At 56.7% G+C, this 114218-nt stretch carries 105 protein-coding genes, 1 tRNA gene and 15 pseudogenes (2 of these 121 running past the window's edge); 51 read left to right on the top strand and 70 right to left on the bottom strand.

Annotated elements, in window-relative coordinates; all coding sequences use genetic code 11:
- The 7 genes and pseudogenes from JCM17844_RS05605 to JCM17844_RS05635 all read left to right on the top strand — a co-directional run.
- A protein-coding gene (locus JCM17844_RS05605) for a glycosyltransferase family 4 protein (RefSeq protein WP_210431439.1) crosses the window boundary here: on the top strand, positions 1-609 show its 3' portion. The gene continues 591 nt to the left of window position 1, outside the view; the window shows 609 of its 1200 coding nt (coding positions 592-1200); its start codon lies off the left edge, out of view; its stop codon occupies positions 607-609.
- Between the two features lie 189 nt (positions 610-798).
- A complete protein-coding gene (gene thrS / locus JCM17844_RS05610) occupies positions 799-2715 on the top strand; it encodes a threonine--tRNA ligase (protein WP_150000185.1) in 1917 nt (638 codons plus the stop codon).
- Positions 2716-2802: 87 nt separating this feature from the next.
- Positions 2803-3390: a translation initiation factor IF-3 gene (gene infC / locus JCM17844_RS05615; RefSeq protein ID WP_150000046.1), complete on the top strand. Its 588-nt coding sequence runs from the start codon at positions 2803-2805 to the stop codon at positions 3388-3390.
- Positions 3391-3446: 56 nt separating this feature from the next.
- Positions 3447-4280: a tetratricopeptide repeat protein gene (locus JCM17844_RS05620; protein ID WP_150000047.1), complete on the top strand. Its 834-nt coding sequence runs from the start codon at positions 3447-3449 to the stop codon at positions 4278-4280.
- 339 nt (positions 4281-4619) lie between these two features.
- Positions 4620-4865: a DUF6460 domain-containing protein gene (locus JCM17844_RS05625; RefSeq protein WP_150000048.1), complete on the top strand. Its 246-nt coding sequence runs from the start codon at positions 4620-4622 to the stop codon at positions 4863-4865.
- A gap of 416 nt (positions 4866-5281) precedes the next feature.
- A complete protein-coding gene (locus JCM17844_RS05630; RefSeq protein ID WP_150000049.1) occupies positions 5282-5653 on the top strand; it encodes a hypothetical protein in 372 nt (123 codons plus the stop codon).
- 198 nt (positions 5654-5851) lie between these two features.
- A pseudogene (locus tag JCM17844_RS05635) lies at positions 5852-6456 on the top strand (OmpW/AlkL family protein).
- Positions 6457-6518: 62 nt separating this feature from the next.
- Here the strand turns inward: JCM17844_RS05635 and wrbA are convergent.
- The 5 genes and pseudogenes from wrbA to bioF all read right to left on the bottom strand — a co-directional run bounded on the left by wrbA (position 6519) and on the right by bioF (position 10788).
- Positions 6519-7120 (bottom strand): annotated as a pseudogene (wrbA, locus tag JCM17844_RS05640) (NAD(P)H:quinone oxidoreductase).
- 108 nt (positions 7121-7228) lie between these two features.
- The gene (locus JCM17844_RS05645) at positions 7229-8503 is read right to left on the bottom strand and encodes an adenosylmethionine--8-amino-7-oxononanoate transaminase (RefSeq protein WP_150000050.1); all 1275 of its coding nucleotides are present in this window, start codon (positions 8501-8503) and stop codon (positions 7229-7231) included.
- Positions 8504-8656: 153 nt separating this feature from the next.
- Complete coding sequence (locus JCM17844_RS14540) at positions 8657-8812, bottom strand: hypothetical protein (RefSeq protein WP_210431442.1); 156 nt, start codon at positions 8810-8812, stop codon at positions 8657-8659.
- Between the two features lie 144 nt (positions 8813-8956).
- Positions 8957-9634: a dethiobiotin synthase gene (bioD, locus tag JCM17844_RS05650; RefSeq protein ID WP_150000051.1), complete on the bottom strand. Its 678-nt coding sequence runs from the start codon at positions 9632-9634 to the stop codon at positions 8957-8959.
- Positions 9631-10788, bottom strand: coding sequence for an 8-amino-7-oxononanoate synthase (gene bioF, locus JCM17844_RS05655; protein ID WP_150000186.1), 1158 nt, complete (start codon positions 10786-10788; stop codon positions 9631-9633). Before bioF ends, bioD begins: the two co-directional genes overlap by 4 nt.
- 150 nt (positions 10789-10938) lie before the next feature.
- Here bioF and bioB point away from each other — a divergent pair, with 150 nt between their 5' ends.
- Complete coding sequence (gene bioB, locus JCM17844_RS05660) at positions 10939-11949, top strand: biotin synthase BioB (RefSeq protein ID WP_150000052.1); 1011 nt, start codon at positions 10939-10941, stop codon at positions 11947-11949.
- A gap of 13 nt (positions 11950-11962) precedes the next feature.
- Here the strand turns inward: bioB and JCM17844_RS05665 are convergent, their stop codons facing one another.
- The 4 genes and pseudogenes from JCM17844_RS05665 to JCM17844_RS17175 form a co-directional block, all read right to left on the bottom strand.
- Positions 11963-12151 (bottom strand): helix-turn-helix transcriptional regulator, encoded by a 189-nt coding sequence (locus tag JCM17844_RS05665; RefSeq protein ID WP_150000053.1) that lies wholly within the window; start codon positions 12149-12151, stop codon positions 11963-11965.
- Complete coding sequence (locus JCM17844_RS05670) at positions 12148-12534, bottom strand: hypothetical protein (RefSeq protein WP_150000054.1); 387 nt, start codon at positions 12532-12534, stop codon at positions 12148-12150. Before JCM17844_RS05670 ends, JCM17844_RS05665 begins: the two co-directional genes overlap by 4 nt.
- Positions 12535-12601: 67 nt before the next feature.
- A complete protein-coding gene (locus JCM17844_RS14545; RefSeq protein ID WP_210431444.1) occupies positions 12602-13141 on the bottom strand; it encodes a tyrosine-type recombinase/integrase in 540 nt (179 codons plus the stop codon).
- Between the two features lie 169 nt (positions 13142-13310).
- Positions 13311-13586: pseudogene (locus tag JCM17844_RS17175) on the bottom strand (site-specific integrase); the annotation flags it as partial.
- A 51-nt stretch (positions 13587-13637) separates the two neighbouring features.
- On the opposite strand from JCM17844_RS17175, the gene JCM17844_RS05680 reads away from it, so the two are divergent.
- A complete protein-coding gene (locus JCM17844_RS05680) occupies positions 13638-14180 on the top strand; it encodes a PAS domain-containing protein (RefSeq protein WP_150000055.1) in 543 nt (180 codons plus the stop codon).
- Between the two features lie 103 nt (positions 14181-14283).
- Here the strand turns inward: JCM17844_RS05680 and fsa are convergent, their stop codons facing one another.
- Entirely contained in the window at positions 14284-14937 is a 654-nt protein-coding gene (gene fsa / locus JCM17844_RS05685; RefSeq protein ID WP_150000056.1) for a fructose-6-phosphate aldolase, read from the bottom strand.
- Positions 14938-15062: 125 nt separating this feature from the next.
- Here fsa and JCM17844_RS05690 point away from each other — a divergent pair.
- A pseudogene (locus JCM17844_RS05690) lies at positions 15063-17272 on the top strand (primosomal protein N').
- Positions 17273-17419: 147 nt separating this feature from the next.
- Here the strand turns inward: JCM17844_RS05690 and JCM17844_RS16440 are convergent.
- The 3 genes and pseudogenes from JCM17844_RS16440 to JCM17844_RS16450 form a co-directional block, all read right to left on the bottom strand.
- A pseudogene (locus tag JCM17844_RS16440) lies at positions 17420-18298 on the bottom strand (gamma-glutamyltransferase family protein); the annotation flags it as partial.
- Positions 18286-18468, bottom strand: a complete 183-nt coding sequence (locus JCM17844_RS16445; protein ID WP_150000187.1) for a gamma-glutamyltransferase — start codon at positions 18466-18468, stop codon at positions 18286-18288. The gene JCM17844_RS16445 and the pseudogene JCM17844_RS16440, both read right to left, overlap by 13 nt.
- Entirely contained in the window at positions 18465-19058 is a 594-nt protein-coding gene (locus JCM17844_RS16450; protein ID WP_210431447.1) for a gamma-glutamyltransferase, read from the bottom strand. The genes JCM17844_RS16445 and JCM17844_RS16450 overlap by 4 nt, the downstream gene beginning before the upstream one ends.
- Positions 19059-19219: 161 nt before the next feature.
- Between JCM17844_RS16450 and JCM17844_RS05710 the strand changes: the two genes are divergently transcribed.
- The gene (locus JCM17844_RS05710; protein ID WP_210431448.1) at positions 19220-19816 is read left to right on the top strand and encodes a P1 family peptidase; all 597 of its coding nucleotides are present in this window, start codon (positions 19220-19222) and stop codon (positions 19814-19816) included.
- On the top strand, positions 19761-20123 hold the full coding sequence (locus tag JCM17844_RS16455; RefSeq protein WP_268885077.1) for a P1 family peptidase: 363 nt from the start codon (positions 19761-19763) through the stop codon (positions 20121-20123). Before JCM17844_RS05710 ends, JCM17844_RS16455 begins: the two co-directional genes overlap by 56 nt.
- 23 nt (positions 20124-20146) lie before the next feature.
- On the opposite strand, the gene JCM17844_RS05715 is transcribed toward JCM17844_RS16455, so the two are convergent.
- The 4 genes from JCM17844_RS05715 to JCM17844_RS05730 all read right to left on the bottom strand — a co-directional run bounded on the left by JCM17844_RS05715 (position 20147) and on the right by JCM17844_RS05730 (position 23691).
- Complete coding sequence (locus JCM17844_RS05715; RefSeq protein WP_150000058.1) at positions 20147-20374, bottom strand: DUF1150 family protein; 228 nt, start codon at positions 20372-20374, stop codon at positions 20147-20149.
- A 1-nt stretch (position 20375) separates the two neighbouring features.
- Positions 20376-20855 carry an Hsp20 family protein gene (locus JCM17844_RS05720; protein WP_150000059.1) on the bottom strand — a complete coding sequence of 160 codons (480 nt, stop codon included), beginning with the start codon at positions 20853-20855 and terminating at the stop codon, positions 20376-20378.
- Positions 20856-21055: 200 nt separating this feature from the next.
- Complete coding sequence (locus JCM17844_RS05725; protein ID WP_150000060.1) at positions 21056-22384, bottom strand: SPOR domain-containing protein; 1329 nt, start codon at positions 22382-22384, stop codon at positions 21056-21058.
- A 575-nt stretch (positions 22385-22959) separates the two neighbouring features.
- Positions 22960-23691 (bottom strand): AAA family ATPase, encoded by a 732-nt coding sequence (locus JCM17844_RS05730; protein ID WP_150000061.1) that lies wholly within the window; start codon positions 23689-23691, stop codon positions 22960-22962.
- Between the two features lie 337 nt (positions 23692-24028).
- Here JCM17844_RS05730 and JCM17844_RS05735 point away from each other — a divergent pair, with 337 nt between their 5' ends.
- From JCM17844_RS05735 to JCM17844_RS05765, 7 genes and pseudogenes are all read left to right on the top strand, one after another.
- The gene (locus JCM17844_RS05735) at positions 24029-25165 is read left to right on the top strand and encodes an SPOR domain-containing protein (protein ID WP_210431450.1); all 1137 of its coding nucleotides are present in this window, start codon (positions 24029-24031) and stop codon (positions 25163-25165) included.
- A 48-nt stretch (positions 25166-25213) separates the two neighbouring features.
- Positions 25214-26187: pseudogene (locus JCM17844_RS05740) on the top strand (HpcH/HpaI aldolase/citrate lyase family protein).
- Positions 26188-26335: 148 nt separating this feature from the next.
- A pseudogene (locus tag JCM17844_RS05745) lies at positions 26336-27285 on the top strand (acetyl-CoA carboxylase carboxyltransferase subunit alpha).
- Between the two features lie 381 nt (positions 27286-27666).
- Positions 27667-29556, top strand: coding sequence for a ribonucleoside-diphosphate reductase subunit alpha (locus JCM17844_RS05750; protein WP_150000063.1), 1890 nt, complete (start codon positions 27667-27669; stop codon positions 29554-29556).
- Between the two features lie 16 nt (positions 29557-29572).
- Complete coding sequence (locus JCM17844_RS05755) at positions 29573-30808, top strand: serine hydrolase domain-containing protein (RefSeq protein WP_210431451.1); 1236 nt, start codon at positions 29573-29575, stop codon at positions 30806-30808.
- A 32-nt stretch (positions 30809-30840) separates the two neighbouring features.
- Positions 30841-33696, top strand: coding sequence for a phosphoenolpyruvate carboxylase (locus JCM17844_RS05760; RefSeq protein ID WP_210431452.1), 2856 nt, complete (start codon positions 30841-30843; stop codon positions 33694-33696).
- Between the two features lie 14 nt (positions 33697-33710).
- On the top strand, positions 33711-34667 hold the full coding sequence (locus JCM17844_RS05765; RefSeq protein WP_150000066.1) for a ribonucleotide-diphosphate reductase subunit beta: 957 nt from the start codon (positions 33711-33713) through the stop codon (positions 34665-34667).
- A gap of 51 nt (positions 34668-34718) precedes the next feature.
- Here the strand turns inward: JCM17844_RS05765 and JCM17844_RS05770 are convergent, their stop codons facing one another.
- The 5 genes from JCM17844_RS05770 to JCM17844_RS05790 form a co-directional block, all read right to left on the bottom strand.
- Positions 34719-35264 carry a periplasmic heavy metal sensor gene (locus JCM17844_RS05770; RefSeq protein WP_150000067.1) on the bottom strand — a complete coding sequence of 182 codons (546 nt, stop codon included), beginning with the start codon at positions 35262-35264 and terminating at the stop codon, positions 34719-34721.
- Positions 35261-35737: a hypothetical protein gene (locus JCM17844_RS05775; protein ID WP_150000068.1), complete on the bottom strand. Its 477-nt coding sequence runs from the start codon at positions 35735-35737 to the stop codon at positions 35261-35263. Before JCM17844_RS05775 ends, JCM17844_RS05770 begins: the two co-directional genes overlap by 4 nt.
- Position 35738: 1 nt before the next feature.
- The gene (locus tag JCM17844_RS05780; RefSeq protein ID WP_150000069.1) at positions 35739-36329 is read right to left on the bottom strand and encodes an RNA polymerase sigma factor; all 591 of its coding nucleotides are present in this window, start codon (positions 36327-36329) and stop codon (positions 35739-35741) included.
- Positions 36330-36494: 165 nt separating this feature from the next.
- Positions 36495-37514 carry a 2-oxoacid:ferredoxin oxidoreductase subunit beta gene (locus JCM17844_RS05785; RefSeq protein WP_150000070.1) on the bottom strand — a complete coding sequence of 340 codons (1020 nt, stop codon included), beginning with the start codon at positions 37512-37514 and terminating at the stop codon, positions 36495-36497.
- 5 nt (positions 37515-37519) lie between these two features.
- Entirely contained in the window at positions 37520-39406 is a 1887-nt protein-coding gene (locus JCM17844_RS05790; protein ID WP_150000071.1) for a 2-oxoacid:acceptor oxidoreductase subunit alpha, read from the bottom strand.
- 555 nt (positions 39407-39961) lie between these two features.
- On the opposite strand from JCM17844_RS05790, the gene JCM17844_RS05795 reads away from it, so the two are divergent.
- The 4 genes from JCM17844_RS05795 (at position 39962) to galE (ending at position 43407) form a co-directional block, all read left to right on the top strand.
- Positions 39962-40921: an MATE family efflux transporter gene (locus tag JCM17844_RS05795; RefSeq protein WP_210431453.1), complete on the top strand. Its 960-nt coding sequence runs from the start codon at positions 39962-39964 to the stop codon at positions 40919-40921.
- Positions 40909-41322 (top strand): MATE family efflux transporter, encoded by a 414-nt coding sequence (locus tag JCM17844_RS05800; RefSeq protein ID WP_150000073.1) that lies wholly within the window; start codon positions 40909-40911, stop codon positions 41320-41322. The genes JCM17844_RS05795 and JCM17844_RS05800 overlap by 13 nt, the downstream gene beginning before the upstream one ends.
- Positions 41319-42323, top strand: a complete 1005-nt coding sequence (locus JCM17844_RS05805; RefSeq protein WP_150000074.1) for an alpha/beta hydrolase — start codon at positions 41319-41321, stop codon at positions 42321-42323. Before JCM17844_RS05800 ends, JCM17844_RS05805 begins: the two co-directional genes overlap by 4 nt.
- Positions 42324-42402: 79 nt before the next feature.
- Positions 42403-43407, top strand: coding sequence for a UDP-glucose 4-epimerase GalE (galE, locus tag JCM17844_RS05810; RefSeq protein WP_210432653.1), 1005 nt, complete (start codon positions 42403-42405; stop codon positions 43405-43407).
- A 42-nt stretch (positions 43408-43449) separates the two neighbouring features.
- Here galE and JCM17844_RS05815 read toward each other — a convergent pair whose 3' ends face one another.
- From JCM17844_RS05815 to JCM17844_RS05825, 3 genes are read right to left on the bottom strand one after another with little or no spacing between them, the layout of a single operon-like run.
- The gene (locus JCM17844_RS05815) at positions 43450-45396 is read right to left on the bottom strand and encodes a PAS domain-containing hybrid sensor histidine kinase/response regulator (protein WP_210431454.1); all 1947 of its coding nucleotides are present in this window, start codon (positions 45394-45396) and stop codon (positions 43450-43452) included.
- Positions 45339-46196: a PAS-domain containing protein gene (locus JCM17844_RS05820; RefSeq protein WP_150000077.1), complete on the bottom strand. Its 858-nt coding sequence runs from the start codon at positions 46194-46196 to the stop codon at positions 45339-45341. Before JCM17844_RS05820 ends, JCM17844_RS05815 begins: the two co-directional genes overlap by 58 nt.
- On the bottom strand, positions 46193-46486 hold the full coding sequence (locus JCM17844_RS05825) for a hypothetical protein (RefSeq protein ID WP_150000078.1): 294 nt from the start codon (positions 46484-46486) through the stop codon (positions 46193-46195). The genes JCM17844_RS05820 and JCM17844_RS05825 overlap by 4 nt, the downstream gene beginning before the upstream one ends.
- A gap of 335 nt (positions 46487-46821) precedes the next feature.
- On the opposite strand from JCM17844_RS05825, the gene JCM17844_RS05830 reads away from it, so the two are divergent.
- Positions 46822-47175, top strand: coding sequence for a hypothetical protein (locus tag JCM17844_RS05830; protein ID WP_150000079.1), 354 nt, complete (start codon positions 46822-46824; stop codon positions 47173-47175).
- The gene (locus tag JCM17844_RS05835) at positions 47172-47435 is read left to right on the top strand and encodes an FKBP-type peptidyl-prolyl cis-trans isomerase (RefSeq protein WP_210431455.1); all 264 of its coding nucleotides are present in this window, start codon (positions 47172-47174) and stop codon (positions 47433-47435) included. The genes JCM17844_RS05830 and JCM17844_RS05835 overlap by 4 nt, the downstream gene beginning before the upstream one ends.
- Before the next feature lie 93 nt (positions 47436-47528).
- On the opposite strand, the gene JCM17844_RS05840 is transcribed toward JCM17844_RS05835, so the two are convergent.
- Together JCM17844_RS05840 and JCM17844_RS05845 are read right to left on the bottom strand one after the other, a co-directional pair.
- Positions 47529-48176, bottom strand: coding sequence for a CoA transferase subunit B (locus JCM17844_RS05840; protein WP_150000081.1), 648 nt, complete (start codon positions 48174-48176; stop codon positions 47529-47531).
- A gap of 23 nt (positions 48177-48199) precedes the next feature.
- Positions 48200-48903 (bottom strand): annotated as a pseudogene (locus tag JCM17844_RS05845) (CoA transferase subunit A).
- Positions 48904-49035: 132 nt separating this feature from the next.
- Between JCM17844_RS05845 and JCM17844_RS05850 the strand changes: the two are divergent.
- From JCM17844_RS05850 to JCM17844_RS05870, 5 genes and pseudogenes are all read left to right on the top strand, one after another.
- The gene (locus JCM17844_RS05850; RefSeq protein ID WP_150000082.1) at positions 49036-49569 is read left to right on the top strand and encodes an RNA methyltransferase; all 534 of its coding nucleotides are present in this window, start codon (positions 49036-49038) and stop codon (positions 49567-49569) included.
- Between the two features lie 109 nt (positions 49570-49678).
- Positions 49679-50218 carry an invasion associated locus B family protein gene (locus JCM17844_RS05855; protein WP_150000083.1) on the top strand — a complete coding sequence of 180 codons (540 nt, stop codon included), beginning with the start codon at positions 49679-49681 and terminating at the stop codon, positions 50216-50218.
- A gap of 77 nt (positions 50219-50295) precedes the next feature.
- A complete protein-coding gene (gene rlmN / locus JCM17844_RS05860; protein WP_210431456.1) occupies positions 50296-51510 on the top strand; it encodes a dual-specificity RNA methyltransferase RlmN in 1215 nt (404 codons plus the stop codon).
- A 19-nt stretch (positions 51511-51529) separates the two neighbouring features.
- Positions 51530-51969 (top strand): annotated as a pseudogene (locus tag JCM17844_RS05865) (VOC family protein).
- Positions 51970-52047: 78 nt separating this feature from the next.
- Positions 52048-53259 carry an argininosuccinate synthase gene (locus JCM17844_RS05870; protein ID WP_150000084.1) on the top strand — a complete coding sequence of 404 codons (1212 nt, stop codon included), beginning with the start codon at positions 52048-52050 and terminating at the stop codon, positions 53257-53259.
- Between the two features lie 36 nt (positions 53260-53295).
- Here the strand turns inward: JCM17844_RS05870 and JCM17844_RS05875 are convergent, their stop codons facing one another.
- The 5 genes from JCM17844_RS05875 to JCM17844_RS05895 all read right to left on the bottom strand — a co-directional run bounded on the left by JCM17844_RS05875 (position 53296) and on the right by JCM17844_RS05895 (position 56368).
- On the bottom strand, positions 53296-53991 hold the full coding sequence (locus JCM17844_RS05875) for an outer membrane protein (RefSeq protein ID WP_150000085.1): 696 nt from the start codon (positions 53989-53991) through the stop codon (positions 53296-53298).
- A 117-nt stretch (positions 53992-54108) separates the two neighbouring features.
- A complete protein-coding gene (locus tag JCM17844_RS05880; protein ID WP_150000086.1) occupies positions 54109-54732 on the bottom strand; it encodes a MarC family protein in 624 nt (207 codons plus the stop codon).
- 89 nt (positions 54733-54821) lie between these two features.
- On the bottom strand, positions 54822-55721 hold the full coding sequence (gene folD / locus JCM17844_RS05885; protein ID WP_150000087.1) for a bifunctional methylenetetrahydrofolate dehydrogenase/methenyltetrahydrofolate cyclohydrolase FolD: 900 nt from the start codon (positions 55719-55721) through the stop codon (positions 54822-54824).
- A 28-nt stretch (positions 55722-55749) separates the two neighbouring features.
- A complete protein-coding gene (locus JCM17844_RS05890) occupies positions 55750-56106 on the bottom strand; it encodes a DUF167 family protein (protein ID WP_150000088.1) in 357 nt (118 codons plus the stop codon).
- Entirely contained in the window at positions 56072-56368 is a 297-nt protein-coding gene (locus tag JCM17844_RS05895) for a YggT family protein (RefSeq protein ID WP_150000089.1), read from the bottom strand. The genes JCM17844_RS05890 and JCM17844_RS05895 overlap by 35 nt, the downstream gene beginning before the upstream one ends.
- Before the next feature lie 227 nt (positions 56369-56595).
- Between JCM17844_RS05895 and JCM17844_RS05900 the strand changes: the two genes are divergently transcribed.
- The 3 genes from JCM17844_RS05900 to JCM17844_RS05910 all read left to right on the top strand — a co-directional run bounded on the left by JCM17844_RS05900 (position 56596) and on the right by JCM17844_RS05910 (position 59927).
- Positions 56596-58116: an SBBP repeat-containing protein gene (locus JCM17844_RS05900; RefSeq protein ID WP_150000090.1), complete on the top strand. Its 1521-nt coding sequence runs from the start codon at positions 56596-56598 to the stop codon at positions 58114-58116.
- On the top strand, positions 58113-59417 hold the full coding sequence (locus JCM17844_RS05905; protein ID WP_150000091.1) for a hypothetical protein: 1305 nt from the start codon (positions 58113-58115) through the stop codon (positions 59415-59417). Before JCM17844_RS05900 ends, JCM17844_RS05905 begins: the two co-directional genes overlap by 4 nt.
- 93 nt (positions 59418-59510) lie before the next feature.
- Positions 59511-59927 (top strand): DUF6491 family protein, encoded by a 417-nt coding sequence (locus JCM17844_RS05910; protein ID WP_150000092.1) that lies wholly within the window; start codon positions 59511-59513, stop codon positions 59925-59927.
- Between the two features lie 3 nt (positions 59928-59930).
- On the opposite strand, the gene JCM17844_RS05915 is transcribed toward JCM17844_RS05910, so the two are convergent.
- Positions 59931-61340, bottom strand: coding sequence for a TAXI family TRAP transporter solute-binding subunit (locus tag JCM17844_RS05915; RefSeq protein ID WP_210431458.1), 1410 nt, complete (start codon positions 61338-61340; stop codon positions 59931-59933).
- Positions 61341-61510: 170 nt separating this feature from the next.
- Here JCM17844_RS05915 and dcd point away from each other — a divergent pair, with 170 nt between their 5' ends.
- The 12 genes and pseudogenes from dcd (at position 61511) to JCM17844_RS05975 (ending at position 69793) form a co-directional block, all read left to right on the top strand.
- On the top strand, positions 61511-62065 hold the full coding sequence (gene dcd, locus JCM17844_RS05920; RefSeq protein WP_150000094.1) for a dCTP deaminase: 555 nt from the start codon (positions 61511-61513) through the stop codon (positions 62063-62065).
- Positions 62066-62181: 116 nt separating this feature from the next.
- Positions 62182-63468: a UDP-N-acetylglucosamine 1-carboxyvinyltransferase gene (gene murA / locus JCM17844_RS05925; RefSeq protein WP_150000095.1), complete on the top strand. Its 1287-nt coding sequence runs from the start codon at positions 62182-62184 to the stop codon at positions 63466-63468.
- Positions 63469-63499: 31 nt separating this feature from the next.
- The gene (locus tag JCM17844_RS05930) at positions 63500-63949 is read left to right on the top strand and encodes a DUF2948 family protein (protein ID WP_150000096.1); all 450 of its coding nucleotides are present in this window, start codon (positions 63500-63502) and stop codon (positions 63947-63949) included.
- A gap of 76 nt (positions 63950-64025) precedes the next feature.
- Positions 64026-64739 carry an ATP phosphoribosyltransferase gene (gene hisG, locus JCM17844_RS05935; RefSeq protein WP_150000097.1) on the top strand — a complete coding sequence of 238 codons (714 nt, stop codon included), beginning with the start codon at positions 64026-64028 and terminating at the stop codon, positions 64737-64739.
- A complete protein-coding gene (hisD, locus tag JCM17844_RS05940) occupies positions 64729-66060 on the top strand; it encodes a histidinol dehydrogenase (protein ID WP_150000098.1) in 1332 nt (443 codons plus the stop codon). Before hisG ends, hisD begins: the two co-directional genes overlap by 11 nt.
- Positions 66057-66556: pseudogene (locus tag JCM17844_RS05945) on the top strand (UPF0262 family protein). Before hisD ends, JCM17844_RS05945 begins: the two are co-directional and overlap by 4 nt.
- Positions 66557-66559: 3 nt before the next feature.
- Positions 66560-67036 carry an arsenate reductase/protein-tyrosine-phosphatase family protein gene (locus JCM17844_RS05950; protein ID WP_150000099.1) on the top strand — a complete coding sequence of 159 codons (477 nt, stop codon included), beginning with the start codon at positions 66560-66562 and terminating at the stop codon, positions 67034-67036.
- 104 nt (positions 67037-67140) lie between these two features.
- Entirely contained in the window at positions 67141-67359 is a 219-nt protein-coding gene (gene infA, locus JCM17844_RS05955; protein ID WP_150000100.1) for a translation initiation factor IF-1, read from the top strand.
- Between the two features lie 10 nt (positions 67360-67369).
- Positions 67370-68017, top strand: a complete 648-nt coding sequence (locus tag JCM17844_RS05960) for a Maf family protein (RefSeq protein ID WP_150000101.1) — start codon at positions 67370-67372, stop codon at positions 68015-68017.
- On the top strand, positions 68010-69356 hold the full coding sequence (locus JCM17844_RS05965) for a ribonuclease E/G (RefSeq protein ID WP_210431461.1): 1347 nt from the start codon (positions 68010-68012) through the stop codon (positions 69354-69356). Before JCM17844_RS05960 ends, JCM17844_RS05965 begins: the two co-directional genes overlap by 8 nt.
- Positions 69357-69477: 121 nt before the next feature.
- A complete protein-coding gene (locus JCM17844_RS17180) occupies positions 69478-69657 on the top strand; it encodes a DNA gyrase inhibitor YacG (protein ID WP_371864743.1) in 180 nt (59 codons plus the stop codon).
- Positions 69658-69717: 60 nt separating this feature from the next.
- Positions 69718-69793, top strand: a tRNA-Phe gene (locus JCM17844_RS05975).
- 58 nt (positions 69794-69851) lie between these two features.
- Here JCM17844_RS05975 and JCM17844_RS05980 read toward each other — a convergent pair.
- Positions 69852-70625 carry a glucose 1-dehydrogenase gene (locus tag JCM17844_RS05980; protein WP_150000104.1) on the bottom strand — a complete coding sequence of 258 codons (774 nt, stop codon included), beginning with the start codon at positions 70623-70625 and terminating at the stop codon, positions 69852-69854.
- A gap of 253 nt (positions 70626-70878) precedes the next feature.
- Between JCM17844_RS05980 and JCM17844_RS05985 the strand changes: the two genes are divergently transcribed.
- The 3 genes from JCM17844_RS05985 (at position 70879) to JCM17844_RS05995 (ending at position 77156) form a co-directional block, all read left to right on the top strand.
- Positions 70879-72291: a TonB-dependent receptor plug domain-containing protein gene (locus JCM17844_RS05985; protein ID WP_150000105.1), complete on the top strand. Its 1413-nt coding sequence runs from the start codon at positions 70879-70881 to the stop codon at positions 72289-72291.
- On the top strand, positions 72288-73772 hold the full coding sequence (locus tag JCM17844_RS05990; RefSeq protein ID WP_150000106.1) for a TonB-dependent receptor plug domain-containing protein: 1485 nt from the start codon (positions 72288-72290) through the stop codon (positions 73770-73772). The genes JCM17844_RS05985 and JCM17844_RS05990 overlap by 4 nt, the downstream gene beginning before the upstream one ends.
- A 78-nt stretch (positions 73773-73850) precedes the next feature.
- Positions 73851-77156 carry a TonB-dependent receptor domain-containing protein gene (locus JCM17844_RS05995; protein ID WP_150000107.1) on the top strand — a complete coding sequence of 1102 codons (3306 nt, stop codon included), beginning with the start codon at positions 73851-73853 and terminating at the stop codon, positions 77154-77156.
- 165 nt (positions 77157-77321) lie between these two features.
- Here the strand turns inward: JCM17844_RS05995 and trxA are convergent, their stop codons facing one another.
- The 29 genes and pseudogenes from trxA to JCM17844_RS17190 form a co-directional block, all read right to left on the bottom strand.
- The gene (gene trxA, locus JCM17844_RS06000) at positions 77322-77642 is read right to left on the bottom strand and encodes a thioredoxin (protein ID WP_150000108.1); all 321 of its coding nucleotides are present in this window, start codon (positions 77640-77642) and stop codon (positions 77322-77324) included.
- A gap of 137 nt (positions 77643-77779) precedes the next feature.
- Entirely contained in the window at positions 77780-81229 is a 3450-nt protein-coding gene (addA, locus tag JCM17844_RS06005) for a double-strand break repair helicase AddA (RefSeq protein WP_150000109.1), read from the bottom strand.
- Between the two features lie 121 nt (positions 81230-81350).
- Positions 81351-84275: pseudogene (gene addB / locus JCM17844_RS15875) on the bottom strand (double-strand break repair protein AddB); the annotation flags it as partial.
- A 9-nt stretch (positions 84276-84284) separates the two neighbouring features.
- The gene (locus tag JCM17844_RS06015) at positions 84285-85055 is read right to left on the bottom strand and encodes a nucleotidyltransferase family protein (protein ID WP_210431462.1); all 771 of its coding nucleotides are present in this window, start codon (positions 85053-85055) and stop codon (positions 84285-84287) included.
- Positions 85048-86091, bottom strand: a complete 1044-nt coding sequence (locus tag JCM17844_RS06020) for an aminoglycoside phosphotransferase family protein (RefSeq protein ID WP_150000111.1) — start codon at positions 86089-86091, stop codon at positions 85048-85050. Before JCM17844_RS06020 ends, JCM17844_RS06015 begins: the two co-directional genes overlap by 8 nt.
- Positions 86088-86570, bottom strand: coding sequence for a tRNA (adenosine(37)-N6)-threonylcarbamoyltransferase complex ATPase subunit type 1 TsaE (gene tsaE / locus JCM17844_RS06025; RefSeq protein WP_150000112.1), 483 nt, complete (start codon positions 86568-86570; stop codon positions 86088-86090). Before tsaE ends, JCM17844_RS06020 begins: the two co-directional genes overlap by 4 nt.
- Before the next feature lie 21 nt (positions 86571-86591).
- Positions 86592-87500, bottom strand: a complete 909-nt coding sequence (locus JCM17844_RS06030) for a sensor histidine kinase (RefSeq protein WP_150000113.1) — start codon at positions 87498-87500, stop codon at positions 86592-86594.
- Positions 87473-89032, bottom strand: coding sequence for a PAS-domain containing protein (locus JCM17844_RS06035; RefSeq protein ID WP_150000114.1), 1560 nt, complete (start codon positions 89030-89032; stop codon positions 87473-87475). The genes JCM17844_RS06030 and JCM17844_RS06035 overlap by 28 nt, the downstream gene beginning before the upstream one ends.
- Positions 89033-89162: 130 nt before the next feature.
- On the bottom strand, positions 89163-90458 hold the full coding sequence (gene ahcY / locus JCM17844_RS06040; protein ID WP_150000115.1) for an adenosylhomocysteinase: 1296 nt from the start codon (positions 90456-90458) through the stop codon (positions 89163-89165).
- Positions 90459-90600: 142 nt separating this feature from the next.
- Positions 90601-90894 (bottom strand): HPr family phosphocarrier protein, encoded by a 294-nt coding sequence (locus tag JCM17844_RS06045; RefSeq protein WP_150000116.1) that lies wholly within the window; start codon positions 90892-90894, stop codon positions 90601-90603.
- Entirely contained in the window at positions 90891-91319 is a 429-nt protein-coding gene (locus tag JCM17844_RS06050) for a PTS sugar transporter subunit IIA (protein ID WP_150000117.1), read from the bottom strand. Before JCM17844_RS06050 ends, JCM17844_RS06045 begins: the two co-directional genes overlap by 4 nt.
- A 21-nt stretch (positions 91320-91340) precedes the next feature.
- Positions 91341-92246: an RNase adapter RapZ gene (rapZ, locus tag JCM17844_RS06055; RefSeq protein ID WP_150000118.1), complete on the bottom strand. Its 906-nt coding sequence runs from the start codon at positions 92244-92246 to the stop codon at positions 91341-91343.
- Complete coding sequence (locus tag JCM17844_RS06060) at positions 92227-92676, bottom strand: HPr kinase/phosphorylase (RefSeq protein ID WP_150000119.1); 450 nt, start codon at positions 92674-92676, stop codon at positions 92227-92229. The genes rapZ and JCM17844_RS06060 overlap by 20 nt, the downstream gene beginning before the upstream one ends.
- A 77-nt stretch (positions 92677-92753) precedes the next feature.
- Positions 92754-93134 (bottom strand): ATP-binding protein, encoded by a 381-nt coding sequence (locus tag JCM17844_RS06065; protein WP_210431463.1) that lies wholly within the window; start codon positions 93132-93134, stop codon positions 92754-92756.
- Positions 93135-93160: 26 nt separating this feature from the next.
- Positions 93161-94414: a sensor histidine kinase gene (locus JCM17844_RS06070; RefSeq protein WP_150000121.1), complete on the bottom strand. Its 1254-nt coding sequence runs from the start codon at positions 94412-94414 to the stop codon at positions 93161-93163.
- Positions 94415-94589: 175 nt separating this feature from the next.
- Positions 94590-95306, bottom strand: a complete 717-nt coding sequence (locus JCM17844_RS06075; RefSeq protein WP_150000122.1) for a response regulator transcription factor — start codon at positions 95304-95306, stop codon at positions 94590-94592.
- 161 nt (positions 95307-95467) lie between these two features.
- On the bottom strand, positions 95468-95749 hold the full coding sequence (locus JCM17844_RS06080) for a hypothetical protein (protein WP_150000123.1): 282 nt from the start codon (positions 95747-95749) through the stop codon (positions 95468-95470).
- A gap of 103 nt (positions 95750-95852) precedes the next feature.
- On the bottom strand, positions 95853-96554 hold the full coding sequence (locus tag JCM17844_RS06085; RefSeq protein ID WP_150000124.1) for a tetratricopeptide repeat protein: 702 nt from the start codon (positions 96552-96554) through the stop codon (positions 95853-95855).
- Positions 96551-96997, bottom strand: a complete 447-nt coding sequence (ccmI, locus tag JCM17844_RS06090; RefSeq protein ID WP_210431465.1) for a c-type cytochrome biogenesis protein CcmI — start codon at positions 96995-96997, stop codon at positions 96551-96553. The genes JCM17844_RS06085 and ccmI overlap by 4 nt, the downstream gene beginning before the upstream one ends.
- A complete protein-coding gene (locus JCM17844_RS06095) occupies positions 96994-97509 on the bottom strand; it encodes a cytochrome c-type biogenesis protein (RefSeq protein WP_210431466.1) in 516 nt (171 codons plus the stop codon). The genes ccmI and JCM17844_RS06095 overlap by 4 nt, the downstream gene beginning before the upstream one ends.
- A complete protein-coding gene (locus JCM17844_RS06100) occupies positions 97506-98033 on the bottom strand; it encodes a DsbE family thiol:disulfide interchange protein (protein WP_150000126.1) in 528 nt (175 codons plus the stop codon). The genes JCM17844_RS06095 and JCM17844_RS06100 overlap by 4 nt, the downstream gene beginning before the upstream one ends.
- 16 nt (positions 98034-98049) lie before the next feature.
- Positions 98050-100043, bottom strand: a pseudogene (locus JCM17844_RS06105) (heme lyase CcmF/NrfE family subunit).
- Positions 100040-100525, bottom strand: a complete 486-nt coding sequence (ccmE, locus tag JCM17844_RS06110) for a cytochrome c maturation protein CcmE (RefSeq protein WP_150000127.1) — start codon at positions 100523-100525, stop codon at positions 100040-100042. Before ccmE ends, JCM17844_RS06105 begins: the two are co-directional and overlap by 4 nt.
- Positions 100522-100725: a heme exporter protein CcmD gene (gene ccmD / locus JCM17844_RS06115; RefSeq protein WP_150000128.1), complete on the bottom strand. Its 204-nt coding sequence runs from the start codon at positions 100723-100725 to the stop codon at positions 100522-100524. The genes ccmE and ccmD overlap by 4 nt, the downstream gene beginning before the upstream one ends.
- Entirely contained in the window at positions 100722-101471 is a 750-nt protein-coding gene (locus JCM17844_RS06120) for a heme ABC transporter permease (RefSeq protein WP_150000129.1), read from the bottom strand. Before JCM17844_RS06120 ends, ccmD begins: the two co-directional genes overlap by 4 nt.
- Positions 101472-101636: 165 nt before the next feature.
- Positions 101637-102305, bottom strand: a complete 669-nt coding sequence (gene ccmB, locus JCM17844_RS06125) for a heme exporter protein CcmB (RefSeq protein WP_150000130.1) — start codon at positions 102303-102305, stop codon at positions 101637-101639.
- 6 nt (positions 102306-102311) lie between these two features.
- Complete coding sequence (locus JCM17844_RS14570; RefSeq protein ID WP_210431494.1) at positions 102312-102500, bottom strand: hypothetical protein; 189 nt, start codon at positions 102498-102500, stop codon at positions 102312-102314.
- A 60-nt stretch (positions 102501-102560) separates the two neighbouring features.
- Positions 102561-102677: pseudogene (locus JCM17844_RS17185) on the bottom strand (hypothetical protein); the annotation flags it as partial.
- 29 nt (positions 102678-102706) lie between these two features.
- Positions 102707-103018, bottom strand: a pseudogene (locus JCM17844_RS17190) (ABC transporter ATP-binding protein); the annotation flags it as partial.
- A gap of 640 nt (positions 103019-103658) precedes the next feature.
- Here JCM17844_RS17190 and acnA point away from each other — a divergent pair.
- The 3 genes and pseudogenes from acnA to JCM17844_RS06145 all read left to right on the top strand — a co-directional run bounded on the left by acnA (position 103659) and on the right by JCM17844_RS06145 (position 107619).
- A pseudogene (acnA, locus tag JCM17844_RS17195) lies at positions 103659-106350 on the top strand (aconitate hydratase AcnA).
- Between the two features lie 130 nt (positions 106351-106480).
- On the top strand, positions 106481-107134 hold the full coding sequence (locus JCM17844_RS06140) for a DUF481 domain-containing protein (RefSeq protein WP_150000131.1): 654 nt from the start codon (positions 106481-106483) through the stop codon (positions 107132-107134).
- Positions 107131-107619 (top strand): DUF481 domain-containing protein, encoded by a 489-nt coding sequence (locus tag JCM17844_RS06145; protein WP_210431468.1) that lies wholly within the window; start codon positions 107131-107133, stop codon positions 107617-107619. Before JCM17844_RS06140 ends, JCM17844_RS06145 begins: the two co-directional genes overlap by 4 nt.
- Before the next feature lie 43 nt (positions 107620-107662).
- On the opposite strand, the gene JCM17844_RS16460 is transcribed toward JCM17844_RS06145, so the two are convergent.
- From JCM17844_RS16460 to argB, 7 genes are all read right to left on the bottom strand, one after another.
- The gene (locus tag JCM17844_RS16460) at positions 107663-108766 is read right to left on the bottom strand and encodes an efflux RND transporter permease subunit (protein WP_210431495.1); all 1104 of its coding nucleotides are present in this window, start codon (positions 108764-108766) and stop codon (positions 107663-107665) included.
- Complete coding sequence (locus tag JCM17844_RS16465; protein ID WP_210431469.1) at positions 108739-109767, bottom strand: efflux RND transporter permease subunit; 1029 nt, start codon at positions 109765-109767, stop codon at positions 108739-108741. Before JCM17844_RS16465 ends, JCM17844_RS16460 begins: the two co-directional genes overlap by 28 nt.
- Before the next feature lie 5 nt (positions 109768-109772).
- Positions 109773-110789 (bottom strand): efflux RND transporter permease subunit, encoded by a 1017-nt coding sequence (locus JCM17844_RS16470; protein WP_210431470.1) that lies wholly within the window; start codon positions 110787-110789, stop codon positions 109773-109775.
- Between the two features lie 26 nt (positions 110790-110815).
- A complete protein-coding gene (locus tag JCM17844_RS06155) occupies positions 110816-112015 on the bottom strand; it encodes an efflux RND transporter periplasmic adaptor subunit (RefSeq protein WP_210431471.1) in 1200 nt (399 codons plus the stop codon).
- A gap of 112 nt (positions 112016-112127) precedes the next feature.
- The gene (locus tag JCM17844_RS06160) at positions 112128-112862 is read right to left on the bottom strand and encodes a ZIP family metal transporter (protein ID WP_150000133.1); all 735 of its coding nucleotides are present in this window, start codon (positions 112860-112862) and stop codon (positions 112128-112130) included.
- 204 nt (positions 112863-113066) lie between these two features.
- A complete protein-coding gene (locus JCM17844_RS06165; protein ID WP_150000134.1) occupies positions 113067-113795 on the bottom strand; it encodes a DUF1223 domain-containing protein in 729 nt (242 codons plus the stop codon).
- 90 nt (positions 113796-113885) lie between these two features.
- On the bottom strand, positions 113886-114218 hold the final stretch of the coding sequence (gene argB, locus JCM17844_RS06170) for an acetylglutamate kinase (RefSeq protein ID WP_150000135.1). The gene runs 570 nt beyond the window's last position; the window shows 333 of its 903 coding nt (coding positions 571-903); its start codon lies beyond the right edge, outside the window — the gene reads right to left on this strand; it ends in the stop codon at positions 113886-113888.

Raw genomic sequence — 114218 nt, forward strand, 5'->3', positions numbered from 1 at the left:
GCCCAAAGGCTGATCGCTTTGGCCCGGCGATATGCCTTGCCTGATGACCGCGCCATTATTCTGGCGGCGGGCAGTATCACGGCGCGCAATGGCTTTGACCATCTGATCGAGGCCATTGCCAAGATGGACCGTGACGATGTGTTTTGCCTGATTCTTGGCGACGAGGCAGGCGATCCGCAGGCGGGCCGGGCTCTGGAGTCGCTGATCGAGGCGCGCGGACTGGGCGGCAAGGTGCGGCTGGGCGGTCACTGCGATGATATGCCCGCCGCCTATATGCTGGCGGATGTGGTGGCGGCCCCGACCATTGAACCGGAAGCCTTCGGACGGGTTTGTGTGGAAGCGCAGGCCATGGGGCGTCCGGTGGTGGCTTGTCGCCATGGCGGGGCGCGGGAAACCGTGCTGGATGGGGAAACCGGTTGGCTGGTGCCGCCCGGCGATGATGCGGCTTTGGCTCAGGCCCTTATGCAGGCGGTTCAGCTTGATGCGGCCGCTCGGCGCACCATAGCCATGAAAACGCGCAGCCGCATTGTCACCAGCTTTGGGCGGGAACGCATGTGCGAGCAGGTGTTGGCCCGTTATAGCCTTTTGCTTGCGCCGCACGGGGATTGAACGCCGCGAACGCCTTGCGTGGGCCGGTGAACTGGCATACATAAGCGTGCCATATGAAAGCGTGCGAAAAACTGTGCCTGTGCGCAGGCATTGACCGATAGAAAGTGTGATCGAAGCCTGTGTCGGCTTTGATGAACCGGAATGAGAGTGATGGACGAACATGCCGCGATGCCAGAAGGGGCCGATCAGATGTCTGTGACGCTGACCCTGCCCGATAACAGCCAACGCCATTTCGATGGCCCTGTGACCGGTGCGGATCTGGCCGCCGATATTGGCCCGGGGCTTGCCAAAGCGGCCATGGCCGTGCGGGTGGATGGGCAATTGCGTGATCTGGATGTGCCGATCACGGCAGATGCCCATGTGGCCTTGATAACGGCGCGGGATGAAGAAGAAGCGCTGGAGCTGATAAGGCACGATACGGCCCATGTGCTGGCCGAAGCGGTGCAGGAATTGTTCCCCGATACGCAAGTGACCATCGGCCCCGTGATCAAGGACGGGTTCTTTTATGATTTCGCCCGCGACAAGCCTTTCACCACCGAAGAGCTGGAGGTGATCGAGGCGCGGATGCATGAAATCGTTGCCCGCAACGAGCCGATTCGCCGTGAAGTGTGGGATCGGGATCAGGCCATTGCCCATTTTCGCTCTATCGGTGAAAAATATAAAGCGGAAATCATCGAGGATCTGCCGCAAGGCGAAGAAGTCTCGGTCTATCGTCATGGGGATAATTGGCTGGATCTGTGTCGGGGTCCGCATTTGCCCTCATCGGGCCGCATTGGCGGCGCGTTCAAGCTGATGAAAGTGGCCGGGGCTTATTGGCGCGGCGATCATCGCAATGAAATGCTGACCCGTATTTACGGCACCGCCTGGCGCGATAAAAAAGAACTGAAAGCCTATCTCCATCGGTTGGAGGAAGCGGAAAAGCGCGACCATCGCCGCTTGGGAAAGGGCATGCAGCTTTTTCACTTTCAAGAAGAAGCGGCGGGCATGGCCTTTTGGCATCCCAAGGGCTGGGCGGTCTATCGTGCTTTGGAAGATTATATCCGGCGTAAGCTGGATAAGGCGGGCTATAAGGAAATCAAGACCCCGCAGATCGTTGACCGGTCTTTGTGGGAAAAGTCCGGCCATTGGGACAAATTCGCCGAGCATATGTATGCGCTGACCTCGGAAGAGCGTGATCTGGCGGTGAAGCCGATGAACTGTCCGTGCCATGTGCAGGTGTTCAACCAGCATTTGCACAGCTACCGCGATCTGCCGTTGCGCCTGTCGGAATTTGGCTCTTGCCATCGCTATGAACCATCGGGGGCGATGCACGGCCTGATGCGGGTGCGGGCCTTCACTCAGGATGACGCCCATATTTTCTGCACCGAAGATCAGATTCGCTCGGAAAGCGAGGCATTTTCCGCTTTGCTGTTCGAGGTTTATAAAGATCTCGGCTTTGAGCAGGTGCGGGTGAAATTTTCCGATCGGCCCGATGTGCGGGCGGGTGATGATGCCACTTGGGACCGGGCGGAAGCGGCGTTGAAAGATGCCACGGAAGCCATGGGGCTTGAGGTGGAGTTGAACCCCGGGGAAGGCGCCTTTTATGGTCCGAAACTGGAGTTTGTGCTGACCGATGCCATTGGCCGCGATTGGCAATGCGGCACCTTGCAAGTGGATTTCGTACTGCCCGAGCGTTTGGATGCGTCTTATGTGGGGGAAGATGGCAGCCGGCATCGTCCGGTGATGCTGCATCGCGCCATTTTTGGTTCGTTCGAGCGGTTTATCGGCATTCTGATCGAACATTATGCCGGACGCTTCCCGCTATGGCTGGCGCCGGTGCAGGTGGTGGTGGCCACCATTACGTCTGATGCCGATGCCTATGCGCAGCAAGTGCTTGAACGCTTGAAAGCGGCCGGGTTGCGCGCCGAGCTTGATGTGCGGAACGAAAAAATTAATTATAAGGTGCGGGAGCACAGTGTGGCGAAAGTGCCGGTGCTTTTGGTGGTCGGCAAGCGTGAAGCCGAAGAGCAAAAGCTGTCGGTGCGCCGGTTGGGATCGCAAGATCAGACCACCGAAACGCTGGATGATGCGATTGCTTCACTGGTCGAGCAAGCACGCATGCCTTAAAAGGCAATCGCATATGCGGCTGTTATGCGCTGGCCACTCGCCAAATGAGGGTTCACGTATTATAGTCGTTTGAACGAAGAATTTGTGATGATTGGGCATGAGGCCCATCGCTTAAAGCTGCGAGGAGGAAAGCTCATACGTAAAGGTCGTCTTGTCGGTCCGCCGCCGAAACCAACAGGCCCGCGGATCAACGAACGTATCAAGGTGCCGCAAGTGCGCCTGATCGGACCCGATGGAGACAATCATGGTGTTGTCGATATCGACACTGCCTTGCAGGTTGCCCGGCAGGTAGGGCTGGATCTCGTCGAGATTTCGCCCAATGCCGACCCGCCTGTGTGCAAGGTTCTGGATTTCGGAAAATATAAATACGAAGCCCAGAAAAAGGCGAATGCCGCCAAAAAGAAACAAAAGACCCAGGACATCAAAGAGATCAAGATGCGTCCGGGGATCGATGTTCATGATTATCAGACAAAAATGAAGGCCATGAACAAGTTTCTGGATGCTGGCGACAAAGTAAAGGTCACCTTAAGATTCCGCGGCCGCGAAATGGCGCATCAGGATTTGGGAATGGACGTTTTGAAGCGCGTTCAGGCTGATATTGCGGAGATTGCAAAGGTTGAAGCACATCCCCGAATGGAAGGCCGCCAAATGACGATGGTGGTTGCTCCCAAATAACGGTACGGCGGAAAACGGGTTTGCAAGCGGACTTTGTTGTGAAAAGGCCGTTTTCCGTGTTGTGCCACCTTCGCATTGTGTGCCGCCTGTGGATTTTCGGGTTGGCCCTGATTCTCGGATTGGCTGAAGGGCCGATCGGGGCCACGCCCGGTTTGGCGCAAGCACCAAATAGTCTGGCGCAATCGGCTTTTGATGAAGGCCGGTGGCGTGATGCCGTGCGTCTGGGTGCCATGCCCCAAGATCCGCTTGGGATGGCCATTGCTGCCCAGGCCGAGCTGATGTCTTATGCCTATAGCGATGATCTGGCCGCCCAAAGCGCGGCTGTTGATCGGGCCGTTTTTCTGGCGGATGCGGCAAAGGTCCTTGCTCCCCACGATCCATTTGTGTTGCTGCAAGGGGCGGCGGCTTATGGATTTCGGGCGCAACTCAACCGAAGCAGAAGGGATGCCCATATGGCCCGTCAACTGATCGACGCGGCCTTATGGCAGGCGCCGGATAATGCTTATGCGCAGGCCGCTCTTGGGTTTTGGCACGGGCGTACTGTGCTTGGGGCCGGATCATTTGCGGCACGGATGGTCTTTGACGCCCGGCGGTCATCGGCCATAGAGGCCTTTGAAAAGGCTTTGGCGCTGGATCCGGACAATCTGGTCATTCGGTCCGGCTATGCCCAGCTTTTGGTGCGCTTTGGAAAAAACGCGCATCGCTCAGCGGCTCTTGGCCATCTTCGGTGGGTGGTGGCGGCCTCTGCGCGGACGGCGCTGGAGCGACATATGCAAGAAAATGCGCAACTTTTGCTGGCGGCGCAGGACGCCGGTGCGGACCCGAAAGCGTTGAAGCAATTGGCGGATGACTTGGCACCCTTTTCGGATTCGTCTGCAAAGGAGGGATGAAGGGCTAAAACTATGGCCGATCTGGCATGGGGAACCAGACCGGCCATTTTGCACGCTTCATGCTTGTGACCGCTTGGGGAGCGAAGGAAAAAGCTTCGGGGGTCAGGAAGAAGCCTTCGCCTTTTGCAACCTTTGGACGGTCATTCTTACTATTACAAGGTTCATGCCAGTTTCGGATTCGCAGAAAACTGCGGTTTTTGCGTTTTAGATGTGTTTCAATTTGCATATCCGAACGATTTCGCAATGCAATTAGCAAAAGTGGCCTGGCGCTGCGGGGTGTTTGCCGTCTGCTTTTTGTGCGCTATAGCTCGGTATCCATCACGCTGAAGGATTGACGGAATGAAATCCATTTCCCTGTCTCAGATTATTGGCCTGATCATCGCCAGCCTTGTGGTGGGCTTTATTTTAAAAGCCATCGATATGTCGCCCATGGATTTTTGGAAGGTTCTATGGGAGCGTATTTCGAAATTGGCTTTATGGGCATGGAACGGGCTGGATGGCTTGGCGCTTTATGTGCTGATGGGGGCGGCCATCGTTATTCCCATTTATGTGTTGATGCGGGTGATGAAAAAAGGGCGCGGCTAGCGCCGTCCGGCCTGATGGGACTTTGAGAAAACAGAGCGCCCGGATCCAGACCGTCTCTTGATAATGCACCTATAAAGAAAAGACCGATCCGGGATGGGGTCCGGATCGGTCAGTATGGTGCACGCTTCGTACATGTTGCTCTGGAACTTGTCAGACCCTCCTGGGGGTCGAGGTCTGGTGGGTCTGACAAGACCATAACGCAACAGATATATCCAAAGAAGCAAATGCCGTGCCAGTTTTGGAAATGGGGGGTTTGCTCGGATTTCTATTCGTTTCTGTGGAATTGTTTTCATAATTCTCATATTTCTTCGCAAAATGCGTTGCAAAATGCAAAATTATGGCCTTATGAAATTTTAAGACCTTTGTGCAATTCTCTTCCCATGTTCATCATGTGCCGCATCTTTCTGCTAAGTCTTTTGCTTTGGGCCCTGAGCACCGTTTCTGCCGGAGCGGAGGATAAAAAGGCTGCGGATGACGCGCCCATTTATATTCAGTTCGCCCCCATTTCCGTGCCTTTGATGCAAGGCGGTTATGTGCAGGGCAGTTTTCATATTCGTCTGGAACTGGCGGTCACATCGGAAAAAAACAAAGAGGCCGTTGACCGCATGGTGCCGCGCCTTGAAAGCGCGTATCTGATGTCCTTGGTGGATTTGTCGCGCTATGTCATCCGGGCGGATGAACCGGCGGATCTGGCCAGCATTGGCGCGGTTCTTCAACAAAGCACCAATGATATTTTGGGTCCGGAAAAAGCACGGGTCCTGATCTCGGAAGCTGCCGTCCGGCGCTGAGCACGCGCTTTAAGGCGCGCTCTTTTCTCCATGTAGTTTGGCAATATTTGTCGATTGTTGACTCATTCTTGATATAAATCAACTTTCTGTGAGCGCTGTGGTTCTAAAGGAGGGGCGTCTTCTACGGCGTGAAAGGAAAGCCCCATGAAAAAGACCAGTCGCACAATCGACCGCATCCTTCCCGCAGCATGTGTTGCCATGAGCGTGCTCGCGCCGGTTCATGCATTGGCGCAGGACAGTTTTGTCTCCGCCGGTGATTTTATCGTGCGTGGCCGCGTCATTGTAGTAGAGCCGGACGAAGGGTCCACCATCACCCCTATCGGTGGCAAGGTGGGCATTGACAAGGCGGTGATGCCGGAAGTGGATTTCAGTTATTTCATCACCGACAATATTGCGGTGGAATTGATTGCAGCGGTCTCTCCCCATAATCCGAAAGCCACAGGAACCGCTTTGGGAGATATGAAGATTGGCGACCTGCTGTTGCTGCCCCCCACCTTGACCTTGCAATATCATTTGCCGGTCAGCAAAAATCTCAAACCCTATGTGGGGGCGGGCGTGAACTACACCATGTTCATTCGTGAAAAAGCGGATGGCGGCATCGTGACCGATCTGAATGCCAAGGATAGCTTTGGCGTCGCCCTGCAAGCGGGGCGGATTACCGGATCAAAGGGCCGTGGATGCTTAATGTTGATATGAAAAAATTGTTCCTGGATACCAAGGTAACGGTCAATGGCGGCGCTGTGACGGCCGATGTGGATATCGATCCTTGGATTTTCGGTGTCGGCGTTGGCTATAAATTCTAGGGCTGCCTGCGATAAAACGGGCCGCAAAGCCGATTGATTTCGGAGTTGCGGCCCGTTTTCAGTTAACCGTGAAGTTTCGCGGCGATTTTGGCCACATGCGCTCCTTGGCCGCGGGCAATGGCCAGTTCGGTTTTTGTCGGGGTGCGGGAGCCATCGGCACCGGCAATGGTGGCGGCCCCATAAGGTGATCCACCACGCACTTCGTCCAAAGTGGTCAGTTCCGGGATCGTGGCATAGGGTGCGCCCACCAGCACCATGCATGATGGGCAAGGGTGAGCCATGTGCTGATGATGGTGCTTTCATTGCCGCCACCGGTTCCGGTAGAGGTGAAGACACTACCCACCTTGCCGGCCAGAGCGCCTTTTACCCACAATCCACCGGTTTGGTCGAAGAATGTGCGCATTTGACTTGCCATATTGCCAAAACGGGTCGGCGTGCCGATGATAATGGCGTCATAATCGCCCAGCTCTGCAGGAGTGGCTTCGGGGGCCTTCTGATCGAGCTTGGCGCCGGCTTTTTCTGCTACTTCTGGTGGCATGGTTTCCGGAACGCGTTTGATGACGACATCAACGCCGTCAACACGGCGCGCCCCTTCGGCAATGGCGTGGGCCATGGTTTCGATATGGCCGTACATGCTGTAATATAAGACAAGAATTCTGGTCATTGTGGTTGCTCGCTCATTTGGGTGCCTACCATGGAGAATAAGCGTTTTTATCGTCGAAACCAGACAGATCCTCGCCTACAAACTGTTTCTTTTATGGAAACGACAGCCCTATAGGCTGCGTACCACATCACAAACACCCCGCATCAATTGGTCGAGGGATTTTGGGTCGATGGTCAGCGCCGGGGTCAGATAAATTACCGACCCCAAAGGACGCACCCATAGCCCGCGCGCCAGAAACGCATCCCGCAAGCGCGGAATATCAGGAGCTTGCTTCAGCTCCACCACGCCAATCGTCCCTAAGACCCGCACATCGGCGCAAGCCGCAGCAGAGCGGCATGGCTCCAGCCCTGCTGTCATTTGCTGTGCAATGGCGCGGGCTTGGCCCAGCCTGTCTTCGCGTTCAAACAAATCAAGCGATGCATTGGCGGCGGCGCAGCCCAAAGCATGGGCCATATAGGTGGGGCCATGCATCAGGGCATGATCGGGGTCGTCGCTATGGAAGGCTTCGTAAACGGGGCGGCGGGCAATGGCCGCCGATAAAGGCAAGGTGCCGCCGGTAAGGGCTTTGGAAAGGGTGATGATATCGGGCACCAGATCCGCTTTCTGGCAGGCAAACATATGGCCGGTGCGGCCAAATCCGGTGAAAATCTCGTCAAGAATCAATAAGATGTCGTGTTTCTTTGCAAGGCGGGACAGAGCGCGCAGCGTTTCGGCGCTATGAAAACGCATACCGCCCGCCCCTTGCACCAAGGGTTCGACGATGATGGCCGCAAGGTCGCTTTTATGCTGCGCCAACAGACGGTCCAGCGCCGCCAGTTTGTCGGGGTTTTCGGGCAATTCGCCCATGATATGCTGCGCCAGAATACCGCGGAAATGCCGGTGCATCCCTTCATCGGGATCGCAAATGGCCATGGTGCCAAGGGTATCGCCATGATAGCCGTGGCGGAAAAACAAAAAGCGGTGCCGTCGCTGGCCTTGATTGATCCAGTATTGCGCCGCCATTTTCATGGCCACTTCCACCGCCACAGAGCCGGATTCCGCAAAGAACACCCGATCCAGATCGCCGGGCAGATGGTGGGCCAATCGTTGCGCCAATATGGCCGCCGGTTCGTGCATCAAGCCGCCGAACATCACATGGGGCATGCGTTCAAGCTGGTTTTTGATGGCGGCCAGAATATGGGGATGGTTATAGCCGTGGGCGGCGGTCCACCAACTGGCGATGCCATCGATCAGACAGCGCCCATCGTTTAAATGGATCGAGGTTTTTTCCGTATGGGAAACGGCAAGCGGCGGCTGTGCGGTTTTCATTTGGGTATAGGGAAACCACAAATGCCGCACACCGGGATCATACCAGATGGGAGCGTCGGTCAAGGGAGATGTCATGGGCGGCCCTTTTTGAAGATGGACCGCAGCCATACCATAGCGTCGGGGGTCTGGTGAAACCCGATCTTGGGGCAGGACTGTCCGGCTAATGAATAGAAACGCCCTGAGGCACAGGAGAGCTTTTCAGGCGCGCCAGAATATGTTCGTGAATGTTCAGCACATATCAAAGCCATTGGCATCGTCCAGCGCCCGCATTTTCTTGAGCGCTTCATCGGCATAATAAAGGGCCCGGTCGCCAAAATTGCGCAACAAGGTATCGGCGGCGATTTCGAAATAAGGGGTGGGGTCGAAGTTGGGGGTGACTGGCATGATATGCTCCGGTAAAATACAGTACCAAAGCTTCAGCAAATGCCGGGCCAGTTTTATAAACTTTGTAACCTATTGATATTGTTATATTTATTTATATATTGCAAAAATGGTAGCGGAAAGAAGGCAGGCTTTGCCGATTTCCTTTCAAGACTTGCCGGGCAGATTAAGCCCGGCCAATAGATCCGGCGCATTTTGATAAGGATGGGGGCCATGAAGGCGCGGCAGGGTCAAAACCGGGCAAGGCACCAAGGCTTGTAATGCGGCCTGCGTTTCCAAAAGCGGCACCGGTTCGTCCAATGATTGGCTGATAATCACGGCATGGCTGTAAAGGCCGCGTGCGTGCAGTGCTTCGATGGTGGCAAGGCTGTGGCTGATGGTGCCCAAATAGCTGCCGACCACCAGAATACAGGGGCAGGCCAGATCGGCCATCCAATCGGCCACCAAATAGCGGCCATGAAGGGGAACGAAGGCTCCGCCCACGCCTTCGATCAAGGTGGGACCGGGGGCTTCGATCTGTGTGCGGCAAAAGGTGTTCAGGGCCGGAAGGTCAATTGTACGGCCTTCCTTGGCGGCGGCCATAGGGGGCGCAAGGGGGGCTTGGTAGCGCCATGGCGAAATCCTATGGGCCTGATCGGGCGGTAGCCCTTGGGCGTCTAGCAAGATGGCGGTATCGCTGTCTTTGTCCGCAGGATCATAGCCGGAAATAATCGGTTTCAGCGCGGTCACCTTTTGGCCCGCATGGCGCAATTGATGGGCAAGGGTGGCTGTGACCACGGTTTTGCCAATGCCGGTGCCGGTGCCGGTGATAAACAATCCTGTCATGGGGCAAGGCCAAGATTTTTGATGCTTTGGCAAAGCCGGTCCACATCTTTTTCCTGATGGGTGGCGGAAAAGGAAAAGCGCAGTCGTGCGGTGTTTTCAGGCACAGTGGGCGGACGGATGGCCACCACCAGAAAACCGGCCTGCTGCAATTTTTCCTGCGCGTCCATGGCCTTTTGCGGGCTGCCGATGATCAGCGGCACCACAGCGCTTTGCGGTGCGGGCAATCCAAGCGTTTGGCAAAAGCGTCGGGCAAGGGACAACGGTCGGGCGCAGCGCTCCGGATCCATGCTGATGATTTCGAGAGAGGCGTGGGCGGCGGCAAGGGCCGAGGGCGGCAGGCCGGTGGTATAGACCAGACTGCGGGCGCGGTTGCGCAACAGATCCACCACCGCATGGGAGCCAGCCACATAGCCGCCATAAGAGCCAAGCGCCTTTGATAAGGTGCCCATCATCAGATCGGGCTGCACCCCTTGGGAAAAGGCGGTGCCATGTCCGTTTCCCAAGACCCCCAAACCATGGGCGTCATCCACCATCAACCAGGCATCATGGGTTTTGGCAAGATTGTGGATGTTCTTCAGCGGAGCCTGATCACCGTCCATGGAAAATACCCCGTCGGTGAGGATCAAGGCATGGCGATGGGCATGGCGGTGACGGGCCAGCAAATGGCCCAGATGCGCCATATCATTATGGGCAAAGCACTGGACCCGGGCGCGGGAAAGCTGCGCTCCGGCAAAAAGGCAGGCATGGGCCAGTTCATCGATGAAGATCACATCCTGAGGGCCGGCGAACACCGGAATGGTGCCGATATTGGCCAGATAGCCCGATCCGAACACCAGAGCCGCTTCGCAGGATTTGAAGGCGGCAAGGCGGGTTTCAAAGGCATCATAAAGCGGATGATTGCCGCTTACCAAGCGCGAGGCACCGGCACTGGCCCCATAGGCTTCCACAGCCTTTGTGGCGGCGCGGATAATGGATGGATGGGTGGAAAGACCCAGATAATCATTGTCGGAAAAGGATAAAAGCGCCGCGCCATCACGCTTGGCCGCCATGCCTGAACGGCGCTCGGTGGGATATAAGCGGCGATGCAGATCGGCCTTTTGCAAAGCGATCAGCTTTTCTTGTGCCATGGTATCAATGCTGCTGGGCTGGTTCATATGGGGGCGATAGCCTGCGTGCGGGGCGCGGTCAACCAAATGACAGGAAAGCGCCGGATTTTGCCACCACGGCCAGCGAAACACCACAGGTCTTGACTTCATGGGATTGGGCGGGCAAGCGTGCGGGGCCTTTTAACGATGGGAATTGTCATGGCCAGCCTTCTCGACCGATCGTCCGCTCCTGATCAAGCCGTTCTGTCCGATGCACCCGATTTTGCGGTGCGCTCTGATTGGTCACGGGAAGAGATCATGGCGTTGTTTGCCCTGCCTTTCAACGATCTGGTGTTTCGGGCGGCACAAACCCATCGCACATATCACGATCCCAACAAGGTTCAGTTGTCGCAGCTTTTATCCATCAAAACCGGCGGCTGTGCCGAAGATTGCGCCTATTGCCCCCAATCGGCAAAATTTGCTGAAGAAACAGGGGTCAAGGCGGAAAAGCTCATGGATGTGGAGCGGGTCCTGAGCGATGCCAAAGCCGCAAAAGAGGGCGGTGCCTCCCGCTATTGCATGGGGGCAGCCTGGACCCGATTGAAAGACCGTGACCTTCCCGCCATCGAAGAGATTGTGCGTGAAGTGAAGGGGCTGGGGCTTGAAACCTGCATGACACTGGGGATGCTGGAACGCCATCAAGCAGAGCGCCTGCGGGCGGCGGGGCTGGATTATTACAACCATAATATCGATACCTCGCCGGAATATTATGGCGAAATCATTACCACCCGCACCTTTGATGAACGTCTGGAAACCCTTGGTTATGTGCGGGATGCCGGGATGAATGTGTGCTGTGGTGGCATTGTGGGGCTGGGGGAAGATGTCTCTGATCGTGCCGGAATGCTGGAGGTATTGGCCCGGATGACCCCGCATCCTGAATCGGTGCCGATCAATATGCTGGTTCAAGTAAAAGGCACCGCCCTTGAAGGCACCAAACCGCTTGATCCCCTGGAGTTTGTTCGCACGATCGCTGTGGCGCGTATTTTGATGCCGAAATCGGCGGTGCGTTTGTCGGCAGGCCGTGAAACCATGAGCGACGAATGTCAGGCTTTGGCCTTTTTGGCAGGGGCCAATTCGATCTTTTATGGTGAAAAGCTTTTGACCACCGACAATCCGGCCCATAACCGCGATAAAGCATTGTTCGACCGTCTGGGGCTTCAGCCCGCTTGATCAGGGCAGGGGCTCAGGGCTCGAAAATGTCTTCGATCCGCAGCCCGAATGTCCCGGCAATCTTGAAGGCCAGTGGCAAAGACGGGTCGTATTTGCCTTTTTCGATGGCGATCACCGTTTGCCGGGAAACCTCCAGCTTTTCCGCCAGGATGGCTTGGCTCCAGCCCTTGGCGGTGCGTAAATCTTTCAAGTGATTGTTCATCGATAGCGCCCGGACACAAAGATTCGCGCCAGCGCATAAACGCCGAACAGGGCGGGCATGATCCAGATGGCGGGCAGGCGCGGCATATCCGGGATGCCTTCGATAAAGCCCCAGGCAAAGCTGCCGCATCCCACCACCAAAACGGAAATCAAAAGCGCTTCAAAGGCCAGCTTGCGCTGAAACTCATCCCAGCTTTTGGCAAAGGCCAGAATCGCGTGCACCACCAGTAATGCGGGAATCATCGGCACCAAGGCCAAAGCAACCAGCGCCAGACGGGGTATTTCAATGCTATTGGCCATCCAATTGGCGCCAAAAACGGCAAGGGTATAAAGCACGAATCCGATGGTGATCCGGCGCTTGTAAAGGCTGAGAGGGGTGCTCATTGATGGCTCTCCAAATATGTAAAGTGTCCTTTACTTAATCCGGAGGCTGCGGCATGTCAAGCAAGCTTTACTTTTTGCCGGACCTCTTTGCCCCGGTGGCGCGGGGATGGGCGTTTTGGAAGGTTTTCAACAACAAGGCAGAGTCCACATCCGCATAAAGCTGGGTGCTTGACAGGGAGGCATGCCCCAGCAGTTCCTGAATGGTGCGCAAATCGCCGCCCGCCCCCAAGAGATGGGTGGCAAAGCTGTGGCGCAAAGCATGGGGCGTGGCGCTTTCGGGCAGGCCCAAAGCAATGCGTGCCTGCCGCATGGCCGCTTGCACCGCCCGTGGCCCCAGCCGCCCCCCGCGCACCCCTAAAAACAGCGGCGCGTCGCCTTTGGGGCTGTAAGGGCACAGGGCCAGATATTGGTCGATGGCGGTGCGTACGATGGGCAAAAGCGGCACCAGTCGTTCCTTGTTGCGCTTGCCTATAACCCGCAGCATATCGCCGTTGTTCAAATCTTTGGCGGCAAGCGACAAGGCTTCGGAAATGCGCAAACCGCCCCCATAAAGCAGCATCAGAACGGCCATATCGCGCGCCGCCACCCACTTCGGGGGCTGTATCACCGATGCTGTCGATCACTTGGCGGGCATTGTCTTCGCTCAAGGGCCGGGGCAGGGAGCGGGGTTGTTTGGGGGTGCGTACCGCCGCCAAGGCTTCGCATCTTATGCCTTTATGGCGGTCAAGAAAGCGGAAGAAAGACCGCACCGCCGATAAAGCCCGCGCCAAGGATCGGGGGCCCAGGCCATCTTTTCGACGCTTTGAAAGAAAGGCGCGGAAATCGGAAACATGTAAGCTGGAAAGATCGGCCGATTTATTCATTTTTCCTTTGTATTCATTTAAAAATTTAAGAAAATGCACAACATCATAAAGATAGGACGAAACCGTATGCGTGGATGCACGCTTTTCAGAAGAAATATAACGCCGCCAATCTTGTAAAATATCTATCACCGATGGATCAAGAAAGGCATTTATGGTTAATTCATCTGTAAGTCTATCTTGCTTATGCACTCTTTACCTGCGATTATTTGAATATTCGGGCGTATTTAAAGAGTTCAAAATTTGGATCAGGACACCAAATCTTCTGTGGTCGAGGGTATCCCCGGGCCGTCTTTTTCACAAGGCAGGCCATCGGGGCAAGCGCTGGACAGCTTTTCCGCGCATTTTCGTAATGGGTGTTGTCGGCAGCTTTTTCGCTATTGGCTCAGTAAGTGTGATGCCCAAAATATTCCTTGTCGGGCTGATATCCAACCGGTTCAAATGAAAAGCCTGCTCTCCAAACTCACTTTGTGGGATTATGTGCCGGAAGAGGAAACCGCGCGTCTGCGTCTTGTGGGAACGGAGCTGGATCATCTCTTGCCGGTAAAACCACAGGGCCAGTTGCTTGCGGATGTGATCCCCGAAGACTGGATGGCAGTGATGCGGACGCAAAGACATGCGTTTTATAAAAAGCGCTGCCCGGTTTATTTCACCCTGTCATTGGCCTCTTTGGGGCGCGCTCATGTGCAGTATGAACTTCTGTGCCTGCCTTTGCGCAAGATTGGGCCGGAGACCGCCATGGGCATTGGCTTGCTTGATCGGCTGGCCTTGCAAAAAGCCGCCTGATCCCGTCGGCTTGATTATGCTTTTCGCCAAAAATCAAAACGGCCCAGGCGGGAAGTGCTCCCGTCTTGGGCCGTTCATGCTTTTTTGTAAGGCTTTTTGCGCCTTATAAAATGCTTTGGCCGGTGGTTTCCCAATCCTTCAAAAAGCCTGCAAGACCTTTATCAGTGAGCGGGTGATTGGCCAACTTGCGAATCACATCGGCGGGCATGGTGGCCACATCGGCGCCAATGCGTGCCGATTCCAGAACATGGACAGGATGGCGGATCGAAGCGACGAGAATTTCCGTATCGAAGCCATAATTGTCATAGATGACGCGGATATCTTCGATGAGATCCATGCCATCAAAGCCCACATCATCATGCCGCCCGACGAAGGGAGAGATGAAGCTGGCTCCGGCTTTGGCGGCAAGCAAAGCCTGATTGGCGGAAAAACACAGAGTGACATTGACCATCACGCCGTCGTTCCTGAGCGCCTTGCAGGTTTTGAGGCCATCCATGGTCAAGGGCACCTTGACGGCTATATTGTCGGCGATGGCGGCCAGTTTGCGGCCTTCTTTCAGCATCGTTTCGAAATCGAGAGCAACGGTTTCGGCGGATACCGGGCCATCGACAATGGCGGCAATTTCCGCCACCACTTCGAGAAAATCGCGGCCGGATTTCTTGATCAGCGACGGGTTGGTGGTCACACCATCCAAAAGGCCGCTTTCATTCAACTCGCGGATATCCTTGACATCGGCAGTATCGACAAAGAACTTCATGATGACTGTGCCTTACGCTATGGGGGATGGGCTTGTGCTATCGCGTTGGTTCGGGAAATGCAAGAAAAGGCGGTGATGGCGTTGGCTTTGATGCGCTGGCCCGCTAGTCTTGATCTGTGAAGAATATGCCCCCTCAAACAGTTTGCCACACATCCGCACCGCACCGCGTCAAGGTGCTGTTGCCCATGCCTTTTGATGCGCCTTTCGATTATGCGGCAGCGGACCCGAAACCTGCACCGGGGACCATTGTTCGGGTGCCCTTGGGAAAGCATCTGCGGGTGGCTGTGCTGTGGGACGATGATGAAAAGCCGGCAGCAGGCAAAAAGCCGGTGGCCGATAAGCGCCTGAAGCCTGTGGACAGTGTTTTGGATGCGCCGCCCATGTCCGGCAAGATGCGGCTCTTCATTGCATGGGTGGCGCATTATACACTATCGCCTTTGGGGGCGGTGTTGCGCATGGCGCTGCCGGCGCAGGTGGTGGATGCAGCAGCCCCCACCCAAACGGTTTGTGTTCTGGCGGGCGATCCGCCTGCAAAGCTGACCAATGCGCGGCGCAAGGTTCTGGACGCGGCGCAACGGCTTGGCCCCAGCACTGTTGCATCCTTGGCCAAAGCTGCAGATGTGAGCGATGGTGTGGTGCGCGGTCTGGTGAAATCCAAAACCCTGATCACCCGCGAGATAAGCCGCGACAAGCCTTATGACCAGCCGGACCCGGACCGCCAAGGACCGGATTTACGCGAGGAACAGCAAATCGCAGCGACACAGCTGCGCGCTGCGGTTCTGAAGCTGCCTTTGCGCCCATTTTGTTAGAAGGGGTGACCGGTTCAGGCAAAACCGAGGTTTATTTTGAAGCGGTGGCCCAAGCCTTGCGCCATGAAGGCGGGCAAGTGCTGGTGATGCTGCCCGAAATTGCCCTGACCAGCCAATGGCTGGACCGGTTCGAGGCGCGATTCGGGGCGCGGCCGGTGGAGTGGCATTCCGATTTAAGCCCGGCCGAACGCCGCCGTGCATGGCATGGGGTGGCGTCTGGCTCGGCGCGTATTGTTGTGGGGGCCCGCTCGGCCTTGTTCTTGCCTTTCCGCGATTTGCGGTTGCTGGTGGTGGATGAAGAACATGACCCCAGCTTCAAGCAAGAAGAGGGCGTGTTATATAATGCCCGCGACATGGCGGTGGTCCGCGCCCGGTTCGAGGCCTGCCCCATTGTTTTAAGCACCGCGACTCCGGCGCTGGAGACACTTCTCAATGCGCGGGACGGGCGCTATGGGCATCTGGTTTTGGCCGCGCGGCATGGAGCCGCACAATTGCCCACCATCAGCGCCATCGATTTGCGCAGCACCCCGCCTGAAACGGGGGATTGGCTGGCCCCGCCTTTGGCCAAGGCCATCTCCCAGACACTGGCCGAAGGGGAGCAGGCGTTGTTGTTCCTCAATCGTCGGGGATATGCACCGCTCACTTTGTGTCGCGCCTGCGGAGTGCGGTTGGAATGTCCGCATTGCACCGCATGGCTGGTGGAGCACCGCTATAAGCGGCAGGTGCAGTGCCATCATTGCGGATTTTCCATGCCCGCAGACCCGGATTGTGCGTCTTGCGGGGGTACGGACTCCATGGTTGCCTGCGGTCCGGGGGTGGAACGGGTGGCCGAAGAAGTGATGCGCCGTTGGCCACAGGCGCGTCTGGATGTCATGACCTCCGACACCATTACAAGCCCTGCAAAAACCCGCGAACTGGTGGCCCGTATCGAGGCGGGGGCGGCGGATATCATTGTCGGCACCCAGATCATCACCAAGGGCTATCATTTTCCCAAGCTGACCTTGGTGGGGGTGGTGGATGCGGATCTGGGCCTGCGGGGCGGTGATTTGCGTGCCGGAGAACGCTGCTGGCAACAAATGGTGCAGGTGGCAGGGCGGGCCGGTCGGGCCGAGCGCGCCGGCCATGTGTTTTTACAGACCTATGATCCCACCCATCCGGTGACCCGCGCCTTGATCGAAGGCGACCGCGAGGCGTTTTTAACCCGTGAAATTGAAGAACGGGAACGGGCCGGAATGCCGCCTTTCGGGCGGTTGGCAGGGGTGATTTTGTCCGGCCCGGATCTGGACGCTGTTTCGGCGGCGGGCAAGGCTTTGGCACGGGCCGCGCCCATGCAGCCGGGGATTTCCGTTTATGGCCCCGCCCCCGCACCCTTGGCCCGTTTACGCGGCCAGCATCGGCATCGCCTGCTGATCCAAACAGCGCGCAAGCAGCCCATCCAGACCATCGTCCAGAATTGGATCAGCCAGGTAAAGCTGCCCTCTTCGGTGCGGCTGCGCATCGATGTGGACCCTTATAGCTTCCTGTAAGACAGGGTCAGTCCCCCAAGGGAACACCTTCACGGCGCGGATCGGCCCCGCTTGATAGGTGCGGCCTTTTCCATCGGCGTCATAATGAACGGTGAACCCATGCAGCCCGGAATTTAGCGTGCGGGCGCGCACTTGGTGGCCAAGGGCGCTCAGGGCTTCGGTTTGCGATGTGATGGGCGTATCGCGCTCGATCTCCAACACACCATTGCGGCCAACCAGATTGGGGGTGGAAATGGCGTCCTGGATCGACATGCCCCAATCCAGAACCCCCAGCACGGTTTTTGTCACATAGCTGATGATGCGGCTACCGCCCGGCGATCCGATGGCCATACGCACCCGGTCTTGATCGTCGAACACAATGGTGGGGGTCATGGAGCTGCGCGGCTTTTTGCCCGGTTCTACCCGATTGGCCACCTTCACGCCCTCCAGCTCTGGTGTGAAGGAAAAATCGGTCAGTTGGTTGTTGAGGATAAACCCGTTGCTCATCAAGAAGCTGCCAAAAGCAATCTGCACGGTGGTGGTAAACGATACCACATTGCCATCATCATCCACCGCAACCATATGGCTGGTGGAGGGAATATCCGGCCCCATATTGGGAGCGAAAACAGCACCATGATCGCGCGGCGGATCACCGGCTTTGGCTTCTCCCATGGATTTTCTGGGATCAATCAAGGCCCGGCGTTTGGCCAGATAGCCGCGGTCGATCAATCCCTTCACCGGAACCGGTACAAAAGCCGGATCGGCAGAAAATACATCCCGGTCCGCATAAGCAAGCTGGCTGGCTTCCGCATAAAGATGGATGGCATCTGTGGACCAAGGGGCAAGTGACGGCAGATCAAAGCCTTCCAAAATGCCCAATATGGCCAGCATGGTGGTGCCGCCCGAAGATGGCGGGCCCATGGAGCACACTTTGTTGGAACGATAAGGCGCACAAACCGGCTCCCGCTTGACCACCTTATAAGCGGCCAGATCTTCAAGGGTCAGCGCACCGGGGGCAAAGGGATTGTTGGCGATCACATCCACCATATCCTTGGCAATATCGCTTCATAAAAGGCGGAAACACCTTGCTGGGCGATCTGGCGCAGGGCTTTGCCATAAGCGGGGTTTTTAAGCATATGGCCTTGCGGCTTGGCCTGCAAATCCTTGGTGAAGAAATACGGTCCGGCGGCTCCCAGATCCTCAAGGCTCAGATTCATTTTACGATAAAGGGCGGCGCGGCTATCCAGCAGATAAAACAGGCGCGGTGAAATGGCGAAGCGTTTTCCGCCAGTTCGATGGCTGGCTCGAACACTGTGGCCCAAGACAGCTTGCCATGGTCTTCATGGGCCTTGGCCAACATGGCCATCACCCCCGGCACGCCCACGGCACGGCCCCCAAGGGCGGCATCCAAAAAGTCCAAGGGGTTGCCATTTTCATCCAGAAACAACGAGTCGTCCACACCCATGGGAGCGGTTTCGCGGCCATCATAGGCCACCAATTCCTGAGTATCCTGATCGAAATGCAGCAAGAACCCGCCGCCGCCAATGCCGGAAGATTGCGGCTCCACAAGGCTGAGCACCGCCTGCATGGCAATGGCGGCATCCACGGCACTGCCCCCGGCACGCAGCATGCGAAGGCCGGCGCGGCTGGCATGGGGATTGGCGGCTATGGCCATATGCTTTTTGGCCTCGACCGGTGCATTTTCCGGCATGTGGGCCTGCGCGGATTGCAGTGGGGCCGCTGTTCCCGCCACCAGAAAACCAAGAGAAACAGCAATGGATTGCAGGATGCGGGCGGGGCGGAGCATGGGCACTGTCCTTTTTCTTCAAACGAAGCTGCACACTATACTGACTGGCGTCTTTATGAAAAGACCGGAAAACAAGGGCAAGGCGCTGTGCCGATAAGGCTGGTGCGGGGCCAAACCGGTTTGGCATTGCCGTTGGATAGAACACACAGTACCGTCCGGCCATGACCGATGAAGCCCTTTATCCCACAGAAAACGACCGAATCACCGATATTGACGGAATTCTGGTCGGCAACAGCCATGATGCCGCTGTGCGCTCTGGCACAACGGTGATTTTGCCCGATCAACCCGTAACGATGGGTGTTGATGTGCGCGGCGGAGCGCCCGGCACCCGCGATACCGATGCCCTGGACCCCACCTGTCTGGTGAACGGCTTTCATGGCCTGGTGCTATCCGGCGGCTCGGTGTTCGGGCTGGGGGCTGTGGATGGGGTTGTGTCCTGGTTGTCGGAACGGGGGCGCGGCTTGTCTTTGGGCGCATGTATCGTGCCGGTGGTGCCCGGAGCGATTCTGTTCGATCTGGCCAATGGGGGCGACAAAAACTGGGGGGCGCTGCCACCTTATCGGGCTTTGGGGATCAAAGCCTGTGAAGCGGCCTCTCGCACAGTAGAAGAAGGAGCCGTCGGCGCGGGATTCGGTGCCTTGGCAGGGGAGTCGCCGGGGCGGCCTTGGCACGGCGGCCTTGCGCTCTGCCAGCGGTTTTCATGTGGGGGCTTTGGTAGCGGTCAATTCCTATGGCCCGCCGATGGACGATCAGTTTGACCGTATTCCCTTGCCCAAGGAAGGGTTGGTGGGGGCGAATACCACCATTGCCGCCATCGCAACGGATCTGGCGTTGGACAAGGCCGGGTGCAAGCGGCTGGCGATCATGGCGCAAGATGGGTTGGCGCGCAGCTTGCGCCCCATTCATACGCCCTATGATGGCGATACGGTCTTTGCGTTATCCACCGGGGCGATTTCGCCGCCCGAGCCTTTTTCCCGCAGCCTGCTTGTGGCCGGTGCCATGGCCGCGGATGCCTTGGCGCGGGCGGTGGGCAAAGCCCTGGCGGCGGCAGGGCGGGCAGAATAACACCGCGTCATGCCGGTGGTTTCTCAGTGCACGGAAACTGGCGACAGTTCATTGGAACGCGCCGCCAGAACCGCTTCTGAAAAGCTGGGAAGATTGGCCAGCTTTGTGCCATCGGCGGCATGAACGGAAAAGGTCTTTTGGCCATTTTTATCAATCACCGGGCGGATATACACCAAATCCGGCGCACCCAGTTCGGCGAATTCTTCGTCGCTGAAACGGTCGTCTTTCAGAAGGATGGTGCGATGAGCCATGTCATCCTCCTTCTTGTGAAACCGTAGAGGGTGCTCCGTCCGTTTTATGATGAACGGTGCGGCGACGGGTTGGTTCGGGTTTAATCTCGATGGTTTTGACAATCCGTTCCGGCTCTGGCCTGATCAGGTCGATATTGAGCAAGCCATTATCAATGGAGGCCCCGGAGACATCCATCCCCTGGGCCAACACGAATTTGCGCTGGAACTGGCGCGCGGCGATGCCGCGATGCAAAAATGTCCGGGTGTCTTCATCGGCTTGGCGACCGCGAATCACAAGCTGATTGTTTTCCACAGTAACGTCGAGATCCTCTGGCGCGAACCCGGCCACGGCCAAGGTGATGCGCAAGGTGCGATCATCCAGATGCTCGATATTATAGGGGGGATAGCCACCATTGCCGCTTTTTGCAGCCATATCCAACATATGTTCGATATGATCAAAACCCAAAAGCAGGGGGCTATTGAAAACCGATAAACGCGACATTCCTCATCCTCCTTGCGAAGCGATCAGACGCAACCGATCCCTGAAGGGCATCGCTGGCGCTTTTTACAAAGGCAAAGCCTCCCCGACTGGGCGGGGCTTTGTTATCGGTTTAATGTGGGGGGCTGACGCGGTTCGATCAAGAGGCGCGTTTATACGGGCCTCTGATCGGTACCGGTTTTCACGAGTCGCTTTCGTCTTCTTTATGGTTCTTTATGGGCTGCAGGCAGGCGGCCTTCCACCGGCTCGGGTGGCCGGATCCAGCATGGCGCACCCGCCGCTTTCAGATCCGCGCAAACCTCGCGGGCTTGTTGCAGATCGCGTAAGGGGCCCGCATTCAGACGATAGAAGAACCCACCCGGTGGTGCTTTGCGCTCGCCAAAATCCACTTCCGAACGGCGCGGCTCCAACGGTTCCAGAATAATACGGTATTTATCCCAGTAATATTTTTGTCCGCGAATCAATTGGTCTTTGGTGCGATATGCGGCCACCTGTACCGACCAGCCTTCCGGCTCGATCAGCGGCGGCAGACCGACAGGTTCTGGCTCAGGAATGGGTTCCGGCTCCGGCTCAGGTTCCGGCTCCGGCTCTGTCACCAACCGCTTGGCAGCGGCTTTTTTGTCGTCGGTTTCATCAAAGACCAGAATGCCTTCATCGGACAGGGTGCGTTCCGGTTCCTGTGCGCCCAGAATCAGCACCTTCACCCGTTCCGAAGGGGGCAGGGCGGCCAATTCCCGGAAGAACAAAAGCGTTTCGGATGCCGATTGGTTGTCCAGATCCACGCGGGCCATTTCACCGGCTTTTTCCATATCGCCTGCAAGCACATAGGCCAGAACCAGATTTTGCCGGTGCTGGGCTTGGGCTTTTGGATCGGCCACCACCTGTTTCAACAGATCGATAGCGGCCTGATGGTCCCCATAAAGTGCATGGCTAAGGGCCAGATTGCTGCGCATATTCACATCATCGCCCCCTTGACGCACGGCAAGGGCATGGGCGGCAAGGGCATCGCTGTGGCGGCCAAGGGCATCCAGCGCCACCGCGCGACCGGACTGGGCCTGCGCCCCGCCACCGGAACGAAGGGCGGCATCAAAATTGTCCAAAGCCATTTGCGGGCGGCCAAAGGCCAGATTCACTTCGCCCAGTCCCAATTGGACCGCTGCCGATGAGCTGTTTTTTCCCGCCGCAAGCAAAAGGGTTTCTTCGGCTTTTGCATATTGTCCTACAGCCGCAAAAGACCGCGCCAGTGCTGCCAGCACATCGGCTTTTTCCTGACCGCCTTCAGACCAGGCTTGCCGGTAAAGTGGAATGGCGGCGGCATGTTGTCCGGCATCGGCCAAGCGCTGTGCCACGGCAAAAAGCGGGGCGTTCGGCTCATCGATGTTCGTGTTGACCCGGGCTTGGCGCTCAACCGGTTGAGAGGTGCAAGCCGATAAGGCGGCAAGGCACAAAACCAAAGCCGATCCGCGCAAGGCCGTGCGTGCGATGCGGGGAAAAGCTGCTTTTCGGGCGATGGGCTGATGGATCACTGTCACCTGATTTTGCCTGACCGTTGTCTTTGCCTGTTGTCCTGTCGCTTTCAGGATTGATGTGCCGATGTTTGAACCTGCTGAGCCAGTGAGCGATTCAGACAAGGGCAGCCGGAAAGCGGTTCCGTATAGTTTCCTAAAAGGTCATCCAATGCCTGCATTAGCAAGTCCTGCGCGGATTTATTTGTGTGCGCGGCCATGAGCTTGAGGCGAAGATGTCTTTCCTTATCAAGACGGAGCGTAAGAGCGATTCGTTTCTTATCCGTTACTTTATCGCCTTGTTCCGTATTTCTTTGTTGTCTTTTTGGGCTTTGTGTTCCCGACAGGGCCTTTGTCGGGGAAGAGGGGGCCGGGGGCATGGGGGCCTGTGCACGGCCAATCCCGTCAAAGGATGAGCGGTCCGCAGCCAAACTGAGACGCTGACGCTGAAGCGCTGGCGTGGCATCGCCTTTGCTGGCCAGCAGGTTTGCGGTCAATCTTGCTGCTGTTTTCATCACCGGGGGTCCTTTTACAACAATAGCTACAACGCTTTATGCGGCGGGGTTGGGGGCTGATACAGGATAGGAAGCAAGGCGCGTTCATCAGGCGGTCGGGGTGCCTATAGGGTCGCTTTTGCGCCCGAAACTGCGCGATGCGGTGCCATTGGCCAGCGGGCGTGTGCTGGTGCGGCCATTGAAGATGGTGCGGCGGTGGCAGCGCTCCAGCCGATCATGCAAATATGTCCAAAGGGTTTCCACTTCGCGTGCGGATTTGCTTTGGGCATTCACTTCCATCACTGTGCGGCCATCGATCATCGAGGCGGCAAAATCCGTACGCTGATGCATGGTAACGGGGGCAACGGTGCCATGCTGCGAAAGGGCAACAGCCGCATCGGCGGTGATTCGCGCCCGTGGGGTGGCGGCATTCACAACGAACACCAAAGGCTTTCCTGCCCGGTCCACCAGATCCACTGTGGCCCCTGCGGCACGCAGATCATGGGGCGATGGGCGGGTGGGAATCACCACCATATCGCACACGGCCACCACACTTTGGATAGCCATGGTGATGGCGGGCGGGGTGTCGATCACCGCCAGCTTGAAGCCTTGACTCCGCAGATCGTCCAGATCGCTGATCAACCGGGAAATAGAGGTGCGGGCAAAGGCTGGGGCAGGATCGGCCCGTTCATTCCACCAATCGGACAGGGAGCCTTGCGGGTCTGTATCCACCAAAACCACAGGACCGGCCCCGGCACGTTGTGCGGCCACGGCCACATGCCCGCTCAGGGTCGTTTTTCCCGAACCACCTTTTTGAGATGCAAAAGCCATCACACGCATGAGCCAAACCCTTCATCAAATGCCTGAAGTTCAGACCGGTTCCTCGGCCTTTTCACTTCAAATAAAATAAGATAAGCCGTTTAAAGAAGCGTAAAGCGATAGAATAAAGATAAATAAAAACTGATATAACCGGATAAAAATTTCCGAATATTTTTATATTAATATAATTATTGCGGCTGATGTCATGCAGGGACGTGATGTTTGGGAGATAGACCCATCGCCCGCTTTTCGCTAAGCATGCGAGAGGTTTCATCTCTGTTTATAAAGAAGGCCCCAATCCGTGACGAGGACGCCGACTGTGCAAGTGATCGATGCGATGTTAACGACAGGCCAGAGGATGCTGTTAAGGCTGGCTATTCTTGGTATGGCCTTTTGCTCTCAGGTGATTTTGACCGAGGCTGTCTTGGCGCAAGAGACGGGGACATCCTCTGCTTCATCTCAGGATGTTTCTGCTTTGGATATTGGCCGCAGCCTTTATTTCAAAGGGGATTATCAAGGCGCTTATGCGGCATGGCAGCCCTTGGTGGATGCGGGGGATGCCCGTGCACTTTATAATATGTCGACGCTTTATCGGCGGGGGTTGGGCGTGGACGCCGATGCAGAGCGGGCCTTGGCGCTTTTGACGGCCTCGGCAGAAAAAGGCTTTGTGGAGGCGCAATATCTGTTGGCCAGCCAGCAATTCGAAGCCGATATAACAGACGAGGCAGCCCGCCAAGCGGCGGTGCGCTGGTGGTTGGCGGCAGCGCGACAAGGGCATGCCTTGTCGCAATATCGCCTGGGATTGCTCTATTGGAATGGCGATGCGGTGGCTCGGGATCTGGTGCGCGGCCATGCCTGGATGCGTTTGGCTGCAGACCAAGAGATGGAAGAAGCCCAAAAAGCATTGGCCACCATGGACCGTTATATTGATGCGGATCAACGCAGCCAATCGGATCGTTTGGCGGGGCGTTTGGTGGATAGAGAGGCCGTGGCTGAACGGCAGGCTGCCGCTGTGGAATCGGCACCGGCCTCTGCTGCAGTTGCGACTCCCGCTCCCACTCCCACTCCCACTCCCACGCCTGCCCCGGCGTCTGCCCCTGCCCCGTCCCAAGAAAAACCGGCAATGAAAAAGCCAGTTATAGAAAAGCCCGTGGAAGATGTGGCAGCCAAAGAAGAATCGCCAAGAAATGCTCAGGAAGACACACAAACACCATCCCCAACGACAGAGATGGATTTTGCCCAAAGCTGGCGTTTGCAGCTGGTGGCTTTGCGGCAAGAAGCGGATGTGGAGGCGCAATGGCGGCGAATGTTGGCGGATGCTCCCGATCTTCTGGGGGGGCTGGAGCACCGGATCGTTGCGGTAACCATTGCAGAACGGGGCACATTTTATCGTTTGCAAGCCGGGCCTTTTGCTTCGCGGGGGGATGCGGATACCCGCTGTCGGGCGTTGAAGGCGGCGGGCTTGGCCTGTTTTATCTTGTCGCCGGGGCGCTGATACGGAACGATCAGGAAATCCCACAGACATATCCAGAAAGGATGGCCGATGAGCTTTACCGACATCAAGGACGCGACGGCGCGGATCAACCGCTCGGAACTTGCGGTGCCCGGATCGAATCGTCGTTTTTTGGAAAAGGCGGCCCAAGCCAAGGCCGATGTGGTGTTTCTCGATTTGGAAGACTCCGTCTCGCCAGAGTTGAAAGACGAGGCCCGTAAAAATGTCATTGAAGCGCTCAATGATCTGGATTGGGGCGAGAAGACAGTCTCTGTGCGCCTGAATGGCCTTGATACCGCCTGGACCTATCGCGATGTGGTGGATGTGCTGGAACAAACCGGAGAGCGGCTGGATCTGATGATGCTGCCCAAGGTTGGCGTGGCGGCGGATGTCTATGCGCTGGATGTTCTGGTGTCGCAGGTGGAACGGGCGAAAAGCCGCAAAAAGCGCATCGGCTTTGAACTGATTATCGAGTCGGCTTTGGGGCTTGCCAATGCCAATGCCATCGCCGGGGCCAGCCCGCGCAATGAAAGCCTGCATTTTGGTGTTGCGGATTTCGCCGCTTCGGTGAAGGCGGATACCACCCAGATCGGCGGGCCCAATCCGCGCTATGCCGTTCTGACCGATCCTTTGGATGATGCAGGCCATCGGGAGGTGCATTGGGGTGATATGTGGCATTATCCGGTGTGGCAGATGGTGGTGGCGGCGCGGGCCCATGGCTTGCGGCCCATTGATGGCCCGTTCGGTGATTTTTCCGACGAGGCGGGCTTTCGGGCCCATGCGGGCCGCGCCATGGTGCTGGGCTGCGAAGGCAAATGGGCCATTCATCCAGTCAGGTGGCCTTGGCCAATGAGGTGTTCAGCCCCTCTGATGCCGAGGTGGCGAAGGCCCGGAAAATTCTGGAAGCGATGGAAGAGGCGCGGGCGCAGGGGCAAGGGGCTGTGGCGCTGGATGGCAAGCTGATTGATCTGGCCTCCATTCGTCAGGCCGAAGCGATGGTGAAAAAAGCAGAGCAAATTGGCTGAAGCCATGCGACGATCACCAGAATTTGGCGACATTTGTAGACGGCTTTGGCGTCTGTCATGGTATTCTGTGGTGTAAAACAGTCGGCTAGCGCTTGACTTGCCGGGCGGCCTTGCCCACTTTGCCCGACATATAAATGTGGATGGACGCATGATTACGTTTCTCGATTTCGAAAAGCCTATTGCCGAGCTAGAGGGTAAAATACGCGACCTGCGCAAATTGTCCGGTGGCGATGGCAGTATGGATCTCAGCGATGAGGTGGACCGGCTGCAATCCAAGCGCGACCGCTTGTTGGGTGAGGCCTATGCCGGTTTGTCGCCTTGGCAGAAAACACAAGTGGCACGCCATCCCGAACGCCCGCATTTTTCCGATATTGTCGCCCATCTGTTTACCGATTTCACTCCCTTGGCCGGTGATCGCAGCTTTGGCGAAGATCAGGCTTTGATGGGCGGATTGGCCCGTTTCAATGGCCGTTCCGTTCTGGTGATGGGGAATGAAAAGGGAACCGATACGCCCTCGCGCATCAAGCATAATTTCGGCATGTCGCGCCCCGAAGGCTATCGCAAGGCGGTGCGGTTGATGGATCTGGCGGATCGCTTTGGGTTGCCGGTGCTGACCTTTGTGGACACGCCCGGTGCCTATCCCGGCATCGGGGCCGAAGAGCGCGGCCAATCCGAAGCCATTGCCAAATCCACCGAGCGCTGTTTGCGTTTGGGGGTGCCGGTGGTGGCAACATCGTGGGCGAAGGCGGCTCGGGCGGCGCTGTGGCGCTGGCGGCGGGGAATCGGGTGCTGATGTTTGAACATGCCATCTATTCGGTGATTTCACCCGAAGGCTGTGCATCCATCCTGTGGCGCACCTCCGACAAGGCGAAAGATGCGGCAACGGCGCTTAAAATCACCGCCCAGGATCTGGTGAAGCTGGGTGTGGCCGATGGTATTATTCCGGAACCTTTGGGCGGTGCCCATCGCGAGCCGAAACGCGCTCTTGATGCGCTGGGAGAGGCGGTACAAGACGCTCTTTCGGAGATGGATGGCATCCCGGCGGACCGCTTGCGGCAATTGCGTCGGGACCGCTTTCTGGCCATTGGACGGCTCTAGGTCGATCTCGCGGCAGTTTGGCGGATGCTCACGCCTTTGATGGGGCGTGCCCTTCCAGATATTGTGTTGGCATGTGCACGACTCGCGAAAGTGCGGGCTTTGTGAAGCCTGTATCTGCCGAGGACATACTATATATAGTTATCGTGCGAATTTTCTTATCAGCATGTTGACCCATAGCCGCCAATTCCATAGGATTGGCCGGTGTCGTCAGGGATCCCTTGGGGCTGGATTATCCTATGAGATAGGGTCAAACGGTTTGAACAAAAACATGAATTTTGTTTTGTTCGACATTTGTTCTCGTGTGACGCACACTAAAAAGCTCTCGTTCTTTGCCTTGGCAAGGGGATGTGGGGTTGGTCGGGTAAACAGGCTAGATTGAGGATGGACAAGGTGTTTGAGGTCACCCATTTCGAACACCGCGCGGCGGTTTCGGTCGATCGCGCGCGTGATGGCTTGCTGACGGAGTTCGGCAAAGCCACATTGGAAGACCGGTATTTGATGCCCGGAGAATCCTATCAGGATCTGTTTGCCCGCGTTGCCAGTTATTATGGTGATGATGAAGGCCACAGCCAGCGTCTTTACGACTATATCTCCAAGCTGTGGTTCATGCCTGCAACGCCGGTGTTGTCCAATGGCGGCACCCATCGCGGCCTGCCCATTTCCTGCTTCTTGAACGAGGCGGAAGATAGCTTGGGCTCTATCGTTTCGCTTTGGCAGGAAAATGTCTGGCTGGCCTCAAAAGGAGGCGGCATCGGCAGCTATTGGGGCAATTTGCGCTCGATCGGTGAAACCGTGGGCGGCGTGGGCAAGACCAGCGGTATCATTCCTTTTGTGCGGGTGATGGATTCCCTTACCCTGGCCATCAGCCAAGGGTCTTTGCGGCGTGGATCGGCGGCGGTGTATTTGCCGGTGAGCCATCCGGAAATCGAGGAATTCATAGAATTGCGCCGCCCCACCGGTGGCGATCCCAACCGCAAGGCGTTGAATTTGCATCATGGGGTGCAGATCCCCGATGCCTTTATGCGGGCTGTGGAATCCGATGAGCAATGGGCGCTGACCAGCCCCCGCGATGGCCATGTGGTGCGCACCGTTTCGGCCCGATCTTTGTGGATCAGGCTGTTGACCGCCCGCATTGAAACCGGCGAGCCTTATTTGGTATTTTCCGATACGGTCAACCGCGCCATCCCCGAGCATCACAAGCTGGCGGGGCTAACGGTCAAGACCTCCAATTTGTGTTCCGAAATCACCTTGCCCACCGGCCGCGATCATCTGGGTGAAATGCGCACCGCCGTGTGCTGTTTGTCGTCGCTTAATCTGGAACGGTTTTTCGAGTGGCGCAACGAGCCGCAATTCATTCCTGATGTGATGCGGTTTCTTGATAATGTTTTGCAAGATTATATCGACAAGACCGAAGGCGTGGACGGCCATGCCCATGCCCGCTATGCGGCCATGCGCGAGCGTTCCGTGGGGCTTGGCGTGATGGGCTTCCATTCCTTTTTGCAAAGCCAGATGGTTCCTTTTGAATCGGTGCTGGCGAAAAGCTGGAACTTCAAGATTTTCAATCATATCAAGGACGGTGTGGATGCCGCTTCTGCCGCTTTGGCAAAAGAGCGCGGACCGTGCCCCGATGCTGCCGATTATGGCATCATGGAACGCTTTTCCAACAAGACCGCCATCGCGCCCACGGCCTCCATTTCCACGCTTTGCGGGGGTGCGTCGCCGGGGATCGAGCCAATTGCCGGAAATTCCTATGTCCATAAAACCTTATCGGGCAGCTTTAATGTCAGAAACCGGCATTTAACGGCGCTTTTGGAAGAAAAAGGGCAGAATACCGAAGAGATATGGTCGTCCATTACCACCCATGAAGGCTCGGTGCGGCATCTGGATTTCCTGACTGATGATGAAAAAGCGGTGTTTAAAACCGCCTTTGAGCTGGATCAGCGTTGGGTGGTGGATCTGGCGGCAGACCGGGCTCCGCTGGTGGATCAGGCGCAATCGGTGAATGTGTTTATCCCCGCCGATATTCATAAGCGCGATCTGCATCAAATCCATTTCAGCGCGTGGAAGAAGGGCCTGAAAAGCTTGTATTATTGCCGCTCCAAATCGATCCAGCGCGCCGAAGTGGTATCGGGAAAGCTTGCACCAATGGCCAAAGGTGCCAGTGAAACGCCGCCCTCGCCGGATGGCATCGAGATTCCCATGATCGCTGGCGATCATGGCGGGGATGCCGTGTCGGTGAAAGATTATGAAGAATGTCTGTCTTGCCAATAAGTGAATGAGTATCTGTGTGAGTTGGGGCGGACTGAAGGGGCTTCTGGCCGGGGCAGTGCTGTTGTTTGCGCCCCTGCTGGATGCGCAGGCACAAATGCGGCTGCCACCGGAGCCGCGTCTGGCTCCGGATAAAACTCTGGAGATTTTTTCAGACAAGCTGGACCGGGCGGTGAAAACCGGTGATTTTGTCGGTCTTGCTGTGGCGGTGGTCAAAGATGGCGACATTGCCTTGCTGCGCACTTATGGCAAGCGCGCTGTCAATGCCCCCGACCCCATCACACCCAGCACCCGTTTTCGCATTGCCTCTTTGTCCAAGGGCTTTGCCGCAGGCCTTGCGGCCCAATTGGCAGACAAGCACCAGCTTGATCTGGAAGCGCCGGTCAAGCCTTATGCGCCGGGCTTCAGGCTGGCCCGTTCCGATGAAGCGGAAAAAGTGACCATCGCGCATATCTTGTCGCATCGCACCGGCTTGCCGCCTTATGCTTATGATAATTTACTCGAGGCGAATGTTCCTGTTCCCACCATTTTCGACCGGCTGTCGCGGGTGAAAATGATTTGTCCGGTGGGCCGCTGTTATAGCTATCAGAATGTGGCCTATAGCCTGATCGAACCGGTGGTGGCCAGCATCAGCGGCGAACCCTTTGAACGGGCAGTGGCCAATCATTTGTTCAAGCCTTTGGGCATGAAGGCTTCTTACGGGATGTCGGCATTCCAGAGTGATGATAATTGGGCGCGTCCGCATGTGCGCGGCCGGTCCGGTTGGCGTGTCGCGCCGCCGGATGAAATGTATTATCATGTGCCGTCGGCGGGTGGGGTGAATGCCTCGATCGAAGATATGGCCCGTTGGCTGCAAGCGCAGATGGGGACCATGCCCGATGTGTTGTCGCCCAATGCGCTGGCTTTGATGCAAACGCCCCGCGTGCGCACACGAGCCGAATTGCGCCGGGTGCGTTGGCTCAAAAACCGGGTAACCGATGCCCATTATGCCTTGGGCTGGCGAATCTATGAGTATGCCGGGCGGTCCATTGTGATGCATAATGGTGGCTTGCAAGGCTATCGGGCGCAGATCGCTTTTCTTCCGGAAAAGGGGTTGGGTGTGGTGGCTTTGTGGAACTCCATGAGCAGCCGGGGCTGGGCGATGATGCCCACCTTGTTCGATGCCTATTTCCGGCTGGAAGATGAAGATTGGCTGCGATTGGATTGCACGCAGGATCAGCGCGGCACGCGTCGGGTTTCCTGTGCGTCAGATTAAGCCTGTGTATCACATCAAGGATGAGACAGTTTATGGCCTCCGCCGATATATCAAGCGCTCCGTGTCCTGCGGATTCTGAACTGGAAGACCGCCTTCTGGCGCGGCTGGAGGAATTGCGGTTGCGCCGGGCGGAAGACCCCAGCTTCAATCCCATCTGGCGACTGGCCTGCGATCTTTCGGCGCGCATTGAAACAGGGACATTGTCTCGCGGGGATTTGTGCCGCCTGTGTTCGCATTTGCTGGATCGTTCTTTGGAAGATCGTGCCGGATGGATGCGGTCCATGCTGGAACCTTTGTCCGGTGAAGACAATGAGGCGCGACTACGCGCTTTGCTGGACGCCGATGCCAAAGAGTCCGATTTCGAACACTTTGCGGCCCGGTGGGGCCATCCGGCTGTGGGCTGTGTGTTTACGGCTCATCCCACTTTTTTATTATCGGGCGGAGAAACGGCCCGCTTGATCGAAGGGGTAACCGGGCAGGCGTGCGCGCCGAAGGATGATCCCCGGGCGGATGGTATCACGCTGGGGGATGAGCATCGCCAGGTTCTGGATGCGATCCGCAATGCCCGTAAGGCCCATGGTACCATCTGTCGTTTGGTCTTTGATGTGGCCCGTCGCCATTTTCCGGATGATTGGACGCGACTGCGGCCAATGCCGTTCGATCTGGCGAGCTGGGTTGGCTATGATATGGATGGCCGCACCGATATTGGCTGGGCCGATTGCGTGCGCCTGCGCCTTCTGGAAAAAGACCGGCAACTTGGCTGGTATCTTGAGGATTTGGCGGCTGTGGACCGTCAGGACGCGCCGGCTGCGCTTTTAAAAGCCCTTGATGAAATCGCCGGACAGCTTGAGGCGGCGCGGGCCCATACGGAAAAAGCCCGGATCTTGTTCGATGGTCCGCTTGAAACCACCGATGGATTGGCCGAGGCGGCAAATTGGTTGACCGATCCCGGTCATGGCCGATTGATTGCCCTAAAGCCGGTGAGTGCGCGCTTGCGCCGCCTTGTTGCGGACCATCCCGATGCGGCTTGTGCGGTGGATCTGGCGCTGCTTGCGGTGCGGATGGATAGCTTTGGGCTGGGCGCGGGCCGGGTTCATTTCCGCATGAATGCCACGCAATTGCACAATGCCGTGCGGCGCAGGCTCGATCGTGATGAAGCGGTGGATCTGGCCAGCCGATCCGCTCTTATCCGCCTGAACGAACTCTATGCGGAAGAAGCGCCATTGGCGGTGAATTTCGCCGCCCTTGCCATGGAAACCACCACGGCGGTACGGCAGTTTCTGACCATTGCGCAGTTCGTTAAACATATCGATGCGGACTCGGATATCCGGCTGTTGATCGCCGAATGTGAGCGTCCTTCTACCGTGTTGGCGGCTATTTATCTGGCGCGTCTGTTCGGGGTGGACGAGCATGTGGATGTATCGCCTTTGTTTGAAACGCCCCCGGCCCTTGAAGGCGGCGAGCGTTTTCTCGATGTCCTGTTCAGCCAGCCTGCCTATCGTAAAGCGGTAAAAATGCGCGGTCGGATAAGCATTCAGACCGGCTTTTCCGATGCCGGGCGGTTTATTGGCCAGATCCCTGCATCCCTATCCATCGAGCGGCTTCAGGCCAATATGGCGCGGCTGGTGGAAATCCATGGGCTGGGCGATCTGGACTGTCTGATTTTCAATACCCATGGTGAATCCATGGGGCGCGGGGCGCATCCCGGTTCCATGCGGGCGCGGCTGGATCATGTCTTGTCCCCCTGGGCGCGTAAATGCTTTGCCGATCGGGGGTTAAGGCTGCGCCACGAAACCAGCTTTCAGGGTGGCGACGGATATTTGTGGTTTGCCACGCCCGGTCTGGCTCTTGCCCTGTTTTCCCGTATTCTGGAGCACCGCGCAGGCTTGCCCGCGCGTATGGAGCGCACTGATCAGGATCGCTTTTATGAATCGCCTGACATCACGCTGGATTTTTTCCGACAGGTGATGCGCTTTCAGGAATCGCTGATGGGGTCGGGGGCGTATCACCGTACTCTGTCGGCCTTTGGCCTGTCTTTGCTCAAGCCCACCGGGTCCCGGAAGGCGCGGCGACAATTTGAAGCCGGGTCGGGGGAACGCCCGGATCTGTCGAAAGTGCGTGCGATTCCCCATAATGCGGTGTTGCAGCAACTTGGCTATCCGGTGAATGTGCTGGGCGGTATCGGGCAGGCCACCCGTAAAAGTCTGGAACCCTTTACCGATTGGCGACAAGACAGCCCACGCTTTGGCGATCTGATGGATATGGTGGTTGCCAGCCGGACCCGCGCCAGCCTGCGCACCATGATTGCCTATGGGGCTTTGTTTGATGGCGGTTATTGGGCCTCGCGCCCCCATGGCAAGGATCAAAAACATCTGACCGAGCCGTGCCTTTATCTGGCGGATCAATTGGAACATGATGATCGCTATGGTGAAACGCTGGAGCTGGCCACGCGGTTGCGCATCGATGAATTGCTGTTGCATCGCTTGCTTGGGGAAACTGGCGAGGACATTCAGGTTCTGGAAGCGGGCGAGCGCGATTTTCTGGCCTTGTTGCACGCGGTGCGCATTGCGCTGATCCAGCATTTATTTTTGCAGGCGGCGCGTATTCCGCGTTTTTCCTCGCGCAATGATATCAGCCGTGAAGATATCATGGAACTGGTGTTCGAGCTGCGCATTCCCGAAGCGCTGGCCTCTTTGCGGGAAGCCTATCCCGATGCGGCCCCTAGTGCGGATGATTATAATCTTGCGGAATCTTCGGATTATCCCGATGAAACGGCGGCCAATTATTCTGAAATCAATCAGCGTTTGATTGATCCGATGCAGACCCTTTATGACTGTTTGCTGACCATTTCGGTGGCTGTTGCCAATGCCTTCCATGCTCATGGTTAAGAAGAAAGTATCGCATGTCTCTCGTTGAAGAACGCCTTGCCTATAAACCGTTCCGCTATCCTTGGGCCTATCAGGCCTGGTTGACGCAACAGCGCATCCACTGGCTGCCCGAAGAAGTTCCTTTGGCAGAAGATGTGAAGGATTGGCGGCATCGCCTGTCCGAGAGCGAACGCAATTTGCTGACCCAGATTTTCCGGTTTTTCACCCAATCGGATATCGAGGTGAACAATTGCTATATGAAGCATTATGCACAGATCTTCAAACCCACCGAAGTGCAGATGATGCTGGCGGCCTTTTCCAATATGGAAACGGTGCATATCGCGGCTTACAGCCATTTGCTCGATACCATCGGCATGCCCGAAGAAGAATATTCGGCCTTCCTTCATTATAAGGAAATGAAGGACAAATATGATTATATGAAGCGCTTCAACACCGATAGCCCGCGTGATGTGGCCTTGACGCTGGCCGTGTTCGGGGCCTTTACCGAAGGGCTTCAGCTGTTTGCCAGCTTTGCCATGCTGTTGAACTTCCCGCGCTTCAATAAAATGAAGGGCATGGGCCAGATCATCAGCTGGTCGGTGCGCGATGAAAGCCTGCATTGCGATAGCGTGATCAAGCTGTTCCGGACGTGGGTATCGGAAAACCCCGCGCTTTGGACCGCCGATTTCCGTAAGGAGTTGACCGATATTTGCCATACTATCGTCACCCATGAAGAAGCCTTTGTGGATCTGGCCTTTGCGCTTGGCCCGGTGGAAGGGCTAACGGCGGACGATGTGAAACGCTATATCCGCTATATTGCCGACCGCCGCCTGATGCAGCTTGGTCTGGATCCGGTGTTTCATGTGGACGATAATCCGCTGCCGTGGCTCGACATCATGCTGAACGCTGTGGAGCACACCAATTTCTTTGAAAACCGTTCGACGGAATATTCCAAAGCGGCCACGCGCGGGGCATGGGAAGAGGCGTTCTAGAGGCGTACGCCACTCCAGAACCGGGGGAAAGCATCATGTGAGAGCGGGGTTTTAGTCGCGCTCTTGGTCTTTTTTGTCTTGCCGCTTATGGGCAGGGGCTTTGTCTTTTTCGCGGTCATCGCTTTTCCGGGCCAAGGCACGGGCCATTTCCGCCCGTTCATGCGGGGTCATGCGGCTGGCGGACCGAACGATAATGCCCTGCAAGGGACGCTGAAGATCCGATAAGGCCGTATTGAGCCGTTCAAAGGCGTCGGACAGGGCGGATTCATCCAATTGGGGGGCCGCCAAAAGCGTGCGGATTTCCCGCCGGATTTGATGAAGATCGTCGATCTGCGTATGCAAATTCCGCTTTGTCTGGCGCAATTCTTCGCGCAAAGGCTTGCGGGCTTCATCCGACAGGGCTGCGTTCAATGCCCGCAATTCAAGGCGCAGGCTATAACGATCGCCATGGTTGTCTTTCGTCTCCTGATAATCTTGGCGGTCAGGGCCGAACAGGGCATGGCCTGCAAACACACTGCCAAAAAATACATTGGCCGCCAAAGACAGGGCCAAAAACACCATCAGAACGATGTTCCATTTGGGCAGGCCGGTGGTCATTCTTCGCTATCCTCATAAAATGCAATATCACTGCCCATCAGATAGGGGGTGAGATCCACAGTTTCCGACGTTCCCACCCAATTGGATGCGCCAAACCACAAGCCCATGATCATGGCCACGACAAAGGCGGTGGAAGGCGCATAGATGGCCACACGGGGACGGTTCTTGAACGCTGTTTGCCAGCCAGCGGGCTGTGCGGCAAAGCCCCCATAGCGGTCATCATGCAAGATGTCGCTCCGGGACTGTCGGGGGATGGCCATCAGGCTTTGCAAAAAATCGGGAGAGGCCGGGGCGCAAGGCGTTTCGCTATCCAGAAAATGATCCAGCGTTCGGGCCTTGGCCACCACATCCAGCGTTTCATTCTGTGCAAGAAAGGCCGCCGCATCGGCGCGCTCGGCCGATGGCCAGCGGCGCATATCCGCCCCATAGGCGGAGACGATCTGCTCAAACCGTTCTTGTGTCATCTGGCTCATCTTAATGACGCCCCTTCATAAAGTGGCTGCGTAAAGCGCGCCGCCCTCGAACGAGTATAGATTCCAGCGCCTTGATGCTTATCTTCATGATCTCGGCAGCCTCCTGATTACTCAATTCGTCGAAATAACACAGGCTCAAGGCAAGCCTTTGTCGTTCGGGAAGTGTTTTTAAAGCCGCTCGAACGGCATCCCCATGCTGCCGCTTCTCCATGATCTCGTCGGCAGATGCGCTGTCATCGGCGGTATCCCAGTCTTCGGCCAAAGCCAAAGGGCGCGGTTTACGCAACCGATCCAGACATCCATTGGTTACCACGCGGTAAAACCATGTGGTAAAACGCGCCGCTTTCGGGTCGAACTGGCTTGATTTTAGCCATAAGCGGCTGAAGGCGTCCTGAAGCGCATCCTGAGCCTCGTCGCGATTGCCCAACATCCGTTGAGCCAAGCCCAAAAACCGATCTGCATGGCGGGTTACAAGCTGAGAAAAAGCCTGTTCATCGCCAGCAGCGATCCGCGCCATCAACACTTCGTCGGACGCCTCCACTTGAATTGCCGCATCCTCGCCGGCCGTGCCTGTCGGTATATTTCGTGTCAAGCCAGCCTCTTTAGGGGTGATACGCAAAAGCCTGTCGAAACCCTGCGCCAAAACGGCACCGATTTCACGGTTTTTTTAGAGCGTGGGTGCAATGGCACAAAAACACCGCGATACGGAACGGTATCACGGTGTTTTATTTGGGTGGTGAAAAAGCATCCTAGACGCTTATTCCACAGTCCATGTATAGCCCCGGCGCAGATAGGCGTTCATATCGGGGGCGCCACGTTCGGCCTTGACCGCTTCCATTTGCGCCGTCATGTCACGCTCATAGCTGGAAGACGGTGCGCAATAAATCACGCCGATCACCATGGGGAAGTCGGGCGGGCTTAGGGTTGCCAGCAAATGCGCCAAGGTGCTGTTGGTTTCATCATGCACCAGAATATCGCTCTCGCTGATGCCGTCTTCACCGATGGTCGCAACTTTGAGCTTGAAGGTTTTCTGATCGAAAATCAGGCCCTTGTCGCGGTTTTTTCCGAAAATCATCGGCTCGCCGTGGCGCACATTCAATGTGCGGTCGGTCAACACCGCTTTTTCGGTGAAATCATTGAACACGCCGTCATTATAAACGATGCAGTTCTGGAAGATTTCCACAAAGCTCGCGCCTTTATGGGCGTGGGCACGTTTGAAAATCTCTGGCATGTGCTTTTGCGCCGTATCGATGGTGCGGGCCACAAAACGCGCACCGGACCCAAGGGCGAAAGCAGCCGGGTCCAAAGGCCGGTCCAATGACCCATAAGGCGTGGAAGGCGAGCGGGTGCCAGCCCGTGATGTGGGGGAATACTGGCCTTTGGTGAGGCCGTAAATCTCGTTGTTGAACAACAGGATATTGAGATCCACATTACGGCGCAATGTGTGCATCAGATGGTTGCCACCAATGGATAGGCCATCGCCATCGCCGGTGATCAGCCATACATCCAGATCGGGATTGGCAAGCTTTACCCCCGTGGCCACGGCGGGTGCCCGGCCATGGATGGTATGGAAACCATAAGTGGCCATATAATAGGGAAAGCGCGACGAGCAGCCGATACCGGAAACAAACACGGTATTGGCCGGTGTGGCCCCCAGTTCGGGCAGGGTTCGTTGCATACATTTCAAGATGGCATAGTCACCGCAACCGGGGCACCAACGCACTTCTTGATCGGATGCAAAGTCTTTGGCGGTCAAATGTCCAACAGGCTTGTTCATGTGATTTACTCCGCCGCTTTGGAGATTGCGGTATTGAGCTCTTCATGGATCACATCGAGCAATTCGCGGATCTTGAAGGGTTGGCCGGAAACTTTGGTGACAGAGCGCGCATCGAGCAAGAAGCGATCGCGCAGCACGGTGATCAATTGCCCCATATTCATTTCCGCGACAATCACGCGGTCATAGCGGGCCAAAAGCGCCCCCAGATTGGCCGGGAAGGGATGAATGTGGCGAATATGGATATGGCTTACATCCAGACCCTCGGCACGGGCGCGGCGCACCGCCTGATCGATGGGCCCAAAGGTGGAGCCCCAGCCCACAACCGCCAGTTTTCCGGAGTCTGTGCCATATGCCACCGACTGTTCGGGAATATCCTGTGCGATGCGGTTGATCTTGTCGGCGCGCAGATCGCTCATCCGCTGATGATTGGCGGGATCATAGGAAATATGGCCGGTTTCAGTGGATTTTTCGATGCCGCCGATCCGGTGTTCCAGCCCCGGCGTGCCCGGCACCGCCCAAGGGCGCGCCAGAGTTTCCGGGTCGCGGGAATAGGCATTGAACGGCCCATCTTCATCGGGCCGGTCTTTTTGCTTTACCGCAATGGATGGAAAATCGGCCATATCCGGCAATTTCCACGGCTCGGCGGCATTGGCGATATAGCCATCGGTAAGCAGCATCACCGGGGTCATATATTTCAGCGCCAAACGGGTGGCTTCAATGGCCACTTCAAAGCAATCGCCCGGCGTTGAAGAGGCGATCACCGGCAGGGGCGCATCGCCATTGCGGCCATAAACCGCCTGATAAAGATCGGATTGTTCGGTTTTTGTCGGCAAACCGGTAGATGGGCCGCCGCGCTGGGAATTGACCACCAGCAAGGGCAGTTCGGTGGAAATTGCCAATCCCAAGGCTTCGGACTTCAAGGCAATGCCCGGCCCCGAACTGGAGGTAACCCCCAAAGATCCGGCAAAAGATGCGCCAATGGCCGAACAGATGGCGGCGATTTCATCTTCCGCCTGAAAGGTCATGACGCCAAATTCTTTCATGCGCGACAATTCGTGCAGCAAAGGCGAGGCGGGGGTGATGGGATACGAGCCGAACATGATGGGCAGCCCGGCCAGTTGGCCTGCGGCGGCAATGCCCCAGGCAAGAGATTGGCTGCCGGTGACGGTGCGATATTCGCCCGGTTGCGCCTGCGCCCGGTCCACCCGGTATCGCTTGAAAGACGCCCCGAGCTCGGAGGTATCGCCAAAGGCATGGCCGGCATTCAAAGCGGCGATATTGGCATCACGAATATTGGGAACTTTGGCAAATTTGGTTTCCAGCCATTTGATCACCGCAGCGCGGGGGCGGCTGAACATCCAGAGCATCAGGCCCAGCGTCCACATATTTTTGCAGCGCAGGGCTTCTTTGTTGGACAGACCGAAGTCCTTGACCGATTCTAGAGTCAGTTTGGAAATGTCGAACTTCAAAACCCGATAAGGGTCGAGCAAGGGCGTTTCCAAAGGATTGGTGTCGAACCCGGCTTTTTGCAGATTACGGGTGGAAAAGGCCCCGGTGTCGATCACCACCATGCCGCCTTCGCGCACCGTTTCCAAATTCACCTTCAGCGCCGCAGGATTCATCGCCACCAGCACATCGGGATCGTCTCCGGCGGTGAGCACGGTATCGGAGCCGAAATTGATCTGGAAGGCGGACACACCGAATGTGGTGCCCGCAGGGGCGCGGATTTCGGCGGGGAAATCCGGAAAGGTCGAAAGATCGTTCCCGGCGAGCGCCGTAGACGTGGTGAATTGACTTCCGGTGAGTTGCATGCCGTCGCCGGAATCACCGGCAAACCGCACGACCACGCTATCGAGCGCCTCAAGGCGGTCGGTGCTATTGAATGTGTCCATGATCTGTTCGTCGTCCTTCATATCCGGCAAGGCTTGTTACAGCCTGTACCGTTCACCGCAGTCCCGATTCTGGGCGGGCCTGTCCTATCGGTCTGGAAAGTGGACCTGTCACATCCGACCTTTCCCCTCTTTGTCGATGAGCCATGCCCAAAAAAGGGTGGCTCCTCTCCCTGCACTTAAGACAGCCAGCACCATTGTACAAGCAATGGCCCCTTATGTTTTAGGCAAGCCAAACTTGTTCACCACGCCCCTATTATCAAGGCGTATAGGCTTGTCAGCAGGTCTTCTCTGCTGAATACCCCTCTGGCACCCATTGTGGCAAGAGGCATTGACCCTGCATTATAGAACGCAAGATCGGGCCGATATGTGGCAATCTGGCGCGGGATAGGGGGCTTTGTGGCCTTATGGCAAAATCCTTGCCTGCCCGATCAGGCGATTTATGATTCGCATGGATAGATTGCGACTGCGTAAAAAGCGGTTGTTTTCAAAGGGCATAACAGGATCCGCCCCCCTTTTTGGCAAGGCGATTCGATTTTTAAAGGGATGGGTGTTGTTTTGTCTGGTTCCTTGACGGCCCGTGATCCCCATCCCAACCGGCGTATCTGGCGCATTGCCGCACCGGCCATCGCGGCCAATATTTCCGGACCTTTGGTGGGGGTCGTGGATACATGGGCGTTGGGCCATTTACCGGACCCCGCATATCTTGCGGCTATCGCGGTCGGGGCGTTCATCTTCCATTTTGTGTATTGGAGCTTCGGCTTTTTGCGCATGGGAACGACCGGCCTAGTGGCGCAGGCTCACGGGGCGGGGGATGAGGCGCGGCTGTTACGTATTGTTTTGCGGTCATTGATTTTGGGGCTGGGCTTTGCGGGGGCTGTGCTTGTGCTGCAAACGCCTATCCTTCATGGGCTGTTTGCGCTTTTGAACCCGGAGGCTTTGGAAGCCGAGCTTGCCTTGCGCTATTGCCTGATCCGCATCTGGGCAGCTCCGGCGATTTTGCTTCGGGTGACGGTGATTGGCTATCTGGTGGGGATACAGCGCACAAGGCTGGCCTTGCTGATCGAGTTGATGCTCAATCTGGGCAATGCAGCCCTTACGGTTTATTTGGTGAATGTGCTTGGCTTCGGCATGGAAGGGGCGGCTTTTGCCAGCCTTGCAGCGGAAGTGGTGGCGGCAGCTTTGGCGGTGTTTGTGGCCATGCGCTTGCTGGGCGGCCCGGCTCTTCTCTCGGCGGCGAAAGACCGCGCTTTCTGGCATCTATCGGCCTTTGCCAAGTTGATGTCGGTAAACGGCTTTATCTTTATGCGCACCCTGTTCTTGCTGCTGGCCTTTGCGCTTTTGTGGCGCAATAGCGCCGCTTTGGGCAGCACTGTCTTGTCCACCAATCAGGTTCTGATCCAGTTCTTGATGCTGACATCCTTTGGGTTGGACGGCATTGCTTATGCTGCGGAAGCACTGGTCGGGATGGCGGTGGGCCGCATGATCAGGCGGTTTTACGCCAGATGGTGCGCCTGACCACTTTATGGGCTTTGGCCTTGGCGGTGCTTTATAGTGTGATTTTCTGGATCGCGGGGGAGGCGATCATCCGCAGCTTTACCGATATTGTCGAGATCCGTGCCTTGGCCATGGGCTTTTTGCATTGGTTGATTGTGATGCCGGTGATTGCGGTGTGGAGTTATCAGTTTGACGGTATTTTTATCGGTGCCACCAAAACCGCGGCCATGATGTGGACCATGATCCTTGCCTTTGCGGTTTATGCTGTGGCCTTGTTGGTGTTGGTGCCACGCTTTGGCAATCATGGATTATGGGGCGCTATGATGATTTTCCTTGCCATGCGCGGTATTGGCCTTGCGCTCTGTTATCCATGGCTGGTGCGCAACCAGATTGGTGATACACCAAGAGAGATAGGACCATGACGATGAGGAAGGGTAAAAACCATCAAGACGACGATCCGTGGGGTCTTTATGGCATGATGGATCGGTTGGGACTTGGGGACTCTTTCTCCGGTGATATGGCGGATGGCTCTGCGGATTGGACAGGCAAGCTGGGCCTGTCGGGTCTTACCGTGCGGGCCTTGCGTTCATTGGGGCGTGGGGCGGCCGGTTTGCTGGAAGCGGAAAATATACCCGTTGCCGAAACCCGTATGTTGTCGGTGCCCGATGGCAACCGCTCGATTCCGGTGCGCCTTTATCGCGGATTTGGGGCCACGGTTGATGCGCCTTTGGTGGTCTATTTTCATGGGGGCGGCTTTGTGGCCGGGTCCATCGATACCCATGATGGCCTGACCCGGCGCTTGGCCAATGCGGGGAAGGCGGTGGTGCTGTCGGTGGACTATCGCTTGGCCCCTGAACATCCGTGGCCCGCCGCATTGGAAGATGCCATGGCGGTGGCGTTGAGAGCGCGGCACCGGGCCAAGGCCCATGGCGCAAATCCCGAGAGCCTGATTTTGGCAGGGGATAGTGCAGGGGGCACCATTGCTGCCGTATTGGCGCGCTTGATGGCGGAAACGGGTAAATCGCCTGCGGGGCAGATGTTGTTTTATCCGGCGACGGATCTTACCCGCGCCCGGTTGTTCCGTGAGATGCGCGGCGGCCTAGGGGCTTTGGAACGGCGCGGCATCGATGCGTTTCGCCAGATGGTTATTGGTACGGATGGGGATTTGTCGGACCCCAATTTCTCGCCCCTTTTCGCTCCGGATCTTTCGATCTTGCCACCCAGCTATATTCTGGCCGCGGGCCGCGATCCCTTGAAAGAAGAAGTGGATGATTACCATGATCGTTTAAAAGCCGCGGGCGTGCCGGTGCATTATAAATGTTGGCCCAAGCAACCGCATGGCTTTTTGGGCTTTGGCCGGGTGATGAAAGATGTGGAGCCGGCCCTTGATCATGCGGGCCAGTGGATGGCAGGGATTTGCTAATCGCAGGCGTTCCCCTTGTTGCCTCGCTTGTGCCGCGGCGTCATGATGGGGGCTGTGGGGTTTGTATAGAGGGCATGTGATGGCATCACCGATTTTGGTTACCGGCGGCGCGGGCTATATTGGCAGCCATGCGGTTCTGGCTTTGCGCGATGCGGGCCACGATCTTGTGGTTCTGGATAATTTGTCCAATGGCGTGCTTGAAGCGGTGCCCGATGGGGTGCCTGTGGTGGTGGCTGATATTGCCGATGGGGAAACCGTTTCGGCCCTTTTGAAGAAATATGCCATTCGTGATATCTTGCATTTTGCGGGCTATGTCCGGGTGGAAGAATCGGTGGCCGATCCGTTGAAATATTACGGCAATAACACGGCGGCCAGTCGGGCTCTTTTGGACACGGCCATCAAGGCGGGTATCGAGCGCTTTGTGTTTTCTTCCACGGCGGCCACTTATGGTGTGCCCGATGTGATGGCGGTCAGTGAAGAGACCCCGACGCAGCCCATCAATCCCTATGGCTGGTCGAAATTGATGACCGAGCAGATGTTGCGGGATGCGGTGGCGGCTTATCCCGGCTTCAAAGTGGCGATCCTGCGCTATTTCAATGTGGCGGGGGCCGATCCACAGGCGCGCACCGGTCAGCGCACCAAAAATGCCACCCATCTGATCAAGGTCGCCAGTGAACTTGCCACCGGAAAGCGCTCCGGAATGCAGGTATTCGGTACGGATTATGATACGCCCGATGGCACCTGTGTGCGGGATTATATCCATGTGTCGGATCTGGCGCAGGCCCATGTGGATGTGCTGGATTGGCTGGCGCGGCCTGAGAATGGGCCGCTTGGCCTGTTTAATTGCGGCTATGGGCGCGGTTATTCGGTGCGCGAGGTTTTGGCCGCCATGGAAAAAGCCTCTGGACGCAGGCTGCAGGTGGATGATGCGCCCCGCCGTCCCGGTGATCCGCCAGCGCTTATTTCCGATGCCCGCCGATTGCGCGAACAGGTGGGTTGGGCCCCGAAATGGGATCAGCTCGATACCATCATCAGCACCGCCTTCCAGTGGGAAAAAACCCTTGAGGCCAACCAGCCGGATTGATGCGGATCAGCCTTTGACCCTGTATGGCTGGCTGGCGTCTATCTATGCGGCGCGATAGGCCTGTAATTGGGGCAAGGCGTTGTCCATTTCTTTTTGCAGCAGCGCGATAGCCTTGTTGATGGCAGGCATATCACAAGTTCGGCTTAAATGCTCCAGGGCGGCTGCCTCGGCGGACAGGCGATTGGCCCCGAAGGTGGACGCCGCACTTTTCAGGGCATGGGCGTTGATTTGAAGGCTATCATAGTCCCGCTGTTCGGCAGCCTTTGCAATGGCGCTTCGTCTTTGGCCCGCTTCATCGATAAATGTATTGATCAAATGCTGCAAAAGATCGGATCCGACTTCGGCACCCATCCGGTTGAGAGCTGCCTGATCCAGTGCTTCCACCATCGTTTCTTCTCCGGGCGATTGTTGAGGGAGGGTGGGAAGACGCCGCCCACGGATCAAGGCTTCTACCGTGGCAACAAGGGCTTCGCGGTGGATGGGCTTTGGCAAGAAGGCATCAAAGCCCAAAGCCTGAAACTGTGATTTGGCTTCCGTGCCTGCCTGTGCCGTCAAGGCGATCACCGGCAAAATGCGATGGCCGCGTTTGCGCAGGGTTTCTGTGGTTTCGATGCCATCCATGCCGGGCATGGAAATATCCATCAGCACCAGATCGATCGTTTCCGCGTCAAGCTGTTTCAAGGCATCGGGTCCGCTATTCGCCTCTAAAACAATAGCCCCGGATCGGCGCAGCATTTCGCTGGTGACAAGGCGGTTGGCGGCGCTATCATCCACCACCAAGATTTTGGCTTGCGCCAAATCCGACGAGCTGGGTTTGCCGATGAATTCGCTATCGGTTTTATCCTGTTCAGAGGGGGCGGCGCTGTTTTCTTGTGTCACCAGAAAAGGCAGATCGCACCAGAAACGGCTGCCTTTCCCCGGCGTGCTTTCAAAATCGACACTCCCGCCCATCAATTCCACCAGCCCTTTGACAATGGCAAGGCCAAGGCCCGACCCGCCATGGCGGCGGGAATTGGCAGGGTCTGCCTGACTGAATTTGGAAAAGATCTGTTCACGGAAAGCAGGAGTGATGCCAATGCCGCTATCGCTGACTTCAAACCGCAAGATGCAGAAGCCATCATCGCCGGCCAACCGTTTTACCAGCACATGCACATGGCCTTGGGGGGTAAATTTCATGGCGTTGCTGATCAGGTTCAACAGCATTTGCCGCAAGCGCGATTCGTCGCCGCTGATCAAAGCCGGAATTTCCCCTTCGCTTGAACAATCAAGGGTCAGACCTTTTGCTTGCGCTTGTGCGGTGAAAATGGCGCAGCATGTATCAATCAGGCTCGCCGGGGAAAAACTTGTGGGCGATATGGCCAGCTTGCCCGCTTCAATGCGGGAATAATCCAGAAGATCATCAAGCAAAACCCGCAAGGCTTCACTGGCATCCCGAGCCGTGGCGGCCAGCCTTTCCTGATTGGGATCAAGCCGGTCCTCTAACAAAAGATCAAGCGCCCCCAGCACCCCATTCATTGGCGTGCGAATTTCGTGGCTGATGGTGGCAAGAAAATCCGATTTGGCGCGAGAAGCTGCCTGGGCTTCGTCGCGGGCATCGCGCAAGCGACGTTCGGCCTCAAGCCGAGTGGAAATATCGCGAATGAAGCCGGTAAACAGGCGGCCGCGTTCGGTATGAACGTCCACCAGGCTCAACTCCGCCGGGAAGCGGGTTCCATCGCGCCTTTGCGCTGTAATTTCTGTGCGGCGCCCGACATAGGGTCTTTTTCCCTCTGTGAGCGCTTTTGTTATGCCATGTGCGAACAGGGGCTTGGCATGATCGGGAATCACGGTGTCCAAAATGGATCGTCCAATGATCTCGTCGGGACTCCAGCCGAAGATGGTTGCTGCAGCATCGTTGAAATCGATCACCGTGCCCGTTTCATCGACAGTGATCACCCCATCAAGCGCGGCCTGTACGATCCCCGCCTTGGCGGCTTCGGAATCGCGCAACTGCCTTTCGCGTTGTTTGATGGCGGAAATATCCGTGTGGGTAACACCGCATGGCCGGTGGGTGTGCGGACTTCTTGCACCAGGAACCACCGGTCGCCGATATTGGTTTCAAAGGTTGATCCGGGCTGGCTGTGCAGCGCCATGCGCTGTTTATACCAAGCGCTGTCTTCTTCTTTGCCGACGGCGATGCCCCGTGTTTGAGCGCCCACCTTGATCAAATGCGAAAAGCTGATGCCTACTTTCAATGGCCCGGCCAAAGGCGAGATATTTTCAGAAAAGCTGCGATTCCAGATCACCAGCCGATCATTTTCGTCGAACATGGCAAAGGTATCGTGCCCGGCTTTCAAGGCGGCGGAGAGAATTTCGCTGTTTTCTTGCAGCCGCGTCAAAAGATTGGTGCGGGCGATCTGTAATTCTAAAAAATTGGCCAAAGTGCGCCCGAAGCTGCTTCCCAGAATGAGGATTGTGGCCAGAAAAACGATCAGCATCAGGCCCATGCCGGTATATTGCATGGAATTTTGCGCAAAGATCATTACGATCAAAGGTGTGAGGGACGGCAGGCACAAGGCGTAAAAGGATGGCGGGTAATAGCCGGAGACCACCAGCGCGCCAACACTGATGCCGCCAAGGGCGAAGGACATCAAGACCTGCTGTTGCAGATTGGCGTCCGAGAAAAAAAGAACCGGCAACAGCCCCCACATGGCCCCAGCTAAAAGGCCGCTGCCGATATGGATGATCCGGCCAATTTTTACGCCGGGTCTGGTTGCACAATACCACCAGCATCCAAGAGAACGGATCAAGCCGTGGCCGCCAAACCAAGAGCCCAATAGCTGAAATTCTCGATCGGGTTGGATTGGAAGAACACGCCATAAAGGATCAGCGCCAGCACCACATGGATGAGGCTGCCCCAGCGCAGCCCTTTGGCAGCCATGCCAATTTTTTCTTCTAAAATGCTGTGCTGTTCGTTTTCATCCAGCCGATCAGGCAAGATGGACAAAGGCAGATCCGTGCGTATACCGCCGGAGGTGCCATTCAGAGGGTCATGCGAGACAGCATCGCTGGTTTGGTGCAGGCGGTCGGAATGCGACATGATGGTCTTGTTTCTCAACGGCCACACGCCCCTCCTCGCAAGAGTGTCTGGTAGTTTTACATCGCCGTTTGATCTGAGCCCCCAACCCAATATCGCCGGCACGATCCACAAAAATCTGTGCGGCCATGCTGCCGCCTAGATTCTGTTTTTATCATTGTGCGTACAGTACGGACGAGATGGCGTATATGCAATGTCTTTTGCCCCTTTGCTTGCAAGTGGCCCCAATGGCATGGCATCCCCGTAATTGTCTGTATATTAAAGGATATGACGTGTTTTTGGGTGTGCCTGTTCGGGTGCGCTATTTTGTCGTCCTAATCACTGAAAGAGGATCATAGATGACCAGTTCCCCATGGAGACGCCTGGCAACCGGAATGTTGGTGCTTGGTGCTTTGTCTTTGTCTGCCTGTGGCAGTGGCGAAGATGAGAGCGACGCTTCGGCACCGGCCACCGAAGACGCGGCAACAGCGGAGAGCAGCGCGGCCGAAGACCAAGGCCAAACGGCTGAAACCACGGCCCCCACCGATGCCGAGACTGTGGCGGCCCGGATGGCTGAATGGCGCAAGAGCCAGATGGCCTATCTGTCGGACTATGCCTCTTCCGGCGGTGATATCAAGCGCAGCCCTAATGGTGTGCTTTATACGGTTCTTTCTAAAGGCGATGGCATCAGCCTGAAACCGGGGATGTGGTGACGGTGCATTATGAAGGCCGCCTGACCGATGGCACGGTATTTGACAGCTCTTATGAGCGTGGCCAGCCCGCGACATTTCCTAGCGATCGGCTGATTCCGGGCTGGGTGGAAATTCTGCCTATGATGTCCGTTGGCGATGAATGGGAAATCGTTATTCCGTCGGAGCTTGCCTATGGCCCCCGTGGTGCCGGTGGCAGCATTCCGCCCAACTCTACCCTGATCTTCAAGCTGGAACTGCTGGATGTGGCCAATAAAGGCTAATGGCGGCTGACAAGATAGGTCTTTAATACAGAACCGCCCCGGCTGGATTGAACCGACCGGGGCGGTTTATGGGTTTAGCCGGACCGGCCTTCCTTAGGCAGCCAGTGTGTCGGCAAGGCTAAAGTCGCATTCGGTTTTCTGGCGCACTTCGTCAATGGTCACGTCAGGGGCCAGTTCCACAAGCTGCAACCCGCTGTCTGTAATGTCGAACACCCCCAGATTGGTGATGATGCGGTCAACGCAGCCAACACCGGTCAAAGGCAGATCGCATTGTTTGAGGATTTTGGGGCTGCCGTCTTTTGCCGTGTGGTCCATGATCACCACCACTCTTTTAACGCCGGCCACAAGATCCATGGCCCCGCCCATGCCTTTCACCATTTTGCCCGGAATCATCCAGTTGGCCAGATCGCCTTTTTGCGATACCTGCATGGCGCCAAGGATCGACAGATCGATATGCCCGCCCCGGATCATGGCAAAGCTGGTGGCGCTGTCGAAATAGCTGGTGCGGCGCAATTCGGTGATGGTTTGCTTGCCCGCATTGATCAGATCGGCATCCTCTTCCCCCTCATAGGGAAAAGGCCCCATACCCAGCATGCCGTTTTCCGATTGAAGCGTTACGTCATAGCCTTCGGGAATGAAATTCGCCACCAGAGTGGGAATACCGATCCCGAGATTGACGTAAAAGCCGTCTTCAAGTTCCTTAGCCGCACGTTCAGCCATTTGTTCGCGTGTCCAGGCCATAAAATTGCCTCCTTATGAATGACTTAGGCCGCACGGGTGCGGGTGGTGCGTTGTTCGATGCGTTTTTCAAAACTGCCCTTGACGATGCGCTGTACGAAAATCCCCGGCGTGTGGTTGCTATCGCCATCGATATCACCCAGTGCCACGATCTCTTCCACATCGGCAACGGTCGTGCGCCCTGCCATCGCCATCATGGGATTGAAATTGCGCGCCGTTTTGCGAAACACCAGATTGCCCTGCTCATCGGCTTTCCATGCTTGATGATGGACAGATCGGCGGTGAGGCCGGTTTCCAGAATATAGGTTTCCCCATCAAAATCCTTGTGTTCCTTGCCTTCGGCCACCAGCGTTCCCACACCGGTTTTTGTATAGAAGCCGGGAATGCCTGCGCCACCGGCGCGGATGCGTTCCGCCAAAGTGCCTTGCGGGTTGAATTCAAGCTCCAGCTCTTTGTTCAGATACTGGCGTTCGAATTCTTTGTTTTCCCCCACATAGGAGCTGATCATTTTCTTGATCTGGCGGGTTTCCAGCAAGATGCCCAATCCGAACTCGTCGATACCGCAATTGTTGGAAATGATGGTCAGATCTTTGGTGCCATGTTCACGGATGGCTAGAATCAGATTTTCCGGAATGCCGCACAGGCCAAAACCGCCCGCCATGATGGTCATACCATCAAATAGCAGCCCATCCAGTGCCTCTGCAGCGCTTTGATATAGCTTGCTGGCCATTGGCGTTCCTTTCCCTTTGAATGAATCCCTTGTTTTATGCTCTATGCTGCGTTGCACAGAACGTCAAGGCGCGATGCCGTGATAAGAGGGCGCGGCACCCGGGGCCAGAAAAGATTGGATAAAAGCAAAGTGATGCGCGGGTATTTTGCAATCGGAATTGAACGGGCTTCAAAAGCCGGAAATATGGGAAATCTGATCCGTACGGCGCATGGCTTTGGCGCGTCTTTTGTGTTTTCCATTTCGCCACGGCTGGAAGCCGGCGAAGTGGGCCATGACAGCCATGCAGATACGGCCCGCTCCGCCAAAACGCTGCCCTATTTTGAGTATCACAGCCTTGAAGAACTGGCCCTGCCAAAGGACTGCCGCCTTGTGGGGGTGGAACTGACCGATGATTCCATCGATCTGCCGTCTTTTCATCATCCATTGAATGCGGCTTATATTTTGGGGGGCGAGCGCATGAGTTTGCCTCAAAATACGCTTGATCGCTGTGATTATGTGGTCAAGATCCCGACACGATTTTCGCTCAATGTGGCAACGGCCGGGGCGATTGTTATGTATGACCGGCTGATGACATTGGGCCGGTTTGCGCCACGTCCCGTGCAATCGGGCGGGCCTGTGGAGCGTGCTCCGGTCCATGTGCATGGTGGCCCGAAGATCAAATCCTGAGGGCTTGAGGAGATGTATGTCGGCCCCTATGTGGTAAAACCCCGGACCTTATGTGATAGACGGGATGACGATGGCCAAATCAGGCCGCACGGTTTTGGAGAGAGCGCCCATGTTGAAGACGAACCCCATGTCCTTTCTAGCCATAAGCCTTAGTGCTTTTTTGTTGATGATGCCCGGAGCGGCATTTGCACAGGATAAAATCGACCTGATTGGCGGGTTCAACGATTGGGATGCCTTTACCTTGAAGAAGCCCAATGGCGAACAGATGTGCTATATGGTGTCGGTGCCGAAATCGTGGAAAGCCAATAAGGATGGTGTGCGGCGTGGCGATATTTATATCACCATCACCCACCGCCCGCAGGCCGATGTGCGCGATCAGGTGAATGTGGTGGTGGGCTATCCGTTTAAATCCGGCGTGGAAGCAAAAGCGGTGGTGGACGGAAAATCGCGTTTTAGCCTGTTCACACAAGGGGATGGGGCGTGGCTTTATACCTCGAAAGACGATGCGAAAATGGTAACGGCCATGCGTCGGGGCAACAGTTTGATCGTTGAAGGCGAATCGTCACGTGGGACCAAAACCACCGACCGCTATTCGCTGTCGGGCTTTACCGCTGCCCATAATGCCATTGGCCGGGCGTGCAGCCGCTAGGGTTTTTGTGCACAAGGCTCGCATTTGCCGTTCAAAAGCAGTATAGCACGGCCCTTGAAGCCAAAGAGATAGATGACATGACCCAGACCGCTCCCGATAGCGCGCATAGTGGTGCGCCGATGGCCAGCCCCGGACCCGTGGTGCCGGTGGTTTCTCCCCGTGCGGCAAACACCGATCCGCGCCGCGATATTCTTGGTCTGTCGCGCGATGAACTGCGCGCTGCCCTGATCGAGATCGGTGTGCCAGAACGGCAAGCCAATATGCGGGCCAAGCAGATCTGGAATTGGGTCTATCACCGTGGGGTGACGGATTTCGAAGCCATGACGAATGTGGCGAAAGAGGTGCGGGCGCGTTTGGGCGAGGCCTTTTGCATTTCCCGCCCGGAGATTGTCGACGCACAATATTCCAACGACGGTACGCGCAAATATCTGCTGCGCTTTGATGATGGTTCGGAAGCGGAGGCGGTTTATATCCCTGATGAAGATCGCGGCACTTTGTGCATTTCTTCCCAAGTGGGATGCACGCTGAATTGCCGGTTTTGCCATACGGGAACCATGCGCCTGGTGCGCAATCTGACACCGGGCGAGATCGTTGCGCAGATGATGGTGGCCCGTGACGATCTGGGCGAATGGCCCGCCAGCACCGACAATCGCCGCGTCACCAATATCGTGATGATGGGCATGGGCGAGCCGCTTTATAATTTCGACAATGTCAAAAAAGCCCTGCAGATCGTGATGGATAAGGAAGGCATCCAGATGTCGCGCCGCCGCATCACGCTTTCAACGGCGGGTGTGGTGCCGATGATGCTGCGTTGTGGCGAAGAAATCGGCGTCAATTTGGCGGTGTCTTTGCATGCGGTTAATAATGAAACCCGTGACGAAATCGTGCCTCTCAACAAAAAATACCGTCTTGAGCAATTGATGGAAGCCTGTGCCGCCTATCCCGGCACCCATAATGCGCGGCGTATTACCTTTGAATATATCATGCTCAAGGATATCAACGATTCCGATGCCGATGCGCGCGAACTGGTACGGCTGCTGACCCGTTACAAGCTGCCTGCCAAGGTGAATCTCATTCCCTTTAATCCGTGGCCCGGCAGCCCTTATGAATGTTCCGATTGGGATCGCGTTGAGCGGTTTTCCGATCTGGTGTTCAAGGCGGGCATTTCCGCCCCCATCCGCACGCCGCGCGGCCGCGACATCATGGCCGCCTGCGGTCAGTTGAAATCGGCCAGCGAGAAAAAGCGCAAAAGCGAGATTTTGCGCGAACAGGCCGCTGCCACACAGGATTGATCGGAGAAAGCCCATGGCGATGGAATATCTTCACACAATGGTGCGTGTGACGAATCTGGATGCATCTCTGGATTTTTATTGTGCCAAGCTGGGCTGGTGGAAGTAAAGCGTGTGGACCATGAAAAGGGCCGCTTCACGCTGGTCTTTCTGGCAGCGCCAGGCAATGTGGATGAAGCCAAAGAGCGCCATGCGCCTTTGTTGGAACTGACCTATAACTGGGACCCCGATTCCTATGAGGGCGGGCGGAATTTCGGCCATCTGGCCTATCGTGTGGATGACATCTATGCGACCTGCCAGCGCCTGATGGATTCGGGGGTGACCATCAACCGTCCGCCGCGTGATGGGCATATGGCCTTTGTGCGCTCGCCAGACGGGATTTCTATCGAATTATTGCAGCATGGTGAGCCATTGGCCCCGAAAGAACCATGGGCTTCTATGGAAAACACCGGGGTCTGGTAGGCAAAGCCTCTTTTCATGGGCGCAGGGATGGCCTAGGACAACAGTCCATTGGTCCATTCTGTTGTAAGGGTTTTTGTCATGTCCTCATCCGCGCCCAAAAAAGTTGTCCTCGCCTATTCCGGTGGTCTTGATACATCCGTCATTTTGAAATGGCTGGAGGCGACCTATGGCTGCGAGGTGGTGACATTTACCGCCGATCTGGGCCAGGGGGCCGAGCTTGAAGAGGCCCGCGCCAAGGCGGAAATGCTGGGCATCAAAGACATTTATATTGAAGATCTGCGCGAGGAATTCGTGCGCGATTATGTGTTCCCGATGATGCGCGCCAATGCGCTTTATGAAGGGCTTTATCTTTTGGGCACCTCCATTGCCCGTCCCCTGATTGCCAAGCGCCAGATAGAAATCGCCCGCGAAACCGGCGCCGATGCCGTGTGTCACGGCGCCACCGGCAAGGGCAATGATCAGGTACGCTTCGAGCTTTCCTATTATGCGCTGGAGCCTGATATCAAGGTGATCGCGCCGTGGCGGGAATGGGATCTCAATTCCCGTACCAAGCTGATCGAATTTGCCGAACAGCATCAAATTCCGGTGGCCAAAGACAAGCGCGGCGAAGCCCCCTTCTCGGTGGATGCCAATTTGCTGCACACCTCGAGCGAGGGCAAGGCGCTGGAAGATCCGGCGGTGGAAGCGGAAGAATTTGTCTATTCCCGCACCGGCTCGCCTGAAGCTGCCCCCGATATCCCGCAGTTCATCGAAATCGGTTTTGAACGGGGGGATGCGGTGTCTTTGGATGGCAAGGCTTTGTCACCCGCCGAGCTGTTGACCGCCTTGAATGAGTTGGGCCGTATCCACGGTATCGGGCGGCTGGATCTGGTGGAAAATCGTTTTGTGGGCATGAAATCGCGCGGCATTTATGAAACGCCGGGCGGCACCATTTTGCTGGCGGGCCATCGCGGGATCGAGCAGATCACGCTGGATCGCGGCGCGGCCCATCTGAAAGATGAGCTGATGCCGCGCTATGCGGAGCTGATCTATAATGGTCTGTGGTTCACCCCTGAACGGGAGATGCTGCAAGCGGCCATCGACCACAGCCAGCGCCATGTGGAAGGCACCGTGCGCCTGAAACTGTATAAGGGCGCGGTGCATATTGTGGGCCGCAGCTCTCCCAAATCGCTATACAGCTTAGAGCATGTGACCTTCGAGGAAGATGCGGTCTATGACCAGCGCGATGCGGAGGGCTTTATCAAGCTCAATGCCCTGCGCCTGCGCCTGCTGGCTCGTAGAGGGGCCTGAACGGCCAAAGCTATATTGGAAAATCGGGGATGGGCTTCAGAATTTGAAGCGCACCCCGGCATTGAGATGCCAGGCATCGAATTCCGAGCGGAAACGTCCGGTGGCATTGCCATTTTCTGTCACTGTCAGCCAATCGGGGCGGCCCGTGGAATAAAAGCGCCCATCCACCGTAAAGTCGAACCGTTCGGTGATGGGTATGGCCATGCCGACAATCGCTTGCCATGCAAATTCTGTGTCGGTGGGGCCGCCAAATTCGGTGCGGCCACCGGTGCCATTGGTGAAATAGACATCGGATTCCACACCGGCCAATCCTGCGCCCAAGCCCACATAAGGTACAAAGCGGCGGGAAATATCGGTGAAATCATAATAAACGACGGCCATGCCCGCCATAGAGCTGTTGTCGCCGGTAAACAGGGCGCCGGGCTGGCTGGTGATGAAGCCATTATCAATGCTGTTTTCCCGATAGGACAATTCTGCTTCCACCCGCACATTGCCGAAGCCGAAAGTGTCAAAGCGGTAGCCTACGGCACCACCCACCACAAAGCCGGGGTCGAAATCCATACGCGCCGCTTCAAAGGTGCTGTTGTCGGTCCGCAGGCTGGATTGGTCGCGTTGCAGGCTCAGGCCGCCAAAGGCGGTAAGATAGATATCTCCTGCTCGGGCGCTGGGCGACAAAGCAGTGGCGCAAAGAGCGGCGGCAGATAAAAAGGCAAGGGCGGGGATGCGGGACATGAGGCGGGCTCCATTGCTCGATATACTCGATAAACGAGCCTAAGCCGTTGCTGTTCCAACCGTAAGACAATACAGGCGCACAATTGCTTGATGGCCGGGTGAAGGCGGCGCGGCCCTTTATGTGAGAAAGAAATTGCGGATGCCGTCCATGATGAACTGGCTGGCAAAGGCAGCCAGAATGATCCCCAGAACCCGCGAGATAATGGTGGAGACCGTATTGCCCATTACGGCCATCAATTTGCTGGCCGCTAAAAAAGCGAACAGGGTAAGCAGCAAGGTTGCGCCGATGGCGGCCAGAATGGTGCCTTGGGCCAGATAATTGCCTTCATGGCTGGCCATCAACAAAATGATCGACGCAATGGCCCCCGGCCCTGCCAGAAGCGGGATGGCGATGGGGAAAACGGAAATATCTTCCAGATGTTCCTGATGGCTGCGTTCGGCGGAATTTTCGCGGCGTTCCGTGCGTTTTTCAAACACCATTTCAAGGGCGATCAGGAACAGCATCACCCCACCCGCCACCTTCAATGCATCCAGCGTAATGCCCAAGGCGGATAGGAACGGTTCGCCCACAGCCGCGAAGAAGAGTAAAATGGCAACGGCAATCAATGTTCCCTTGATGGCCATCAGGCGTTTATGCCGCGCATTGGCGCCTTCGGTCAGGCTGGCAAAGACAGGGGCAATGCCAACGGGGTCGATAACCACGAAGAAGGTGACAAAGGCGCTGATGAAAATCTCAAGCATAAAGACCCCGGATCGGTGTTGCGATAATACAGGCCCTTAACGCATTTTGCGACCAAGGCAAACCCCAAGGATAGGGGGCTTTGTTCTGGTTATCGCGCATCAGGGTCTGATGGGTCGAGGCCGTGGATGCGGCAGGTGGCGGTCAGGGTGTTGGCCAGCAAGCAGGCAATGGTCATGGGGCCAACGCCGCCCGGTACGGGGGTAATGGCTCCGGCATGCTTTTGGGCCGATGCAAAATCCACATCGCCCACCAGCCGGGATTTGCCTTCGCCTTTTTCAGGGGCGGGGATGCGGTTGATGCCCACATCGATCACCGTGGCACCGGGTTTGATCCAGTCGCCTTTGATCATGCACGGGCGGCCCACAGCGGCCACCAGAATATCGGCTTTGCGGCAGATATCGGGCAAATCGCGGCTGCGGGAATGGGCAATGGTGACGGTGCAATTGGCTGCCAGCAGCAAATGGGCGAGGGGTTTTCCCACAATGTTCGAGCGCCCCACCACCACAGCGTCAAGGCCGGAAAGATCGCCCAAATGATCGTGCAGCATCATCATGCAGCCAAGGGGGGTGCAGGGCACCAGACCCTTGCCGCCGGTGGCAAGCAATCCGGCATTGATCACATGAAAACCGTCCACATCCTTTTTGGGATCAATGGCGGCAAGCACATGGGCGCTATCGATTTGTTCCGGCAAGGGAAGCTGCACCAGAATGCCGTGCACATTTGGATCGGCATTGAGCCGGGCCACAAGATCCAGCACCTGCGCTTCATCGGTATTCTGGGGCAAGCGGTGCTCGAAGGACTGCATGCCCACCTCGATCGTTTGCCTGCCTTTGTTGCGTACATAAACCTCGCTGGCCGGATCGTTTCCCACCAGCACCACCGCCAGCCCCGGCGTGATCCCGTGATCGCGGTTAAGCTGTGCCACTTGATCCGCAATGGTCCGGCGTAAATTTGCGGCGAATGCCTTACCGTCGATAAGCTGTGCCATTGGTGTGCGCTTTCGCGTTGGGGGAGGATCAAATACCAAGGCTCATACGTGTCATGGCCCGTGAAAGTTGGTCGATTAAATGGTCCGGGTCGCCATCTATATGCAGGGTTTTCAGCCGCGCGGTGTCGCCGGATTGAATATGGATGGTGCTTTTGGGCAGGCCGAATTCTTTTGCCAGCAAGGCGATCAATGCTTTGTTGGCCTTACCTTTTTCCGGTGCCACCGTCACGCAGACCCGCAGACGTGCGGCCCCATCGCTATCAAGCTCAACCCGGTCAAGCATATTGGATGCGGCCTTGGGTGTCAGCTTGACCGAAAAGCGCACCCCGTCGGGGCGTCGGTCAAAGATTTCAATAGCCGTAAAGCAAGGGGACGATGCTGTCATTGAAGAAAATCTGTATAGCCTGCACAAGCAAGAGCAGGATCAGGGGGGAAATATCAATGCCGCCCAAATCAGGAACGATCCGGCGGATCGGCCGCAGGGCAGGTTCGGTTGCGCGATAGAGAAACTCCATCAGCGAGGCAACGAACTGGTTTCTTGTGTTGATGACATTGAAAGCCACCAACCAGCTGGTAATCACCCAGACAATCAGGATGATCTTAAAGATGCCGATGGCCGAATTAACAAGGAAGACAAGTGCGCTCATTGATCGTCGCTTTCGACAAATTCCATTTTAATGCCGTCCAGATGTAGCCGTCACCGGCAAGGCACGCAACCATGCGCGTGTGAAATATGTGTCATAGGCCGGATGCGGCTATGGCCTTGGGGGTGGTTGGGATATAAACCATCGACACAGTATGAAAGTGTAAACCAAGTCTTAAGGATAGACGGATTATGCTTCATGGTTGATCGGTTTTATCAGGGCGACAGGACATGGCGTTCTTTTCCATAGGCAGCGGACAATCGGCATTTTTGCCTCAGATCACGCCTATTGATCTGTCTGTTCTGGCGTTTCAGCCGCCATTGACCGCTGCTCAATTGCAGGGCCAAAGCAGCGATCCTGCGGTGATTCCGCCCTGGCAGCTTTCCCAGGAAAGCGAATCACTGGACCGTCGCCTTAATGAGGTGCGCAGGCTGACCAGCTTCATCGATGAACAGGCTCCCGGTGTTGATTCGGTGGGTGTAGGTGTTGATGAGCGGGCATCTTTTGTGCTCTTCGATGCCCTTAAAAAGCTGGAAACGCTGGCGGAGGTTGCGGCCGACGAGAGCACATCTCCCGCCAATCTTGCCCGTTTGAACGAACAATTTCAGGCCGGATTGGCGGAAATCACCGATTATATCGGGTCTGCCAATACGGACAAACTCACCTTGCTGGCGGGGCAACGCACGTCCAGCACCACATCACCCATTGAAATCGGCACGGATCAGCAAACCTTTACCGGCCAAGCGGTGGCTTTGGGCAGCCGCGATGATCCCATCGAAAACCTTGTGGGCGACGAACAATTCACCGTTGTTATCAAGCGTTTTGACGAATCGTTCACTATCGACATTAATTTGGCCGACATCGAGGGGCCGTTGTCGATCAATGCGGTGGTGGATCATATCAACACGCAAATTACCGCCGTGCCCGCCACCGATAGCAATGGCGACCCGATTTTGCGAGCCAATGGCGATCCGATTCCGAAATTCACCACCCGTTTCGGTATCAAGACCGATGATAATTTCGATCATGCCATCGAAGTGCGTACCTCTTTGTTCGAGGAAGTACGTCTGGTGCCTGCGGTATCGGAGCCAAGTCTGTTTGTGACCACCAATCGCACGGCCTTGCGCGGTGACGATCCGGAACAATCGCGGGTGACACGGTTCGATGATGTGGCGGGAGCCATTGTTGAAGCGACCCGCACCGAAATCGTCGGCATTGATGGCCGCGCCACCCGGATTGCGGAATTGACTCCGACCGAGGATGAGGACGATGTGGCTGGCCCCGTTGCAGCGGCCACCACGACAGCGGCGGTGGCGGTGGATAGCGAAGGGTTCATTTACACGCTGGGGACTTCTTCGGGCGATTTTGGCAATCAGCAGAATCTGGCGGCCGACGGTGAGGATGTGTTTCTCACCAAGATCGATACATTGGGCAATGTGGTCTTCTCCCGCCTTTTGGGCAGCGCCACCAATGCCGAAGCCTTTTCGCTGGCGGTGGATAGCCAGGATAATGTGATCATCGCAGGCAGCACCACAGACAATCTGGGGGACAATACCCGGATTTCGGGCACCGACAGTTTTGTCACCAAATTCAGTGCGCGCGGTGACCGGATTTTCACCTATCAGCTTGATACCGTTGCCCAAGACAAGCCCGCCGCCATCGCGATCGATGCGGATGACAATATCATTCTTACCGGCTTTAGTGACGGGGCGATCAATGCGGCAACGCCATCAAATGGCGGCGTGATGTGATGCTGCTGAAGATTGATGGGGATTCGGGGCAGCGGATTGATGAAGCCTTGATCGGATCAGCCACAACCGAGCGTGGCGAGGCGGTGGCCATCGCGGAAGACGGCAATATTTTGCTGGCCTCTATCGACAATGGCCGCGCCGTTTTGCGCAAGGTGGATGTGAATGATTTTTCCAATATCCTGTTTGAACAGGATCTGGGGCAGATCAACAATAGCGGGGCCATTAGCGGTTTACGGGTATCGGGCAGCAATATTTTTCTGGCAGGCAGCACGTCGAATTCCGGGTTTACCGGCACAGCGGCGAGCATTGCCAAAGACTTTGCGGGCGATACGGATGGTTTCGTTTTGAAACTTACGGACAACGGCTCTTCTGCCGATGCGGATTTCGTCAGCTTTGTGGGCACGGAAGCGTTTGACAAGATCAACGATATTGCCGTGGGGGCAAGTTCGGTCTTTGTGGTGGGCAGCACCCGCGGGGCGCTGGAGGCTGGTGGCCGTGAAGGCCCGACAGATGCTTTTATCACGCGCATTGATATGGCCACCGGAGCCATCGAACAGGTGCAGCAATTCGGTCTGCTTTTGACCAATAATGAAGCTACGGGCATTGCCTTTACCAATACCGGCCCTTCGGTGCTGGATGCGCTTGGGCTGCCCGCGGGCACCGTGGACCGGATTGAAACGCGCAGCGTCGATTCCCAAACCACCGCAAAGGCGGGGGACTATTTCGATATCTCGATCGACGGAGGCAGGAAGCGCCGCATCACCTTGAACGAGGGCGATACATTTTCCGATATCGCCCGGCGCATCAATCGTTTGTCATTCCGGGGCGATGTTTCTGCCGATGGCAGCAATGGAAAGCTGGTGATTCGCGCCAATGGCTCTGCTTCGGTGGATCTGATCGCAGGAGAGGGCAGCAGCGACCTTCTGGGGAAATTGGGGTTAAAATCCCAACGGCTTTTGGGAACCGATGCGCTGTTCAACCTCAATGATGATGACGACCGGAATTCTTCCAGCACCGAATCCGATCTGGGTGGGGTGTTTGCCTTCAAACTGGATGGGCCATTGGGGCTTCAGGATCGGCAAACAGCCGCTTTCACCCTGACGCAAATACAAGAGGCCATCAACACGTCGCAACGCGCCTTTCGCTCTTTGTCTCCCAGTATTCTTGATACTTTGGGGGATCAATTGGGCGGCAGTGCCAGTGGTGTTGTCCCGACCCGTTTGCAAAGCCAGCTCGCCAATTATTCGGCGGCGCTTTCGCGGTTGCAATCGGGCAGCGGGGGCGGCGGCTTTTTCATTTGATCCAATCCACAAAGAATGGGCGTCGTGGTTCATCTGCGGTTCAACCGTGGGCGCGCTTATTGGATATTTGGCAGGAGGCGGAGACTGCGTCCGATGACCGACCGATTTTCCATTTTGTTTGCCCTTTGCTGCGCTCTTGGTGTTTTCGCACAAGCCGCAATGGCGCAGGATATCCCAAGCAGTGATCGTCGAAGCGGGGCACCAGACGATCCGTTCGATGCGGAAGAAAGTGTGGGGAATTGCGTCAGCACCCGTCAGATAAGCGCCACCCATATTCTGGATGATCGCAAGATTTTGCTGGAGATGAGCGAGGGCGCGGACATTGTGATGCATTTGAAATATCAATGCCCACAACTGAAATTCCATGATTATTTCAGCTATGAATCAACGCTGGGGCAATTATGCGCCGAGCTGGATCAGATCACCACCCGCGCCGGGTTTCACTGCGATATCGGCGGTTTTTCAAAAGCCACGCTGGAATCGGAAAGCGAGCAGCCTTCCACCCCCTGATATTTATGACTTTGCGGTTTCAGTCGCTTCGGGATTCTGTGTATGCGGCTTTTTCTTCTTCGGCTCTCCAAGAGAATCGCGCAGCATCTGGATATGGAATTTCAGCGCATAAAGCTCGCCCGCATGGGTGGGGGGCACGGAGAGTGTGCCCAGACCTTTTTCAATGGCATCCAATTCGGCCAAAGCCTTGTCCCTGTGGATGTCTTGGTGGGCGGCGCGCTTCTCAATGGCCCGCAAGGCTTTATAGGGGCGACTGATGCGGGCCTTTATGCGCCAGGAATAAAGCGGCGGCACAATGCGCAATAAGGGGATCAACAAGGTAAGCAAAGGCAGGGCCATCACCAGCCAGCGATCCAGCATCGTCGCCGCCCAGAAGGGCAGGATCCGTTGCAGGAAAGATGGCCCACGGCGGTGAAACCGCGCCGCTTCATCATTCAAGGGCAAGGACAGCATATAAGGCGAGGGAAATTGTCCGGCGGTTTCAAACAATCCTGCCTGATCATGAATCGTATTTGCCACCATCAAAAGCCTGTCGACCAAGGCCGGATGTAAATCCCGACGCGCCACCAATTGGGCGGTGGTGCCGATCAACCGGGTGTTTTGTGCCGGAATATTGCGCGCCAGATCCACGGCTCCTTCGGGCAGGTCCAGCGCCCGTACATAGCCAAATTTCCGGGCATAGGCCGCAGCGCGGGGCAGGCTGAAAAGGGTCACACCATCTTGGTGCAACAGGTCATCAATATCCTGGCTTGGCGCCCCGCCAACGGTGAACACGGCATCTACTTGGCCTAAAATCAACGCTGTTACTGCCTCATTGCCGCTTAAATGGCTCAGGGCGGTATCGGGGACCGGCAAGCCATTCAGGCGATATAGCTCCGCAGCCAAAGCCCGGCTTCCCGATCCCGCAGCCCCAATGGCGACGGTCAGGGCTTCCAGATCCCGCACATCCTGAATTTTCACATCATCGCGCAAGAACAGCCACGCCGGTTCAAAATAAAGGCTGGCCAGCGCTTCAAGGGGTTTGGGGGCATCAATGGGCGGGGCCACACCGGCTTGCACAAAGGCGATGATGGCGTCATCAGGGTCGCTTGTTGCCAATCGTTCCAGATTGTCTTGCGAGCCTGCGGTTTCCACGATCGTTACCGCGATATCGCTTTTGGCCAATGCCTCCCGATAGCGTGCGGCCATCAGGGAATAGGTGCCGCCTTTTGAACCGGCGAGGATGGTCAGATGCCTGGGCGGGGCTGGTTCAACGAATTGGAACGCCGCGTAAAAGGCGATAACGAGCAAGAGTATCGAGGGCAGCCCGATGCCCAGCCCTTCCGACAACCAGGAGGGCAAGGCAGCCAAGCGCCGCGCCAAAGGGCCCGTCTGGTCGTTTTGCGGTTCTTGCGTTTCTGGGTCTTGTTTCACGCCTGCTCCTGGTATCGCCCCGTCAGATGCGAAGGAGTTTGGCCTGTGAATCGGGATTTGTCATGACCCTGTTTTAAGAGGTTGTACGGCAGCATAGGCTTGTCGCCGTGCTTTTGCTGGCTTAAAAGCGGCCTTTATAAAGATTGAAAACCATATGGGAGCCCGCGCTGATGTCCATCATGTCCGACCGCTGGATTCGTGAGAAAAGCGTTTCTGAGGCCATGATCGAGCCGTTCGAAGATCGTCAGCGCCGTGAGGGGACGATTTCTTATGGCCTGAGCTCCTATGGCTATGATGCGCGGGTATCCAACGAGTTCAAGATTTTCACCAATGTGGATAATGCTTTGGTGGACCCCAAGGATTTCTCGCCCCACAGCTTTGTGGATCGCACCACTGATGTGTGCATCATTCCCCCCAATTCCTTTGCGCTGGCCCGCACGGTGGAATATTTCCGCATCCCCAAGGATGTTTTGGTGATCTGCCTTGGTAAATCCACCTATGCCCGTTGCGGGATCATCGTCAATGTGACCCCTTTGGAGCCGGGCTGGGAAGGCCATGTAACGCTGGAATTTTCCAATACCACACCGCTGCCCGCCAAGGTTTATGCCAATGAAGGGGCGTGCCAATTCCTGTTTTTGCAAGGCAACGAGCCGTGCGAGGTGACCTATGCGGATCGGTTGGGGAAATATCAGGGCCAGCGCGGCGTGACTTTGCCCAAGCTTTGAAAGCGGCCTTTCTCTCACCTTTTTCTGGCCATGCCTGTGCCCATCTAAGGCGATATACAAAGGGCATCGGGCGTGGCATTCGCTGCGTCTCCCTATGAAAGGATACTATCGCCCTTATGGATAAACTCATAGTGCGTGGCGGCCAGAAGCTGTCGGGAACGGTCCAGATTTCAGGCGCGAAAAATGCGGCGCTGCCCTTGATGGCGGCCAGCCTTTTAACCGATGCGCGCCTGCGCTTGTCCAATCTTCCCCGGCTGGCGGATCTGGCCACCATGGGCGATCTTTTGAACCATCATGGTGCATCCGTGACCATCGAAGGGGCGATGGGCAATGGCCGTCCCTATGGGCGGATTCTGGCGCTGGAAGCTCCGCATATCACCGATACCACCGCCCCTTATGATATTGTGCGCAAGATGCGCGCCTCGATTCTGGTTCTGGGGCCGATTCTTGCCCGCGAAGGTTTGGCCCGGGTGTCCTTGCCCGGCGGGTGCGCCATTGGCACCCGTCCCATTGATCTGCATTTGGACGGGCTAAAGGCGCTGGGTGCCGAAATTGAATTGAATGAAGGCTATGTGACCGCCCGCGCTCCGCGCGGTGGTTTGCGCGGTGGCCGTGTGGCTTTCTCCAAAATATCGGTAGGGGCGACGGAAAATCTGATGATGGCGGCCTGTTTGGCCAATGGCGAAACCGTGCTGGAAAATGCCGCTTGCGAGCCGGAAATCGTTGATCTGGGAGAGTGCTTGAAGGCCATGGGGGCGCCCATCGAAGGCTTGGGCACCCCGCGCATCCGGATCATGGGGCAAGCCAGCCTTTCAGGGGCCACCCATCGCTGCATGGCGGACCGGATCGAAGCCGGGTCTTATGCGGTGGCGGCTGCCATTACCGGGGGCCGTGTGACCTTGGCGGGGGCCGAGCCCGCATCCATGCAGGCCTTGTGCGATATTTTGAAGGAAGCCGGTGTTGATATTGCCGAGTGCGATGCGGGTTTGATTGTTTCGCGGGAAGGACCGCTGCGCCCTGTGACATGCACCACCCATCCTTATCCGGGTTTCCCCACCGATATGCAGGCCCAGTTGATGGCGCTGATGACCTTGGCCGAAGGCGAATCGGTCATCACCGAAGCGATCTTTGAAAACCGCTTCATGCATGTGCAGGAACTGGCGCGGATGGGGGCCGATATTTCGGTGTCCGGCTCTACCGCCCGGATTCGCGGCGTGGGATCGCTGACAGGGGCGCCGGTGATGGCAACGGATTTGCGGGCCAGCATGGGATTGGCTTTGGCAGGCTTGGCGGCCCGTGGTGTAACGGAAGTACACCGACTTTATCATCTGGATCGCGGTTATGAGCGGCTGGAAGAAAAGCTTTTGGGACTTGGTGCCGATGTGGCGCGTGTTGCCGCTTGAGATTTTTCGTTCTTTTGCCCAAAGTTGCCTTATGACAGAAAAACTCAAACTTATTGCCCGCAGCGCAGATGATCTTTCGGTTATTTCCGCGGTTTTGCAAGACAGTGCTTTGCGGATCGACGATATGGCGTGGCTGCCTGAAGCACACCGCTTTGCGGTGGTGGCCAACCGGTTCCGCTGGGAAAAAGTTGCCAAAGATGCCCCTCGGCGCAAGGCGCGCGGCGAAAGGGTGCGGGCCGGGCTGCATTTCGACGGGATCTTGCGGGCGCAGTTCCGCAATCTTTCCCTTGGCGACAAACAAAAAGTGGTGGAATTGCTGGCCATCGATACCAAGATGGGCGAAGACGGGGCTGCTACCATAGAGCTTGTTTTCGCAGGGGGTGGCACGATTCGGTTGGATGCGGAATGCATCGAAGTGGTGCTGCAAGATCTGTCCGATGCGTGGACGGCCCTTCGCACCCCATCCCATGCGGTGGATTGACCCCGTTTTTTTGGCTGGCCATGGACCTTTTGTGCGGTGCAAGGTAAAAAGCCTCACCCTTTGATGGAGAGCGCCCATGGCATCTGTACCGCCCGCACAATCTGAATTGATTTCGGCTGATCAACCACAGTCCGATCTGGTTTTGGCTTTGCCCAAGGGGCGTATTCTGCAAGAGGCCATGCCATTGGTGCGGGCTGCCGGGATCGAGCCGGAAGCCGCTTTTGATGATCCGGGCAGTCGAAAACTGCAATTCGATACAAACATACCCGGTTTGCGAATCATCCGTGTGCGGGCCTTTGATGTGGCCACCTTTGTTGCTTTTGGTGCGGCACATTTGGGGATTGCCGGCAATGATGTGTTGATGGAATTCGATTATCCCGAAATCTATGCGCCGCTTGATCTGAAGATCGGCCATTGCCGCTTGTCGCTGGCCGAGCCGGAAGATCTGGCCCGTGAGGATGACCCCCAAAGCTGGTCCCATGTGCGGGTGGCGACCAAATATCCAAATCTTACCGGCCGTTATTTCGCGGCCCGTGGGGTGCAGGCGGAATGTGTGAAGCTGAACGGGGCGATGGAATTGGCCCCGGCCCTTGGCTTGTGCCCGCGGATCGTTGATTTGGTGTCCACCGGCTCTACCTTGCGCGCCAATGGCCTGCGCGAAGTGGCGGTGCTGACGCAGATCACCTCGCGGCTGATTGTGAACAGGGCGGCCTTTAAAACCTATCCCGATCAGGTGGGCGGCTGGGTCGAACGGTTCCAGAATGCCTTGGGGGCCGCCGATGCCGCGTGAACTCATCCGTACGGACCCTGATTTCGATCGGCAGTTTGAAGCGCTTTTGAACCAGAAGCGCGATGAAGCACATTCGGTCCGCGATGTGGTGGATGGCATCCTGAGCGATGTGGCGCGGCGCGGAGATGCGGCGGTGCTGGAATATACGGCCCGGTTTGATCGGCTGGATATTTCGGCGGGCGATCTGCGTATCGATGCGGCTGAAATTGCACAGGCGCGGGCCAAATGCGACAGGGAAACATTGGATGCGCTGGCACTGGCGGCCAAGCGGATCAAGGCGTTCCATGCCCATCAAAAACCGCAAGACCACAGCTATATAGATGATGCGGGGGTCAGATTGGGCGTGCGCTGGTCTGCCATTGATGCGGCGGGGCTTTATGTGCCGGGCGGCATGGCCAGCTATCCATCCTCTGTTTTGATGAATGCTTTGCCGGCAAAAGTGGCGGGCGTTGAGCGCCTTGTGATGGTGGTTCCAACACCGGACGGGGTGATCAATCCTTTGGTTCTTGCCGCGGCGGATCTGGCTGGTGTGGATGAACTTTATCGCATTGGCGGCGCACAGGCGGTGGCGGCTTTGGCTTATGGGACCGAAAGTCTGGCGCCGGTGGATAAGATTGTCGGGCCGGGCAATGCCTATGTGGCGGAAGCGAAACGGCAGGTCTTTGGCCGGGTGGGCATCGATACCATTGCCGGGCCATCGGAAATTCTGGTGGTGGCTGATGGCGATAATGATCCGGCCTGGATCGCCGCTGATCTGTTGAGCCAGGCAGAACATGATGCGGTGGCGCAGTCGATCCTGATTACGGACGATGCCGCTTTCGCCAGCGCTGTGGCCGATGAAATCGAGCAGCAATTGATGTCTTTGGATCGTCGGGATATCGCTTCGGCAAGCTGGCGCGATTATGGGGCGATGATTGTGCTGGATGATCTTATGCAGGCCCCCGCCCTTGTGGACCGGCTGGCACCGGAACATCTGGAACTGGCGGTGGCGGACCCCGATGTTTTGTTCGCCCGTATTCGCCATGCAGGCGCCGTGTTTTTAGGGCGATATACACCGGAAGCGGTGGGGGATTATGTGGCTGGCCCCAACCATGTGCTGCCTACATCCCGTGCGGCCCGTTTTTCAAGCGGATTATCGGTGCTTGATTTCATGAAGCGTACCACGTTCATTGGCTGTGACGGTGATAGTTTGACGCGCATTGGCCCCGCGGCGGTTCGCCTTGCCCGCGCGGAAGGGTTGGGGGCTCACGCACAGTCGGTTTCCATCCGCCTTGACCGGGGGGCCGGCGGTGAAGACAGTCGCAAGCAGGATCATCAATGACTGAAAAAAATGGCGAAACATCCCGTCGTCTGATCGACGTGACTCTTGATGAATCCACCATTGTGCGCTGGAGCAATGATGTGGACCATGAGCGACGAGTGGCCATTTTTGACCTGCTGGAGCACAATCATTTCGATCCGGTGATCGCACTGCCCAATGATTATGAAGGGCCGTTCCGGTTGCATTTGCGGGTGGAAGAAGGGCGGTTATTGTTTGAACTGTCCGATGAAGCGGGAAATTTCCTCGAGTCGTTTCGTCTGCCGCTCACCCCGTTCCGTCGGATCATCCGGGATTATTTCACCGTTTGCGATTCGTATTTCCAGGCCATCAAAACCGCCAGTACGTCGCAGATTGAAGCCATCGATATGGGGCGACGCGGCTTGCACAATGATGCTCGGCCCTTTTGATGGAGCGCTTGCACGATAAGGTACGGGTGGATCAAAATACGGCCCGACGCCTATTTACCCTGATTTGCGTTTTGCATATTCGAGGATAGGGCATGGTTTCATCCCCGTCCAAAGCCGATGCCATACAGCGCGATTCCCCGCGCAGCGTTTTGTTTTTATGCAATCGCAATGCGGTGCGATCTCCCATGGCGCAGGCCTTGCTTTATCGCCATTCCCGGCACCGGATTGCGGTGTCTTCGGCGGGGCTGGAGGCGGGGTTTCTGGATCCGTTTTCGGTGGCAGTGATGGATGAAGTCGGCATTGATTTATCGGATCATGAACCGCAGAGCCTAGCGGGTTTACCAGACCTTGCGGTGGATCTGGTTGTTTCGCTGACCCCGGAAGCCCATCATCGGGCAATGGAGCTGACGCGGGACGGCACCTGTCTGGCGGAATATTGGCCCACGGTCGACCCCACCCTTGTGGAAGGCAATCGTGATCAGCGTCTGGATGCTTATCGGGGCTTGCGTGATGGCCTGATAACGCGCATCGAAACACGGTTTAAAGAGGCCGCGCCGGGGCATCTTTAAGTACTTTCATCGCCCATAAAGCGTGTGACGCTTGCATTTCGTCGCCGTCTCACTCATTTATGGCGCAAATTCCTTGTCTCAGATGAAAAGAAATTCGAACAAACATGGCGAAAGAAGAAATTTTGGAAATGCGCGGCACGGTAACGGAATTGCTTCCGAACGCCATGTTCCGCGTGACGCTTGAAAATGGGCATGAAGTGCTCGGACATACGGCCGGAAAAATGCGCAAAAACCGCATTCGTGTTCTTGCCGGTGATGAGGTGTTGGTGGAACTGACGCCTTATGATTTGACCAAAGGCCGAATCACCTATCGCTTTAAATAAGGCTGAGGGTGTGGCTTCCCGCCCCCATAGGTCGTCTGCGCTGCCCCGAAATGGCCATGGGGCGCGTTTGATTCTTGCATCGGCGTCGCCGCGTCGTGTGGCGCTTCTCGATCAGATCGGTGTGCATCCCGATGCGGTGGTTCCTGCCGATATCGATGAACAGGTGCACAAAGCCGAGCAACCGCGTCCCTATGCGCGGCGGATGGCCTTTGAAAAGGCCCGGCATGTGGCCAAGGACCATCCGGATTGCTTTATCCTTGCTGCTGATACGGTGGTGTCGGTGGGGCGGCGTATTTTACCCAAAGCGCTGGACCGTCAAACAGCCGATGATTGTCTGGCAATCTTGTCGGGGCGGCGGCACCGGGTAACCTGCGGTGTGGCTCTTGTTTGCCCTGATGGCCGGTGTCTGGAACGCCAGGTGGATACCGTGGTGATCTTCAAACGGCTGTCGGCGGACGAACGCCGTGCCTATCTGGACAGTGGCGACTGGCATGGCAAGGCGGGCGGCTATGCCCTTCAGGGCTATGCTGCGGCCTTTGTACGCCGGATATCCGGCTCCTATAGCACGGTGGTGGGTCTGCCATTGTTTGATGTGTCGCAGATGCTTCAAGGGCAGGGCTATCCGCTGCTTAAAGGATGGGCTTGTTCGGATGGCTGATTTGCTCATTGAAAACAGCGTTTCGGAATATCGCGTGGCGCTGGTCGATGAGCAAAAACCGTATGAGCTGTCTTTGATGCGCGGTGTTGCGCATTGGGTGGAAAGCATCAATATGGCCCGGGTGATCCGGTTGGCCCCGGAATTTGACGGCGCTTTTCTTGATCTGGGGGGGGGCGTTGAAGGGTTCATGACCCGCCGACATGCCCCCAGAGAGCGCGGTGCGCCGGTTCCTGCCCGCCTGGATGGCGGGATACATGAAGGCCAAAGCGTGCCGGTTCAGCTTATGGTGCCGCCGTCTGAGCAGGGCAAAAGCTGGACGGTGTCGGCCGATCTTCACCGCAAAGGCCGTTATATCACGCTGATCCCGTCGCAAGCCGGGCTGTCCTTCGATGATGAAGGGGCAGATAAGCGCGCGCAAGCACGGTTGAGCGAAGCCTTGGCGCCGATTTTGAAGGCGTGCGGTGTGCGGGTTCATGCGCCGGCTTTTCTTGTGGATGATGATGTGGTGCTGTCGGAAGCATCGAGGCTTCTGGGCCAGTTGCGGGCAATCAGGGCCGCGGGCAGCGGGGTGCGCATTCTTTTGCCCGGCCCGGATCTTTTAAGGCGCAGTTTGCGCGATGCGCCGGTGGGGCTGGGGGCGATCCGTTGCTCGGACCGGGCAACCTTGGCGGAAGCCATGTCTCTTACAAAAACTTGGCCCGATCTAGAGCCCCTGTTGCTGTGCGATATGGGGGATGGGGCGCTGTTTGAGCGCTATGGCGTTGAAGATGCGTTGGATGAGATCGCCAAAGGCGAGATTGCTTTGCCGTCTGGCGGGCGCATCAGCTTTGAAGATACCCGTGCTGCAATGGTGATCGATGTGGATGCGGGGGCTGCCTGCACAGGCCGTTCGGTAGCGCGGGTGGCGCGCATGGTCAATCTGGAGGCCGCCACGGCCATTGCCCTGCTGTTGCGCCGTGCCAATATCGGCGGGCTGGTGCTGGTGGATTTCATCGATATGGCCAAGCATGATGACCGCGAGGCGGTGCTTTCAGCGCTTGATGCCGGTTTCAAGGCGGATCCCGCGCCCATCCGCCGGTCGAAGATCAATCATCACGGGGTGCTTTCCATTACCCGAAAGCGGACGGGGCTTTCCGTGCGCGATCAGATGGTGGCAAAATCCGTTTCCTTGCCAAAGCTGGAAAATAGCTGCATGATTTGCTGCGGCGCGCCGAACGGACGGCTATTATGGACCAACGGCCCGGGACGCTGCATCTGGCCGCCGCGCCGGCGTTGGCGGAGAAACTGCGGGCGGGGGAGTGGCTTGCATTGCTGGCCCAGCGCACCGCCCGGTCCGTAGATTTAAAAGACCGTGCCGATCTGTCCCCCGATGACGGGCAATGCTGGATTGGCTGAATGATGATCAAGGAGCCGCGCTCATGAGCGGAAAATCCCCGGCCGGTAAAAAACCGCGCTGCCCCATGTGCAAAAAACCTGTCGCAGAGGCCTATCGGCCGTTTTGCTCCGATAGATGTAGCAAACTGGATTTGGCCCGCTGGTTTGGAGAGGCCTATGTTTTGCCGGGCGAAAGGCCGTTTGGTGGTGCAGATCTGGATGAAGAAAAGAATTCTTTCCAGAGCCTCTGGACAGGGTCCGATTGATTGCTTATAAGCAGCCCCCACAAGCGTGGCGCACGCCATGTTTGGGCTGTTAAAGCCAGTGCCCAGGTAGCTCAGTTGGTAGAGCATGCGACTGAAAATCGCAGTGTCGGTGGTTCGATTCCGCCCCTGGGCACCACTTCATTTCTCATCCCGTTTTCACATGTTTTTGGATAAGCGCGGCGTGGTTCTTGCGCTTATTGGGCGCTTAATCCTCCATCGATGGCCAGTTCTGCGCCATTGACGAATTTCGCTTCATCGCTGGCCAGATATAACACGGCATAGGCCACATCATTGGGGTCGCCCAAACGCTTCATGGGATTTTGTCTTGCCAGCTTTTCCACCAGAATATCGCGCGGCATGCCGGGTACCACGTCATCGAGAATAGCGGTGTCGATAAAGGCCGGATGCACCGAGTTGCAGCGAATCGGGTATTTGTTATGGGCGCAGTGCAGGGCCACCGATTTGCTGAAGTGCCGCACCGCTGCTTTTGCCGAGCAATAAGCGGCCAGATTGCCATCGGCGATCAGCCCCGCAACCGAGCTGATATTGACGATGGCCGCGCTTTCGCTGTTCTTCAATGCGGCCATGGCGGCGCGACAACCAAAGAAAACACTATCCAGATCTACAGCGTGCATATGCCGCCAGTCTTCGGTGCTGGTGCTTTCTACGGATCCCATACTGCCGATCCCGGCATTGTTCACGAGAATGTCAAGTCCGCCAAAATGGGCGCAACTTTGTGCAACCACTTCTGTCCACTGCGCTTCATTGGTGACATCATGGTGAAGAGCCAAGGCATTGGGGCCAATCTCTTGGGCCACTATTCTGGCGCTTTCCTCATTGATGTCCGTGCAAATGACTTTGGCCCCCTGTTGGGCGAAGATCAGTGCGATTGCGCGGCCCAGACCGGCTCCGGCCCCGGTAATCAAGGCCGTTTTACCTAGCAATCGTCCGCTTGTCTGGTCGGTCATGGTGGCAATCCTCACTTGAAAAAAGAGCCCCGATTCAGAACGATTCTGAGCCGAGGATATAGGAAAATCTATCCGACTTGCCTGTTTTGGCAGGTGTTGCAAACGAACAACTACCGCCAATCCCTTGCGTAGAGCCACTTGACGGACTTCGCTCAGTCAATCAATCTCGCACCAGAATATCAAAAAATTCCGATCATCGTGCATTGTCCGTAATGCCCGATGATGAGGTAGCGTACCATTTGTGGGAGGTATCATGATCGACGCAAAAAGCCTGTTAAAGGCGACCAGTGCACTTGCGACATCCGCATGTCTGCTAACGGCATGGAATATGTCCGCGCAGGCGCAGCAGCAGGACGAGAGTGTCAACGAAGTTGAAGAGATCGTTGTTACCGGCAGTTATATCCGCCGGTCATCGCAAACCAGCCAGGCATCCCCGATTTCGGTTATCGGCAGTGACGATATCGACCAGATCGGTGCCACCAGTTTGGCCGGGATCACCCAGACACTGACGATCAATACCGGGTCGCAGAACAATCCCGATGCCTTTACCCAGAATTTTTCCACCGGCACCAGCAATATCAATTTGCGTGGTCTCGGTGTGGCCTCGACCCTCGTTTTGCTGAATGGTCGCCGGCAGGTGGTCAGTGGGGCCACGACGGATGATGGTGTGAGCTTTGTCGATACGTCTTCGCTCATTCCGATGATCGCGCTCGAGCGGATGGAGATCCTGAAGGATGGTGCGGCGACCCTTTATGGCTCCGATGCCGTGGCGGGCGTTGTGAACTTCATCACCCGCGATCGCTTTGAAGGGTTTGAAATTCGCGCCGAATATCAAGGCGTTCAGGATGAAGGCAGCCAGAGAGATCTGAAAGTGGAAGCCATGGGTGGCGTTCAGTTTGATCGCGGCTATGCCGTTGCCGCCATCAGCTATCTGGACCGCTCGCCGCTGACCACTCAGGAAAGACGTCTCAGCCCCTTTGGTGGTCCTGATGTCAGCTCTATCGGTCAGCCGGGGACGTTCATCCTGACGGCACCGCCGCCTGATCCGCTGGCCGGAGCCATTTTCAATGGTCTTGTGGGTGCGGGCCAAACCCCGGCCTTTGCTGATCCGGGCTGTGCTGCCAATCCCAATTCCATTGCGCCTGATGCGGTGCCTGCTTTTGGCATTCCCGCCGGAGTTGTTGGTTTTTGCCAACTGGATTTCGGTGATTTCTTCAATCTGGTTCCGGATGAAAACCGTCTGCAAGGCTTTGCCAAAGTCGGGTATTCCATCACCGACGATCTTGAATTTTTCACGGAAATTTCTTTTGCCCGCAATCGGGCTACGCGTGGCAATACGCCCACCTTCCCAAATCTGACACCGCAATTGATTCCGGGATTTTTCGGGTCTTTTGAGCCGGGCACCTTCGGTGATCCGAACAATCCGCGCAGTACGCCGCCCAATCCGTTCAACCCCTTTGGTGTTGATGCCATTGCATTGGTGCGTCCGCTTGGTCAGGGCGAGCCTGCCGACAGTACCCATGATTCCGACACCTACCGCGTTGCGGCAGGTCTGACATGGGATATCGACGACACATGGCGTTTGGATACGGATGTGGTGGCGGCCCAAAATGATTTCACCTTGTCGGCACAAGATACGCTGGCCAGTGAATTCTTCTTTGCTTGAATGGCCTTGGCGGGGAAAATTGCGATCAGCTCACCGGTACGCCGGGCGTTGGTAACTGCCAGTTCTTCAATCCCTTCGCATCATCCTTCACCGCGCCCGAAGGGGCCACGGTGATCAATCCCACCACCGGGCTTCCGGTTCCTGTCGCCAATAGCGACGAGATTTTCGATTTCGTTCTCGGACGTAATCTTCTGGATATGGATTCCGATCTGCTGGTGGTGGATACGGTTCTTTCCGGCGATCTTGGTGATACGCTGCGCTTGCCGGGCGGCCCCATCGGGGTGGCCATTGGTGGTCAGTTCCGCCATGAAGAATTTGGCATGGATGCCGACAGCAATTCCAATAATGGCAATTTCCTGTTTGTTTCCGGTGCCGGCACACGCATCGCTGATTGGGACAGCCAACGGGATGTCTATGCGGCTTTTGCTGAAATCAGCCTGCCGGTAACCAATTGGTTGGAAGTCAGTTCTTCGGTGCGCTATGAAGATATCGAAGATGCCGGTGATACGGTGGATCCGAAAGTGGGGGTGCTGGTCACGCCAAGTTCTGATCTCAGCTTGCGCGGCACATATTCCACATCCTTCCGCTCACCGTCTTTGTTCCAGCAAAACACCGAAGGGTTTGTGGCGCTGGCACAGCTCAATGATCCCTTGTTGGGCAATACGGCGTTTTTGGCGGAATTTACCACCGGCAATGCCGATCTGAAGCCGGAAACCTCGCGGCAGTTCAATCTGGGCGGCACATGGGAGCCATCGGCAATCGAAGGTCTGACCATTGATCTCGATTATTGGAATTTCAAATTCCGCGATGCCATCGTCAAAGAAAATGCCCAGGCCCTGCTGGACAATGCAGCGGCGCAAGGGATTCCCGCATTGTTGGATCCGACGCGTTTCGTGCGTCCTTTGGGGGCCGCCTTGCCGTTGTTGTCCCAGGTCAACACACAGTTCGTGAATGCGCCGAGCATTGAAACCGATGGCTTGGATTTCAAGGCACGCTATCGCATGGATACGGATGTGGGCACCTTCTCGCCATTCTTTGAAGGAACCTATATCTTCAATTACGATGTGACCGATCCGACCCTTGGCACCACCATTAATGCCGTTGGCAGCCGCAATTTCCGCAATGTGGGCGATCCCACGCCGCGATTGCGCTTCAATGCAGGCATCAATTACTTGAATGGCCCACATAATTTCTACCTCGTTGGTCGTTATATCGATGATTATGATGATGACCAGATCAGCCCCACGGGCGACGGTGTGGAAGAAAACGGCCGGGTGGACAGCCAGTTCACCGTGGATATGCAATATGGGGTGCAATTGGGTGATCTTGTCGATTTCGCCGAAAATATCGGCGTGACGGCGGGGGTCATCAATCTCACCGGCAAAAAACCGCCGCTGGTCAATACCAATGGCGGCTTTGACAGCCGCGTACACGATCCACGCGGTCGGGTGCTGTATGTGCGCCTTTTGACCAAATTCTAAAATATCAGGAGCCAGCCAATTGGCTGGCTCCTTTCTATCCAAAAGAACAAACTGAAATCGCAACCCGCCGGGGGGATCATGAAAACCATATCCGCGTTGAAATTTGGAACGGCCTTAGCTTCATTGTCTTTCGCTGCGCTTCATGCCTTGCCGGTTATGGCGCAACAGGACAGCGGTTCTGGGCTGGAGCTTGAAGAAATCACGGTAACGGGGAGTTATATCCGCACGCCCCGGCAAAAAGATCGTCCTTCACCGATTTCGGTCATCGGTCAGGATCAGTTGCAAGATATTGGCGCGGCGGATATTGCCGATTTGACCAACACTCTCACCATCAATAATGGTGCACAAAACAATCCTGATGCCTTTACGCAGAATCTGACCACTGGTACGGAATCCATCAATCTGCGCGGCCTTGGGCTTGCCTCCACATTGGTGCTGTTGAATGGCAAGCGGCAGGTGAATTCTGCCGCGCCTTCCGATGACGGGATCCTGTTCGTCGATACCGCCTCGCTGATCCCCATGATCGCCCTTGAACGCACGGAAATTTTCAAGGATGGCGCCGCTGCCATTTACGGGTCCGATGCGGTGGCCGGCGTGGTCAATTTCATCACCCGTGATGATTTTGAAGGATTGGAGCTGAAAGCGGAATGGCAGGGCAATACCAATAGCAGCCAGAATGATTTCAAGATTGAAGGCCTGTGGGGCGGCGGCAATGACCGCACCCATCTTACCGTTGCCGCCAGCTATCTGGACCGTTCGCAATTGACCACCCGCGAGCGGGATCTGCGCCCCGATGCCTTTATCGGCCCCAATGGCCTGAGCGTTTCTACTCTCACCAGCACGCCGGGGAACTTCATTCCGCTGACAGCACCGCGATCCGATCTCAATCCCGCTCTCGCGCCGCTGACCAATATTTTCAATGCGGGTTTCGATAATGCGGTGCCCTTGTTCAATTTTGAAGGCATTGGCCCGGTTGCGGGAACGCCGGTGATTGCCAATCCATTCGGCGATGGCTTTTTGGTGGGCAGCTTCGGCGGTTTCCAGTTCCAATCGCCTGATATTGCCGATCCCAACAATCCGGCGTCTTTCCTGTCGGGGGCTGATGGTATTCAGGATGCCTTCACAGGGACGGTTTTGCCGCAGCTTCTGGCCGTCTCCCCCGGTTTGATTGATCCCAGCCTTGCCAATTTCAATATTGCCGGACTTGCACCGGATCAGCAGGCTGCGTTGCAATCGGCATTTGGCCAGTTGATCGCCGCCACCGATGCCGCAGGGTTTGACACGCTTTTGGTGCCGGATCCCAATTGCGCGGCAGCGGCAGCCATCGACAGCGATGTGGTGCCAGCATTCTCCAGTGTTACCGATCCTTTGACCGGACAATCGGTGGATGTGGGGGCCTGCCAATATGATTTCGGCAAGTTCTTCAATCTGGTGCCCCGCGAAAGCCGCTTGCAAGGCTATGCCAGCCTTAACCATGAATTCAACGAAAAGGCTGAATTCTATGGAGAATTCGCATTTTCGCGGAATCGGGCGCAGCGGGAAACCTCGAACTTCCCCATCACCTCTCCCATTGCTTTGCTGCCGAACAATCCCTTCAATCCCTTTACGGGGGCAGCCTCTTTGTTCATCGGGCGAAGCGCTGGCGTTGGGCAGACCACCGGTGATTTCTTCACCGACAGCCCCAATCCCAATAATTTCCGCCATGATACCTATCGGGTTGTGGCCGGGGTGAAGGGCGATATCACCGACCAGTGGTATTATGATGTCAGCTACACCCGTGCGGTGAATGATTATCGTCTGACCAGCTCCGATGGTTTGGCTTTGCAAACCAATTTGGCGCTCAATGGTTTGGCGGGGCAGGGCTGTAATCCGGCGGCCGATACGCCGGGCACCGGCAATTGCTTCTTCTTCAATCCTTTCGGTTCCGGGGCCTTGGCTGATGAAGGCCAGCAGGTTCCGGTGACAGATTTGAGCGGCAATGTATTGCTGGATGATGCGGGCAATCCGGTTTTGGTGCCTGTCTTGAACAGCGCCGATGTGATTGATTTCATCACCGGCGATATCACCCTTGATGGCAGAAGTGATCTGACCGTGGTGGATGCCGTGGTGGCGGGCAGCCTGTTTGATTTGCCAGCCGGGCCCATTGGCGTTGCCTTTGGCTTTCAATATCGTGAAGACGGGCTCACCCATGATCTGGATGACGATACCAATAAGGGCAATTTCCTGTTCGTAAGCGCCGGCATTGATGATTTTACCGCCAGCCGCGATGTGTTTGCCTTCTTCTCGGAAGTGAATATTCCGCTGCATGAAATGATCGAGCTGTCGGCGGCGGTGCGCTATGAAGATTATGGTGGAGCCATTGGCGATACCCTTGATCCGCGCGTTGCCTTGCTGTTCACCCCAACGGATTGGCTGTCTGTACGTGGGTCTTATTCCACGTCTTTCCGTGCCCCGTCGGTATTCCAGCAATTCGGCAACCAGACCTCTTTGAACTCGGTCATTGATCCGCGCGATCCCACGGCCCAGCCTTTCATCGCCATCAACACACGGGGCAATGAAGATTTGAGCCCTGAAGAATCGACCAATTTCAATATTGGCTTCACCGCAACGCCGGTGGCCGGTCTGGAATTGAATTTTGATTATTGGAACTTCGATTTCGACGACATCATCATCCGCGAGCAACCGGAAGAAATTGCGCGTCGGGCATTGATTGCGTCGGACCCCAATTTCGATCCGTCGTTGATTGCCAATGGGAGTGTGACGCTTGGGCCGACCGGTGGCCTGACCTTCATCAGCTCGCAGTTCATCAATGCGGTGGGGATCAAGACCGATGGCTTTGATGCGTCGGCGCAATATTCCTATGATATGTCCTTTGGTACGCTGCGTGCCGGCATCGAAGGGACCTATATCAACAGCTATAAAGCGCCTGTAGGCACCGGCAATGATGTGATCGATGTGGCGGGCTTCCGCAATTCGCAGAACTTTGCCTCTCCCATTCCGGAATTGCGCTTCAATGCCAATGTGGGCTTCTCCACCGGCGGGCATAATCTGGTGGCCTTTGTCCGCTATACGGATAGCTTCAAGGATGACCAGAATTGCGGTGGCGGCGACCTGCCCAGCGATTTCGTCGGGTCCGACCCCGTTAGCCTGACCTGTCCGGGTGGCCTGGATTTTGCCAAGGTGGCAAGCCATACAACGGTTGATCTGCAATATAGCTTCAGCTTTGGTCCGCATGGCCCGATGGAAGGCGCCAGCTTCTCGGTGGGTGCCATCAATCTGTTCGACAATGCACCGCCCTTCGTGAACACCGATGGTGGCTTTGAAAGCCGGACCCATGATCCACGCGGCCGGATGGCTTATGTGCGTTTGATCTCGCGCTTCTGACCGCGCTTTTCAGCCGACAAAAAGAAAAGGGATGGCTTTGGCCGTCCCTTTTTTATTGCCTTATGTGATCGGTGAGGCTGCTATCGCCCATAAAAAACGCCCGGCCATATGGGACCGGGCGTTTCAGATATAAGCGCGGCGGTTAAGCCGCCATGCGCATAAGGCTTAAAGCAGGGCGTCGTCGATCCAGCTTGCAATCTGCTGCTTGGGCAGGGCACCGACTTTGGTTGCCTGCGCTTCGCCATTGCGGAACAGGATCATGGTGGGGATGCCGCGCACGCCGAAACGGGTGGGGGCTTCTGGATTTTCATCGATATTGATCTTGGCGATGATCACATCATCACGTTCGCCGGAAATTTCTTCCAGGGAAGGACCGATCATTTTGCACGGGCCGCACCATTCGGCCCAGAAGTCCACCAGGACAGGTTTGTCGGATTTCAACACATCAGCTTCAAAGCTTGCATCGGTAATTTTCTTCGTGGCCATCATGGACTCCGTAAAACGCGAAATTGAGTAAGCAATAAGGGTGAACAGGAAGATCCGTCGCGGCGCGGTCTTTCATGCCGTCTTCAGCGTCAAGGTAAGAACGCCGATGGGTTCGGTCAAGCCGTCCCCCTGCAAATTCAATCGGGCTTCACCAAACTGTGTGTCTCCAGCATGGATTCGGGCAGCGTCATCAGATGCGGAACATCTGTCCATAACAGCGCACAATGGATGGATTTATCCGGATAAATGCGCTGAAGGGCTGCTTTATAAAGGCCCATTTGTCGCAGATAGACGGGGCTGACATCGGCGACATTTTTTGGAGGGGGCCGGTTGGTTTTGTAATCCACCAGAAATACCGCGTCTTCGGTGATGGCCAAGCGATCGATTTGTCCGGAAATCGCCAAATCGCCCACAAGCCCCGCCAAGGGGACCTCGGCGGCGCTGTCCGGCCCAAATAACGGGTAGAAATCGGGATGGGACAAAATCGCCTCCACTTCGTGCCACCAGCGGTCGACCATTTCTGGCGCAAGGCCGTGGGCGGGTTTGGATAAAAACCGTTTTGCCGCGGCCTTTCGCTGGTCTGCGGGAAGGTCGGGCAACAGCTCCAAAAGCCGGTGGATCAACAAGCCACGTTGATAAAGGCCGCTTGGACCGGCAGCGAGCGGGCTGGAACTGGCTGGCTCATCGCCATCAGGGCGCGATGGAGCAAGGGGCCGTGCCGGTGTCGGTTCCAATGGTGGCGGGCTGTGCAACCAGCTTGGACAATCCACATGGTCTGGCCGCGGCGAAGTGCTTTGCATAAGGGCGACGGTGCGGCGCTGGTCTTGTTCATAGCGCAAAAGCTGGCGATCGGGGCCGTCCTCAATAGAGAGAAGGCCGGGCAGCCGGTCCATCCCTGCCTTGATCATGTCGTACCAGCTTGTGCTATTGGCTGCGTTGCGCGATTCCCAGCCAGCCACATAAAGCCGGTCTTCGGCGCGGGTGAGCGCCACATATAAAAGCCGCCGATATTCCTCATCGGCTTTGCTGGCCAAATCTTCCCGCGCTGCTTTGACAGGTCCGACCTCCAAAGCGGAACTATTGCCGCGCCAGATCAGCAAAGGCAGATCAGGACGTGCAGTGACGCCAGCCGGGGCGATTTTCAGCAAAGACGCATCGTTTCTGGGGAGGCGGCAGCAATCGGGCAGATAAACGATGGGCGCTTGCAGGCCTTTTGCTCCATGCACGGTCATGATTCGCACTTCATCGCGGCCCTTTTGTTCCGGATCGCGTTTGATTTCCGCCCCGCCCCGTTCGATCCATTGCAAAAAGCGCTGTAATGAGGGCGGATGATGCTTTTCAAAATCCTGCGCCAAGCGCAGCAATTCATCCAGAGGGTCCACCACCTCATAGCCCATTCGGCCGATCAACGCCTCGCGGGCGCGGCCCAAGCCTGCCAGATGGGAGAAAAATTCAAAAGGTGGGATGGTATCGGCATTTTTGCGGATGGCGTCGATCACGGCGCGGGCCTGGGCGAAGGCGGGATTGCTTCGTGATTTTTCCACCAACGCCGCCCATAGGGTTTTTTGTCCACGATCATGCGCCAGTTTGAACAGATCATTTTCCGACAGATCCACCAACGGACCTTTCAAAACGGTGGCCAAGGTCAGATCGTCTTCCGGCAACAGGGCCATGCGCGCACAGGCCAACAGGTCTTGCACGGCGATCTGGTCGGTGATGGTCAAACGGTCCGATCCGGCAACGGCCACATCGAGTTGCTTTAATTTTTTCACCAGATATTCAACGAACGCCGTGCGCCTTTGCACCAGCACCAGAATATCGCCGGGGCGGATGGCGCGGGCGCGGGCGGGGAGCTGTTCCTTTCGGTCCAGCATCTGGCGGATATGGGTTGCGATGCGCACCGCAAGCCGGGCTTCGGCATCGTCATCCGGTTCTTGCTGGAAAGGCACGTCCCACGCATCAAGCTCTTTTTCGCGCGGTGGCTTTGGTTCGATGGGCCATAGCTCGACCAAACCGGCATCGCCTTTGCGGCTGGCCTGATGCCGGATCGCCCCATGATCAAGGCGCAATCCGGCCGCCGTTTCAGGGTCGGCAAATACCGCATCCACAAGAGCCAGAACCGCTTCCACCGACCGGAAGGACAGGTCCAGAGGCACCGTATGGAAGGGGCGTTTCGCCTTGGTCGCTTTGTCGCGCACCCGGTCGCGGGCCTTGATGAATTCGCGCGGATCGGCCCGTTGGAATCCATAGATGGATTGCTTCACGTCGCCCACGGCAAATATCGTGCGGTTGGGCGTGCGGGCGCTATCGCCTGCATAGAAATCCGAGGTGAGCGCTTCGATCACCGACCATTGTTCGGGATTGGTATCTTGCGCCTCGTCCACCAGAACATGGGTGATGCCCGCATCCAGCTTATATAAAATCCACGGGGCAATACCCTCTTGTTGCAGCAAGCGTTCGGTGCTGAGGATCAGATCATCATAATCCAGCACAGCTTCGCGGGCCTTTTCCGCGTCATAGATTTTGAGAACAGCCGCACCGATGCGCAAGGCGGCATCGGTAAAGCGCGCCACTTGTAACAGCTTGACCTGTTTGCGGGTTTCAAGAATCCGGGCGCCTTCTTCATTGATAAAATCCGCCACATCCGGCCATTCGGTTCGCACAGCCTTTACCGGATAGCGGCTGGTTTTACGGATGTCTTCTTTCTGTGTCAGAAAGACGGCGCAATAGCTGTCCCACAAGGCGATGCGGTCGCAGGGTCGGGCTTTCAACAGGGTCTCAAGGTCCGGCAGATGGCCTTTCTCGGTTTTGCCGCCCTTTTCCTTTACGAGGCGGATAAAGTGCCTGAGATTGGCCAAAGGCAAGGCGTCGTCTTCAAGGGCAGACCGGATCAGCGCGTCTTGGTCGTCATAGCCTTCCACCCCCAAGGCTTGCCGGACCGCCACCAATAGCCCGTCCAGACCATAAGTGCCAATCAGATCACGCAGCAGGCGGCGCTCCACCATCAAGCTGTTCATCAATGAATCGAAATCCTGCTCGTTCACCTCATTGGCGAGGGCGGACAGGGCAGCATTGAGCTGTTTGGCCAAGGGCTGGCGGGCTTGGGCAATAACCTGATCGCGGGCAAGGGCCAAAAGCTCGCGGGCGCGGCTGTCTTCCATCACCTCGAATTGTGGGGACAATCCGGCTTCCAAAGGAAAACGTGCCAAAAGAGCCTGACAAAAGGCGTGGATGGTTTGAATACGCAGACCTTCGCTCAGATCCAGCACATGGGCAAACAGCCGCCGCGCGGTTTCACGCATGGGCGCGTCGGCCTTTTCGCCACAGCTTCGATAAATGGCGGCATCCAGCTTTATGTCGGGCAGATGTGTCCATTCCCCCAAAGTCTGGCGCAGGCGATTGGCCATTTCTGCCGCCGCTGCCTTGGTGAAGGTCAGGCATAAAAGCTGTTCGGGCGGCACCCCGTGCAACAACAGGCGTAAGATGCGTGCTGTCAGCACATGGGTTTTTCCGGTGCCAGCCGACGCCGCCACCCACACATTGGCTTGGGGGTGGCTGGCGCGTTCTTGCTCGGTTGTCAGGCTCATGGCGTGTCCCCTTTATCCGAAGCAGAGTCGCTGAAGGGCCAGATGAAGGACCAGATGAAGGACCAGATGAAGGGTCTGGGGCATCGGCGGCCAGATCAGGCAATTGAGTCCATTCCGCCACCCGTGCCAGATGGTCATATTCGCCATAACCCGCAAAGGTCGGGCGGGGATTGGAAAGATAGGGCGTATCGGCACGGCTAAAACGGTCCAACAGGTGGAAAAAGCCGGCGCGGGCATCATCAATCTGTTCTTCCGGTGCCTTCACATGCTGAATGTTCACCGGTTCGCGTGTGCCGCGCAATTGCCAGAAACTCAAAGCGTTGACGGGTGTGGGGGCAATTCCTTCAAAGGCACCTTCCTGGGCCATCCAGCCTTCCAGAGGCAATTGCGGGGCAAAGCCCGCTTCGATTTGCTTTTTCTGGGGCGGTGAGCCGGTTTTATAATCAATGATCTCAAGCGCCCCGGTGTCTTGGTGGCGGTCGATGCGGTCGGCGCGGGCGATCAGGGTAAAGGGCCGGTGTGTGTTCAGTTCCAAGGTCCCTTTTCTTTCGGTGGCCAGCGTTTCATAAGCGGCTTGGCGGTCACGCTCGATCTCGATAAAGCGGTGGCCAACCGATAAGAATCGCGGCCACCAGAAAGCCCAGATGGCAGGGCGCGTCAAAGCGGCGCCAAATGCCGCACGGCCACAGTCCTCCATAAGTGCTTTGGCGGTTTCATCACTGGATGTGCGGTCCCAGAGGCGCAAAAATTGATCCAGCGCATCATGGAAGATGGTGCCTTTTTCCAAGGCATCGGGTTCGGCCTCCAAAGGATCGAGCGCCCGAAGTTTCAGGATATGGCGGGCATAAAGCGCATAAGGATCGCGCACCCACAATTCCACTTGTGTGACGGACAAGGCCTTTGGGCGCGCCTCAAGCGGCGGGGTGGGGCGCGGTGGATCGGTGGGGGTGATCTTGTGGGGGCGGTCCAATTCACGATAAAGACTGCGAAAGCGCAGATTGGACCCCGATAATGTGGGAGCCAGAACCTGAAGCCGCGATAGCCAGCGGCTGGGGACGGTGGGGGTGCCGTCTACTTTGCTGGCACGGGTCAGGATGACATGGGGAGCGGTGGCGGCCTGCATGAAATCATGGGCCGATTGGCCAAGGCGGCGATCTTCATCGGGAAGGCCGAAATCGGCACGCATTTTCCGGCTTAGCCACGGATCATGGGCGGGGGCGGCAGGCCATGTGCCTTCGTTCAGCCCGCCCAAAACCATCAAATCCGCATGGTGCAGACGGGCTTCAATAGGCCCCAAAATCGCAAGGCGTGGATGGCTGCCATAGCGGGGCCGCACCATTTGCCCTTCCAACAAGGCATCGAAAAATGCCGGATATTGATCGGCGGGGATGGAGTGCAGCAAGGGAGTGGCCGCAAGGGCATCGGCAAGGGCCGTGGCCAAATGTTCACCGCTTTCAAGGCGCCACAACTGGTCGGCACCGCTTTTGTCATGGCTTTGGGCGATGGCCTGCGCCACATCCAGATGGCAGGTCATCAGCGCCGTTACATCCGCTTCCGGCTGATGCAGGGCGGTTTCCAAAGGCTTCAGGAGATTGAAAAAATCCGCCAGCATTGTCTGGTCGTCTTCTTCCATTGCGGCGGTGCGGATGCTGTCCATCAAAGCATCGAGGCTGGCTTCGGGGCGGGCCCCTCGCACGGCATAGCCTTCGCGGCCGCCATGCCGGTCCAGCCTGCGGGCCAAGGCGCGAAAAACGGCCCGGTCATGGCCAGCGGCAGCCAAAGGGTGCTTCATCAGCGCCAAAAGCGAAATGGGGCCGGGATCGGCTGCCACGGCTACCACCAGTCGCAAGAAAGTTCCCACGGCGCTGCGGTCTATGGGGTCCCCTGCGGAATCGTCGATTTGCAGGCCCCAGCGGGCCAATTCCGCACGTACCTGACGGGCCAACCGGCGGTCCGGCGTGATCAGGGCCGCGCGTTTCCCCGGCGTTTCCAAGGCTTCGCGTAACAGCAAAGCGATGACTCCGGCTTCTTCGCCCTGGCTGTCGCAATCAATACGTGTGAGGCCCTTGAGTGCCTTTTCGAGATCAGGCTTGAAGCTATTCCAGCGCACCACGCGGTCGGCGGGCAGCAAAGCGGTGCGCAACAGATCCACCCGTTCGGCATATTTTTGCGATTGGGCCTGATCCGTCTCCGCCAGCGGCCAGTGGGCCACTTCGTGACGGGACATCCCCATATGCTGCAAAAGCTGCTTCATGAGATATTGCGGATGGCCGGGGTCCAGTGCCTCCCAATCGTCATCCGCTATCATGGGGTCGAAACCGGGCAGAATCACCGTGCCATTGGGCAAGCGGGCAATAGAGGCCAGCAGATCGGCCGTGGCGGGGATCGAGCCGGTGGTGCCCGCCGCGATTATTTCCCCTTTGGGCGGGTTGGTGCGCCATTGCTCTGTCAAGGCATCCAGCAGCCGGTTGCGGCGTGAGGAAGGGTCGCTCTTGCCAAGGCTGGCCAATAGCTTGGGCCATTGTTCGGTGATGACCTCTAAAAAGGTCAGGGTATGTTGCCAATGGGCGGCCAGTTCTTCGGGGGCCAGATCCTGAAGCTGCGCAAAATCCAGCCGTTCCGTGTGCACACTGTCGATCAGGCGGGCCAGATCGCGCGCCAGTTTCAAGGCACCGGCCAAGGATGAGGGACGGCCTTGGCCTTGGGGAATACCAAGGGTCAGCCGCGCCAGTAAAAACAGCCGTTCGGTTTCCAGAATGGCCGGTGGCAGGTCCAGACTGTCGGACGCCAGCCCGGTGATGTCGAGGCTGTCTTCTTCCACATCGCCCACCGGCATCATGCGCGGCAATAATAAAGGCACCCCGGAATTTGCCCGCAAAAACGCTTCCCGCAAGGCGCGGGCGCTGCGCCGGTTGGGCAATAAAATGCGGATATGGCTCAAAGCCAAGGGATTGTCGCGATGCCGGTGCAGCAAAGACCGCGCCAGTGCATCGGCAAAGGACAAGCCGGGCGGTATGGTGAAAACGGTTGGGGTGGGGCGCGTCATGGGGGGATGTTAATCGAGCAGAGTACGTTCGACCAGACGCACCGCATCGGGCGATCCCACATGCGCCCATGCGCCTTCATGCACCAGCCCGAACAGCCGTTCATTTTCGGCGGAGTGCGCCCAAGGTTTGCGAAGGGAAAAGACAGGGTCGGAAATCGATTTGATCACGGCAGGATCAAGGATCTGCACGCCGGCATAAACATAGGGCGTGATGGTGCGTTCGGCACGAAATGACAGCCGCCCCAACGGGTCCATCTCGAAATCGCCACGGCCATGATAGGCAAGGGCATTGCGGGAATGAACGATAAGCAGCAAGGCGTCCATTTCTTGGGTCGTCCAGCGGCTGGCCAGATGCGCCAGAGTATCCACCAAGCCATCGCACCAGAAAGCATCGCAATTGAGCACGAAAAACGGATCATCTCCCAAAAGCGGTGCGGCTTTCAAAAGCGCCCCGCCGGTATCCAGCAATTGGTCCCGCTCGTCGGAAATCCGGATATCCAGCGATGTATCGTGTTTGGACAGCCATTCTTGCAGCCGGTTCGCATGGGCGTGCACATTCACCACCAGACGTTCAACCCCGGCGCGTTCCAGATGCTTGATGGTATAATCGATCAGCGGGCGATGGTTCAGCTCTACCAGTGCTTTGGGGCGGTCTTCCGTAAGCGGCATCATGCGCGTGCCAAGACCCGCCGCCAACAGCATGGCGGTTTTGGGTGCGGGTGCATCAAAGCGCGCGCGCATTTTCAAGGGAATGGTTTTTGAAACAGCGTCTTTAGCCATTGAGTCGGGTCCTTGAGCGGGTGGATTCGGGGATCGTTCGATCGAGCCATGCTTCTAGCGCGTCACAATCATGGGCGGCAAGATTGCGCTCCAGCAATCCCCACATACGCGGCAGAAACGCCAGATAGCGGTCCTTGCCATCGCGTTTTGAAAGCCGGGTGAAAATACCGATGATCTTGGCGGCCCGCTGTGCCCCCAGAATGGCATAATCCCGGCGGAATGCGGCTTCATCCAAAGAGGTGCCCCGAAGACGTTGCCCGGCCAGATAGCGGGCGATCATGGCGGCTTCCAAGGGCGGCGGAACATCGCGGCGAGCGTCTTGTAACAAAGACACCAGATCATAGGCCCGGTGGCCATGGACGGCATCTTGAAAATCCAGAAGCCCCACCCTGGCCAGTCCGTTTCTGTGTGGCAGCCACATCAGATTATCCGCATGATAATCGCGCAAGACCAGCACCGGATTTCGGGAATCGAGACGACGAAACAAAGTGCGCCAAAGCGCTTTCCAGTCGTTTACAGCCTTTTGCACATCCGGCAGATCGGGGAAAAAAGCGGGCAGATACCAATCGGTCAGCAAAGTGACTTCACGCATCAGCAGCGCCGCATCATAGGGCGGCACGCTATGGTCCGGCACTTGATCCGCCACCGGCAGACGAGCGGCAACAGGACGGTTATGCAGATCCACCAGCAGATCGACGGCGGCTTCATAAAGCGGTGTTTCCAGATTGGCGCGGGCCTGGATCACTTGGTTGAAACTTTGATCGCCCAGATCTTCCAGAAGCAAAAAGCCGTCATCTATGGCGCAGGACAGGGCGGCGGGGGCCGAGAATCCAAAGCGCCGCAACTGGCCTAGAATGGCCAAAAAGGGCCGCACATCTTCCCGGGGTGGCGGGGCATCCATCAAAATGGCACAGCGATCGCCGCGCACCAGCCGTTCATAGCGGCGGAAAGAGGCATCGCCGGGGATAGGGTGGCGGCTGGCATCGCCCCATCCGGCCCGGTTTAGAAATGTCAATAAGGCCTGTTCGCGGCTCATGGGCGGCTGTCCTTGAAGCAGGGGGCGATACGGTCGATCCAGTCTTTTGGGCCCTGCGCTGTGACAGTGCGTGTGCCATCGGGTTTGATCGCAAGTCGGAGGTCCAAAGCGCCATGAACAAGCGCCGCATCGGCGCGGTCGGGCCATTCCATTATGATAATGGACTCGTCCACTTCATCTTCGATGCCCAGTTCCAGCAAATCGTCGGGAGATTCCAGCCGGTATAAATCCACATGCCAAATGGGAGGGGCGGTCTCGCGGTCATAGACTTGCACAAGGGTGAAGCTGGGGCTGGGAACCGCCAGATCCGGGTCGCCCATCTGGTCGCGGATGATGGCGCGGGCAAGCGTGGTTTTGCCGGCCCCCAGATCGCCGCTAAGGGTGATCATATCGCCTGTTTTTAGATGAACGGACAGGCGCTGGCCCAATTGGCAAAGGCTGTGTTCCGTTGGGCAGGAAAGGCTAGGGGTATCGGTCATGGTGTTTTTCTGGACCTTGCGTCAACGCGCTTTGTCGGGGGTGGCGGTTTGGTGGCGCGGCAAAAGGCATGTGACGGTGGTGCCTTCATGGGGGGCCGACACCAGATCCACCGTTCCGCAATGCAGTTCGATGAAGCTTTGTACCAAAGACAAGCCCAGGCCCATGCCTTTGCGGCTATGAACGTCCGATCCGGTGCTGAATTTCTTGAACACAGTGGCCTGATCTTCCGAGCTGATGCCCATGCCGGTATCGCTGACCACCAGTTCTATATCGCTGCTGCCATGGGGGCGGGCCAGAACACGGACATGGCCGCCTTTGGGGGTGAATTTGATGGCATTACCCACCAGATTGAACACCGCTTGTGTCAGCCGTCTTGGGTCGCCTTCGATGGTGCCGCATGAATCTTCCACGGTATATTCCAGAATGACCCCGGCTTTGCGGGCCTGTTCGCGGCTGATGGCGACGCTGTGTTCCACCAGATCGCGCACATCCATATTTTTGATATTGAGGTTCATTTCCCCTGCCTCGATCACCGCCAGATCGAGAATATCGTCGATCAGATCGCGCAATTCCGCTGCGGCGCTGAGCACATAGCTGAGATAATTCTTTTGTTTGTCTGCCAGTGGGCCGTAAATCTCGGTCATCAGCATTTCCGAAAAACCGATGATGGAATTGAGCGGCGTGCGCAATTCATAAGACATATTGGCAACGAATTCCGATTTCAGGCGGTCGGCGGTTTCCAATGCCTCATTGCGGTCCCGAAGGGCATGTTCCATGTGAACGCTGTCGGTCACATCCATATGGGTGGTGAGTGTACGGCCATCGGGCAGGGGGACAATGGCATAATCGATCACCCGCCCATCAGGCCGGTGCCAGCGCCCCGAATGGGCACGTTGTTCGCTCATTTGCCCCAAGAGACGTTCGCGCATGGCGGGCCAATCGCTGCCTGATAAAGCACATCGCGGGTAAGATCGAGAATATCGCCAAAATGCGGCTCGCTGATTAAAATGTCCGCATCCAGCGACCAGATATCGGCATAGGTGGGGTTGAACAGCTTCAGGCGGCCATCGCTGCCAAACACCGCCACCGCTTCGTGCAGATTGTTCAGGGTTTCGCGCTGTACGGCGATCAAGGCATTATAGCTGCTTTCAAGGGCCAGCTTGTCGGTCACATCCTCAAACAATAGCAACAGCCCGCCCAAGGGATGCGGTTGGCCCACCATGCGCAAGGTGCTGCCATCGGGCAGATGCCAGAGCTCTTCCACCGAATCGGGATTGTGATGCAGGTCCAGTTGTTCTGTGCGCCACGCCCGGAAATCCGCCTGTTCGGGCAAGCGGCGTTTTTCACGCATGGCTTCCAAAAGGCTGGCATGGTCGGGACGGTCCATCAACCAATCGTCAGACAAGCGGAACAGGCGGGAAAAGGCGCTGTTGAAGAACTGCAGTTTTTGATCCGCATCGAAGATGGCCACGGGGCTGGACAGGCTGTTCAGCGTTTCTGCATGTCCATCGATCACACGGGCCAATTCGGCGCGCTTTTCTTCGGCTTCGGTGACATCCACCGCATAGCCTGCGATCAGATCGCCAACGGGTTTGTCGGTGAGTGATAAAGCCCGCCGTTCGCCGCCGATCACCGCAAAATGGCGTTCATGGACGATTTCATCCGCATCCCGCGCCCGTGCGGCACTGTCCCGCGATGAACCGGTAAGCGCATTATTGACAATCTCCGTTTGCGCCGAGATCACCTCTTGCGCCGATGTTTTCTCGACGGCGCGGACATAGGCCTGATTGACCAGAACCAGATCGAGATTCTCGCCGCGCAACCAGATGGGAAATGGCGCAGCATCGATCACGGCACGCAGCCTTTGCCTTTCGACCGTATCTGCTTTGAGCGCAATTTCGCGGGCCTTGGCCTGTGTCAGATGCTCGGTTTCGTCTTCCAGCCAAAACAGCAACCGGTCCAAGCGGTCCGGGTCCACATAATCCAGAGCGCGGGACAGCTTTAACACATGGCCATCGCGGGTGGTCAGCATAATCGGTCGGGATGTTTGGGCCGGGGTGTTGAGTTGCGCTTCAAGTGCGGCCATGGCTTCGGGGGTCAATCCGCCCATGCCATCATCGGGGCAGAGATCTTCCAGACGGGTGCAGATATCGGCCAGCCCCAAAAGCGCTTGGGCATTGCCGCCTGCCTTGCAGCTTCCCACGCGATCAAACAGCAAATAACCCACGGGTGCTGATTTAAAGATCGCCGCAGAAAAATTATTGGCGCGTTCGGCGATCTGTCGGGCGCTGGCGGCATGGCCGCGCTGACGCATGGCCCAAACGGCCAGAACCATCCAGAACAGGGCGGCAAGAAACAAAATCGTAAGGGGAAGAATGTCTTCAGGGAAAAGCGCAGTGGATTGATCCAATGCGATGCCGGATTCGCTTGCTGCAACAAGCACCGATATGTGCGGCATCATGGGCTTCCATTCCTTCGGACAGGCGCGTGGTTAAAATACGCTTACAAAATCCAACCATCGGACTGGAGCATAAACAAGCCGGACGCCCTGATACAAGGATCGGTGCAGGCGTCCGGCACAAGTTTTCTGTTTAGTAGCGATAATGGTCGGATTTGAACGGTCCGTTTTGGCTCACACCCAGATAAGCGGCTTGATCTTCGCTGAGCGTAGTGAGCGAAACATTCAGCTTTTCCAGATGCAATGCGGCAACTTTTTCATCCAGATGCTTGGGCAGCACATAGACTTTCTTTTCATATGTGCCGCTGTCGTTCCAAAGGTCCATTTGCGCCAGAACCTGATTGGTGAAAGAGGCGCTCATGACGAAGCTGGGATGTCCGGTGGCGCAGCCCAGATTCACCAGACGGCCTTCCGCCAGCAAAATGATGGACTTGCCATCGGGGAAGGTGATTTCGTCCACCTGCGGCTTGATGTTTGTCCATTTCATATTGCGCAAGGAGGCCACCTGAATTTCATTATCGAAATGGCCGATATTGCACACAATGGCGCGATGCTTCATGGCACGCATATGCTCAAGGGTGATGATATCCTTGTTGCCGGTGGCCGTGACAAAGATATCGCCGAGCGGTGCTGCCTGTTCCATGGTGCGCACTTCATAGCCCTCCATCGCGGCTTGCAAGGCGCAGATCGGGTCGATTTCGGTCACCACAACGCGGGCGCCTTGGCTTCTTAGCGCTTCGGCAGAGCCTTTGCCCACATCGCCAAAGCCTGCGACCACGCAGGTCTTTCCTGCCAGCATGATGTCGGTGGCGCGTTTGATGCCATCGGTCAGGCTTTCGCGGCACCCATACATATTGTCGAATTTCGATTTGGTGACGCTGTCATTCACATTGATGGCAGGGGCCAAAAGCGTTCCGGCTTTCTGCATATCGTAAAGGCGCAAAACACCGGTGGTGGTTTCTTCGGAAATGCCACGCACATCGGCCATCAGCTCGGGATAATCCTTGTGCATCATGGTCGTCAGATCGCCGCCATCGTCCAGAATCATATTGGGACGCCAGCCGTCTTTGCCTTCAATGGTTTGGCGGATGCACCATTCATACTCTTCTTCGGTTTCGCCTTTCCAGGCAAAAACCGGAACGCCGGTGGCGGCAATGGCTGCGGCAGCCTGATCCTGAGTGGAAAAAATATTGCACGAAGACCAGCGGACCTCGGCCCCCAAAGCGGTCAGGGTTTCGATCAAAACGGCGGTCTGGATGGTCATATGCAGGCAGCCGACAATGCGGGCCCCTTTGAGGGGTTTTTGGTCGCCATATTCGGCGCGCAAAGCCATCAAGCCCGGCATTTCGGTTTCCGCGAGAGAAATTTCCTTGCGGCCCCAATCGGCGAGGGACATGTCTTTGACTTTGAAGTCGGGTGCAGCGCTCATGAAGAACTCCTGTTTATTTGCCGGATGGGACCGGAATGGCTTTGGGGGCTTATAGCAATGCCTGCTGTACAGGCACAAGATAAAGAAATCTTTATATCCTGTGCGGTCGAGCCAAAACAGACAAGAGCCATGAAACCGGCTGTCAGTCGGCCTCTTGAAAGCGGTCGGCAATCAGCTCGGACAGGGCTTCCAAGGCTTCATGGGCTTGATCGCCACTGGCGCGCAAAAGCACATGATCACCGCGTGCGGCGGCCAGAAGCATCAGCCCCATGATCGATGTGCCGCACACGGAAATTCCGTCTTTTTCTACGGAGATGGTGGCGTTGAAATTTTCCGCCGTCTTGACGAATTTTGCCGAAGCCCGGGCGTGCAACCCCCGGCTGTTCACCAGTTCGACTCGTTTTTCAATGGATGGGGAGTCTGATATTTGAGTCATGAAGATTTCGTATTGTCCTCATCGGCATCGCCCGCCAACACCCGACTGGCGACATTGATGTAACGCCGTCCGGCTTCTTGTGCGGCGGCCACCACTTCATGCAAAGACCCATTGGCCCGCACGCTTGCCAGCTTGATCAACATGGGAAGGTTTATGCCGGCGATCACCTCGACACTGCCTTGCCCCAAAAGCGAAATGGCCAGATTGGACGGCGTGCCGCCAAACATATCGGTGAGCAGGATCACCCCGTCACCGCTATCCACTTCTTCAGCCGCTCCGGCAATTTCGGCGCGGCGTTCCTCCATATCGTCATCGGGGCCGATGGCGATGGCGCGCACCTGCTCTTGCCGCCCCACCACATGTTCCATGGCAGCAACGAATTCCTCCGCAAGGCGACCATGTGTTACCAGCACCAGGCCGATCATCGTCTATTCTCCCTGATATATTTATTCTTTTGGATGCCCATAGGTTGCGTCCCTGTGAATGATGTTGGCCCGATAGCCTTTTTCTTCCAAGACTTTTCCTAAAGTTTCCGCAACAAAGACCGATCTGTGCCGCCCGCCGGTGCACCCACAGGCAATGGTCAGATAGCTTTTCCCTTCCTGATGGTAAAGCGGCAGCAAAAACAGCACCAGATCCGATATGCGTTTGAAGAAAGGATCGAAATTGGCATCGGCGGCCACATAATCGGCCACGGCCTTTTCCCGTCCTGTCAGGTTTTTCAAATCGGGATCGTAATTGGGATTGCGCAAAAACCGCACATCGAACATCAGATCCGCATCGCGCGGCACGCCCCGTGCAAAGCCGAAAGACATCACATTGATCGACAGCCCGGAAGATTCTTGCAGCGCATAGCGCACCCCCAGCCGTCGTTTCAGGTCATGAATGGTTTGGCCGCTGGTGTCATAGATAAAATCGGCACTGGCTTTCAGGGGAGCCATGATTTCCCGTTCGCGGGTAATCCCGTCCTGTACCGGCCGGTCCATGGCCAAAGGGTGTCGGCGGCGCGTTTCGGAATATCGCTGGTTCAATCCCTCGTCAGAGCAATCGAAATACAGCACCGTCACGTTATAATCTGGCCGGGCTTGCAAGGCATTGACCTGACGCAGGAATTCCGGGGCGCTGAAGGCGCGGGTGCGGCTGTCCACACCCACGGCTATGGGGCGCGTTTCTTCGGGATGCTCTGAATCCAGCCCGGTTTTCAAGAGCCGGTTCAGCAAGGACAGCGGCAAATTATCCACCGCTTCATAGCCGAAGTCTTCCAGAATTTTGAGGGCGGTGCTTTTCCCCGCCCCGTTCATTCCGGTCACGATAATGATTTTTTGCCGATCGTCAGAGGCTGGTCGTGGCATCGGGCATATCCAGTTGGTGAAGGCTTTGGGTAAAGGCCATGCGCACTTTTGCGCTGGCCGAAGGTTCAAAGGCTGTCAAGGCGATGCGGGGCAAAACAACCCCCTCGATGGTTTCGGTTTGTGGTTTGGGTAAGCGCTCGATGGCGTCGGGTGGAAGCAGGTCCACGACCAATCTTATCCGTGCGCCGGGCAGATAATCAAGCCGGACCAATCCAATGCCGCGCACCTCCAAAAGGCCCCGTAATTGTTCGGGTGGGTGCGCCATCAAAAGGCCGTCGCGGGGAGTCAAAGCCACATAATCGTCGGCCACCAGCAAAGCCCCCCCGTCGATAAGACGGAGAGCGAGGTCTGATTTGCCGCTTCCCGAAGGGCCGCGCAGTAAAACGGCCCCTCTTTCAAGCGCAACACAACTGGCATGCACAAGAGTCATGAGGGGAACGGTTGGCGAAGTCGGCCCATAGGTCAACAGGCAATCGACCTGTCCCGTCTTTTCTTTGAAATATATTGTTACCAGCGGGGGAGATAGACCTGAAAGCGCGCCCCCAGAACAGGTTGGTCTTGCGCGGCGGCGGCCTGTTCCGGCGTGGGATCTGGAGCCGGATTTGCCTTTTGCGCTTTGGCGTTCGTCTTTGCCTTTGCCTTGCCTTTGCCTTTCGGGCGGGCCTTGGCGCGGCCTTTGGGCGCGTCTTCCTTTTCATCGGCCAGTGGCGGAAAGCGGTTTTCGGCGGTGATGGTGCCGTGATGGGCTTCCACGATCTGTTTCGAGATCGACAGCCCAAGACCGGAATGGGTGCCAAAATCTTCGCTGGCGGGCCGTTCGGAATAAAAGCGCTCGAAGATTCGTTCGGCGGCCCCGTGTGGCAGCCCGGGGCCTTCGTCGTCCACCACCAGCACGATCATATGGTTTTGGCGGTTCAGGCGACGGTGACGGTGCCTCCTTCGGGGCTGAAGGAAATGGCATTTTCCAAAAGATTCGCCACCACCTGCCCGAGTCGGCTTTCCAGGCCGCGTACCATCATGGTGCCCGGTTCTGGCTCATGGAAATGGATTTTGGGTACATGATGGTCTTCACGGGTGCGGTTGGCATCCACCAACATTGCCACCAGAGCGCCCATATCCACCGGCTCCATACGTGCGCGGGTCAGTTCCGCATCCAGCCGGGACGCATCGGAAATATCGGAAATCAGCCGATCCAGCCGCCCCACATCCTCTTGAATGATCGCCAAAAGCCGTTCGCGGATATCGGGTTTATTGGTGCGGCCAAGGGATTCCACGGCAGAGCGCAAGGAGGATAAAGGGTTTTTCAGTTCATGGGAGACATCGGCGGCAAAGGCTTCAATGGCATCGATCTGATGATAAAGCGCTTGCGTCATATCCGATAAAGACAGCGATAAATCACCGATTTCATCATTGCGGTTGAGCTTGGGCAAGGTGGATTCCCGGCCAATGCCGTGGCGCACCTTTTCCGCTGCCAGCGCCAGCCGACGAATGGGCCGGGCGATGGTGGAGGCGAGAAAAATCGACAGCAGCAAAGTGGCCGCCAAAGCCGCCCCCGAAACTTTCAAGATCATGATCTGTTCGGACCGCACGATCTGTTCGATGTCGCGCGAATTGTCGGTGACCATCAAAGCCCCCAACACCCGGCGGAAGCGCTGGACCGGGAATGCTGCGGATAGCAAGAGCGTGCCATCGTCCAAAGACCGGATGCGGGTGCCGGATTCGCCGGTCAAGGCGGAAAGCACTTCGATATAATCGCTGGCCTGTTGGGTGGGGGATTCGCGATATGCCGGAAAAATTGGCCGGTCCGAGATTTGATCCAAAAGGCCGTTGACCGTATCCAGAAGCCGATCGCCAAAAGGCTTTTTAAGGCCCAAAGGTGGTAAGGGTTCAGCCATCACGGCGCGGCTGGAGGCCAGAAACCGGCTATCCACCATCAGTTCGCCTTCAATGGTGAACAGGCGCGCTCGGGTAACCGATGGCCCCACAAGACGGGAGATGATGAGCCGCGCTTCCGGTGCGTGGATATCGCTGGCTTCGGGGCCTGCGGTGGCGGATTCGCCGATGGCTCCCGCCAGAATTTCCGCCTGCACCAAAAGTTGGTCCAGCCGACGGTCCACCAGATTTTGTCGAAATTCCGTCAGATAGAAAATACCGCCGACAATGATCATCAAGCGATCAGGTTGACTGCCAAGATTCGCAGCACGATAGGCGAAACAGGGCCGCGCAAGCGCAGCCGCCGGGATGGCCGCGCGGGTGAGTCAGGGTTTGTCTTCCCGTGCTTGCCCGTTTTTTGCGCTGTGCTTTGTTTGGCCATAAGGCTGTTACTGGCTGTCGGCGCTGATATCAGGCTTCGCGGTAACGATATCCAACGCCATAAAGTGTCTCGATCGCTTTGAATTCATCATCGACCATGCGGAATTTTTTGCGCAGCCTTTTGATATGGCTGTCGATGGTGCGATCATCCACATAGACATCATCCGTATAGGCGGCGTCCATCAGTTGATCACGGCTTTTCACATGGCCGGGGCGCTGCGCCAAAGTTTCCAGAATCATGAATTCGGTTACGGTCAGTGTGACATCCCGGCCATCCCATGTCACCGAATGGCGCAAAGGATCAAGCACCAGCTTGCCCCGTACCATGGTCTTGTCTTCTTCACCCGGCGCGGGCGGAGCGCCATGGGTGCGCGTTTTAATCGCTTCGGCGCGGCGCAGAACGGCGCGGATGCGTTCGATCAACAAGCGCTGCGAAAAGGGTTTGCCCACATAGTCATCGGCTCCCATTTTCAGGCCCAGCAATTCATCGATCTCGTCGTCTTTCGAGGTCAGGAAAATCACCGGCATATCGGTCACTTCCCGCAAGCGCCGCAGCAATTCCATGCCATCCATACGCGGCATCTTGATATCGAGAACCGCAAGATCGGCAGGTTTTTCGCTGAGCGCAGACAGAGCCTTATCGCCATCGGGATAGGTGCGCACCATAAAGCCTTCCGCTTCCAGTGCCACAGAGACCGAGGTGAGAATATTGCGATCATCATCGACCAGCGCGATTGTCGAGGTCATGGCAGGCTCCTGTTTAGGCCGCGTGTATTTTGTGTTGTGATCCAATGGGATCATCGTCTTAAGCGCGCTAACAGCGTATTGCGACAAAAGCGTGGCGTCCAGCACGCAATGGGCACAGGAATGGCGTTGAAAAGCGATTGAAAAGAGAAAAGACGGTCTGGTTATACGCGAATATCGATGATTTGCCCCAATCGTTGAAAGGCCGGGCTTTCTGACGGGCGCCCCACTGCTTCCCGCCCGAATTGCGCCAAGGTTTGCGCCAGATCTTGCTTGGCCTGATCAATTTCCAAATCTGTCGAGGCATTGTCAGTCCGTCCGGTTTCCGATGCCGGTTCTTCCGGATTGCGGCGGGTAAAATTGTCTGTCCGCGCCGGTTGTGGGTCCGGGCGGGCGGCTTTGGTTAACGGGGCCAAAAGCGCAGACAAAGGGGTAGGGCTTGCCACGATAGTCTCCTGTTATCCAACGCTTTGGCGGTGATCGAAGTCCATGCATATTGGCCTTTTCAGGCAGGCAAAGGCACGGCTCTCCGGTCAGCGCTTGGCGCTGTTATCTCGACAGAGTATTCAGGTGACGGTCGATTTCTTCGAGGCGATCCGGCGGTGCAATGCTGCGCGCCCGGTCCAGCGCGTTCCTCGCGCTCTCCTCATCTCCTAGAACCATATACGCTTTGGCCAGTTGAAGCCAACCCTCAAAATCATTGGGCCGGGCTTCCAATTTGGCGGCAAGCCGGTCCACCATGCCGGTAATCATGGCAGTGCGCTCGTCTTCAGACATTTGGGACGCCGCATCAATACTGGCGGCATCAAGGGCGGGAAGCCCGCTTTGTTCGCCCTGTCTTGCAAGGGATTGGCGCTGTTCAAGCACCGCTTCCAGCCGGGCTACACGGGCGCTTAGATCAGCCCGCCAAGGGGCGTCGTCGGGGCTGTTTGCCAAAAGATCGCTCCAACGCGCGAGGGCTTCACGGGGGCGATCATTTTGCAGCAATCCCAAGCCCACATAATAATGGGCGGTGGCATTCTGGGGATCGCGGTTCAGCGCCCGCGCAAAGGCCAGATCGGCGGCAGGCGTGATGCGGCCTTCGGCAACCGAAATCAACGCCTCGCCAAGCCGGGCCTGAAGCTCGGCATCATCGGGGGCAAGCCGGACGGCTTGTGTATAGGCGCGCACAGCGCGTTGTGGCTGGTCGGCGCGAAAGGCTGTGCGCCCCAACAAGACCCATCCGTCCAGACGGTCAGGCTGATCTTTCAAACGCGCTTCCAATTGATCGAGCAGAGTGGCGATATCAGGTCCGCCATCGGCGGTGGCGGACTGGGCAATGGCGGTTGCCGATGGAGCGGGGCGCTTTTGGTGCCCGGTGCACCCAGATGCCGGTATAGCGGATAAGACAGGGCCAAAAGAACGGCCACCCCCATCAAAATGGCAAAGGGATGGGAAGCACTTTGCCGGGTGCTCTCGCTATATTTTGGGCTGTCCAGCGCCAAGATCCGCCGTTCAATCTCGATCCGGGCGGCGCGGGCTTCTTCGGCACCGATCAATGCGCGGTTCTGGTCTGCTTCCAGTTCTGATAATTGCTGGCGATAAATGGCCAGATCACCGGCTTTCCGGTCTCCTGATCGTGGGGTACGGAACAGGGCAAAGGCGGTAAGAGCCAAGGCGCAGGCCGCCATGCCGAGAAAAACAAACAGGGTCAAGTCTGGCCTCCTTCTTGATCCAGCAGGGCAGCCAGTCGGGTCTTTTCTTCCTCGCTCAAGGGAAGGGGCTCTATGGATGTTTTGCGGCGGACACCTTTTGCCCTGATCCATAAGCCGGTCAATGTGGCCAATAACAGGAATGGCGGGAACACCCATAGGGCAAGGGTGCGCAGATTGAACGGCGGCTTGAGCAAGACCCAGTCCCCATAACGCGCCACCAGAAAGGCTTCCACCTGATCGCGGTCTTTGCCCAAAGCCACCTGTTGGCGCACCAGTACGCGCAAATCGCGGGCCAGATCCGCATTGGAATCTTCAATGGACTGGTTCTGGCAAACAAGGCAGCGGATGCCCGCCATGATTTCCCGTGCCCGGGCTTCTTTTTGCGGATCGGCAAGGGGGGTATCGTCCACCGCCACCGCTTGGGCGGTAAACGGCAGGACAAAAAGCAGCACGGCCATCAGGCGTATACTCTGGGCAAAGCCGAAGCGCATATTGTGCCAGCCCCGGATCATTGTGCGCTTGCCTTTTCGATCACGGCGCGCAGCTCTGCGCGGTTTTGCGGTAAAATCGGCCCGATCTGTTTGTATAAAATGCGGCCATCTCCGGAAATCACGTAGCTTTCCGGCACCCCGTAAACGCCGAAATCAATGCCCACACGGCCATCCCGGTCTGAACCGATCTGTTTATAGGGATTGCCCAATTCTCCCAAAAACGCGAGGGCGTCTTCCGGATCGTCTTTATAATTCAGGCCAAAAATCGTCAGACCTTCGCGGGCCAGATCCATCAAAAAGGGATGCTCGATGCGGCATGGTGCGCACCATGAGGCAAAGACATTCACCAGCACCACATCGCCCGATGCCAGATCGGTATTGGAAAGGCCCGCGCCTTTGCTCCACAAGGGCGGCAGGTCAAAGGAAGGCACCGGCTGATCGATCAAGGCAGAGGGAATGTCGCGCGGTTTCAGGCTTAGGCCCACAGCGAGTGCGGCTGCAAGGGCGGCAAAGACGATCAGCGGCACCCAAACAATGGGACGCATGGGCGGCACTCCTTTCCTATTCAGCGGGGTCCATGAGCGGTTTTTGGGGAAGGCTTTTGGCCTTGCGCTTTGGGGCTCCCACCCGCAAGCGTCGGTCGCTCAAAGAAAAGGCCCCGCCCAGTACCATCAGGCATACACCCAGCCAGATCCACGAAATCAACGGTTTGAAATAAAGCCGCGCCGACCACCGGCCATCCCCGTCGGGATCGCCCACCACCGCATAAAGATCGCCCCCGATCAGCGGGTAAATGGCCGCTTCGGTGGTTTCCATGGGCGGAGAAGAGAAGCTGCGCTGCTCTGGATAGAGATCGGTAAGAAATGCACCATTCTTTTGCACTGAAAACTGGCCGCGAACGGCGGTGTAATTGGGGCCGGCCACCGGCTCTACGCCTTGAAAGGTCATGTCATAGGCGCCAACGGCTACCGTATCGCCGGGGGCCAGAAGAACCAGTTTTTCAACCGTCCAGCTTTCCGATGCGGTGATGCCGAACACCAAGATACCAAGCCAAGATGGGCCAGCCACATGCCCCAAACGCCGCGCGGCAGGCCGAAAAGGCGGCGCAGGGCCTTTGCGAAGGGGGTCCGGCCTATTTGGGCTTTTTGCGCCATATCCACCGCAATGGCTCCCAAAAGCCATCCCGCCAGACCAAAGCCCGCAAAGGCCATCACCGGCCCCGCGCCCCAGATCATCCAAGCCAGCAAGACCGCAATAAATGCCGTTCCGATGGCTGGCCATAAAAGCTTCGCCGCGCGGCTTAGATTGCCGCGTTTCCATGCAAGCAAAGGCCCAAAGCCAAGGGCAATCAGCAATAGCGACATCAATGGCACGAAGCTGATCTCAAAAAAGGGCGGGCCTACAGAAACTTTGGCCCCGGTCAGCGTGTCGAGAAATAGCGGATAAAGCGTGCCCACAAACACCACCGCCGCGGCAATGGACAACAGCACATTATTGAGCACCAAAGCCCCTTCGCGGCTGATGGGGGCAAAGAGTCCGCCCGGCTCCAAGGCTTGGGCGCGCCATGCATAAAGTGCCAGCGAGCCGCCAATGGAGACGCCCAGCAAGATCAGAATGAACACGCCCCGTTCGGGATCAACGGCAAAGGCATGGACCGAGGTCAAAACGCCGGAGCGCACAAGGAAGGTGCCAAGCAGGCTCATGGAAAAGCTGAGAATGGCCAAAAGAACGGTCCAGCGTTTTAAAGCGTCGCGCTTTTCCATCACAATGGCGGAATGTAAAAGCGCTGTCGCTGCAAGCCACGGCATGAAGCTGGCATTTTCCACGGGGTCCCAAAACCACCAGCCACCCCAGCCCAGTTCGTAATAGGCCCACCATGATCCCAAGGCGATGCCGGCCGACAGGGCCATCCATGCCAGCAAAACCCAGGGTCGCACCCAACGCGCCCAAACCGGTCCCAAGCGCCCTTCAATGAGCGCCGCCACGGCAAAGGAAAAGGCCACCGACAGACCCACATAGCCCAAATATAAAAGCGGCGGGTGAAAGGCCAGACCGGGATCTTGCAGCAAAGGATTGAGGCCGCGCCCTTCCAAGGGGGCAGGCAACAACCGTTCAAACGGATTGGAGGTGAACAGCATGAACAGCAAAAATGCCACGGCGATCATCGCCTGCACCGAGAGCACCCGTGCCCGAAAGCTTGGGGGAAGGGCGCGGCCAAACAGCGCCACAAGGCTGCCAAACAGTGTCAGGATCAGCACCCACAAAACCAGCGAGCCTTCGTGATTGCCCCACACGCCGGAAATTTTATAAAGCACAGGCTTCAGGCTATGGGAATTTTCCGCCACATTCAGCACGGAAAAATCCGATACCAAATAGGCGTGCATCAAGGCGGCGAAGGCGATGGCGACAAACAGGAATTGGCCCAGCATCAAAGGCCCGGAGAGCGCTATCAGGCGGCCATTGGTGCGGGCCGCCCCATAAAGCGGCACAGTGGCGGCAATCACGCCCAAAAGCAGCGCCAGAATCAGTGCAAAATGGCCAATTTCAGGGATCATGGCGTTTTTCCCGAAGGGGTGGTGCCATCGGGATGTCCACGTTCCTTGATGGCGTCATAGACCTCTTTTGGCATATAGGTTTCATCATGCTTGGCCAACACCCGGTCGGCAATGAACAGCCCGTTTTCATCCAAACGGCCATCGGCAATGATGCCCTGACCTTCCCGGAACAGATCCGGTAAAATGCCCGTATAGCGCACCATCAGGGCGTTTTCACCATCACTAACGGAAAAACGCACGCTCATCCCGTCGGGCAGCTTTACCAGCGAATCTGTTTCTACCAGCCCTCCCAAGCGGAAGGCCCGCCCCGGCTCAGGGGCTTCATCGGCCACATCGCTGGGGAGCCGGAAATATAAAAGCTGCTCGTCCAGCGCGCGAAAAATCAGAAAAGCCGCCAGCGCCAATGTCAGCAAAGCCAGCACCGTCAACCAAAAGCGTCGGCGCTTGCGAGTCCAGGCTTTTTGTCCGCGCAGGGCTGTCATGGCTGTCCCTTTGAAGATGGGCCAAGGGTGGCGCCGGGGCGGCGACGCGGTTGGGCGGCCTTCAAGGCATCGGCCCGATGGCTGCGTGTTTTCTGTGTCCGCCAGCTCATAATGCCAAGCCCCAAAAGCACGATCAGAACAAGGCCATAGCAAGCCCAGATATAGGCTCCATAGCCGCCCATGGAGAGAAAATCATTCATGGCTGCTCTTCTTTCGGAGAGGCGGATCGGGGGGCTTCCCCGGCATAGCGCAACGCATTGAGACGGATCGCGGCCAATTCACCCTTTATCCGCCACAAAAACACCGTGAAGAAATAGAACTGGAAGGCGGCCAGCATCACATAAAGCGGTGGTCTCATGCTGGGGTCGATGCTTGGCCCATCGGCGCGAAACAGGCTGGCGGGCTGGTGCAAGGTGGTCCACCAGTCCACGGAAAATTTGATGATAGGGATGTTGATCACCCCCACAAGAGCCAGAATAGCCGCAGCCCGGGCAGCTTTCGAGCGATCCTCGAAGGCTCCCCAAATGGCCATATAGCCAAGATAAAGGAAAAACAGCACCAGCACCGAGGTCAGCCGTGCATCCCACACCCACCATGCGCCCCACATGGGCTTGCCCCATAAAGATCCGGTGACCAGCGCAAGGCCGGTAAAGGCAAGGCCGATGGGGGCCGCCGCTTTGCCGGCCACATCCGCTAAAGGGTGTCGCCATACAAGGGTGGAAAACCCTGCCGCGGCGACAACCATATAGCAAAACAGGGCCATATAGGCGCTGGGCACATGGATATACATGATGCGCACCGTGTCGCCTTGCTGATAATCGGCAGGGGAGGCCACAAGCGCCAGATACAACCCCACGGCCAAAAGCCCCACGGTCAAAGGCAGGGTGAGGGGCAGGATTTTATCTGCCAGCCGGATAAAACGGGCCGGATTCGCAAACCAGTGCATGATCTGTGCTCTACCCTTCCAAATGGCCGCCCGCAACAAAATGCGGCAGGGTGCGGCATGATGGCTCTGTTTTTCTTATCGTGCCAATATAGGCTCTTCTTTGCATGCTGCCAGCGTCATTCCAAAGTCGGATGCAAAGCGTGGTCTTCATTCTAGCGCCAAGTTTCACTCAAGTGCGAGGCGCAAGGCACCGCCGGCTGCCAGCGGGCCCAAAACCGCGAAGATCAGGCTCAGGCTCCCCAGAAAGGACATATTGGCCGATACCGATCCAAGGCCGGAAACAGCCTCTACCGCCCCTACGCCGAAGATCAATGTGGGGATATAAAGCGGCAGTACCAGAAGCGCAATCAAAGCCCCGCCGCGCCGCACCGCCACAGCAAGGGCAGCGGCGGCGGCCCCGATCAGGCTAAGAGCCGGGGTGCCGATCAGCAAAGCAAGCAAAGCCACGCATATGCTGGCTCCATCCAAATGCAGCATCAGCCCGAAGAGCGGCGATAAAATCACCAAAGGCAGCAACATGGACAGCCAATGGGCCAGCGCTTTCGCCAGCGCCACCAAAGATAAAGGCAAGGGGCCCAATGTTAGCGAGTCCAGCGAGCCATCCTCGAAATCGGCTTGAAACATCCGGTCCAGCGATAGCAGCGCTGCCAAAAGCGCGGCGATCCACAAAACCCCGCCAGCGATGCGCGCCAGTATTTCAGCATCAGGCCCCACACCAAAGGGGAACAGGCTGATGGTGATGGCGTAAAAGGCGATGACCAATCCCGCCGCGCCGCCCTGCGCATAGCCAAGGCGCATATCGCGCAGGATCAGCGAGAAGAAAGCAGCCAGCATGACCGGTCAGTCCTCGAAAGCCAAAAGGGGATCATGGGCCATATGCTGTGCCTCTGGTTGGAAATCGCGCAGATCAAGGCTTGCCCCGTCCACGCCAAGGGGTGTGTGGGTGGCGATCACCGCCATGCCGCCGTTTTGCACATGGGTCTGGATCAGGCCCGTCAATCGATGCTGATTGTCGCTATCCAGCGCCACAGTGGGTTCATCCAGCAGCCATAAGGGGCGCGGAGCCACCAATAGCCGCGCCAAAGACACCCGTCTTTGCTGTCCGGCGGATAAGGCCCCGACCGGCAGATGCGCCAGAGCTTCAAGGTCCAGAGCTTCCAGCTTGCCTCCAGCCGGTCCTCTGCGCCGCCCAGATAACGCGCCCAAAAGCGCAGATTGTCGGTTACGGAAAAGGCCGCTTTCATGCCGGAGCTATGGCCCACATAATGCACCTGTTCCGATAATCCGGCCCCGGATGGGGGAACGGCCATGCCGCACCAGAAAAGCTGGCCTGCTTCTGGACGCGATAATCCGGCCAAAAGGCGCAACAGGCTGGTTTTGCCGCTGCCATTGGGGCCGCGCAAGATCAGGATCCGGCCACGCTCAAGGGAAAAGTCCAGCCCGGCAAATAACAAGCGCTGCCCGCGCCGGCAGGCCAATGCCTGTGCGTTCAGGGTGGCGCGCGCCTCCGGTGACGGCGTGGGGTGTTTGGTTGGATGAAGCATCATGGCCGCACCATAAGCCAAGGATCGGCGCGCGCCTATAGCCCTTCGCGATGACCGGTTGATTTGGATGAGGGGTCGTCTGGTTTAGAAGGTGCGCACGGCGATCACCACCAGCCCCGCCACCATGGCGCTATAGGCGATAAACCACAGATAGGTGATCAAACGACTTAAGGGGGTTAGTGTGTTACGATGAAACATGAAAACCTCCTAAATGGCTATTTTCAAAGTTCTGACGACCAAAGGACGGCCCGCAATATAAAGGGCAGTCAGCCACCGGATTATGGCCGGCGTCAGACCATTCCAAGTCAATTGCACGACTTTATCTGGTGTTTGGGAGGCTCACATTCACTGCACAGTTGATTGTGAGCCATGTGAAACCTTTGAAGGTGGAGAAAGAAGGAGGGTGGAGTTGAATCTGTAGTTTTTGGGCGAAATACAGGCTATTTTGCCCCTTGCGCTTTTCTGAAAAGGGCAGAAATTGGTGGTAAGAGAACACAATGCGCGTGAGTGCCATGCGATAACCCTTGAGGCGCGCCCGGATTTTTTGCATTAACATAGAGAAATTTACTCTCGGCAAGTTCAGCCCGTAACGCGCCCATCGATCTATAAAGCGCGTTCGTCCTTTCAAATATCAGGAGGCACCATGTCCACCGTTGGTCGCGATACCATGTCCACCCGCGATACGCTCACCGCTAATGGCAAGGAATACACATTCTTTTCCTTGAAGAAGGCGGCGGAAAAAATTGGCGATGTGTCGCGCCTGCCATTTTCCTTGAAGGTGCTTTTGGAAAATATGCTGCGCTGTGAAGACGGCAAAACCGTCACCACCGATGATGTGAAAGCGGTGGCCGACTGGTTGAAAGAACGCCGTTCGGATCGGGAAATCGCCTATCGTCCGGCCCGCGTTTTGATGCAGGATTTCACCGGCGTTCCGGCGGTGGTGGATCTGGCGGCCATGCGCGGCGCCATGAAAGCCCTGGGTGGTGATCCGCAAAAGATCAATCCGCTGGCCCCTGTCGATCTGGTGATCGACCATTCGGTGATGGTGGATGTGTTTGGCACCGATGATGCCTTCAAGCGCAATGTGGATATGGAAATGAAGCGCAATAAGGAACGATACGAGTTCCTGCGCTGGGGCCAGCAGGCTTTCGATAATTTCCGCGCCGTTCCGCCGGGAACCGGCATTTGTCATCAGGTGAATCTGGAATATTTGGGTAAAACCGTCTGGACCAATGAAATCGACGGTACGCTTTATGCTTATCCCGATACGGTGGTGGGCACCGATAGCCACACCACCATGATCAACGCTCTGGCGGTTCTGGGTTGGGGCGTGGGCGGCATTGAAGCCGAAGCGGCCATGCTGGGCCAGCCCATTTCCATGCTGATCCCCGAAGTGATCGGCTTTAAAATCACCGGTCGCCTGCCCGAAGGGGCCACCGCCACCGATCTGGTGCTGACGGTGACACAAATGCTGCGCAAAAAAGGCGTGGTGGGCAAATTCGTCGAATTCTATGGCGATGGCCTGACCCACATGCCGGTGGCCGATAAAGCCACCATTTCCAATATGGCCCCTGAATATGGCGCCACTTGCGGTTTCTTCCCCATCGATCAAAGCACTTTGGATTATCTGGATTTCACCGGGCGCGGCGATGACACCGTGGCGCTGGTGGAAGCCTATGCCAAGGCGCAGGGGATGTGGCATGATGAACAATCGCCGGACCCTGAATTTACCGACACGCTGGAGCTGGATCTTTCCACGGTGGTGCCTTCCATCGCCGGTCCCAAGCGCCCGCAAGACCGCGTGTTGCTCACAGAAGCCGCATCGGCTTTTGGCAATGAACTGAACGGCACCTTCAAAAAGGGCGATGAAGCCGACAAGCGTGTTGCCGTTGAAGGGGAAGATTTCGATATTGGCCACGGCGATGTGGTGATCGCCGCCATCACAAGCTGCACCAATACCTCGAACCCTTCGGTGATGCTCGCCGCAGGTTTGGTGGCGCGCAATGCGCTGGCCAAAGGCTTGAAGGTGAAGCCCTGGGTCAAAACCTCTTTGGCCCCCGGCAGCCAAGTGGTTACCGATTATCTGGAAAAAGCCGGTTTGCAAGACGATCTGGATGCCTTGGGCTTCAATCTTGTGGGCTATGGCTGCACCACCTGTATCGGTAATTCCGGCCCGCTGCCGCCTGCCATTTCAAAGGCTGTCAATGCCGCTGATCTGGTGGCCTGCTCGGTCCTTTCGGGCAACCGCAATTTTGAAGGGCGCGTCAATCCCGATGTGAAGGCGAATTATCTGGCCTCGCTCCATTGGTGGTGGCCTATGCCATTGCCGGATCAATGAAAGTGGATCTGATGAACGATCCCTTGGGCACCGATAAAGATGGCCAGCCTGTCTATTTCAAAGACATTTGGCCCAGCACCAAAGAAGTGGAAGAGGTGGTGCGCGCAGCCGTCACCCCGGCCCAGTTCAAGGAACGCTATGCCGATGTGTTCGCTGGCGATGAACAATGGCAGGCCATCAAGGTCACGAAGGGGCTGACCTATGAATGGAACAATGACAGCACCTATGTGCAAAATCCGCCCTATTTCGATGGCATGACAGCCACGCCCGACACCATCACCAACATCAAGGGCGCACGGATGTTGGCGCTTTTGGGCGATTCGGTCACCACCGATCATATTTCTCCTGCAGGGTCCATCAAGGCTGATAGCCCGGCCGGGAAATATCTGACCGAGCATGGTGTGGACCGGACCGAATTCAACTCTTATGGGTCCCGGCGCGGCAATCATGAAGTGATGATGCGCGGCACCTTCGCCAATATTCGCCTGCGCAATCTGATGGCGCCGGGCACTGAAGGCGGTGTGACGGTGCATTATCCGTCTGGCGATCAGATGCCCATCTATGATGCGGCCATGGCCTATGCCGAAAATGATACGCCATTGGTTGTTGTGGCGGGCAAGGAATATGGCACCGGCTCCAGCCGCGATTGGGCAGCCAAGGGCACACGCTTGTTGGGTGTGCGTGCGGTGATTGTTGAATCCTTTGAGCGCATCCATCGCTCCAATCTGGTGGGCATGGGCGTGTTGCCTTTGCAGTTCAAGGATGGCCTGACCGCAGAAAAGCTGGGCCTCAAAGGCACCGAGCAGTTTGATATTACCGGCATCGAAGGGGGATCAAACCGCGTCAGGATGTGGCTTGCACCATCCATTATGCAGATGGCAGCACCAAGGATGTGACCTTGTTGTGCCGCATCGATACGGTGGATGAAGTGGGTTATTTCGAAAATGGCGGCATCTTGCATTATGTGCTGCGCCGTTTGGCCAGCAAGGCCGCCTGATCGATTTCGGTTTTCAGATTCTGAAGGGCGCCTTTCGGGGCGCCCTTTTTTAATGACAGATTGCCCGCAGAACCGGCTTCGCCTATGGTGCGCGGGATGTTTTGTTTGACAACTTTCAAGCGGGTTATTCATGTCGCGCGCCTCTCTTTTTGCTCTTCTTTCCACGGTTCCCCTGTTCATTGCCAATTCGGCCGTAGCCGACCGGGTGCATCTTGCCGATGGCAGCCTGATCGAGGGAACGTTGGTGGAAGCGGCAGGGGGACGCTTGCGCTTTGAAACCACCTTTGCCGGGATGATTGAGATTGATCTGGAGGCACTTGCAGGGCTTGAAAGCGATCATATTGTCATTGTGTCTTTGACAAGTGGCGATCGGCTGGTGGGCCGTTTGGCGTTTGACAAGCAGCAGGGCCAAGGCCTTTCCAGTGCCAGTTTGGGGCGCTTGTCCATCCGGTTCGATGATGTTGCCGCCCTGTGGCTTGAAGGCGCACAAAGTCCGGAAGAGCTTGCTTTGCAAGAGATTGAAGAGGCGCAGGCGCGCCAGATCGCCGAGTTGGAAGAACAGCACAGCCAGGAAGTGGCGCAATTGGAAAGGGCGCTCGTTACTCCTGAAAAAGCCTGGAGTGGGCGCACACAGCTTGGTCTATCCGGGGCGCGGGGCAATACGGACCGCGTGGCGCTGAACGGCAAGGCCTCAACCCGGCGCGAAACCGATTTTGACCGTCTCGACCTATCCTTGGCTGGCGCTTTGCTCGGGAAAACGGGAAAGAAACGGAAAATGAGGTGATCGGCGAAACCCGGTTGGAACGCGATTTCTCCGAGAGCTGGTTTGCCTTTGGCGGATTGGTGCTGGAACAGGATGAATTCGAGGATCTGGATCTGCGTAGCGTCCTTACCGCCGGGACCGGGGTGTTTTTCATTCAGGAAGAAAAGCAGCAGCTAAAAGCCCGCTTCGGTATCGGTTATCAGGTGGAAGCCTTCCAGAATGCACCCAATGAGGAAGAAGCGATTTTGTCTTTGGGCTATGAATATCGCATCCAGCTCAATGGCCGTTTGTTGTTCACCCATGATCTGATTTATCTGCCCAGCTTCAATGATCCGGTGGATGATTTCCGCGTTGAAAGCAATGCGGCGCTGGATATTCCGGTGACCGAAAGCAAGGCGTGGAGCGTGCGTATCGGGGTGCGCAATCAATATGACAATACGCCGGTATCCGGGAATGAAAAGCTGGATACCTTCTATACGCTGAGTCTTGGCTATAATTTTCAGTAAAGGCAGGCCACCGTGGGGGAAAGCCCCCGCGACGGCTTATCGGTTATTCGGCGGGGTTGGTGGCGCTCTTGTGGGCCTGACCCAGCTTGGCTTGCTTGTCCCCGGTCCATAGACCTTTCATGAAGCGCTTCATATCCTCGCCCAAGCCATAAAGAGCCGGGACCAAGAACAATGTCACGAAGGTGGCCAGCAACACCCCGAAGGCAAGGGCAACCACGGTGGGTTTCAAGAACTGCGCCTGTGTGGAGCGTTCCAGCATCATGGGAACCAGCCCGATAAAGGTGGTGACAGAGGTGAGCAGGATAGGCCGGAAACGGGCAACCCCTGCTTCCACGAGGGCATCGAAGGCTCCCACTCCTTTTTCGCGCAGGCGTCCGATATAATCCACCAGCACCAGATTGTCGTTCACCACAACACCAGCGGCTGCGGCCAGCCCGAAATAAGAGAACAGGGCCATGGGCATGCCTAGCAAAAGATGCCCCAAAACCGCACCCATGAAGCCGAAGGGGATGGCCGTCATCACCAAAAGTGGCAGGAAGTACGACCGGAAAGCCACGGCGATCAGGGCGTACATCACGAACAGGGCGATCCCTTCAAGAGCCAGAATTTCGGCCATGAACTTCGCCTGACCTTCTGCTTGGCCGATTTCGCCACGGCTGATGCCGGGGAACCGCTTTTCCCATTGCGGATAAAAATTGGTGCGCAGATCTTCATAGATTTGTTCGCGGACTTCGTTGGACAATTCGGCGCTGATGACTGCCGAGCGCTGCCGTTCGCGTCGGTCAATGCGCTTGAGGCCCGGTTTGTAACTGATGTCGGCCACCGTGAACAAAGGCACCTCGCGGCCATCATTGGTGCGCAGTCTGAAATCCGAGAGGCTGTCGATGGAACGACGGGTGTTTGAGGGATAGCGAACGAACACTTTTACATCATTGCCATCGCGGGGCAGTCTTTGCACCTCTTCGCCATAATAGGCCTGGCGCACCTGGCGGGTCACATCGGCCAGCGTGAACCCAAGCTCACGGGCGCCGGGTTTCAGCTCGAATTGCAGCTCTTCCATGGCCGTTTGCAATGAATCGCGGATATTGAACACCTCATCATAGGTGCCAAGCTGCGCTTTCAGGTCATCCACCGCGGCCCGCAACATATCCAGATCCGGATGATTGATGGCAAGCTCAATCTCTGGCTGGCTTTGGTTGAGCGTATAGCCACTTCCAGATTTTCTGCATCGGGGATTTCGCCGATCAATATGCGCAGCCGGTCGGCCGCTTCTTTTGCCGACATGTCGCGCATTTCTGCAGGGGCAAGGCGCACCAATGCCAGAACCGAATCGGCACGGGCGCGGGTGTACCAATTCTCTACCAGCTGGCTTTCTCCATCCGATGCGGCATTTACCTCGGCTTCCAGTTCTTTTTCTGCCTGCTGAAGCTGCGCCAGAATTTCCAGCGCCCGGTCATAGGGTGTGCCTTCGGGCAGGGTCACATTGACCGAGATTTGCTCGGATTCCACCTCTGGCATGAAGCTGAATTTCAGCCAGGACGAACTGGAAATCCCCACGGAAATGATAAATCCTGCCAGAAAGATGCTGGCTGTCAGGCCGCGCCGCCGCACCGCGGCTGCCAGCCAGCGCCGATAAGTGACCTGGGCAAAGCGGGTGATGGAACTGGCAATACGTTTCTGGAAGGTACCAAAGCGCCCCAGTTTCTCACGCGGTTTCATATGGCTCAGATGGGCCGGCAAGATGAACAGTGCTTCGATCAGCGAAAAGCTTAAAGCGGCGATGACGATGATCGAGATATGGCGGGTGAACTCCACATCTATCCCGGACAGAAACAGCCAGGGGGCAAACACGATCATCGTTGTGGCCACCGCATAAATCACCGGTTTTGCCACCAGTTGCGTGCCCAATATGGCCGCATCCAGACCGCCGCCGGTATTTTCGGCCTCTTCATGGATGTTTTCCCCCACAACGATGGCATCATCCACAACCACACCGATCACCAGCAGGAAAGCGAATAGCGACAGGAAATTCAGCGACACATCATTGGTGGGAAGGAAGATGAAAGCCCCGGCATAGGCGGTGGCAATGCCCACCGTCACCCACAGGGCCACCTTGGGCCGCAACGAGATGATCAACACCAGAAACACCAGAATCAGCCATAAAAGGCGGATTTGGAGATGGTTTCCATGCGGTCGTAATAGGCTTTGGATTCATCGGCATAAAGGGTCAGGGAAATGCCCTCCGGCATCCGCTCGCGGGCTTCTTCCAGATAGCCCAGAACCGATTTGGAGGTTTTGACCACATTCATTTCTTCCGCGGTCATCACCTGCACAAGAATGGCATGCTGGCCGTTAAGGCTGGCTTGAATGTCCACATCTTCAAAGCCGTCGATCACCAAAGCCACATCACCGACGCGGATGGTGCCGCCACCGGGGACCTGACGGATGATGATATTTTCAAAGTCCGTGCGGCTATCGGCCAGATTGCGTACCCGCAACTGCACATCGCCGGTGCTGGTGCGCACAGACCCTGCAGAGCGGTTGATGGAACTGCCCCGAATGGCCGTAGCCACTTCATCAAAGGTAAGGCCGTAGCGGCGCATGGCCTGCTCCGACAATTCAATGGAGACTTCCTCATTGCGCGCCCCGAACAGTTCAACGATGGAGACGCCGGGCAAAAGGGCCATTTCATCGCGGACTTTCTCAGCCGTGCGCTTCAAAAGGCGTTCATCCACATCACCGCTGACGCCCACCCTGATCAGCTCATTCCGGGTGAGAATCTCCCGCACACGCGGCGGTTCTATATCGCTGGGAAGGGTTGAGATGCCGTCGACCCGCAGCTTCACATCGTTGATGAAGCGGTCCATATCGACGCTGCGATCCGCCTCGATATAAACAAGGGCAACGCTTTCAGAAGCAATGGAGCGCACCCGGTCTATATTATCCAGATCCGATAATGATTCCTCGATGCGTAAAATGATTTGTTCTTCCACCTCTTGCGGGGCAGCACCGGGCCAGGCCACGGTCACTTCCACCCAATTGACGCGGAGCGTTGGCCAGACTTCGCGTTCCATATTGAAGAACGACATAGCCCCGGCAAGCATAATGCCGAACATCAGCAAATTGGCAGCAACGGTGTTTTTGGCCCACCAGGCGATCATGCGGTTCATGGCTTTTCCCCTTTATCCCCTGATGTTCAATTCACAGCTTCGGCGACTTTGGGTGCCTCTGCACGGCTTTCCAGCGTTTCCACTGCCATGCCTTCTCGTGCATTGCGCACAGGCGATGTGACAATCTTTTCACCGGCCGAAACACCGCTGGCCAATATCACCCGGTCTTCATTGGCCGACACCACGTCCACCGTGCGGATGGTCAGGGTGTTGTCATCGCGGACCACATAAACCTGATCCTTGCCGCGCAAGGCAGCGCGGGGGATGATCAAGGCATTTTCCAATGTGCGTCCTTCGATCTCGCCGGTGACAAACAATCCCACAGGCAAAGGTGTTCCATTGGAGCCGCCTGCCCCATAAGGATCGCGAATCTGTGCAATGGCATGCAAAAGGCGGGTGTCTTGATCAATGGCCGCATCGGTTCGCACAATGCGCCCTTCCCAGCGATGGGAACGTCCGGCAAGCTGGGATTTAAGGGCGACCTTTGGCGCTGTTTCGTAGTCGGAGGCCGCATAGGCAACGGGCACATTCAGCTCGGTGAATTCTTCGTCGGTCAGCGGCAAGCGCACTTCCACCACTTCGGTGGAGAAAACCCGGCCCAAGCGGGTGCCGACGCTGACATACTGCCCGACACCGGCGCTTTTTTCCCGAACGCGGCCACTGAAGGGAACGGAAATGCGGGTACGGGCCAGATCCAGCTTGGCTCGATCGAGCTGGGCTTTGGCTGATGCCAGATTGGCGCGGGCCTGCGCCACATGGGGGACTTTCAGGGCGAGGTCTGTGGGCTTGTCGGTAATTTCATCCCAGTCCCATTGTTTGCGGGCCACAGCTGCACGGGCCTCTTCCTGTGCCAGAACCAGTTCGGCATCGGCAACGCGGGCCTCGGCCTGAGTGACAGCGAACTCGTAATCTTCCGATTCGATCTGGATCAGCGTTTCATTGGCTTTGAAGATACCACCGCCTGCAAAGGCCGGGGCCACATGCACGATGCGGCCACTCACCTGTGGGATCAGATCAATTTCGGTTTGCGATTCGATCGTCCCTTGGGTTTGAACCAGCAAGGTTGTGGGTTCTTGCCGAACCGTGGCTACCGCCAATGTGACGGGCCGGAGCACCGGGGCTTCGGTTTTTTCCGGCTTGGGCTGTGTCGCTTGTAAAATGATGAACCCGGCGATGCCGAGGCCAAGTACGAAAATTGGCGTCATCACAATGAGAAACTTTCTCATGCGTGGTCTCCTCGCTGTGGCACCCCGATTTTTCTTTAAGATCGGTTGGTGCGGGGAATTCCCCGTTATGGCTGTCCCTCTATGTATCTCTTAGATATATATCGAATGTCAATTAGCTATGATGAAAAAGTTGCATCAAGACCATGATCGACAAGCCTCCGAAAAAGGCGAAGGCGCTGCCCCGGCGGTTGGTGTGCTCCACATGGGGCACCAGATGCGAGGCCCCCACATAAAGGAGCGCACCGCCGGTGACGGCCAGAATGCTGCCCAAGGGCACCCCGGATAATTGCGAGATGAAGGGGAGGCTTATGGCTGTGCCCAGGGGGGTGGTGGCCGCGGCTGCGAAAAAGGCGGTGATCATGGCGCGGTGCGGCGAAAATCCCCCGCGCAATAGCAGGACAAAGGCGATAATGCCTTCGGAAAATTCATGTAGAACCAAGCCAAAGACGGCGGTCACTCCGGTAAACACATCCACGGAAAAAGCCGCCGAATAGCTTAGGCCATCGCTAAACGAATGAAGGGCGATCCCAAAAATCGGGATCAGCGCCATGGCCCGTTTGTCCATATGGCTGGTACCGTTTTTGTGCGCGGAAAGAAGTCCCAGACAATACATCAGCACATAACCCGCAAGAACCAATAGAGGGGCCATTTGCCCGACCATGGACAGGGCTTTGGGAATGACTTGAAGAATGGCGGCGCCGATCAGAAACCCTGCGGCAAAGGCTGCGAACAGCACGCTGTTTTTATTGCCCCAGGCTTCATAATGACGAATGACCAAAAGGCCGCCAAGATTGACAAGGGCGGCAAGCATGCTGAAAGCCAGCGCAAAAGAAGAGCTATCCATCATCGGGCACGCCCAAACAGTATGTTATATTATATCATTGATAAAGGCTGTAGCAATCCAGCGCAGAAATTTCCAGTCTCCAATTCCGACCAAGAGATATTCTTCGCTCTGTGCGACTCGCCAAAGAGCGTTTCAAGGTCAGGACTCTTCGGATGACCGCAAGAAAAGCCCATCAGAATTGCAACAACAGGAAGGCTGTGGGGGGGCTCAGCTATTGGATGTGGAGAGAGCAATGCGGGCCGCGCCGATGATTGGGCCGTTTTCACCGTCTGCATGGAGCAAAATTGCCAGATGGTCGGCGCCGGATTGGGCGGCATCGGCTACATGCACCTCGAAGGTTTTGCCTTCGCCAGTCCAAAGGCCAAGCTTTTCCGTGTGCCTGACCAGATTATCATACTCCAGTGTCTTGCCGCGATTCTCGCCTTCGGAAATGGAGACGGAGGCGCGGGCGCTATAGAACACCGCGGTTACATGCACATTTTCGGCTCCGGCCAGTTGTTGGGGGAGGGCAATGATGCAGGTCTCGTCTTTTTGGCGGATAGACAGATCAAGATCGGCGCGGGGCAGATCACGGGCACGTGCAATATGATGCACCACATCCTTGCGCCGTGACCCTACGGTCTGGAAGCGTCCGTCGATGATCATTTGTGGCGTATAAACGCCGGGCTCGCCCATTTGCTCATTATAGGCGCGTTGATAATGCGTAAAATCGGCTTGGGCAAAGCTGTCGGCCCATCCCAGATAATTCCAGTAATCGACCGGCCAACTGAGAGCGAGAATCTCTTTTTCCCCGGCCAGTTCCGCAAGAAACTCATGAGCGGGGGGGCAATTGGGGCAGCTTTGGCTTGAAAACAGTTCAACAACCGTCAAGCGGTCTTCGGCGTGAACCGGAAGAGCGAAAAGCAAAAACGCTGATATAATAATTCGTTTGAACATATCCGTACTATAAGGACGGATATTTGTAACGTTCCAATCACCAACGCGCGATCATGAGAGAAAACCTCAAGGCGCGTACACGCCTCTTTATTACGGGGCGCGAATCAAGGTGCCAACACCCTTTTCGGTGAATGCTTCCAACAAAGGTGCATGGGGAACGCGGCCATTCATGATAACGGATGCCGCCACACCGTTTTCTACAGCCGATAGACAGGTTTCAACTTTGGGAATCATGCCGCCATGGATCACGCCCGTGGCGATCATCTCGCGCGCCGCATCATGGGACACCTCGGCAAGATGGCGTTTGTCGCCATCCAATATGCCCTCCACATCGGTCAGCAACAAAAACCGTTCGGCATTCAGGGCTTCGGCCACGGCACCGGCCATGGTGTCGGCATTGATATTGAAGGTTTCGCCATTTTC

The sequence above is a fragment of the Iodidimonas gelatinilytica genome (genome assembly GCF_008579125.1).
In the GTDB taxonomy this organism is placed as follows: Bacteria; Pseudomonadota; Alphaproteobacteria; order Sphingomonadales; family Rhodothalassiaceae; genus Iodidimonas; species Iodidimonas muriae.

Bases quoted from the DNA above. Each gene is read 5' to 3' on its own strand.
- JCM17844_RS05825 (WP_150000078.1), bottom strand. From the start codon at position 46,486: ATGTCGCATTCCGACCGCCTGCACCAAACCAGCGATGCTGTCTCGCAT.
- JCM17844_RS06015 (WP_210431462.1), bottom strand. From the start codon at position 85,055: ATGGCTAAAGACGCTGTTTCAAAAACCATTCCCTTGAAAATGCGCGCG.
- infC (WP_150000046.1), top strand. From the start codon at position 2,803: ATGATTGGGCATGAGGCCCATCGCTTAAAGCTGCGAGGAGGAAAGCTC.
- bioF (WP_150000186.1), bottom strand. From the start codon at position 10,788: ATGAACCAGCCCAGCAGCATTGATACCATGGCACAAGAAAAGCTGATC.
- JCM17844_RS05775 (WP_150000068.1), bottom strand. From the start codon at position 35,737: ATGAGCCAGATGACACAAGAACGGTTTGAGCAGATCGTCTCCGCCTAT.
- JCM17844_RS05670 (WP_150000054.1), bottom strand. From the start codon at position 12,534: ATGAGCACCCCTCTCAGCCTTTACAAGCGCCGGATCACCATCGGATTC.
- JCM17844_RS05880 (WP_150000086.1), bottom strand. From the start codon at position 54,732: ATGCTTGAGATTTTCATCAGCGCCTTTGTCACCTTCTTCGTGGTTATC.
- JCM17844_RS05710 (WP_210431448.1), top strand. From the start codon at position 19,220: ATGACCGATGAAGCCCTTTATCCCACAGAAAACGACCGAATCACCGAT.
- bioB (WP_150000052.1), top strand. From the start codon at position 10,939: ATGGCCAGCCTTCTCGACCGATCGTCCGCTCCTGATCAAGCCGTTCTG.
- JCM17844_RS06050 (WP_150000117.1), bottom strand. From the start codon at position 91,319: ATGATCGGCCTGGTGCTGGTAACACATGGTCGCCTTGCGGAGGAATTC.
- JCM17844_RS06030 (WP_150000113.1), bottom strand. From the start codon at position 87,500: ATGCGCGAACGTCTCTTGGGGCAAATGAGCGAACAACGTGCCCATTCG.
- JCM17844_RS05870 (WP_150000084.1), top strand. From the start codon at position 52,048: ATGTCCTCATCCGCGCCCAAAAAAGTTGTCCTCGCCTATTCCGGTGGT.
- JCM17844_RS05930 (WP_150000096.1), top strand. From the start codon at position 63,500: ATGACAGAAAAACTCAAACTTATTGCCCGCAGCGCAGATGATCTTTCG.
- JCM17844_RS16460 (WP_210431495.1), bottom strand. From the start codon at position 108,766: ATGTTGCGGGCCGCGGTGGATGACCTGAAAGCGCAGCTTGGCACCTAT.
- JCM17844_RS06095 (WP_210431466.1), bottom strand. From the start codon at position 97,509: ATGATCCGGGGCTGGCACAATATGCGCTTCGGCTTTGCCCAGAGTATA.
- JCM17844_RS05995 (WP_150000107.1), top strand. From the start codon at position 73,851: ATGAAAACCATATCCGCGTTGAAATTTGGAACGGCCTTAGCTTCATTG.
- JCM17844_RS05895 (WP_150000089.1), bottom strand. From the start codon at position 56,368: ATGAGCGCACTTGTCTTCCTTGTTAATTCGGCCATCGGCATCTTTAAG.
- JCM17844_RS06045 (WP_150000116.1), bottom strand. From the start codon at position 90,894: ATGACTCAAATATCAGACTCCCCATCCATTGAAAAACGAGTCGAACTG.
- JCM17844_RS14540 (WP_210431442.1), bottom strand. From the start codon at position 8,812: ATGCCAGTCACCCCCAACTTCGACCCCACCCCTTATTTCGAAATCGCC.
- JCM17844_RS05985 (WP_150000105.1), top strand. From the start codon at position 70,879: ATGATCGACGCAAAAAGCCTGTTAAAGGCGACCAGTGCACTTGCGACA.
- JCM17844_RS05790 (WP_150000071.1), bottom strand. From the start codon at position 39,406: ATGGACACATTCAATAGCACCGACCGCCTTGAGGCGCTCGATAGCGTG.
- JCM17844_RS16445 (WP_150000187.1), bottom strand. From the start codon at position 18,468: ATGAATCTGAGCCTTGAGGATCTGGGAGCCGCCGGACCGTATTTCTTC.
- rapZ (WP_150000118.1), bottom strand. From the start codon at position 92,246: ATGCCACGACCAGCCTCTGACGATCGGCAAAAAATCATTATCGTGACC.
- ccmE (WP_150000127.1), bottom strand. From the start codon at position 100,525: ATGACAGCCCTGCGCGGACAAAAAGCCTGGACTCGCAAGCGCCGACGC.
- hisG (WP_150000097.1), top strand. From the start codon at position 64,026: ATGGCATCTGTACCGCCCGCACAATCTGAATTGATTTCGGCTGATCAA.
- JCM17844_RS06160 (WP_150000133.1), bottom strand. From the start codon at position 112,862: ATGATGGATAGCTCTTCTTTTGCGCTGGCTTTCAGCATGCTTGCCGCC.
- thrS (WP_150000185.1), top strand. From the start codon at position 799: ATGTCTGTGACGCTGACCCTGCCCGATAACAGCCAACGCCATTTCGAT.
- JCM17844_RS06155 (WP_210431471.1), bottom strand. From the start codon at position 112,015: ATGAGAAAGTTTCTCATTGTGATGACGCCAATTTTCGTACTTGGCCTC.
- hisD (WP_150000098.1), top strand. From the start codon at position 64,729: ATGCCGCGTGAACTCATCCGTACGGACCCTGATTTCGATCGGCAGTTT.
- trxA (WP_150000108.1), bottom strand. From the start codon at position 77,642: ATGGCCACGAAGAAAATTACCGATGCAAGCTTTGAAGCTGATGTGTTG.
- JCM17844_RS05765 (WP_150000066.1), top strand. From the start codon at position 33,711: ATGTCTCTCGTTGAAGAACGCCTTGCCTATAAACCGTTCCGCTATCCT.
- JCM17844_RS06075 (WP_150000122.1), bottom strand. From the start codon at position 95,306: ATGACCTCGACAATCGCGCTGGTCGATGATGATCGCAATATTCTCACC.
- JCM17844_RS05625 (WP_150000048.1), top strand. From the start codon at position 4,620: ATGAAATCCATTTCCCTGTCTCAGATTATTGGCCTGATCATCGCCAGC.
- fsa (WP_150000056.1), bottom strand. From the start codon at position 14,937: ATGAAGTTCTTTGTCGATACTGCCGATGTCAAGGATATCCGCGAGTTG.
- JCM17844_RS17180 (WP_371864743.1), top strand. From the start codon at position 69,478: ATGTGCAAAAAACCTGTCGCAGAGGCCTATCGGCCGTTTTGCTCCGAT.
- bioD (WP_150000051.1), bottom strand. From the start codon at position 9,634: ATGACAGGATTGTTTATCACCGGCACCGGCACCGGCATTGGCAAAACC.
- folD (WP_150000087.1), bottom strand. From the start codon at position 55,721: ATGGCACAGCTTATCGACGGTAAGGCATTCGCCGCAAATTTACGCCGG.
- JCM17844_RS05910 (WP_150000092.1), top strand. From the start codon at position 59,511: ATGACCGACCGATTTTCCATTTTGTTTGCCCTTTGCTGCGCTCTTGGT.
- addA (WP_150000109.1), bottom strand. From the start codon at position 81,229: ATGAGCCTGACAACCGAGCAAGAACGCGCCAGCCACCCCCAAGCCAAT.
- dcd (WP_150000094.1), top strand. From the start codon at position 61,511: ATGTCCATCATGTCCGACCGCTGGATTCGTGAGAAAAGCGTTTCTGAG.
- JCM17844_RS06020 (WP_150000111.1), bottom strand. From the start codon at position 86,091: ATGAGCCGCGAACAGGCCTTATTGACATTTCTAAACCGGGCCGGATGG.
- JCM17844_RS05830 (WP_150000079.1), top strand. From the start codon at position 46,822: ATGACCAGTTCCCCATGGAGACGCCTGGCAACCGGAATGTTGGTGCTT.
- JCM17844_RS05840 (WP_150000081.1), bottom strand. From the start codon at position 48,176: ATGGCCTGGACACGCGAACAAATGGCTGAACGTGCGGCTAAGGAACTT.
- JCM17844_RS05770 (WP_150000067.1), bottom strand. From the start codon at position 35,264: ATGACCACCGGCCTGCCCAAATGGAACATCGTTCTGATGGTGTTTTTG.
- JCM17844_RS06035 (WP_150000114.1), bottom strand. From the start codon at position 89,032: ATGATGCCGCACATATCGGTGCTTGTTGCAGCAAGCGAATCCGGCATC.
- JCM17844_RS16450 (WP_210431447.1), bottom strand. From the start codon at position 19,058: ATGCTCCGCCCCGCCCGCATCCTGCAATCCATTGCTGTTTCTCTTGGT.
- JCM17844_RS05890 (WP_150000088.1), bottom strand. From the start codon at position 56,106: ATGACAGCATCGTCCCCTTGCTTTACGGCTATTGAAATCTTTGACCGA.
- JCM17844_RS05645 (WP_150000050.1), bottom strand. From the start codon at position 8,503: ATGACATCTCCCTTGACCGACGCTCCCATCTGGTATGATCCCGGTGTG.
- JCM17844_RS05980 (WP_150000104.1), bottom strand. From the start codon at position 70,625: ATGACCGACCAGACAAGCGGACGATTGCTAGGTAAAACGGCCTTGATT.
- galE (WP_210432653.1), top strand. From the start codon at position 42,403: ATGGCATCACCGATTTTGGTTACCGGCGGCGCGGGCTATATTGGCAGC.
- JCM17844_RS05855 (WP_150000083.1), top strand. From the start codon at position 49,679: ATGTTGAAGACGAACCCCATGTCCTTTCTAGCCATAAGCCTTAGTGCT.
- JCM17844_RS16470 (WP_210431470.1), bottom strand. From the start codon at position 110,789: ATGAACCGCATGATCGCCTGGTGGGCCAAAAACACCGTTGCTGCCAAT.
- JCM17844_RS06140 (WP_150000131.1), top strand. From the start codon at position 106,481: ATGTCGCGCGCCTCTCTTTTTGCTCTTCTTTCCACGGTTCCCCTGTTC.
- JCM17844_RS06120 (WP_150000129.1), bottom strand. From the start codon at position 101,471: ATGCACTGGTTTGCGAATCCGGCCCGTTTTATCCGGCTGGCAGATAAA.
- JCM17844_RS05950 (WP_150000099.1), top strand. From the start codon at position 66,560: ATGGTTTCATCCCCGTCCAAAGCCGATGCCATACAGCGCGATTCCCCG.
- JCM17844_RS05800 (WP_150000073.1), top strand. From the start codon at position 40,909: ATGGTGCGCCTGACCACTTTATGGGCTTTGGCCTTGGCGGTGCTTTAT.
- JCM17844_RS05785 (WP_150000070.1), bottom strand. From the start codon at position 37,514: ATGAACAAGCCTGTTGGACATTTGACCGCCAAAGACTTTGCATCCGAT.
- JCM17844_RS05715 (WP_150000058.1), bottom strand. From the start codon at position 20,374: ATGGCTCATCGCACCATCCTTCTGAAAGACGACCGTTTCAGCGACGAA.
- murA (WP_150000095.1), top strand. From the start codon at position 62,182: ATGGATAAACTCATAGTGCGTGGCGGCCAGAAGCTGTCGGGAACGGTC.
- JCM17844_RS05900 (WP_150000090.1), top strand. From the start codon at position 56,596: ATGGCGTTCTTTTCCATAGGCAGCGGACAATCGGCATTTTTGCCTCAG.
- JCM17844_RS06100 (WP_150000126.1), bottom strand. From the start codon at position 98,033: ATGCGTCCCATTGTTTGGGTGCCGCTGATCGTCTTTGCCGCCCTTGCA.
- JCM17844_RS05665 (WP_150000053.1), bottom strand. From the start codon at position 12,151: ATGAACAATCACTTGAAAGATTTACGCACCGCCAAGGGCTGGAGCCAA.
- JCM17844_RS05735 (WP_210431450.1), top strand. From the start codon at position 24,029: ATGCTGTTAAGGCTGGCTATTCTTGGTATGGCCTTTTGCTCTCAGGTG.
- JCM17844_RS05805 (WP_150000074.1), top strand. From the start codon at position 41,319: ATGACGATGAGGAAGGGTAAAAACCATCAAGACGACGATCCGTGGGGT.
- JCM17844_RS05875 (WP_150000085.1), bottom strand. From the start codon at position 53,991: ATGTCCCGCATCCCCGCCCTTGCCTTTTTATCTGCCGCCGCTCTTTGC.
- ccmD (WP_150000128.1), bottom strand. From the start codon at position 100,725: ATGAATGATTTTCTCTCCATGGGCGGCTATGGAGCCTATATCTGGGCT.
- ahcY (WP_150000115.1), bottom strand. From the start codon at position 90,458: ATGAGCGCTGCACCCGACTTCAAAGTCAAAGACATGTCCCTCGCCGAT.
- JCM17844_RS05760 (WP_210431452.1), top strand. From the start codon at position 30,841: ATGGCCTCCGCCGATATATCAAGCGCTCCGTGTCCTGCGGATTCTGAA.
- rlmN (WP_210431456.1), top strand. From the start codon at position 50,296: ATGACCCAGACCGCTCCCGATAGCGCGCATAGTGGTGCGCCGATGGCC.
- infA (WP_150000100.1), top strand. From the start codon at position 67,141: ATGGCGAAAGAAGAAATTTTGGAAATGCGCGGCACGGTAACGGAATTG.
- JCM17844_RS06060 (WP_150000119.1), bottom strand. From the start codon at position 92,676: ATGACTCTTGTGCATGCCAGTTGTGTTGCGCTTGAAAGAGGGGCCGTT.
- JCM17844_RS06165 (WP_150000134.1), bottom strand. From the start codon at position 113,795: ATGTTCAAACGAATTATTATATCAGCGTTTTTGCTTTTCGCTCTTCCG.
- JCM17844_RS06070 (WP_150000121.1), bottom strand. From the start codon at position 94,414: ATGATCATTGTCGGCGGTATTTTCTATCTGACGGAATTTCGACAAAAT.
- JCM17844_RS05720 (WP_150000059.1), bottom strand. From the start codon at position 20,855: ATGTCGCGTTTATCGGTTTTCAATAGCCCCCTGCTTTTGGGTTTTGAT.
- JCM17844_RS05750 (WP_150000063.1), top strand. From the start codon at position 27,667: ATGGACAAGGTGTTTGAGGTCACCCATTTCGAACACCGCGCGGCGGTT.
- tsaE (WP_150000112.1), bottom strand. From the start codon at position 86,570: ATGACCGATACCCCTAGCCTTTCCTGCCCAACGGAACACAGCCTTTGC.
- JCM17844_RS05965 (WP_210431461.1), top strand. From the start codon at position 68,010: ATGGCTGATTTGCTCATTGAAAACAGCGTTTCGGAATATCGCGTGGCG.
- JCM17844_RS05730 (WP_150000061.1), bottom strand. From the start codon at position 23,691: ATGCGTGTGATGGCTTTTGCATCTCAAAAAGGTGGTTCGGGAAAAACG.
- ccmB (WP_150000130.1), bottom strand. From the start codon at position 102,305: ATGCTGGCTGCTTTCTTCTCGCTGATCCTGCGCGATATGCGCCTTGGC.
- JCM17844_RS05850 (WP_150000082.1), top strand. From the start codon at position 49,036: ATGCGCGGGTATTTTGCAATCGGAATTGAACGGGCTTCAAAAGCCGGA.